Source organism: Rhizobium sp. Leaf311 (genome assembly GCF_001423445.1).
Lineage (GTDB): Bacteria > Pseudomonadota > Alphaproteobacteria > Rhizobiales > Rhizobiaceae > Agrobacterium.
Genome location: NZ_LMNZ01000004.1, coordinates 285,457 through 399,188 on the forward strand (window position 1 = coordinate 285,457; position 113,732 = coordinate 399,188).

108 protein-coding genes (1 of these 108 running past the window's edge) are annotated in these 113,732 nt (G+C 57.8%); 56 read left to right on the top strand and 52 right to left on the bottom strand.

Annotation, left to right across the window (positions count from 1 at the left end; genetic code table 11):
- The first annotated feature begins 200 nt into the window (after positions 1 to 200).
- The 4 genes from waaA to ASF69_RS23040 all read left to right on the top strand — a co-directional run bounded on the left by waaA (position 201) and on the right by ASF69_RS23040 (position 3,832).
- Positions 201 to 1,517, top strand: coding sequence for a lipid IV(A) 3-deoxy-D-manno-octulosonic acid transferase (waaA, locus tag ASF69_RS07105; RefSeq protein ID WP_062586618.1), 1,317 nt, complete (start codon positions 201 to 203; stop codon positions 1,515 to 1,517).
- A gap of 2 nt (positions 1,518 to 1,519) precedes the next feature.
- Positions 1,520 to 2,260: an HAD family hydrolase gene (locus tag ASF69_RS07110; RefSeq protein WP_062586619.1), complete on the top strand. Its 741-nt coding sequence runs from the start codon at positions 1,520 to 1,522 to the stop codon at positions 2,258 to 2,260.
- A gap of 85 nt (positions 2,261 to 2,345) precedes the next feature.
- The gene (lpxK, locus tag ASF69_RS07115; protein WP_062586620.1) at positions 2,346 to 3,377 is read left to right on the top strand and encodes a tetraacyldisaccharide 4'-kinase; all 1,032 of its coding nucleotides are present in this window, start codon (positions 2,346 to 2,348) and stop codon (positions 3,375 to 3,377) included.
- 110 nt (positions 3,378 to 3,487) lie between these two features.
- Positions 3,488 to 3,832 (top strand): hypothetical protein, encoded by a 345-nt coding sequence (locus ASF69_RS23040; RefSeq protein ID WP_062586621.1) that lies wholly within the window; start codon positions 3,488 to 3,490, stop codon positions 3,830 to 3,832.
- 85 nt (positions 3,833 to 3,917) lie between these two features.
- On the opposite strand, the gene ASF69_RS07125 is transcribed toward ASF69_RS23040, so the two are convergent.
- The 3 genes from ASF69_RS07125 to mutL all read right to left on the bottom strand — a co-directional run bounded on the left by ASF69_RS07125 (position 3,918) and on the right by mutL (position 6,679).
- Positions 3,918 to 4,415: a ferritin-like domain-containing protein gene (locus ASF69_RS07125; RefSeq protein WP_062586622.1), complete on the bottom strand. Its 498-nt coding sequence runs from the start codon at positions 4,413 to 4,415 to the stop codon at positions 3,918 to 3,920.
- A gap of 133 nt (positions 4,416 to 4,548) precedes the next feature.
- Entirely contained in the window at positions 4,549 to 4,785 is a 237-nt protein-coding gene (locus ASF69_RS07130; RefSeq protein ID WP_062586623.1) for a DUF2093 domain-containing protein, read from the bottom strand.
- Positions 4,786 to 4,861: 76 nt separating this feature from the next.
- Entirely contained in the window at positions 4,862 to 6,679 is a 1,818-nt protein-coding gene (gene mutL, locus ASF69_RS07135) for a DNA mismatch repair endonuclease MutL (protein ID WP_062586624.1), read from the bottom strand.
- A gap of 336 nt (positions 6,680 to 7,015) precedes the next feature.
- Between mutL and ASF69_RS07140 the strand changes: the two genes are divergently transcribed.
- Positions 7,016 to 8,674, top strand: a complete 1,659-nt coding sequence (locus tag ASF69_RS07140; RefSeq protein ID WP_062586625.1) for a response regulator — start codon at positions 7,016 to 7,018, stop codon at positions 8,672 to 8,674.
- A 128-nt stretch (positions 8,675 to 8,802) separates the two neighbouring features.
- A complete protein-coding gene (locus ASF69_RS07145; protein ID WP_062587203.1) occupies positions 8,803 to 10,164 on the top strand; it encodes an EAL domain-containing protein in 1,362 nt (453 codons plus the stop codon).
- Positions 10,165 to 10,204: 40 nt separating this feature from the next.
- Here the strand turns inward: ASF69_RS07145 and ASF69_RS07150 are convergent, their stop codons facing one another.
- Genes ASF69_RS07150 through ASF69_RS07165 form a run of 4 tightly spaced genes read right to left on the bottom strand, consistent with a single transcriptional unit; the run spans position 10,205 to position 13,422 of the window.
- Positions 10,205 to 11,092: an SMP-30/gluconolactonase/LRE family protein gene (locus ASF69_RS07150; protein ID WP_062586626.1), complete on the bottom strand. Its 888-nt coding sequence runs from the start codon at positions 11,090 to 11,092 to the stop codon at positions 10,205 to 10,207.
- 2 nt (positions 11,093 to 11,094) lie between these two features.
- On the bottom strand, positions 11,095 to 11,724 hold the full coding sequence (locus ASF69_RS07155; RefSeq protein ID WP_062586627.1) for a 2-dehydro-3-deoxy-6-phosphogalactonate aldolase: 630 nt from the start codon (positions 11,722 to 11,724) through the stop codon (positions 11,095 to 11,097).
- A gap of 10 nt (positions 11,725 to 11,734) precedes the next feature.
- A complete protein-coding gene (locus ASF69_RS07160; RefSeq protein WP_062586628.1) occupies positions 11,735 to 12,652 on the bottom strand; it encodes a 2-dehydro-3-deoxygalactonokinase in 918 nt (305 codons plus the stop codon).
- Positions 12,652 to 13,422, bottom strand: coding sequence for an SDR family oxidoreductase (locus tag ASF69_RS07165; protein WP_062587204.1), 771 nt, complete (start codon positions 13,420 to 13,422; stop codon positions 12,652 to 12,654). The genes ASF69_RS07160 and ASF69_RS07165 overlap by 1 nt, the downstream gene beginning before the upstream one ends.
- 122 nt (positions 13,423 to 13,544) lie before the next feature.
- Here ASF69_RS07165 and ASF69_RS07170 point away from each other — a divergent pair, with 122 nt between their 5' ends.
- The 13 genes from ASF69_RS07170 to ASF69_RS07230 all read left to right on the top strand — a co-directional run bounded on the left by ASF69_RS07170 (position 13,545) and on the right by ASF69_RS07230 (position 27,660).
- Complete coding sequence (locus tag ASF69_RS07170; RefSeq protein WP_082469653.1) at positions 13,545 to 14,342, top strand: IclR family transcriptional regulator; 798 nt, start codon at positions 13,545 to 13,547, stop codon at positions 14,340 to 14,342.
- Between the two features lie 170 nt (positions 14,343 to 14,512).
- Positions 14,513 to 15,253, top strand: coding sequence for a LuxR family transcriptional regulator (locus ASF69_RS07175; protein ID WP_062586630.1), 741 nt, complete (start codon positions 14,513 to 14,515; stop codon positions 15,251 to 15,253).
- 76 nt (positions 15,254 to 15,329) lie between these two features.
- A complete protein-coding gene (locus tag ASF69_RS07180) occupies positions 15,330 to 16,553 on the top strand; it encodes a CmpA/NrtA family ABC transporter substrate-binding protein (protein WP_244475419.1) in 1,224 nt (407 codons plus the stop codon).
- A 101-nt stretch (positions 16,554 to 16,654) separates the two neighbouring features.
- Positions 16,655 to 17,773, top strand: a complete 1,119-nt coding sequence (gene apbC / locus ASF69_RS07185; protein ID WP_062586632.1) for an iron-sulfur cluster carrier protein ApbC — start codon at positions 16,655 to 16,657, stop codon at positions 17,771 to 17,773.
- Positions 17,774 to 18,170: 397 nt separating this feature from the next.
- Positions 18,171 to 19,148, top strand: a complete 978-nt coding sequence (locus ASF69_RS07190) for a magnesium transporter CorA family protein (RefSeq protein WP_062586633.1) — start codon at positions 18,171 to 18,173, stop codon at positions 19,146 to 19,148.
- Positions 19,149 to 19,241: 93 nt separating this feature from the next.
- Positions 19,242 to 21,080 (top strand): potassium transporter Kup, encoded by a 1,839-nt coding sequence (locus tag ASF69_RS07195; RefSeq protein WP_244475439.1) that lies wholly within the window; start codon positions 19,242 to 19,244, stop codon positions 21,078 to 21,080.
- A 170-nt stretch (positions 21,081 to 21,250) separates the two neighbouring features.
- Positions 21,251 to 22,426 carry a cell wall hydrolase gene (locus tag ASF69_RS07200; RefSeq protein ID WP_062586635.1) on the top strand — a complete coding sequence of 392 codons (1,176 nt, stop codon included), beginning with the start codon at positions 21,251 to 21,253 and terminating at the stop codon, positions 22,424 to 22,426.
- Positions 22,427 to 22,696: 270 nt separating this feature from the next.
- The gene (locus tag ASF69_RS07205; RefSeq protein ID WP_062586636.1) at positions 22,697 to 23,062 is read left to right on the top strand and encodes an AtpZ/AtpI family protein; all 366 of its coding nucleotides are present in this window, start codon (positions 22,697 to 22,699) and stop codon (positions 23,060 to 23,062) included.
- Between the two features lie 61 nt (positions 23,063 to 23,123).
- Positions 23,124 to 23,873, top strand: a complete 750-nt coding sequence (locus ASF69_RS07210) for a F0F1 ATP synthase subunit A (RefSeq protein ID WP_062586637.1) — start codon at positions 23,124 to 23,126, stop codon at positions 23,871 to 23,873.
- 71 nt (positions 23,874 to 23,944) lie between these two features.
- Positions 23,945 to 24,172: a F0F1 ATP synthase subunit C gene (locus tag ASF69_RS07215; RefSeq protein ID WP_027673924.1), complete on the top strand. Its 228-nt coding sequence runs from the start codon at positions 23,945 to 23,947 to the stop codon at positions 24,170 to 24,172.
- Between the two features lie 78 nt (positions 24,173 to 24,250).
- Complete coding sequence (locus tag ASF69_RS07220; protein ID WP_062586638.1) at positions 24,251 to 24,889, top strand: F0F1 ATP synthase subunit B; 639 nt, start codon at positions 24,251 to 24,253, stop codon at positions 24,887 to 24,889.
- A 1-nt stretch (position 24,890) separates the two neighbouring features.
- Positions 24,891 to 25,376 (top strand): F0F1 ATP synthase subunit B, encoded by a 486-nt coding sequence (locus ASF69_RS07225; RefSeq protein ID WP_062586639.1) that lies wholly within the window; start codon positions 24,891 to 24,893, stop codon positions 25,374 to 25,376.
- Positions 25,377 to 25,827: 451 nt separating this feature from the next.
- A complete protein-coding gene (locus tag ASF69_RS07230; protein ID WP_062586640.1) occupies positions 25,828 to 27,660 on the top strand; it encodes a methyl-accepting chemotaxis protein in 1,833 nt (610 codons plus the stop codon).
- A gap of 11 nt (positions 27,661 to 27,671) precedes the next feature.
- Here the strand turns inward: ASF69_RS07230 and ASF69_RS07235 are convergent, their stop codons facing one another.
- Positions 27,672 to 28,325: a ribonuclease HII gene (locus tag ASF69_RS07235; protein WP_062587205.1), complete on the bottom strand. Its 654-nt coding sequence runs from the start codon at positions 28,323 to 28,325 to the stop codon at positions 27,672 to 27,674.
- Between the two features lie 254 nt (positions 28,326 to 28,579).
- Entirely contained in the window at positions 28,580 to 29,737 is a 1,158-nt protein-coding gene (locus tag ASF69_RS07240) for a PA0069 family radical SAM protein (protein WP_062586641.1), read from the bottom strand.
- Between the two features lie 163 nt (positions 29,738 to 29,900).
- Here ASF69_RS07240 and ASF69_RS07245 point away from each other — a divergent pair, with 163 nt between their 5' ends.
- A complete protein-coding gene (locus ASF69_RS07245; protein WP_062586642.1) occupies positions 29,901 to 30,419 on the top strand; it encodes a hypothetical protein in 519 nt (172 codons plus the stop codon).
- Between the two features lie 4 nt (positions 30,420 to 30,423).
- Here ASF69_RS07245 and moaB read toward each other — a convergent pair whose 3' ends face one another.
- The 4 genes from moaB to ASF69_RS07265 all read right to left on the bottom strand — a co-directional run bounded on the left by moaB (position 30,424) and on the right by ASF69_RS07265 (position 34,971).
- Positions 30,424 to 30,963, bottom strand: coding sequence for a molybdenum cofactor biosynthesis protein B (moaB, locus tag ASF69_RS07250; protein ID WP_062586643.1), 540 nt, complete (start codon positions 30,961 to 30,963; stop codon positions 30,424 to 30,426).
- A 1-nt stretch (position 30,964) separates the two neighbouring features.
- Positions 30,965 to 31,849: a 4-(cytidine 5'-diphospho)-2-C-methyl-D-erythritol kinase gene (locus ASF69_RS07255; protein WP_062586644.1), complete on the bottom strand. Its 885-nt coding sequence runs from the start codon at positions 31,847 to 31,849 to the stop codon at positions 30,965 to 30,967.
- A 6-nt stretch (positions 31,850 to 31,855) separates the two neighbouring features.
- Positions 31,856 to 33,694, bottom strand: coding sequence for a tetratricopeptide repeat protein (locus ASF69_RS07260; RefSeq protein ID WP_062587206.1), 1,839 nt, complete (start codon positions 33,692 to 33,694; stop codon positions 31,856 to 31,858).
- A gap of 260 nt (positions 33,695 to 33,954) precedes the next feature.
- The gene (locus ASF69_RS07265; protein WP_062587207.1) at positions 33,955 to 34,971 is read right to left on the bottom strand and encodes a polyprenyl synthetase family protein; all 1,017 of its coding nucleotides are present in this window, start codon (positions 34,969 to 34,971) and stop codon (positions 33,955 to 33,957) included.
- Between the two features lie 116 nt (positions 34,972 to 35,087).
- On the opposite strand from ASF69_RS07265, the gene ASF69_RS07270 reads away from it, so the two are divergent.
- From ASF69_RS07270 to ASF69_RS07285, 4 genes are all read left to right on the top strand, one after another.
- On the top strand, positions 35,088 to 35,318 hold the full coding sequence (locus ASF69_RS07270) for a DUF2007 domain-containing protein (protein ID WP_062586645.1): 231 nt from the start codon (positions 35,088 to 35,090) through the stop codon (positions 35,316 to 35,318).
- A 3-nt stretch (positions 35,319 to 35,321) separates the two neighbouring features.
- A complete protein-coding gene (locus ASF69_RS07275; RefSeq protein ID WP_062586646.1) occupies positions 35,322 to 36,146 on the top strand; it encodes a methyltransferase in 825 nt (274 codons plus the stop codon).
- 120 nt (positions 36,147 to 36,266) lie between these two features.
- Positions 36,267 to 37,124, top strand: coding sequence for a S49 family peptidase (locus ASF69_RS07280; RefSeq protein ID WP_062586647.1), 858 nt, complete (start codon positions 36,267 to 36,269; stop codon positions 37,122 to 37,124).
- A 14-nt stretch (positions 37,125 to 37,138) separates the two neighbouring features.
- Entirely contained in the window at positions 37,139 to 37,333 is a 195-nt protein-coding gene (locus tag ASF69_RS07285; RefSeq protein ID WP_062586648.1) for a hypothetical protein, read from the top strand.
- A gap of 17 nt (positions 37,334 to 37,350) precedes the next feature.
- Here the strand turns inward: ASF69_RS07285 and ASF69_RS07290 are convergent, their stop codons facing one another.
- The 4 genes from ASF69_RS07290 to ASF69_RS07305 all read right to left on the bottom strand — a co-directional run bounded on the left by ASF69_RS07290 (position 37,351) and on the right by ASF69_RS07305 (position 42,199).
- A complete protein-coding gene (locus tag ASF69_RS07290) occupies positions 37,351 to 39,279 on the bottom strand; it encodes a DUF2207 domain-containing protein (RefSeq protein ID WP_062586649.1) in 1,929 nt (642 codons plus the stop codon).
- Positions 39,280 to 39,300: 21 nt separating this feature from the next.
- Positions 39,301 to 40,563, bottom strand: coding sequence for a 3-phosphoshikimate 1-carboxyvinyltransferase (aroA, locus tag ASF69_RS07295; RefSeq protein ID WP_062586650.1), 1,263 nt, complete (start codon positions 40,561 to 40,563; stop codon positions 39,301 to 39,303).
- A gap of 41 nt (positions 40,564 to 40,604) precedes the next feature.
- Positions 40,605 to 41,156 carry a LemA family protein gene (locus tag ASF69_RS07300; protein WP_062586651.1) on the bottom strand — a complete coding sequence of 184 codons (552 nt, stop codon included), beginning with the start codon at positions 41,154 to 41,156 and terminating at the stop codon, positions 40,605 to 40,607.
- An 86-nt stretch (positions 41,157 to 41,242) separates the two neighbouring features.
- On the bottom strand, positions 41,243 to 42,199 hold the full coding sequence (locus ASF69_RS07305) for a glycine--tRNA ligase subunit alpha (RefSeq protein WP_062586652.1): 957 nt from the start codon (positions 42,197 to 42,199) through the stop codon (positions 41,243 to 41,245).
- 201 nt (positions 42,200 to 42,400) lie between these two features.
- On the opposite strand from ASF69_RS07305, the gene glyS reads away from it, so the two are divergent.
- Positions 42,401 to 44,713: a glycine--tRNA ligase subunit beta gene (gene glyS / locus ASF69_RS07310; RefSeq protein ID WP_062586653.1), complete on the top strand. Its 2,313-nt coding sequence runs from the start codon at positions 42,401 to 42,403 to the stop codon at positions 44,711 to 44,713.
- Between the two features lie 15 nt (positions 44,714 to 44,728).
- On the top strand, positions 44,729 to 45,214 hold the full coding sequence (locus tag ASF69_RS07315) for a DUF523 domain-containing protein (protein ID WP_062586654.1): 486 nt from the start codon (positions 44,729 to 44,731) through the stop codon (positions 45,212 to 45,214).
- A gap of 56 nt (positions 45,215 to 45,270) precedes the next feature.
- Here ASF69_RS07315 and ASF69_RS07320 read toward each other — a convergent pair whose 3' ends face one another.
- The 3 genes from ASF69_RS07320 to purD all read right to left on the bottom strand — a co-directional run bounded on the left by ASF69_RS07320 (position 45,271) and on the right by purD (position 49,221).
- Entirely contained in the window at positions 45,271 to 47,100 is a 1,830-nt protein-coding gene (locus ASF69_RS07320) for a methyl-accepting chemotaxis protein (protein ID WP_062586655.1), read from the bottom strand.
- A gap of 274 nt (positions 47,101 to 47,374) precedes the next feature.
- Positions 47,375 to 47,833, bottom strand: a complete 459-nt coding sequence (locus ASF69_RS07325) for a plant virulence effector HPE1-like domain-containing protein (RefSeq protein WP_062586656.1) — start codon at positions 47,831 to 47,833, stop codon at positions 47,375 to 47,377.
- 113 nt (positions 47,834 to 47,946) lie between these two features.
- A complete protein-coding gene (purD, locus tag ASF69_RS07330) occupies positions 47,947 to 49,221 on the bottom strand; it encodes a phosphoribosylamine--glycine ligase (RefSeq protein WP_062587208.1) in 1,275 nt (424 codons plus the stop codon).
- A 237-nt stretch (positions 49,222 to 49,458) separates the two neighbouring features.
- On the opposite strand from purD, the gene ASF69_RS07335 reads away from it, so the two are divergent.
- The 3 genes from ASF69_RS07335 (at position 49,459) to ubiA (ending at position 54,257) form a co-directional block, all read left to right on the top strand.
- Positions 49,459 to 51,771 (top strand): Tex family protein, encoded by a 2,313-nt coding sequence (locus tag ASF69_RS07335; protein WP_062587209.1) that lies wholly within the window; start codon positions 49,459 to 49,461, stop codon positions 51,769 to 51,771.
- Between the two features lie 156 nt (positions 51,772 to 51,927).
- Positions 51,928 to 53,184 carry a cyclopropane-fatty-acyl-phospholipid synthase family protein gene (locus ASF69_RS07340; RefSeq protein WP_062586657.1) on the top strand — a complete coding sequence of 419 codons (1,257 nt, stop codon included), beginning with the start codon at positions 51,928 to 51,930 and terminating at the stop codon, positions 53,182 to 53,184.
- A 119-nt stretch (positions 53,185 to 53,303) separates the two neighbouring features.
- Positions 53,304 to 54,257 (top strand): 4-hydroxybenzoate octaprenyltransferase, encoded by a 954-nt coding sequence (gene ubiA, locus ASF69_RS07345; protein ID WP_062586658.1) that lies wholly within the window; start codon positions 53,304 to 53,306, stop codon positions 54,255 to 54,257.
- Between the two features lie 64 nt (positions 54,258 to 54,321).
- Here ubiA and ASF69_RS07350 read toward each other — a convergent pair whose 3' ends face one another.
- From ASF69_RS07350 to ASF69_RS07365, 4 genes are all read right to left on the bottom strand, one after another.
- Positions 54,322 to 54,888, bottom strand: coding sequence for a DUF6101 family protein (locus tag ASF69_RS07350; RefSeq protein WP_062586659.1), 567 nt, complete (start codon positions 54,886 to 54,888; stop codon positions 54,322 to 54,324).
- A 445-nt stretch (positions 54,889 to 55,333) separates the two neighbouring features.
- On the bottom strand, positions 55,334 to 56,764 hold the full coding sequence (locus ASF69_RS07355) for an FAD-binding oxidoreductase (protein ID WP_062586660.1): 1,431 nt from the start codon (positions 56,762 to 56,764) through the stop codon (positions 55,334 to 55,336).
- A gap of 21 nt (positions 56,765 to 56,785) precedes the next feature.
- The gene (locus ASF69_RS07360; RefSeq protein WP_062586661.1) at positions 56,786 to 57,763 is read right to left on the bottom strand and encodes an L-threonylcarbamoyladenylate synthase; all 978 of its coding nucleotides are present in this window, start codon (positions 57,761 to 57,763) and stop codon (positions 56,786 to 56,788) included.
- A gap of 107 nt (positions 57,764 to 57,870) precedes the next feature.
- Positions 57,871 to 58,479, bottom strand: a complete 609-nt coding sequence (locus ASF69_RS07365) for a DUF6656 family protein (RefSeq protein WP_062587210.1) — start codon at positions 58,477 to 58,479, stop codon at positions 57,871 to 57,873.
- Between the two features lie 319 nt (positions 58,480 to 58,798).
- Here ASF69_RS07365 and ASF69_RS07370 point away from each other — a divergent pair, with 319 nt between their 5' ends.
- From ASF69_RS07370 to ASF69_RS07385, 4 genes are all read left to right on the top strand, one after another.
- A complete protein-coding gene (locus ASF69_RS07370; protein WP_062587212.1) occupies positions 58,799 to 60,043 on the top strand; it encodes an aromatic ring-hydroxylating dioxygenase subunit alpha in 1,245 nt (414 codons plus the stop codon).
- An 11-nt stretch (positions 60,044 to 60,054) separates the two neighbouring features.
- Positions 60,055 to 61,128: a hybrid-cluster NAD(P)-dependent oxidoreductase gene (locus ASF69_RS07375; RefSeq protein WP_062587211.1), complete on the top strand. Its 1,074-nt coding sequence runs from the start codon at positions 60,055 to 60,057 to the stop codon at positions 61,126 to 61,128.
- 104 nt (positions 61,129 to 61,232) lie between these two features.
- On the top strand, positions 61,233 to 61,700 hold the full coding sequence (locus tag ASF69_RS07380; RefSeq protein ID WP_062586662.1) for a BA14K family protein: 468 nt from the start codon (positions 61,233 to 61,235) through the stop codon (positions 61,698 to 61,700).
- Positions 61,701 to 61,926: 226 nt separating this feature from the next.
- The gene (locus ASF69_RS07385; protein ID WP_062586663.1) at positions 61,927 to 62,421 is read left to right on the top strand and encodes a BA14K family protein; all 495 of its coding nucleotides are present in this window, start codon (positions 61,927 to 61,929) and stop codon (positions 62,419 to 62,421) included.
- Between the two features lie 162 nt (positions 62,422 to 62,583).
- Here the strand turns inward: ASF69_RS07385 and ASF69_RS07390 are convergent, their stop codons facing one another.
- Positions 62,584 to 63,579 carry a transporter gene (locus ASF69_RS07390; protein WP_062586664.1) on the bottom strand — a complete coding sequence of 332 codons (996 nt, stop codon included), beginning with the start codon at positions 63,577 to 63,579 and terminating at the stop codon, positions 62,584 to 62,586.
- Between the two features lie 249 nt (positions 63,580 to 63,828).
- On the opposite strand from ASF69_RS07390, the gene ASF69_RS07395 reads away from it, so the two are divergent.
- The 3 genes from ASF69_RS07395 (at position 63,829) to ASF69_RS07405 (ending at position 66,796) form a co-directional block, all read left to right on the top strand.
- Complete coding sequence (locus ASF69_RS07395) at positions 63,829 to 65,613, top strand: acyl-CoA dehydrogenase (protein ID WP_062586665.1); 1,785 nt, start codon at positions 63,829 to 63,831, stop codon at positions 65,611 to 65,613.
- A gap of 9 nt (positions 65,614 to 65,622) precedes the next feature.
- Positions 65,623 to 66,381 carry a crotonase/enoyl-CoA hydratase family protein gene (locus ASF69_RS07400; protein WP_062586666.1) on the top strand — a complete coding sequence of 253 codons (759 nt, stop codon included), beginning with the start codon at positions 65,623 to 65,625 and terminating at the stop codon, positions 66,379 to 66,381.
- A 94-nt stretch (positions 66,382 to 66,475) separates the two neighbouring features.
- The gene (locus ASF69_RS07405) at positions 66,476 to 66,796 is read left to right on the top strand and encodes a hypothetical protein (RefSeq protein ID WP_062586667.1); all 321 of its coding nucleotides are present in this window, start codon (positions 66,476 to 66,478) and stop codon (positions 66,794 to 66,796) included.
- Between the two features lie 51 nt (positions 66,797 to 66,847).
- On the opposite strand, the gene ASF69_RS07410 is transcribed toward ASF69_RS07405, so the two are convergent.
- Together ASF69_RS07410 and ASF69_RS07415 are read right to left on the bottom strand one after the other, a co-directional pair.
- A complete protein-coding gene (locus tag ASF69_RS07410) occupies positions 66,848 to 68,098 on the bottom strand; it encodes a class I SAM-dependent RNA methyltransferase (RefSeq protein WP_062586668.1) in 1,251 nt (416 codons plus the stop codon).
- The gene (locus ASF69_RS07415; protein ID WP_062587213.1) at positions 68,095 to 68,847 is read right to left on the bottom strand and encodes a TlyA family RNA methyltransferase; all 753 of its coding nucleotides are present in this window, start codon (positions 68,845 to 68,847) and stop codon (positions 68,095 to 68,097) included. The genes ASF69_RS07410 and ASF69_RS07415 overlap by 4 nt, the downstream gene beginning before the upstream one ends.
- A 256-nt stretch (positions 68,848 to 69,103) precedes the next feature.
- On the opposite strand from ASF69_RS07415, the gene ASF69_RS07420 reads away from it, so the two are divergent.
- On the top strand, positions 69,104 to 71,131 hold the full coding sequence (locus ASF69_RS07420) for a methyl-accepting chemotaxis protein (protein WP_062586669.1): 2,028 nt from the start codon (positions 69,104 to 69,106) through the stop codon (positions 71,129 to 71,131).
- An 84-nt stretch (positions 71,132 to 71,215) separates the two neighbouring features.
- On the opposite strand, the gene dxs is transcribed toward ASF69_RS07420, so the two are convergent.
- The 7 genes from dxs to ASF69_RS07455 form a co-directional block, all read right to left on the bottom strand.
- On the bottom strand, positions 71,216 to 73,135 hold the full coding sequence (gene dxs / locus ASF69_RS07425; RefSeq protein ID WP_062586670.1) for a 1-deoxy-D-xylulose-5-phosphate synthase: 1,920 nt from the start codon (positions 73,133 to 73,135) through the stop codon (positions 71,216 to 71,218).
- Between the two features lie 91 nt (positions 73,136 to 73,226).
- Complete coding sequence (locus tag ASF69_RS07430; RefSeq protein WP_062586671.1) at positions 73,227 to 74,150, bottom strand: pirin family protein; 924 nt, start codon at positions 74,148 to 74,150, stop codon at positions 73,227 to 73,229.
- 220 nt (positions 74,151 to 74,370) lie between these two features.
- Entirely contained in the window at positions 74,371 to 74,625 is a 255-nt protein-coding gene (locus ASF69_RS07435; protein ID WP_062586672.1) for an exodeoxyribonuclease VII small subunit, read from the bottom strand.
- Positions 74,626 to 74,627: 2 nt separating this feature from the next.
- Positions 74,628 to 75,563, bottom strand: coding sequence for a histone deacetylase family protein (locus ASF69_RS07440; protein ID WP_062586673.1), 936 nt, complete (start codon positions 75,561 to 75,563; stop codon positions 74,628 to 74,630).
- An 18-nt stretch (positions 75,564 to 75,581) separates the two neighbouring features.
- Positions 75,582 to 76,145 carry a biotin transporter BioY gene (locus ASF69_RS07445; protein ID WP_062586674.1) on the bottom strand — a complete coding sequence of 188 codons (564 nt, stop codon included), beginning with the start codon at positions 76,143 to 76,145 and terminating at the stop codon, positions 75,582 to 75,584.
- Positions 76,132 to 76,782, bottom strand: a complete 651-nt coding sequence (locus ASF69_RS07450; protein ID WP_062586675.1) for an energy-coupling factor transporter transmembrane protein EcfT — start codon at positions 76,780 to 76,782, stop codon at positions 76,132 to 76,134. Before ASF69_RS07450 ends, ASF69_RS07445 begins: the two co-directional genes overlap by 14 nt.
- Entirely contained in the window at positions 76,779 to 77,459 is a 681-nt protein-coding gene (locus ASF69_RS07455; RefSeq protein WP_062586676.1) for an energy-coupling factor ABC transporter ATP-binding protein, read from the bottom strand. The genes ASF69_RS07450 and ASF69_RS07455 overlap by 4 nt, the downstream gene beginning before the upstream one ends.
- A gap of 112 nt (positions 77,460 to 77,571) precedes the next feature.
- Here ASF69_RS07455 and ASF69_RS07460 point away from each other — a divergent pair, with 112 nt between their 5' ends.
- The gene (locus tag ASF69_RS07460) at positions 77,572 to 78,768 is read left to right on the top strand and encodes a winged helix-turn-helix domain-containing protein (protein WP_062586677.1); all 1,197 of its coding nucleotides are present in this window, start codon (positions 77,572 to 77,574) and stop codon (positions 78,766 to 78,768) included.
- Positions 78,769 to 78,825: 57 nt separating this feature from the next.
- Here the strand turns inward: ASF69_RS07460 and ribB are convergent, their stop codons facing one another.
- From ribB to ASF69_RS07475, 3 genes are all read right to left on the bottom strand, one after another.
- Positions 78,826 to 79,926 (bottom strand): 3,4-dihydroxy-2-butanone-4-phosphate synthase, encoded by a 1,101-nt coding sequence (ribB, locus tag ASF69_RS07465; protein ID WP_062586678.1) that lies wholly within the window; start codon positions 79,924 to 79,926, stop codon positions 78,826 to 78,828.
- Positions 79,927 to 79,935: 9 nt separating this feature from the next.
- Positions 79,936 to 81,033 (bottom strand): chorismate synthase, encoded by a 1,098-nt coding sequence (gene aroC / locus ASF69_RS07470; RefSeq protein WP_062587214.1) that lies wholly within the window; start codon positions 81,031 to 81,033, stop codon positions 79,936 to 79,938.
- 147 nt (positions 81,034 to 81,180) lie between these two features.
- Positions 81,181 to 84,273: an EAL domain-containing protein gene (locus ASF69_RS07475; protein WP_062586679.1), complete on the bottom strand. Its 3,093-nt coding sequence runs from the start codon at positions 84,271 to 84,273 to the stop codon at positions 81,181 to 81,183.
- 341 nt (positions 84,274 to 84,614) lie between these two features.
- On the opposite strand from ASF69_RS07475, the gene ASF69_RS07480 reads away from it, so the two are divergent.
- Positions 84,615 to 84,875, top strand: coding sequence for a DUF1344 domain-containing protein (locus ASF69_RS07480; RefSeq protein WP_062586680.1), 261 nt, complete (start codon positions 84,615 to 84,617; stop codon positions 84,873 to 84,875).
- A 13-nt stretch (positions 84,876 to 84,888) separates the two neighbouring features.
- Here ASF69_RS07480 and ASF69_RS07485 read toward each other — a convergent pair whose 3' ends face one another.
- The 4 genes from ASF69_RS07485 to ASF69_RS07500 all read right to left on the bottom strand — a co-directional run bounded on the left by ASF69_RS07485 (position 84,889) and on the right by ASF69_RS07500 (position 88,247).
- On the bottom strand, positions 84,889 to 85,497 hold the full coding sequence (locus tag ASF69_RS07485) for a histidine phosphatase family protein (protein ID WP_062587215.1): 609 nt from the start codon (positions 85,495 to 85,497) through the stop codon (positions 84,889 to 84,891).
- Between the two features lie 71 nt (positions 85,498 to 85,568).
- Positions 85,569 to 86,387 carry an enoyl-ACP reductase FabI gene (gene fabI / locus ASF69_RS07490; RefSeq protein WP_062586681.1) on the bottom strand — a complete coding sequence of 273 codons (819 nt, stop codon included), beginning with the start codon at positions 86,385 to 86,387 and terminating at the stop codon, positions 85,569 to 85,571.
- 188 nt (positions 86,388 to 86,575) lie between these two features.
- Positions 86,576 to 87,670 carry a DnaJ C-terminal domain-containing protein gene (locus ASF69_RS07495; protein ID WP_062586682.1) on the bottom strand — a complete coding sequence of 365 codons (1,095 nt, stop codon included), beginning with the start codon at positions 87,668 to 87,670 and terminating at the stop codon, positions 86,576 to 86,578.
- Positions 87,671 to 87,887: 217 nt separating this feature from the next.
- Entirely contained in the window at positions 87,888 to 88,247 is a 360-nt protein-coding gene (locus ASF69_RS07500) for an RT0821/Lpp0805 family surface protein (RefSeq protein ID WP_244475420.1), read from the bottom strand.
- Between the two features lie 148 nt (positions 88,248 to 88,395).
- Between ASF69_RS07500 and pdxH the strand changes: the two genes are divergently transcribed.
- Positions 88,396 to 89,016: a pyridoxamine 5'-phosphate oxidase gene (gene pdxH, locus ASF69_RS07505; protein WP_062586684.1), complete on the top strand. Its 621-nt coding sequence runs from the start codon at positions 88,396 to 88,398 to the stop codon at positions 89,014 to 89,016.
- Positions 89,017 to 89,028: 12 nt separating this feature from the next.
- On the opposite strand, the gene ASF69_RS07510 is transcribed toward pdxH, so the two are convergent.
- The 4 genes from ASF69_RS07510 to ASF69_RS07525 form a co-directional block, all read right to left on the bottom strand.
- A complete protein-coding gene (locus tag ASF69_RS07510; protein ID WP_062586685.1) occupies positions 89,029 to 89,694 on the bottom strand; it encodes an HAD family phosphatase in 666 nt (221 codons plus the stop codon).
- 4 nt (positions 89,695 to 89,698) lie between these two features.
- Entirely contained in the window at positions 89,699 to 90,136 is a 438-nt protein-coding gene (locus tag ASF69_RS07515) for a VOC family protein (protein WP_062586686.1), read from the bottom strand.
- A 150-nt stretch (positions 90,137 to 90,286) separates the two neighbouring features.
- Positions 90,287 to 91,702: a metalloprotease TldD gene (tldD, locus tag ASF69_RS07520; protein ID WP_062586687.1), complete on the bottom strand. Its 1,416-nt coding sequence runs from the start codon at positions 91,700 to 91,702 to the stop codon at positions 90,287 to 90,289.
- Positions 91,703 to 91,802: 100 nt separating this feature from the next.
- Complete coding sequence (locus tag ASF69_RS07525; protein WP_062587216.1) at positions 91,803 to 92,321, bottom strand: invasion associated locus B family protein; 519 nt, start codon at positions 92,319 to 92,321, stop codon at positions 91,803 to 91,805.
- 332 nt (positions 92,322 to 92,653) lie between these two features.
- Between ASF69_RS07525 and coxB the strand changes: the two genes are divergently transcribed.
- From coxB to ASF69_RS07585, 12 genes are all read left to right on the top strand, one after another.
- A complete protein-coding gene (coxB, locus tag ASF69_RS07530; protein WP_200939048.1) occupies positions 92,654 to 93,550 on the top strand; it encodes a cytochrome c oxidase subunit II in 897 nt (298 codons plus the stop codon).
- Between the two features lie 17 nt (positions 93,551 to 93,567).
- Entirely contained in the window at positions 93,568 to 95,277 is a 1,710-nt protein-coding gene (gene ctaD / locus ASF69_RS07535) for a cytochrome c oxidase subunit I (protein WP_062586689.1), read from the top strand.
- Positions 95,278 to 95,394: 117 nt separating this feature from the next.
- Positions 95,395 to 96,348, top strand: a complete 954-nt coding sequence (locus ASF69_RS07540; RefSeq protein ID WP_062587217.1) for a heme o synthase — start codon at positions 95,395 to 95,397, stop codon at positions 96,346 to 96,348.
- A complete protein-coding gene (locus tag ASF69_RS23740) occupies positions 96,348 to 96,479 on the top strand; it encodes a hypothetical protein (RefSeq protein ID WP_062586690.1) in 132 nt (43 codons plus the stop codon). Before ASF69_RS07540 ends, ASF69_RS23740 begins: the two co-directional genes overlap by 1 nt.
- A gap of 24 nt (positions 96,480 to 96,503) precedes the next feature.
- On the top strand, positions 96,504 to 97,106 hold the full coding sequence (locus tag ASF69_RS07550; protein ID WP_062586691.1) for a cytochrome c oxidase assembly protein: 603 nt from the start codon (positions 96,504 to 96,506) through the stop codon (positions 97,104 to 97,106).
- A 103-nt stretch (positions 97,107 to 97,209) separates the two neighbouring features.
- Entirely contained in the window at positions 97,210 to 98,085 is an 876-nt protein-coding gene (locus ASF69_RS07555; protein WP_062586692.1) for a cytochrome c oxidase subunit 3, read from the top strand.
- Between the two features lie 74 nt (positions 98,086 to 98,159).
- Positions 98,160 to 98,546 carry a DUF983 domain-containing protein gene (locus ASF69_RS07560; protein WP_062586693.1) on the top strand — a complete coding sequence of 129 codons (387 nt, stop codon included), beginning with the start codon at positions 98,160 to 98,162 and terminating at the stop codon, positions 98,544 to 98,546.
- The gene (locus ASF69_RS07565) at positions 98,515 to 99,291 is read left to right on the top strand and encodes an SURF1 family protein (RefSeq protein ID WP_062586694.1); all 777 of its coding nucleotides are present in this window, start codon (positions 98,515 to 98,517) and stop codon (positions 99,289 to 99,291) included. Before ASF69_RS07560 ends, ASF69_RS07565 begins: the two co-directional genes overlap by 32 nt.
- Before the next feature lie 10 nt (positions 99,292 to 99,301).
- A complete protein-coding gene (ispH, locus tag ASF69_RS07570; RefSeq protein WP_062586695.1) occupies positions 99,302 to 100,348 on the top strand; it encodes a 4-hydroxy-3-methylbut-2-enyl diphosphate reductase in 1,047 nt (348 codons plus the stop codon).
- 42 nt (positions 100,349 to 100,390) lie between these two features.
- On the top strand, positions 100,391 to 101,359 hold the full coding sequence (locus tag ASF69_RS07575; RefSeq protein WP_062586696.1) for a homoserine kinase: 969 nt from the start codon (positions 100,391 to 100,393) through the stop codon (positions 101,357 to 101,359).
- Positions 101,356 to 101,796, top strand: a complete 441-nt coding sequence (gene rnhA / locus ASF69_RS07580; RefSeq protein WP_062586697.1) for a ribonuclease HI — start codon at positions 101,356 to 101,358, stop codon at positions 101,794 to 101,796. Before ASF69_RS07575 ends, rnhA begins: the two co-directional genes overlap by 4 nt.
- Positions 101,797 to 101,942: 146 nt before the next feature.
- On the top strand, positions 101,943 to 102,251 hold the full coding sequence (locus ASF69_RS07585; protein WP_062586698.1) for a Dabb family protein: 309 nt from the start codon (positions 101,943 to 101,945) through the stop codon (positions 102,249 to 102,251).
- A gap of 53 nt (positions 102,252 to 102,304) precedes the next feature.
- On the opposite strand, the gene ASF69_RS07590 is transcribed toward ASF69_RS07585, so the two are convergent.
- On the bottom strand, positions 102,305 to 102,790 hold the full coding sequence (locus ASF69_RS07590; protein ID WP_062586699.1) for a peroxiredoxin: 486 nt from the start codon (positions 102,788 to 102,790) through the stop codon (positions 102,305 to 102,307).
- 79 nt (positions 102,791 to 102,869) lie between these two features.
- Complete coding sequence (locus tag ASF69_RS07595) at positions 102,870 to 103,718, bottom strand: protein-disulfide reductase DsbD domain-containing protein (RefSeq protein WP_062586700.1); 849 nt, start codon at positions 103,716 to 103,718, stop codon at positions 102,870 to 102,872.
- Between the two features lie 158 nt (positions 103,719 to 103,876).
- Between ASF69_RS07595 and ASF69_RS07600 the strand changes: the two genes are divergently transcribed.
- From ASF69_RS07600 to ASF69_RS07610, 3 genes are all read left to right on the top strand, one after another.
- Positions 103,877 to 104,482, top strand: coding sequence for a YqgE/AlgH family protein (locus tag ASF69_RS07600; RefSeq protein WP_112964127.1), 606 nt, complete (start codon positions 103,877 to 103,879; stop codon positions 104,480 to 104,482).
- 90 nt (positions 104,483 to 104,572) lie between these two features.
- A complete protein-coding gene (locus tag ASF69_RS07605; RefSeq protein ID WP_062586701.1) occupies positions 104,573 to 104,764 on the top strand; it encodes a CsbD family protein in 192 nt (63 codons plus the stop codon).
- A 152-nt stretch (positions 104,765 to 104,916) separates the two neighbouring features.
- Positions 104,917 to 106,065, top strand: coding sequence for a putative zinc-binding metallopeptidase (locus ASF69_RS07610; RefSeq protein ID WP_082469655.1), 1,149 nt, complete (start codon positions 104,917 to 104,919; stop codon positions 106,063 to 106,065).
- Here the strand turns inward: ASF69_RS07610 and ASF69_RS07615 are convergent.
- Genes ASF69_RS07615 through thrC form a run of 4 tightly spaced genes read right to left on the bottom strand, consistent with a single transcriptional unit; the run spans position 106,044 to position 112,315 of the window.
- On the bottom strand, positions 106,044 to 108,956 hold the full coding sequence (locus ASF69_RS07615; RefSeq protein ID WP_062586702.1) for an EAL domain-containing protein: 2,913 nt from the start codon (positions 108,954 to 108,956) through the stop codon (positions 106,044 to 106,046). The two genes, ASF69_RS07610 and ASF69_RS07615, sit on opposite strands and share 22 nt — an antisense overlap.
- Before the next feature lie 5 nt (positions 108,957 to 108,961).
- The gene (locus ASF69_RS07620; protein ID WP_062586703.1) at positions 108,962 to 109,552 is read right to left on the bottom strand and encodes a GNAT family protein; all 591 of its coding nucleotides are present in this window, start codon (positions 109,550 to 109,552) and stop codon (positions 108,962 to 108,964) included.
- Between the two features lie 46 nt (positions 109,553 to 109,598).
- Positions 109,599 to 110,897, bottom strand: a complete 1,299-nt coding sequence (locus ASF69_RS07625; protein ID WP_062586704.1) for a pitrilysin family protein — start codon at positions 110,895 to 110,897, stop codon at positions 109,599 to 109,601.
- A 20-nt stretch (positions 110,898 to 110,917) separates the two neighbouring features.
- Positions 110,918 to 112,315, bottom strand: coding sequence for a threonine synthase (gene thrC, locus ASF69_RS07630; RefSeq protein WP_062586705.1), 1,398 nt, complete (start codon positions 112,313 to 112,315; stop codon positions 110,918 to 110,920).
- A 248-nt stretch (positions 112,316 to 112,563) separates the two neighbouring features.
- On the opposite strand from thrC, the gene ASF69_RS07635 reads away from it, so the two are divergent.
- Positions 112,564 to 113,115 (top strand): PilZ domain-containing protein, encoded by a 552-nt coding sequence (locus tag ASF69_RS07635; protein WP_200939060.1) that lies wholly within the window; start codon positions 112,564 to 112,566, stop codon positions 113,113 to 113,115.
- Positions 113,116 to 113,229: 114 nt separating this feature from the next.
- On the opposite strand, the gene ASF69_RS07640 is transcribed toward ASF69_RS07635, so the two are convergent.
- Positions 113,230 to 113,732, bottom strand: partial view of an HAD family hydrolase gene (locus ASF69_RS07640; protein WP_062586706.1) — the 3' portion only. 187 nt of this gene lie beyond the right edge of the window; 503 of the gene's 690 nt are visible here — the last part of the coding sequence; the start codon falls outside the window, past its right edge; the stop codon is at positions 113,230 to 113,232.

Here is a 113,732-nt window from a genome sequence, read left to right on the forward strand (position 1 = left end):
TTCCGTTCTGAAACAAAAAAGACGCATTTTTGTATGAAGTAGGCTCAGACATCGACCTAAGATCGTCACACGATTATTAGAAGATGCGATGTCTTAACAAGAACATAGAGCGATGCGGATGTGGCGTTTCGACGTGACGCGGTGCTCTTGTAGGGATCACAGGGGAAAGCATTGCGCGAAATGATCGAAGGCAGGGTGTCATGAACAGCCGAATCGCGCGTTTCGCCCTTTCGGGTTACAGAATTGCTGGTGTCGCGGCCTATCCCTTCGCGCGGCCCTACCTGATGTATCGCTCTGCCAAAGGCAAGGAAGACAAGCATCGCCGCCTTGAACGCTTTGGGTATTCCAGCGCCGAGCGCCCACGCGGTCCGCTCGTCTGGTTTCATGCCGCAAGCGTCGGCGAAACGCTCGCGCTCGTCCCGCTCATCCGTGAAATCCGCAAGCGGGACATACACGTTCTTCTGACCACGGGCACGGTTACATCGGCAGAACTCAGCCGCACGCGCCTTGGCGGAGACGTCATCCATCAATATGTGCCGCTCGATATCAAGATTTGCCTGAACCGTTTTCTGAACTACTGGACACCGGATGCGGCGATCACAGCTGAGTCCGAAATCTGGCCGATCACGATGATGGAGCTTGAGCGGCGGCATATCCCGCAAATCCGCGTCAATGCCCGGCTCTCGGATCGCTCCTTTGATCGCTGGCACCGCCGTTCAGAGGTCGCAGAGGCGCTTTTCAGCAAGTTGGCGCTGGTTGTGGCGCAGTCAGACGTGGACGCAGAACGATTTCGCGACCTGGGCTCCTGGCCGGTTGTCGTGTCAGGAAACCTGAAGGGCGATACCGATCCGCCGCCTTGCGACATGGCATTGCTTGAAAACTATCGCCGCCAGATTGGCGGGCGCAAGACCTGGGCTGCTATCTCCACCTTCGAAGGGGAGGAAAAGGCGGCGGGCACGGTTCACGCTGCAATCAAGTCCCGAAACGGTCAACTCACCATCATCGTGCCCCGGCATCCTGAGCGGTGCGATGAGATCGAGGCGATGTTGAAGGGCATGGATCTGGTTGTTGCCCGCAGAAGCCGCAACGACGTCATCACGCCGCAGACGGACATTTTCCTTGGTGACACGATCGGCGAAATGGGTCTTTACCTGCGGCTGACCGAACTTGCCTTCGTGGGCCGCTCGCTGATGGCGGAGGGTGGTCAGAACCCGCTGGAGCCTGCAATGCTGGGCTGCGCCGTTCTTTCCGGTGCGCATGTTCAGAATTTCCGCGAAGCCTACCAGAAGCTTTTGCGTTCCGGTGGCGGTCGCATCATCCGGGATGTCGAAATGCTGGCAAAGGCCGTGCATTATCTGCTGGTCAACGACAACGAACGTTACAAGATGATCGATGCCGGCGGCAGGGTCATACAGGACATGCGCGGTGCGCTGTCCTCAACCGTCAAGGCGCTTGAGCCTTACATCAATCCGTTGACGGTAACCGCCAAGCTTCAGCCGCGCAGTGCTGTTGGTTGACGATGGACGCGGCCGGATTGGTTAAATCGCCGGATGATATTGCGGCAATCCTGTTCGACAAGGACGGAACGCTTATCGGCTATGATGCGAGCTGGGGTCCTGTTAACCGTGAGCTTGCGGCAATTGCCGCCCGTGGCGACGCGGCACTGGCCGACCGCCTGCTTCTGGCCTGTGGAATGGACCCCGTGACCGGCCATGTCATAGCCGATAGTTTGCTGGCCGCTGGCAATACGGCCCAGATTTCTGCTGGTCTGGTTGCTGCCGGTTCGCCCTGTGACGTGGGTGAACTGACGCAACGCCTCGACCGGCTGTTTACCGATGCTGCTTCCAAATCCGTTCCAGTCACGGATCTGCAGGGGCTTTTTTCCCGCCTGAAGCAGAGAGGCTACAGGCTCGGCATCGCTTCCAGCGACAATGAGGCTTCTATACGCGAAACCGCGCGACGCTTCGGCATCGAACACAGTGTCGATTTCATCGCCGGTTACGATAGCGGCCACGGCACGAAGCCGCAGCCGGGGATGGTTTACGGATTTTGCGAGGCAATCGGTCTTACCCCGGATCGCATCGCCGTTGTCGGAGACAACAACCACGATCTGCACATGGCGCGCAATGCCAAGGCCGGTCTGGGCATCGCGGTGCTCACCGGCACGGGCACAAGGCAAAGTCTTGCGGCAGACTGTGACTATTGTTTTGACGATATAACAGGTCTCGAAAGTCTTCTTCCGCCCCGCGCTGCGCTCTAGACTATTTCCCCTCTTTGCAAAATCCTTACCTTTCTGGCAGATAGCTTCTGCTAACAAACAGGGAATAGCGGGAGTTTGTGGACGGATGGTTTCGGAAGCACCGCCATTCTGGTGGGAAAAATCCGGCTGGCAGGCCTGGGCACTGGCTCCTTTTTCCTTCGTGTATGGCAAGGTCGCCGGACGGACGATGAAAAGGGCAAAACGGGCATCCGTGCCCGTACCGGTCATCTGTATCGGCAATTTCACAGTCGGCGGTGCGGGCAAGACCCCGACCGCCATTGCAATTGCGCGCGCAGCCATTGCAATGGGGCTGACGCCGGGTTTCCTCAGCCGTGGCTATGGCGGCACACTGGACGTGACGACACGGGTCGATGTCGGGCATCACCGGTCTGTCGATGTTGGGGATGAGCCCCTTTTGCTGGCTCGTGAGGCGATAACGGTCATTTCCCGCAGGCGTGTCGAAGGCGCAAAACGTCTGGTCGAAGAGGGTGTTGACCTCATCATCATGGATGATGGCTTTCAAAGCGCGCGGTTGACACTGGACTATGCCTTGGTCGTCATCGATACCCGCAGAGGCATCGGTAATGGGCATCTCGTGCCTGGGGGACCCGTCCGGGCACCGCTGGACGAGCAGATGCGCCAACTGTCTGCAATTCTCAAGGTGGGCGATGGACCTGCGGCCGATGCGATCATTCGAACAGCAGCACGGGCGGGCAAACAGATTTACGTCTCATCCATACGTCCCCGGCCACAGGCGGATCTCAAGGCCAAACCTGTCCTCGCCTATGCGGGCATTGCAGATCCCGAGAAGTTCTATCGTACCGTCTCGTCTTTGGGCGCCGATATCGTGGTCCGTCGCTCATTCCCGGATCATCACCAGTTCAGCGATGAAGAGATTGCCGATCTGATGGAGGAGGCAGCCAAGGCCAACCTCTTGCCGGTCACAACAGCCAAGGACGCGATGCGGCTTGAGGGGCGTCATGGGCCGGCATCGGCTCTGCACCGCGCCAGCCGTGTCATCGACATCGATATGGTGTTCGATGACCCGAATGCGGCTGCGGCAATCATCGACACGGCCATGGAAAATTGCAGGCGCAGAAGGCTTCAGCAACCTTAATAGGGCCCATGGTCCGAATATGGCAGCGGCGAAGGAACAATACGACCTCAGCGCGCTTTTCCTGAAGAGTTGAGCACTTGGAGTGCTCTCCATTGCTTCAGGAGGAACACATGCCGCAGGGTACCGAAAAGAAAGTTTTCACCCCACGCGAGAGTCGCCAAGGTTTTCGGGGAAGTCCCGTTCTCATCATTCTCGTTATCAGCCTACTATTGGCAGGCGCCGTCTGGATTGTTGCCGAGACCTGGGGGGAGAGCACCGCGCCAGCGACGACAGAAACACAGTCAGCGCCTGGCCCCTCGACACCAAATGCACCGGCAGACCCCGGCCCAAGCGGCACAGGTGCTTTCGACAACAACGCCCCGTCTGGCACACAGCCAGCAACAGGCGGGACCGACAGCAATCCAAATCCAGGCCAGGCCTCGCAGCCAGCTCGACCCGCGCAGCCGGCGCAATAACAACAGCAAAAAACCGGGCATTGCCCGGTTTTTTTATGTCCGTAATGCAGAACCGGGTGGATCGCCCGGTTCTGCTATAGAGCTGTCACGCAGCTTTCTGAGCAGCAGCGTTGACCGATGTTGTCGCAAGTTTGCTCAGCGACTCATCTGTCGTGGATTCTTCGGTCAGTGTGGCGTCCAGCAACGGAACAGCCTTCGAATAGCCGAGCTTTTCTGCCCAGGCCTTCAGCGTGCCGTAACGGGTAATTTCATAATGCTCGACAGCCTGCGCGGACGAGATCAGGCCAGCGTCGAGTGCAGCGGTGCCCTTGTAGTCTTCCATGATTTCTTCGCCTTCAGCGATGATACCCTGGATTGCTTCACAGGTTTTGCCCTGTGCGCGCTTGCCGATGATTTCAAAGACTTCCTGCAGGCGTTCGATCTGGCCCTGCGTTTCTTCCTTGTGCTTCTCGAAAGCAGCTTTCAGCTTTGGGTCGGTTGCCGCGCGTGCCATTTTCGGCAAAGCTTTCAGCACCTGACGTTCGGCGTAATAGATGTCCTTCAGCGTATCGTAAAAAAGATCGTCGAGTGTCTTCTCGGCCATTGTCAGCTCCTGTTGAAAATTGTGCCGTTGCATTGCAACGCTGATCTAACCAGCCCCGTCAGCGATAGTTCCTGACGGGTTGCGCACAATGTTCAATTTACTTGAGCAGATCGTAATGTAAGGCCGATGCCGTTCAGGCACTTCTCCTCTGGTTTGGAAGCGCACCGGCCCGTTTCTCCGCCTCAAGAGAGGCTGCTGCGTCGGCATAGGGCTCCTGCCTGATAACGCTCCAGTAGCGCAGCTCATCCAGCGGAATGAATTTGCCCGTCATGGCGCAGACGACGTGTGAACCGTTTTGAACGATGCGCATATCTCCATCGAGATATTCGATCTTCGCCTCACGGCTGCCGCCGCCTTCAAATCTGTTCATCTGTCCTGTCTCCTGACGATCTCTGTTTTCTAGCTTTTTCCTTGCGAAAATGCCAGCGGTGGCGCGTGGGATTGGCTCAACTTCTGCCGAACAGCCTTTCGATATCGGAAAGCTTGAGTTCGATATAGGTGGGGCGGCCGTGGTTGCACTGGCCGGAGCCGGGTGTGTTTTCCATCTGCCGCAAAAGCGCGTTCATTTCTTCTGGCCTCATGCGACGACCCGACCTGACCGAGCCGTGGCAGGCCATGGTGGCCGCGACATATTCGAGTTTGTTGCCAAGACTGGCGGCGCTGTCCCATTCGGCAATTTCGTCCGCCAGTTGCCGCACCAGACCCTGAACGTTGACCTCGCCCAGCATGGAGGGAGTCTCGCGCACGGCGATGGCTCCGGGGCCGAAACGCTCAATGGCAAGGCCCATGCTGTCGAAGCCAGCAGCATGTTCCATCAACCGATCGCAATCCTCCTCCGGCAAATCGACAATCTCCGGAATGAGCAGAACCTGAGAGGCAGGACGCCTGGAATGGAGCGCCTTGCGAATTTCCTCAAAGACCAGCCGTTCATGGGCTGCGTGTTGGTCAACGATGACAAGGCCATCATCCGTTTGCGCCACAATATAATTGGCGTGCACCTGTGCTCTTGCCGCGCCCAAAGGGTAGCGCGCCGCATCCATGGTGGGAATGCCATCAACGGAAGGTCCAGCCTGTTCCGCACGTGCCGTCGGCATGGTGATATCGGCAAATTGCGCCTGCGCGGTTTCGCGAAGCGCCAGCTCGCCGCCGACGGACAGAGGCCGCGAAGGCGAGGTTGCTGGCGACCATGCCTGCGACGAAAAAGACCGAACGGTAGAGGGGCTGTAGCCGGGACGAAACGCGCTCATCATCTGCGCAGCACCCGTCGTTGCCGCCCGGTCTCCCTCGCGTGTAAGGGCCTGCCGCACGGCGCCGACGATCAGCCCGCGTATAAGGCCGGGATCGCGAAAACGCACGTCGGACTTGGCAGGATGGACGTTCACATCCACAAGGGCGGGATCGAGCGTGAGAGAGAGCACCGCTATGGGATAGCGGCCATGGGGAATTGTTTCGGCATAGGCACCGCGAATGGCGGACAGAAGCAGTTTGTCCTGCACCGGGCGTCCATTCACGAACATGTATTGATGCGCCGAATTCCCGCGGTTGAATGTCGGAACGCCCGCAAATCCCGTCAGGGTTACGTCCTCGCGGATGGCATCGATTTCGATGGCATTGTCCTTGAAGTCGGCACCAAGTATCTGCGCCATGCGCGCAAGGTGGTCATCACCCGTTGCCGGAAATTCCAGCGTCGACCGGTCCGTTCCCGACAGGACGAAGCGGATATGCGGGAAGGCGATGGCCATGCGTTTGACGATTTCCGTGATCGCGCCCGCTTCGGCCTTTTCCGATTTCAGAAATTTGAGGCGCGCCGGTGTGGCAAAAAACAGATCGCGCACCTCCACCGTCGTTCCCCTGTTGGAGGGAGCGGGCCGGACAGGCGACACCTTGCCGCCAGCAACCGAGATTACGGCGCCTTCGGCCGCATCCTTCTGACGGCTGGTGATCGTCAGTTTGGCGACCGAGCCGATGGAGGGCAGGGCTTCTCCGCGAAAACCCAGCGTCCGTATATCGTCCAGGTTCAGGGAAATCTTGGATGTGCAATGTCTGCGGATTGCCAATTCCAGATCGGAAGCAGACATGCCACAGCCATTGTCCGATATTCTCACGAGACCCTTGCCGCCGCCAGCGGTAGCGATTTCGATCCGGGTAGCGCCCGCATCGATCGCATTTTCAATCAATTCTTTTGCAGCACTGGATGGGCGTTCAATGACTTCGCCGGCGGCAATCTGATTGATAAGGGTTTCGGAAAGCTGTTTGATGGACATGACGCCATTTTCGAGGATTCGAGAGGTTTGCGAAAGCAAAATCCATCCAAATGGCGAAAAATGCGGGGTTGTCCCGCCAAATATTTCTTGGGCACAGCGTTAAGTGCGTCTTAAGCTAATAATTTTAGTGTGCAACCAGCTCGCAATGAATGCAGCATCATCCCGGCGCCCACCGCAGCAGGATGATTTGTGACGAAAAGCAGAGGGCGTTGCCAGGACGTGCCAGTCTGCTTCAGGTTTCACACAACATGCCCTTTATCTTCAGCCATTTTCCCCCGGCCAGAGGCCGATTTTGTGAGTGTAATTCGCTTTGAGACAGGCATGTGAGGAAGTGCAATGAATGGTGGGGCGTCGACCTGCGCAGATATGTATACTGCCATGCTCGAAGCCTTTTGCGATGCCATGTCGGTTGCCCTCATCGGCTATGATCGCGATGATCACATTGCCTTCGCCAACCGGCGAGTGCTCAGTCTTCTGCCCCTCAATGAAGCGGACATAGCCACCGGAACGCGCCTTCGCGATTTCATTGGCGCTGTCTACGATTGCCGTAGGCCGGATGTCGATGCCGTGCAGCCGCGATTGGCAGATCGTGAAGACTGGATTGCCGAACGTCTCGCCTCACACTGGAAAGAGCGGTCGGAATTTACCGAGCGCGGACTTGGCGACCGTTGGCTGCGCTTCACCCAACGACGATTGCCGTCAGGCATGGGCATCTGCGTCATTTCCGACATTTCCGAACAGAAGAAACGCGAGGACCAGTGGCGTTCCGATATTGAACGGGTGCAACTGACCGAAGAGATACTGGACACGCTGCCGCTTTCGATTTTCGTCAAGGACCGCAACGCGACCTATGTCGGCGTCAACAAGGCTGGCTGCGCCCTGCTGGAAACATCGGCAGACCTTATCCTCGGGCGCACGGTTGCCGATATTCATTCCGATCCTGTTGCCTCGCGGATCGATGCCATGGACCGCCATGTGCTGGACACCGGCAGACCAGCTATTCTGCCGGAGCGTTTAACGCGCCTGACGGGAGAGGAAATTCTCGTCATCACAAGAAAGCAGAGGGTCGGTAAACCGGGCCGATATTTTCTCGTTACGACCATGGATGATGTATCTGCCTTCGCCACCACCGGAGCGGACGGAAAACAGGTCATTTCCGGGCTGGAGCACATGTCATTCGTTCAGACGTCCTACATGGACGATGAGCACCATCAGGCTTCCCGAATTTTGCAGGGTCGCAGCATTTTGATCGTTACGCCCAATGCAAAGCTTGGCGAACAGGCGTCGAAGAAGATGAGCGCCATGGGTATCGATTGCGCAGTTGCATCGGGATACCGAGAGCAGAAAGCCTTCATGGAGTATGCCGCCTCCGCCAATGTGCGGATCGATCTCGTGGTCGTGGATATACAACTGGACGTCGCCTGCCTTGATCTGCCGCCAGTCTACGGCGTCGATGTCATGACGGTCGATGATTTTCAGCTCGAAGGCATGATCATCAGTCAGGTTACACGTCATTTCCGTCTCATTGCCCAGAATGCGATCGCTGAAAGGGCAGGGGAAGGCGTGGACATCTCCACCGGCACGGAGAAAGCGCCCCCTAAACGAGCGACCGAAGTTCTGGTCGTGGAAGACAACACGATCAACCAGATTGTCTTTTCACAAATACTCGAAAGCATGGGGTTGACCTACAAGATCGCGGCTACGGGTGCTGAGGCCCTGCGGCTTTACGAGCAGGAAAAACCGTCTTTCGTGCTGATGGATACGACACTGCCGGATTTCGATGGCTTTGAAGCGACCCGCAGGCTGCGCAAGATATCGCATCAACAGGACCGCGTCCCCGTTATTGGTGTTGTTGCGCTTGCTTTCGAGGGTGACCGACAGGCCTGCTTAGATGCGGGAATGGACGATATGCTGTTGAAACCGATCAGCCCCGACATGATAGAAGCATTACTGAAACGATACATGCCGCAGAAAAACCAGTTCAACCATGGTTGAGCCGGGAAAATATAGAAATCGGGCCCGGAAAATCGGTGGCAATTTCGCAGAGTTCCGCGATAGTGTTTTCGCAAGAATCAAACATTATTGATCAACACTGACTTCAGTTTGTTGACTAGGACATGCGCATGAAACCGCCCGAGCCAAATGCGCCACAAGTGAGCCAGCACGAGTTGCAGGCCATGGCGTATAGCGACCCTTTGACAGGGTTGGGCAACCGGTACAGGCTTCGCGACAAGATCAGAATGCTTGCCGCAGAACGTGCGACTGATCCGGCGCCGTTTACCATCGGCGTGGCGAATATAGACGGCTTCAAACCCATCAATGATCTTTTTGGCGCCGAAGCGGGCGACGAAATCCTGTGTCAGGTTGCGCATCGTCTCAAAGCCTGTGTGCCTGATGGCGCTGTCGTTACGCGTCATGATGGCGATGAATTTGCTTTCGTGCTGCCGCTGGTGTTCGAACGGCTGGGTGCCGAGCGCGTCGGCAACATGATCAAGGATGTTCTGTCCGCTCCCTATGATCTGGGCGACCGCAACGTTCGGCTATCGTCATCCTTTGGCTTTGCCATTTATCCCTTCGCGGGCGAGGAATTCGAGGATCTGCTGAAAAGTGCGGAAACTGCGCTTTATCGTTCCAAGCGTCGCGGTCGCGGGCAGATTACTGTCTATTCGCGTGAGATTGCGCAGGAGATGAAACGTGCCACGCAGCTCGAGCAGGCTCTGCGCAATGCCATCATCACCGATGCGGTGGATGTGCATTTTCAGCCTATCGTGCGGTTGCACAGTGCAACGGTGATCGGCTTCGAGGCTCTCGCGCGCTGGAACGATCCCGATCTCGGCTTCGTCTCGCCCGCCGTTTTCGTGCCGCTGGCGGAAGAGCGCGGTTTTATCGACGCTCTCTCCGAAACGCTGTTGCGCAAGGCGGCGGAAGCCGCGCTTTCATGGCCGCGAGAGCTGTTCTTGTCTTTCAACCTCTCGTCCGCGCAATTGATGGACCCGACGACGGCTGGCAACATCCTGTCCATCTTGCGGCGCGTGGGGCTCGATCCCAGAAGGCTGGAGCTTGAGATCACCGAAACCGCGGTCATGACATCGGCAGACACGGCCCAGCGCATCATCCGCGAGCTTCAGCAGGCGGGCGTAAAAATCTCGCTGGATGACTTCGGCACAGGCCAGTCAAGTCTCGGCCGCTTGAGAGATTTCTCGTTCGACAAGGTGAAGATCGATCGGGCGTTCGTATCGCGGATCAGCACCGACCGCCCGTCCGAACATATCATCAAGGCAATCGTGGCCATGTGTGATGGTCTCGATCTGGAGGTCGTAGCAGAAGGGATCGAAAACAAGTCCGAGGCCGACAAGCTGCGCAGTCTCGGCTGTGCCATGGGGCAGGGTTATTTCTACGGACGCCCGGTAGATGCCGCCGCCACCCAGCGATATCTTCAGGAAAACTACCGCGATCTGCCGACATCCGGTCTGGATTTCAGCTGACCCGGGAAAGAGCCAAAGGGCGCCTTTCCCGGGTCAGGGATCAGGCGATGTAAGCGCCATCGGCCATGCCTTTGACCTCTATGCCAAGGTCGAAGGTCGCGCCAAACATCGGATTGGCCTTGATGGTGGCCTCGTCCAGACCTTCGCAGGCTGAGGTGAGGCCAAGGCGGTTGAGGCCGCTGCCGAAAAAGACCGGACACGTGGATTGTTCCGCTGGCACAAGATATCGATCGAGATGCTTTCCATCGGCGGAGTAGCGATCAACGGCACCCATTCCCCAGCGCGCATTCCAGATATGGCCATCCGCATCGCATACGGAGCCATCGATGCCACCGTCCTCACCAGCCTGATCCACCAGTATCTTGGCTTGTCCAACCGGCAACCCGGTTGCCGGATCGAGTGGAACGGCCATCAATCTGTTGACCTTGGTATCCACATAATACCCCGTCGCTCCATCGGGAGAGAAGCAGATGGAGTTGGAAATGCTGATGTTCTCGACCAGCGTCGTCACCACGCCCCTGGCGACGTGATAGATGCCGCCTGCTCCATCTTCGGCCTTCTTGCCCATGGTGCCGATCCACAATGCACCGCAGGGATGAACGCGGCCGTCATTGGAGCGATTGCCAGGCTTGCCCGGCTCGAAATCCGCATGAAAGGAAAGTTCGCCTGTTGTCCGGTCACGGAGGAAGAGTCCATCTTCGGACGCGAGCAATTGACGCTTCTCATCGATGCGAGCGACGACGCTTGCCATGAAAGGCAGGGCATGGACCGCTTTCTGGCCGTTCGAAAGATCGAGTTCGTGAAGTTCCTTGCCGAGAATGTTCAGCCAGCAAAGCTTGCCCGTGATCGGATCGAACGCCGGTCCTTCACCGAGATGCATCTGCGTGGCATCCAGCACACTGCCTTTGAAGTCGTGTATGGTCGCCATGCCTATGCTCCAATCGCTGTTTCATAGGCCTTGACGGTCATTAGCGCGCGTTCGTGGACATCCGCGGCCGTCATGCCTGGCTTGTACAGGCTCGTGCCAAGGCCAAAGGCCGTGATGCCTGCGCTGGTGTAGTCGCCGAAATTCTTGTCCGACACGCCGCCGACAGCGGCAACCAGCGTATCCTTCGGCAGAATCGTTCTGATGGCATTGATACCCGACGGCCCGATTACGCTTGCGGGGAAGAACTTGAGGCCGGTCGCACCTGCTTTCAGCGCCAGCAGCGCCTCCGTCGGTGTCAGGACGCCGGGCATGGTAACCATGCCTTTTTCACGTGCCGTCGTGATCACCTCGACATCGACATTGGGGCTGACCATCAGCTTCCCGCCCACCGCATCAAGCCTTGCGACATCATCGATGGTCAACACCGTACCGGCGCCGATCAGGGCATCCGCCGGTGCCAGCTTCGCAGCGATTTCGATGGAGCGAAAGGCGTCCGGTGAATTGAGCGGTATTTCGATGGCGCGCAAGCCGCTTTCGAGAAGCACACTGACAATGCCTTCTGCTTCTTCCGGCTTTATACCGCGCAGAATGGCGACCAACGGATATTTCATGGGTGGAAAGGGGATACGCATCTTAAACTCCTCAGTGCCATATGGCGTTTGCGGCGGCGACAAGCCCGTTGCGAACGGCTTCATCGGCATCAATGGTAACGAAATCTATGGAAAGCGCCTCAAAAGCGGCGCTGTAAAGGGCACCAAGCGCGCCGGATGCGATCAGCACCACCTTGGCGCTCCTGGGTGCAGTGGAGTGCGCTCCGGCAATCTCCAGCCCGATCATGGTGCCCGAAAGTCTTGCCTTTGCGTCGGTGGGTGTGAGGCCATGCAACAATTGCCCGGACCGAACGGTAAACAGCCGGTTGGTCGCCATATACGGATGCGCATAGCTATCGGCCACCGCAGAACGAAACGCGGGAAGATCGCCGGTAAATGGGCTTGCGTCTGCAAGGGCGTGGGACAGGATGGAATGCTTTGAGATGACGTCGAACAATTCCCCGGTCATGAAGGTTGAAAATCCGGTGACCTTGAGCGCGTTGACGCTGACCCATTTGGAATGGGTTCCCGGCATGCAGACGAGTTGCTCGCCGGTCTTGTGGTGTTCGGACAAGGCCCCGAGCAATTGTGTTTCCTCGCCACGCATCACATCTGGCGCATCGTTCGAACGTTGCGCCAGTCCGGGCAGAATACGGATGTCATCCGTTTGGCCCTCGACGCGCACGGCAACCTTCAAGACCTCTGAAAGATCAGCCGGGACATCCACATAGCCAGCCTCCACCCAGCCCTGACGAGCGCCAGCCATGCCGCAGATAATCACGGGCAGACCGGCAGGTGCAGAGAGTGCCGCCAGATGGGAAGACAACACGTTTGCAAAACCCGTCTGCATGGCGGTCGTCATGCCTTCGCCGCTTCTGCGTTCGCCGAGGATTTCCCCGGAGGCGCTCATCAGCCAAAGCCGGAAACTGGTCGTACCCCAGTCCACAGCAACAAATGCGGCATCGGACATTACAAAAGACCTCCATCGATGATGATTGTTTGCGCCGTCATGGCGGCAGATGCGGATGAGGCAAGAAACATACAGGGGCCGACAAGGTCTTCGGCCGACAGCGCACGTTTCAGGCATTGGCGCGACACGCCCTGGGAAATGGACTCGTCCGTCAGCCAGAGCTCGCGCTGCCTTTCGGTGACGATCATGCCGGGCAAAATCGCGTTGACGCGGATGTTCTCCGGACCCAGCCTCCCGGCCAGACTTTTCGTAAGCCCGATGATGCCGGCTTTGGCCGCAGCATAGGCGGGCAGTTCGCCCATATTGAGAAGGTAGGAGATGGAGGAGAAATTGATGACCGCGGCGGCCTGGGCCTGACGCAGATAGGGCAGGGCGGCCTGAGTGACGAAAAAGACCGGCTTCAGATTGACCGCATGGTTGGCGTCCCAGTATTCGCTGGTCACCTCGTCAATATCATGCCGGTCATCCCAGGCGGCATTGTTCACCAGGACCTTGATGCCGTCCGTAGCCTGTGCCGCAGCATCAACGGCGCTCGAAAGCTGATCTGCTACGCGCAGATCGCCATGGACGAAGGTGACCGGATGACGGGCGCCGCCGCTCAAGGATCTGGCAAGCGCCTCTCCCGCCTGGATGTCGACATCGATAAAGGCGACTTTCGCGCCGCTTTCGGAAAAGGCGCGGACCAGTGAGGCTCCGATGCCGGTGGCGCCGCCGGTGATCAAGACGCCTTGATCCGCAAACTCAGGGTCGTGACTCGTCACCTGCGCCATCCCGCACTCCAGATTGAGGATTGCCTGTTCCATTATTTGGAACTATGTTTCATTAAATGGAATAGTGCACTTTCCGCTCTTGCAATGTCAAGCATGGCTGGTTGGTTGATCGAGGAAACATCATGCCATATCATGGCGAAAGAACGCAGATGAGCGGCACGGGTACGCTGGGTAAGCTTATTCACGTTCTGGAAATCGTGACCGCCTCGGCAAGGCCTCTTCGTTTCACCGATATACTGGAACGGTCCGGGCAGCCGAGAGGGACATTGCACCGGCAGCTGATGCACCTTGTAGAAGAGGGGCTGCTCGACCACACTGACGAGCAGACCTACGTAGCAGGGCTGCGACTGCTGACATTCGCATCCCAGGCCTGGAATGGTAACGATCTGCGCTCCATAGCTGCGCCGCACCTGCGCAGGCTGCAGGAACAGACAGGGGAATCCGTTCATCTGGGGGTTTTGCGAGGCACGCAGATCATTTACCTCGACAAGATAGACGGAAAACACTCTGTAAGAATGCATTCACAGATCGGCCGCGTGTCGCCAGCCTATTGCACTGGCGTAGGAAAAGCGGCCCTCTCACTGCTACCGGAAGCAGTTCTGAATACAACCGTTTCGGCCATGGAATTTCATAGCTACACCCCGCACACCATAGTTTCTCCAGCCCAGCTAAAACAGGAAGTCGAAACAATCAAAAAGAGGGGTTTTGGTTTTGATCTTGAGGAACACGAGACAGGAATACAATGCATTGCAGTACCAATAGTTGCAACCGGAAGGTCGTATAGCGCAGCTATTTCAGTAACGGGCCCAACCTATAGGCTTAGTCGCGAACGACTTGAGGGTTGGGCTGGAATTGTTTGTGAAGCAGCGGCCAATATTTCTTCGGATATACTCGTAAGGACATCTCCAAATCATGAGTGAATCCCAATAGATTTCCCATAAATGTACAATAACAATCCTCATTTTCGAAAATTGTGATTAATTATCTCATCAACTTTTGTTTGCAAAAATGTGGTAAATTGGTATCTGTTTGTGGGATATTTCTTTAGCCGACAACTTTCATTTTATAACAGCCGTAAAGACAAAAGACGATGTTGAAGTCAGATACCCCATTTTCTACGCTCCCCGGTGCGGAATCGGCGCAGGAAGTGGCCGAGCTAAAAACTCAGTTCGATATATTCAGATTCCTCAAGAAAGTGACCGAAGCTTGGGGTCTGAAGGCATTTATGGTCATCAACCTGCCTTCTCATATCGCAACGGAACTGTCTCAATTCACCGTCATTACAAACTGGCCCGCTGAACTTTTGCACCAATACGACCATGAACGGCTCCTGTCGCGCAGCAACGTTTTACGAGAGTTGAAACAGTGCTGTGTGCCCTTTCAAGTCGACCTTACCCTCGCAACACGTGGCTTTGACGCGGCTTCCACCGCTATGATCGTGGATCTTTTCAATCGCTTTGAGATGAACAGCGGTCTTTGGTGCCCGGTTCATGATGCGACAGGTCAGCGCGGCGCGGTTTCCTTCCATGGTCAGGACGTGGTCTTTTCTCCCAGGGCCATGGCCGAGATATCCTATATCGCTTCGCATGTGTTCAGCCGTCTCGCTTTCGTGCGCAGCCTTGATGCGCGCATTCCCGAAACCCTCACGGACCGCGAAATCGACTGCCTCAACTGGACCGCTGCCGGCAAGACGAGCGCGGAGATCGCTGAAATCCTCCTTTTGTCCGAGCATACCGTCAATCACTACCTCAATCGGGCTACCAAAAAGCTGAACACCGTCAATCGAACACAGGCTGTCGCCAAGGCGCTGAGAGTCGGTCTGATAAAATAGGAATATTTTCGATTTTTTGATTGTTATCTGTGCCGTCGTAAGCAATTCTTGAATGGCTTGCGGCAAGGAGATTCGTTTGTCAGCTACGAGAAGCTTCAAGGCTGGATTTTCTCCCACGGTTGATTGTGCGGTCCTTGTTGCGGCGGCTGAAAAAGGATTTGCCACGGACGAAGGTCTGTCGCTTGAACTTTCAAAGGCATCGTCTCCCCGCGAGCTGTTGGACGCGTGGGAGGACGCCGGCCTGCACGGTATGCACCTTCCTGCGGTGCTGCCGGTTGCTTCCGCGCTTGGAATGCCCGGTCTCCCCGCCGATCTCATAGCCCCATTCGTCCTTGCTACCGGCGGCGCGGTTCTTGCTGTCTCGAAGGTCGTTCATGACGATCTGGTTGAGCAAGGCATGAAAATTCCGGATCCAGGTAGCGTAGCGCGGGCGCTTGCGCGCCTGGCTTCTTCACGCGCCGAGGCAAAGCTTAAGCCGCTCATGCTCGCCGTCGAGCATGAGCTTTCCGTATCCATGTTCGAACTGCGTTACCTGCTCGACAGTGCCAGACTGCGGATCGACCGAGAGATCGTCCTTCTGGAGGTGGCACCCGCAGCCATGCCGGATATGCTTGAGAACGGCGACATCGATGGCTTCTATGTATCTGAACCCTATGGAACATCGGCGGTCCTGCGCGGCACGGCACGTATACTGACGACAAAATCGCACATCTGGCAGAATGCGCCCGAAAAGGTTCTGGCCGTCTCCCGCGATTGGGCAAGTGCCAATGCCCCGACGCTGGAAGCGCTTCTGCGCGCTCTTTATCGGGCGGGAGAGTGGTGTTCCAGCAATGCCAATATCGAGGAACTGGCAGGCATTCTGGCCGCTCCTCAATATCTGGATACTGACGGCGAACTCATCCTGCCTGCCTTGACCGGTTTCATCTCGCATTCTCCCGCGCGCATGCTGGAATGCCCTGACTTCTTTTCCACAAGCGCAGGAGCCGCCAATTTTCCCTGGCAAAGTCAGGCGCTCTGGTTTTTTGCCCAGATGCTGCGGTGGAGCGATTGTCCGGCCGAGTTTTCGGCAAACGTCAAAGCCTACGAAGCGGCCTGCGAAGCCTTCCGCCCAGATATCTTCCGCAAGGCCATCAAGCCACTCTTCGCACCCGTTCCGTCCGCCAATATGAAGCTTGAGGGCACGCTGCATCAACCTGTGCATGTCGGCGCATCACGCTCCGGGCTGATCCTTGGTCCGGATGCCTTTTTTGACGGGCGTATCTTCGATCCGGAAAAATTCGACACGGTCGGGGAAAACTGACATATCGGCACATATGTGAGCGGGTAACGGCCCGATCCTGGCAACACGTGCTCTTCTCGGCACGGTCTGCGGGCGAGAACTGTCGCAAGAATGGACATGACATGGCACAGATAGACAAGAAAGAGATTGAAAAGGCACTCGAAAGCGTCGTCTACCCTGGCAGCGATCAGAGCATCGTTGCTCTCGGCATGGTGTCGGAGATATTCATCGCTGACGGCAAAGCTTTTTTCTCTGTCACTGTTCCGGCTGAAAAAGCCAATGAGATGGAGCCGTTGCGACTGGCCGCCGAAAAAGCCGCACTGGCCGTGCCCGGCATCAAATCGGCGATGGTGGCGTTGACGGCAGATCGCAAACCCGGTTCTGCTCCGCAAAAACCGCCGGCGACTGCCGCAAAGGCGCCGCCGCAGGCGCGGACAAAGGCTGGCGTTCCAGGAATAGGCTCGATCATCGCGGTAGCGTCGGGCAAGGGCGGGGTTGGCAAATCCACCACGGCCGTCAATCTGGCATTGGGCCTCCAGACACTCGGCCTTCGTGTCGGGATTCTCGATGCCGATATTTACGGGCCTTCTCTTCCTCGCCTGTTGAAAATCTCGGGACGTCCGCAGCAGGTGGAAAACCGCATCATCCTCCCCATGGAAAATTATGGCTTGAAGGTCATGTCCATGGGCTTCCTGGTCGATGAAGAGGCGGCAATGATCTGGCGCGGGCCCATGGTTCAATCCGCCCTGATGCAGATGTTGCGCGAAGTGGCATGGGGTGAGCTCGATGTGCTTGTGCTGGACATGCCGCCGGGCACCGGCGATGCGCAGTTGACCATTGCCCAACAGGTGCCTCTGGCCGGTGCCGTCATTGTTTCCACACCGCAGGACATGGCGCTGATCGATGCCCGCAAGGGTATCACCATGTTCCGAAAGGTCGAGGTTCCACTTCTTGGCGTCATCGAAAACATGAGCTACTTCATAGCGCCGGATACAGGTGCGCGTTACGATATATTCGGTCACGGCGGTGCGCGGGCCGAGGCGGAGCGCATCGGTGTTCCGTTTCTGGGCGAAGTCCCGTTGACGATCTCCATTCGCGAGCTATCGGACGCTGGAACGCCCGTTGTCGTGTCCGAACCGGACGGTCCACAGGCAAAGATCTACCGGGATATTGCCGAGAAGGTCTGGGCCCAGGTGGGGGCGGGTTTGAGCAAACCAGCACCGCGCATCATCTTCGAATAGCGGTCTGATCGATGCGTCCTGCGCATGGCACTCTGTCTTTTCCACAACTTGACATTGCTCGTGGCGCCAGCCGGAACCACGCGAGGTGTCGGTTTCGAGCCGGGCAAGCGGGAAAAACGCGCTGGAGTATCGATTTAAGCCGCTGAATTTCAATCGTTAATTCCTCATTTTCTGAATCGTCATGCGAACGCTGTCGCACATACAGCAGCTCGGTCGCGGCAGTTGGTTGTCAGGCTGGAAGAGCATCCTGTGAAAAATAGCCCTTGATTATTGCGGGCATTCGGAGCATAGCCCTGCGCCGTTTGATCCGCCGTCCATCCGGGCGTTTGCGGAAGCCACACATGATGTGTTAGAGCAGCCTTCCGACCTTTGTCGGTGTGCTGACCGGAGAAACTGATTGATCAAAGCCTATCGCTCGAATTGCGAGGCAATCAGCCTGTCGGCGGACCTATCGGCCCCGCAGATTTCGGACGATATTGTCTGGATCGATCTCGTGAATCCCGAACGATCCGAGGAGCTCTTCGTCGAGAAGCTGCTCGGTGTCGAATTGCCCACCCGCGAAGATCTGAAAGATATCGAGCCATCCAGCCGACTTTATGTCGAAGACGGAAATGTCTTCATGACGGGATCGCTGGTCTGGAACGCAGATTCCCGCGATCCGCGTTTGACGGATGTCGCCTTCGTTCTGGCGGGCCGGCGGCTTGTCACCATTCGCTATGCCGAGCCGAAATCCTTCAATCTCTTTATCGGCGCCATCTCGCGTGTTCCGAACGAAATGCGCAGCGGCACGTCGCTGTTGTTGAAGCTTCTGGAGACGATCGTCGACCGGACAGCGGAGATACTGGAGACCTCGGTTGTGCGCATCGATGATGTTGCAGCCGGAATCTTCGGAGAGCAGGCGCGCAGCAAGCGCAAGGCGCCCCGCTATCTCGAAGATAAGATCGCAGATATCTCGGCCTATCACCGGCTGATATCCAAGGTGCGCGACAGCCTTGCATCTCTTGCGCGCCTGCAATCCTTTCTGCAAGCCACGCCAAATGTGCAGCAGGACAAGGAAAACAAGGAAACGGGTCGCTCCATCGGACGGGACATACAGTCGCTTTCCGAACACGCCTCCTTCATTTCCGGCAATCTTACCTTTTTGCTGGACGCTGCTCTGGGCATCATCAATGTCGAGCAGAACGCCATCATCAAGATTTTTTCCATTGCGTCGGTGGTCTTTCTGCCGCCCACGCTTGTGGCATCCGTCTACGGAATGAACTTCAACGTCATGCCGGAACTGCAATGGTCCTACGGGTATCCATTGGCGGTCTTCGTCATGCTCGTCTCAGCCATCATTCCGTTCATCTTTTTCCGCTGGAAGGGCTGGCTTTAACCGGTCAGGATAAACATGTCTCATGCCTTGGATAAGGAAAGCCTCGAGAAACCGGACACGGACGACCGTCGTCTGAAGGGGCTGTTTCCGGCAATGCTCGGTTCCATCGGCGTCGTCTATGGCGACATCGGCACCAGCCCGCTCTACGCTTTCCGCGAAGCCTTGAAGCCGATTTCCCATGATGGCGTGACCGAGTCGGAGGTCATCGGGCTCATCTCCCTGATGATCTGGGCTCTCACCATCATCGTCACGATCAAATACATCTGTTTCCTTCTTCGGGCAGACAATGATGGCGAGGGCGGCACTCTTTCCCTTCTTGCCCTGTTGATGAAGACGGCGGGCGCAAAGCGCGGCGTTCTCATCATGCTGGGTCTGATCGGTGCAGCACTGTTTTTGGGCGATGCAATGATCACGCCCGCTCTTTCCGTCCTTTCGGCAGTCGAAGGCTTGAAGCTTGTAACGCCGCAGATGGATGAATTCATCATACCCATATCCGTGGGTATCATGGTGGCATTGTTCGCCATCCAGTCGCACGGCACCGAAACGGTGGCAAAGTTCTTCGGCCCGATTACCGCAGTCTGGTTCATCGTCATGGGCCTCGTCGGCCTCATGCACATTTCGGACGACTACAGCATTCTCTATGCGTTCAATCCGTGGCACGCCGTGGAATTCCTGCTTGCCGAAGGTTTCTACGGTATCGTTGTTCTCGGTGCCGTGTTCCTGACGATTACCGGAGCGGAGGCGCTATACGCCGACCTCGGCCACTTTGGCCGCAGACCGATCCAGTGGGCGTGGTTCGTCCTGGTGTTTCCTGCGCTGACACTGAATTATCTGGGGCAGGGTGCACTCGTGCTCAAATACCCGGAGGCGATGGCCAACCCGTTTTACCTCATGTTTCCGCAGTGGGCGCTGCTGCCGGCGGTCATTCTGGCAACGGCTGCAACCATCATTGCCAGCCAGGCCGTCATCACCGGTGCATTCTCGCTCGTCAGACAAGCCATCCATCTTGGCTATCTGCCGCGCATGGAAATTCTCTTCACGTCCGAAACCAATACAGGGCAGATCTACCTTCCGTCCGTCAACACCATCCTTCTGTTCGGTGTCGTGGCGTTAGTACTGACGTTCAAGAGCTCTGATGCTCTGGCGACCGCCTATGGCATTTCCGTAACCGGTGCCATGGTCGTAACCAGCCTCCTGTTCTTCCAGTTCGCCAGAACGCATTGGAAGTGGTCGGTTTCGCTGGCCATGCTTGTCATCTTCCCCTTCATCTCGCTGGAGCTGATATTCCTCGGCGCCAACCTGCTGAAAATTCATGATGGTGGCTATGTTCCGGTTCTTCTGGCCCTGGCCTTCGTTGTCATCATGACCACATGGCAGCGCGGTTCCAAGATCCTGTTCGCCAAGACGCGTCGCACGGACATACCGCTGAAGGCTTTCGTGGCATCCGTTGAGAAGGAAAGCTCCCACGCGCCGGTTCGCATTCCCGGCACGGCGATCTTCCTGACCGGCGATCCGGAAACAGCACCTGCGGCCCTGTTGCACAATCTCAAGCATAATCACGTTCTGCACGACAAGAATGTGATTTTGACGATCCGTACGGAAGACACGCCGCGCGTTCACCCCGACAAACGTTACACGATCACCAAGATCAGCGAGCGCTTCGTGGTCGTGGAACTGCATTTCGGGTTCATGGAAACGCAGAACGTCACGCAGGCGCTCGGCTATCTGCGCCGCACGGGGTACAAGTTCGACATCATGTCGACCTCGTTCTATCTCGGCCGCCGCAAACTCGTGCCGGATCCAAAATCTGGAATGCCCGGCTGGCAGAACCGTCTGTTCATCGGGCTGGCCGAAACGGCGGCGGATCCCTCCGATTACTTCCGCCTTCCGGCAAACCGCGTGGTGGAACTGGGCTCCCACGTCGTGATCTGACGCTGGAACCGAAGCGATGAAATCAAGCGCCATCCCGGTAACGGATGGCGCTTTTTACATGCGCGCATACTAAAATGATCGCCGTCGCCGCCAGCTCGTTAACCAAGCATCAAGGTTAATGAGAGATTATCCGGAGCCGTAGCAGTGAGTTGCGTCTTGTGTCCGGAGTGATGGTTTTGCGTTCAAGAAAAGTATCGCGTCGCGGGTCTTTGTTCTCGTTTGAGAAATGGACATCGCCTGTCGTCTTCGGCCTTGCCGCCTGGCTTGCATTTCCCTCTCTCGCCGCACGCGCCGACCTTGCATCGCTTCTGGCGGGGCTTGATGCCGGTGGCGAACAATGGCGCATGGTTCTCACCAACTCCCCGGCGGGTTCGGTCCACCAGGCGTCTCTCGCATTTGATCAGGCATCTCCGGATTCGGCATTGACCGGCGGTGGCATGATTACGCCTGATGGCAAGAAGGTGTCCTTTGTCACCGGCAAGAGCGGCAAGGAAACCACGCCGGACAGCGACCGTGTTAACCGGGCCGCCAAGAAGGGCAGGGTGGTTTCCACGGAAATCATGCAGCCGCCGAAATCCTTTACCGCAGGTTCCGTTCTGCAACGCACCAGTATGCTCGATATCGAGCCGCTCAAGCGCAAGGACCGGACGGCCTTCGTCAAGCAGAAGAAGAGCAAGGACATTGAACTCGCCTCCTTCTATTTTCGTCGCGATGAGGCGAAGAAGGAAAAGAGCGTTTCCCCCATGGTGGCGGAGCTGATTACAAACCGCACGGCCGATGTGCTGGCGACGGCCTATGCGCCTCCCGAACCGGACTTCGCCCGGGAATCGCCCTTTGACGCCATTTTGAAGAAGCCGGATGCGGGTCGTTTCATTCCGCAGATATCTCCCGACGATCATGCCTGGGCGGCAACGCCCCTGCCAGCGGAAGTCTTTTCGGCCGCCGAGCAGCAGTGTCTTGCTTCGGGCATCTATTTCGAAGCGCGCGGCGAATCGGTCAAGGGACAGGCCGCTGTTGCACAGGTCATTCTCAACCGCGTGCGCAATCCGTCCTACCCAAAGACCATCTGCGGTGTCGTCTACCAGAACAAGGACTGGCGCAATCGCTGCCAGTTCTCATTTGCCTGTGACAATATAAGAGACCGCGTCAATTCGGAGCGTCACTGGAAAATGGCCCGTGAAGTGGCCATGGCAACGACGGCCGGAAAGATCTGGCTGAACGAAGTGGGCTCCGCGACGCATTATCATGCGGTCTATGTTCGCCCGGCCTGGGGCAAAAGCATGAAAAAAGTCGGAAGAATCGGTCTGCACGTCTTCTACCGCACCTATGGCGGCGGCTGGAGCTGATCTGCCGGGCTTTTTCCCGGGATAAACGTGTCAAAAATGCCGATTCCGGACACTCACATCACGCGAAAACTGCGCAAATCGCGCAAGTGCATGAATTTCATACACAATTTTGTAATATGGGAAGCGCGGTCAGTGCCTTGACTAGCGAAGTCCCTAAAACTATGTTGCGCGCGACTTCAGAGCGGGCTGGAACAGGCTTGAAGCCCTGCCGTTTACAACTCCGAGGGGTTCTGGCAACACCGGAACGGAGAAGAAAGGCGGGTTTTGAAAATGACTGGCAACCGTAACGATAGTCTGGATGAGCGCCGCAAACGCCTTGCCGACGAATTGGCCAAGGTGAAAGCGGAGGACGACGCGGAAGCAAGGACTGAGCAGAATGCTGCTGAAAGCCGGAAAGGCTTTGCAATGGCGATCAAGCTCTCTTCTGAGTTTATCTCCGCGGTCATCGTCGGTGCGATGCTGGGTTATCTTCTGGACCATTTTGCTGGCACGTCGCCTTGGGGGATGATCGTTCTTCTTCTTCTGGGTTTCTGTGCAGGCGTGTTGAATGTACTGCGTTCCGCAGGAGTGGTGGCCAAGCCGCCGCTCATGGAAGGCGGGTTGGGACAAGACAAGGGTGGGAAGAAAGGCGAGTGATCGCTCCTTTCCATAGACGTTAAGTGCCGCTGCGAGCGGCAACAGGCTAAGAGGGCACACGGTGGCAAACGATCCGACCCATCAGTTTATGGTAACGCCGATCATCCCGATTGAGATCGGTGGCGTCGATTTCTCGTTCACCAATGCGTCTCTTTTCATGGTCGCAACGGTAGCTGCTGCATCAGGCTTTCTGTATTTCGCAACGTCGAACAGGGGCTTGATCCCGACGCGTATGCAGTCCGTGGCGGAAATGTCCTATGAATTCATCGCCTCGATGCTGCGCGAAGGTGCGGGCAAAAAGGGCATGGTGTTCTTCCCCTTCGTGTTTTCGCTGTTCATGTTCGTTCTGACAGCCAACCTGCTTGGCATGTTCCCGTACTTCTTCACGGTCACCAGCCAGATCATCGTGACATTTGCGCTGTCGTGCCTCGTTATCGGAACCGTCGTCGTCTACGGCTTCTACAAGCACGGTCTTCATTTCCTTGGAATCTTCGCGCCATCAGGTGTGCCGGCGGTGCTGTTGCCGCTCGTGTCGTCCATTGAAATCATCTCCTTCCTTTCGCGTCCGATCAGCCTTTCCGTTCGTCTCTTCGCGAACATGCTTGCCGGTCACATCACGCTGAAGGTTTTCTCGGGCTTCGTCGCTTCCATGGGTGCTCTTGGCGCACTTGGTATCGGTGGCGCAATCCTGCCACTCATCATGACGGTCGCAATGACCGGTCTGGAATTTCTCGTCGCCTTCCTGCAGGCATACGTCTTCGCGGTACTGACTTGCATGTACCTGAACGACGCCGTGCATGGCGGTCACTGAGAAGTAAAGTCGCTGGCCCCGATACACGGGTGTCAAAAATAGCCGCAACAACCCATTCTAAGGAGCTTAACATGGAAGCGGAAGCAGCAAAGTACATCGGCGCAGGTCTCGCATGCCTCGGCATGGCTGGTACGTCCCTCGCTCTCGGCCGTATCTTCGGCGATTTCTTGTCGGGCGCACTGCGCAACCCGTCTGCCGCTGACAGCCAGTTCGGCCGTCTGGTATTCGGCTTCGCCGTTACGGAAGCTCTGGGCATCTTCTCGCTGCTCGTAGCTCTCCTTCTCCTGTTCGCTGTCTAATTTCGGCATCAGGTATGGATCACGGCTCGCTCTGGCGTGCCGTGATCCTTCGCATTTGCACTACCCCTGGAGGTGAGCATGTTCGTGACCGAGGCTTTGGCCCAGTCAGCACCGGCGACAAGTGAAACGAATACCGGAACTCCGGCTGTCGGTCAGACCGCTCCGGAAGCAACGCATACGGAAACCGGAGTGGCGCACGACGCCGGTCACGAATCCGCAGTGTTCCCGCCGTTCGATCAGTCCACTTACGCATCCCAGCTTCTTTGGCTGGCCATTACGTTCGGCCTGTTCTACGTGCTCATGAAGAAGGTCATCGTGCCGCGCGTAGGCGGTATTCTCGAAGACCGTCACGGCCGTATCGCACAGGACCTCGATGAAGCAGCCCGGCTGAAGGCCGAGGCAGATGCCGCTATCGAAACCTATGAAAAAGAATTGAGCGCTGCTCGCGCAAAGGCCGGCTCGATCGCAGCTGCCGCTCGCGAAGCCGCAAAGACCAAGGCGGATGCGGATCGCGCAGCGATCGAGGCAGAGCTGGCTGAGAAGCTGGCTGCCGCAGAAGCTCGCATTACCAGCATCAAGGAGCAGGCGTTTGCCGACGTCGGTACGATTGCTGAAGAAACCGCGACTGCCATTGTCGATCAGCTGATCGGCACCAAGGTCAAGGATACGGATGCAAAGGCAGCCGTGGTTGCTGCTGCCGCAGCGAAGGAGGCTTGATATGGCGTTTGATGCAACATTTTTCGCACTCGTCGGTCTTATCCTTTTCTTCGTTCTGATCGCTTACCTCAAGGTTCCGGGTATGCTGGCAAGCTCGCTCGATGAGCGCGCTGGAAACATCAAGGAAGAGCTGGCGGAAGCCAAGCGCCTGCGCGAAGAGGCTCAGCATCTGCTGGCTGAATATCAGCGCAAGCGTAAGGAAGCCGAAGCCGACGCAGCAAACATCATCGCTGCTGCCGAACGCGAAGCTGCCGCATTGACGGCAGAAGCCAAGCTCAAGACGGAAGAATTTGTGGCACGCCGCAACGCGCTTTCCGAACAGAAGATATTGCAGGCCGAGACCGATGCCATCGGCGCCGTCCGTTCTGCCGCAGTTGATCTGGCCATCGCCGCTTCCGAGAAGTTGATTGCCGAGAAGATGACCGCTGCCTCTAAGGCAAAGCTCTTCAAGACGGCTGTCGGTGACGTCAAGACGCGCCTCAACTGATCTAGCGGTAAGCCACACTCTGTCTGGTCTTCAAACCACAAACCCTCTCCGAGACATCGGGGAGGGTTTTTCTTTGCGCAAGAGCGTCCCTTCCCACGAGGTGACGCTCCAGTTCATCGCCACCTTGAGAGTTCAGGACAACCCACACCCAGTAATACGTCCCGTGTTTAGCCGACGCTGAAGAAAGACATGGATATCGTCTTGTATAGCTGAGCAGAACGGACGTCATGACGGGTCGGGTCGAAGACAAGTGCTCCAGGGAAAAAGTCCAATAAAGAAAATTTAATAAAATTCAAATATTAATCGATGCAAGTATCAGACTATGCAGGGAGAAGCGCCATCCTTCAATGGTTTGAATGGGGAGCGACCGTGGATAAGTTTGCTGACAAATTTAGACGTAAATCTATTTCCTGGAGTACTTCTCCGGATTTGACAGTTTGAGGACTTTCCAATGAAGATATCAATCGGCGTCGTCTTGGCCGGGCTCTCCGGTGTCATGTTACTTGTCGCTGGCGTTCAGGGGATCGCATCGATCTCCTCTCTGAACAATATCCGAGGCGGTATCGGAACGATTGTCGAAGATCGCGTCCCGGCCTTCATTCTTCTTGGTGAGATTAATGCCACCGTTGGCGACGTCCGCAATGCCCAGAGCTCGATTGTGAGTTCTCCGGCAGAGGCGCGCCCACAGTTCGAGGCTCAGATGCAAACGGCGAGGCTCTCCCTCGAGAAGGGATTTGCCGAATACCAGAATTATCTCGTTGATGAAGCCGACAAGAAGTTTTTCATGTCCTTCCTCGAGAAATGGAAACTGTCGGAAGGTCGCTGGGACAGCGTCAAGGCGTTGCTGAACGAGGGCAAGAGTGAAGAAGCTCGATCCACATTCGTTGGGGAGGCTCTCAAATTCTACACCGACGCAAAGACGGCGCTTCAAGGCGCAGTGGATGACATGGAAAGCGACGTGCGAGAAGAGGGCGCCACCACTGTAGGGATCGCCCGTTCCGCCACTATCCTCAATTATGTCTCCCTTTGTTTCGCTCTCGCCATTGGGGTCGGGGCAACTCTTTTCGGCAACTTCCATCTGGCAAGACCTCTCGCCCGGATGACCGGCGTGATGCGCCGTCTGTCGGATGGTGAAACGGATATCACCATTCCCGCTCAAGGCCGGAAGGACGAAATTGGCTCGATGGCTGAGGCGGTCGAAGTTTTCCGGCAGGGTGCAATCGAGAAAAGGCGTCTGGAAGCCGAGGGTGAAAGCCTTCGTCAGCAGGCCGAGGCCGAAAGACTTGTCATGCAGCAGAAAGCGGAAGCCGACGCGCAGGAAAGGCTTCAGGTCGCAACGTCTGGCCTGGCGGCTGGCCTGAAGCGCCTGGCGGACGGCGACCTCTCATTCCAGATCAACGAGATATTTGCGCCAGACTTTGAGCAATTGCGTCATGATTTCAATCGCTCCGTGAAGCAGTTGGGAACGACGCTGTCAGAAGTTCAGCATTCCATTGCGACAATGAACAGCGGCACCCGCGAAATTGCCAAGGCGTCCGTTGACCTGTCGAAGCGTACGGAGCAACAGGCCGCTACTCTGGAGGAGACAGCTGCCGCGCTTGACGAAATAACAGTCAATGTCGGCAACTCGGCCCGACGGGTCAACGAAGCGCGCGGGGCCGCAACCGAGGCGAACCGTGCTGCAAAGTTCTCAGAGGACGTGGTTGCTACCGCAATCGATGCGATGCAGCGAATCGAAAACTCCTCGGGGCAAATTTCCAGCATCATCGTCGTGATCGACGAGATTGCGTTTCAGACCAATCTTCTCGCGCTGAATGCCGGAGTTGAAGCAGCACGGGCCGGCGAAGCGGGCAAAGGCTTTGCTGTCGTGGCGCAGGAAGTCCGAGAACTGGCGCAGCGCTCGGCCAAGGCTGCGAAGGAAATCAAGGAGCTTATCAGCAAGTCGTCCATCGAGGTGGAAAACGGGGTGTCACTCGTCCGCCAGACCGGCGACGCGCTAAAGACCATTGAACGTCATGTTACCGTTATGAACGACCATATGGGCGCCATTGCCTCGTCGGCGCATGAGCAGGCAAATGGGCTCGCCGAAGTGAACACGGCCGTCAACCAGATGGATCAGACGACACAGCAGAACGCCGCCATGGTCGAGGAAACAACGTCGGCCACGTCTGCCCTCGCGAGCGAGAGCGACAGGTTACGGGAGTTGTTGCAGCATTTCCAACTCGCCTCGCAAACATCGAACGGATACGAAAACAGGTCCTACGAGTTGCGTCGCGCCGGCTGAGTGCATCCTTTTCACACGCGGCGTATGGGACGGAAACTCATGCGGTGAAGCGGGCATGGGCCATGTGCCTCGATGGCTCGCAAATGGGTTGGCGTGCCATACCCGGCGTGGGCTTCAAAGCCATAGGCCGTGTGGATCGCACCTGCCTTTTCCATCATCCGGTCGCGCGTGACTTTGGCGACGATGGATGCGGCCGCAATCGATAAAGAGCGCGAATCACCCTTTATGACGGCCTTGCCTTCACAGGACAGGTTGGGTGGAACGTCGCGCCCATCCGCCAAGATCAGCGCGGGCGCTATCTCCAGACCAAGGACGGCGCGCCGCATGGCATCGAGGCTGGCACGCAGGATATTCATCTGGTCGATCAGGACAGGTCCTGAGGATGCGATGGAGACAATGGAGCTCTGGAGGATCTGGCCAAACAGAACTTCCCGGCGCGCCTTCGAGAGCTTTTTCGAATCATCAAGACCGGCGGGGATGTTATCGGGATCGAGAATGACCGCTGCAGCAACGACCGGTCCAGCAAGCGGGCCTCTTCCTGCCTCATCCGTGCCGGCGACAGGCCATTGCCCGCGCTTTCTTGCCTCCAGTTCCATGCTGAAATCCGGGCCGGTGTCGATGATCTCGAAGAGGGCAGGAGAATCGGATGCTGTGCGTTGTTTCATGCGGCGAAACTGGCACAGGCAACCGATCTCCTGCAAGCCCCCGGTCGCAGGGTAAATGCAGCAGCCAAAGGGGGGCGGAAGGCTGATGCGGGAGGCTCGATAAACCTCCGGGCTTTTCCAAGCGGAGAAAAGCAGAACCCTTGCGAGGCGGCAGATGCCGGGGGCAAACCCATAGCGCAGGGCAAAGACACTATGGGTATTCTGTGCATCCACTCGTCAGCCTGTCAGGCTAGCGAGAGGAGATGAGGCTTGGCTCAAAGCAAGGACAGCTGAACGCCAGCACCGCCAGGAGCAATGAACAGATCGTCGCGCAGTTGTATGCCACGGCGGATCAGCCCAAGACGCTTTGTCGTCATCTCGAAGCGGCGACCGATCTGCCACGCATAGGGCCCGGCTCCCTTCATCCGTTTTCCAAACTCGGCATCGTAATCCTTGCCGTCTCGCATCGAGCGAACCAGCGACATGACGTGCTGATAGCGATGAGGATAATTGCGCAACAGCCACTCGCGAAACAGCGGGCTGACTTCAAGCGGCAATCGCAGCAAGACATAGGATGCTTCCGTCGCGCCAGCGGCCTTTCCGGCCTCCAGAACCCGTTCGATCTCGTGGTCGTTCAAGGCGGGAATGACCGGTGCCATCATGACAGCCGTTGGAATGCCCGCTTCCGTCAATGTCTTTATTGCTTCCAGCCGCTTGGTGGGTGTGGATGCGCGAGGTTCCATGCTGCGCGCCAGCTTCCGGTCCAGCGTCGTGACCGAAATGCCGACCTTCACCAGCCCCTTGGCGGCCATGGGCGCCAGAATATCGATGTCGCGGGTAATCAACCCGGACTTGGTGACGATAGCGACCGGATGTTCCGCTTTTGCCAGCACTTCAAGAATTTGACGCATGATGCGCCACTCCCGCTCAATCGGCTGGTAAGGGTCGGTGTTCGTGCCGATTGCGATGACCCGGGCCTTGTAGCCGGGCTTGGCGAGCTCTCTCTCCAGAAGCTTGGCGGCATCGGGCTTCGCAAACAGCTTTGCCTCGAAGTCCAGACCCGCGGACAGGCCCATATAGCTGTGGCTCGGTCTTGCAAAGCAATAGATGCAGCCATGCTCACAACCCCGATAGGGATTGATGGACCGATCAAACGGAATATCGGGTGACTCGTTGCGCGTAATGATGCTGCGCGGCTTTTCGACCTGTACTTCAGTGCGAAATTCCGGCAGTTCTTCGATGATCTGCCAGCCATCATCCACAGGTTCATGCTGCAAGGCTTCGAAACGACCGCCGGGGTTGATGCCCGCGCCACGTCCGCGCCTGCGATCGATCTCGATCCGCAGACCAGATGCATCAGCCAAAGCATTGGCAATATCCTGGCTATGACCCGGCTGGAATGCAGCCTGCCCCGAAAGCACATGTTGTCTCATCTGGATGCTCCTGACCGGCAATTGCCAGCATGTTGGATGACCAGATTCTTAAACGAAGGATGAGAACAATACAAGAACAAAATGCGGAAACGCGTGATAGCTATTTCTTTTGCATTGCGATAGAAATTTATAGAAGAAATTTCATAGGTTTACTGACGACGAGATGCTGACAGTCATAATGGAATGCCGTGACCAGGAGCCTGAGCTTGCTCACACGCTTTCAACGCTCGTATCGGGAGCGGTGGAGGGGCTCATCAGCGATGTCATCGTGCTCGATCACGCGTCCAGCGATGGCTCATCCCGGGTGGCGGAAGCTGCGGGTTGCCGCTTTCATACGGAATGGGACATTTGCGATATCGTGGCATCTGCACGCGGTGAGTGGATCCTGATCATGGAGCCGGGCAGTCGTCCCCAGAGCGGTTGGATCGAGGATATTCTCGAATATACCTCTCTCAACACGCAAGCGGCGCGGTTTTCGCCGTCCCGCCATTACAAGCCATCTTTCCTTTCGCGACTTAGCCGACGCCAGCCGCCGCTGGAATATGGCTTGCTGCTCGGAAAGCAGCACGCCCTGTCCGCCGCAAGGCCCGGTATGCCGCTGTCCGACTTCACAAAAGCGCAGAAGAGCAGGCGGCTGAGTGCCGAGCTTATTCCCGCACGCGTGCTGCGGGCTGCCCGGTAAGCGCTCAGGACTTTCCGCGTTTCAGATGCTCATCAAGGCGGGGCATGATTTCCACGAAATTGCAGGGCATGTGGCGATAATCCAGCTGCGGCTTGAGGATGCCATCCCAGGCGTCCCGGCAGGCGCCGGGAGAGCCGGGCAGCACGAAGACGAAGGTCTGATTGCAAAGGCCAGCCGTCGCGCGGGATTGGATTGTCGACGTGCCGATCTTATCCTCCGAGATACGGTGAAAGACCACAGAGAAACCATCCATCCGCTTGTCAAACAACGGTTCCAGTGCCTCCGGCGTCACATCACGGCCGGTAAAGCCGGTGCCACCCGTTGTAATCACCACATCGACTTCGTCGGACAGGGTCCAGTTGCGCACCTGCTCCTGAATGGCGGCCTTGTCGTCGGGGACGATGGCGCGATCTACCAGCAGGTGACCGGCCTCGGAGATGCGGGCGCAAAGCGTTTGGCCAGATTTGTCATCTTCCAGCGTTCGCGTGTCTGACACCGTCAGGACCGCAATGCCGACCGGGATAAAGGGTCTTTCTGCACTCATGTCAAATTCCGCCTATGGTTTTCGTTGCCTGAACATACCAGCCGGGGTGCTGGTGGCGAAGCTGGGCAGCCGCCGCGCTGGCATCATCCATCGCCGGGTATATACCAAAGCATGTCGCACCCGAGCCCGACATGCGCACAAGCTGCGCACCCGTGCCAGTCAGCAAATCGGAGATCTCGGTAATCTCCGCCAGAATGGCGCGGGCAGGGGGTTCAAGATCATTGCGATTTTGCGCGATGAAATCGATCCAGCTGCTGTGGCCGCGCGGCTTCAGTGACGGATTTTGCTTGCTGACAAGACTTCTGAACACGTCCGGTGTCGAAACGCCCTTCAGCGGGTTGACCAGAACGAGCGCCATGACCGGCATATCCGCAAGAAAGGTGATGGTTTCGCCAATGCCGCTGGCAATCAGTGGTCGACTGGCCAGACACATGGGCACATCCGCTCCAAGCGAAAGTGCAATCCGTTGAAGCGTCCCATCATCCGGCTTCAAATCCCAGTGACGGCAAAGAGCGCGAAGAGTAGCCGCAGCATCGGCAGATCCGCCGCCGATGCCCGAGGCGACCGGAAGGTTCTTTTCAAGTTGAATGGCAACCGGGCCGGCATATTGCGGCAAAGCCGTCCGCAGAAGGTCGCGTGCTTTCAGAACAAGATTACCGCTTTCGTTTCCCTGCTGAAGGAGCTCGGAAAAGGGTCCGCAGATGCGGAAACTGTCCCCTGCGGCATCGCGAATGCGGATCACGTCACCGACCTCGGTGAAGGTCACGAGCGATTCGAGCAGATGATATCCGTCTGCTCTTTGACCCGTAACATGAAGCGCGAGGTTGATTTTGGCGGGAGCGGCCTCGATGGTCTCGGTCGCTCCGGCATGTTCACTCGACAACATTGTGGCTCAAGATTTCTTGTCCGGCGCGGGAGCAGGCGCAACGGGCTGAGGCTGCCCCTGATCCTTCTTGGCGGTATTCTGCGCGTCCTTTTCCAGAGGCGGCAGGCCGTTGGCAATCTTTTCCTTCACCTTGGCCTTGTCCACATCATCGCTTTCGCCAATGAGGGCACGGTTCCACTGGTAGACGGCTTCGATTTTGCGACCGACACGCCAATAGGCGTCACCCAGGTGGTCGTTGATGGTAGGGTCTCCGGCGCGCAATTCAATGGCGCGTTCCAGTTCCGTCACCGCCTCATCGAAAGCGCCCAGTCGATAATGCGCCCAGCCCAGCGAATCGACGATGTAACCATCATTGGGACGAAGTTCGACAGCGCGGCGGATCATGTCGATCCCCTGCTCGAGGTTCATGTTCTTGTCGACCCAGGAATAGCCCAGATAATTCAGCACCTGCGGCTGCTCGGGATTGAGTTCCAGCGCGCGCTTGAAGTCGGGCTCGGCCTTGTCCCACTGCTTCAGCCGCTCATAGGCAATCCCGCGCTGGAAAAAGATCGTCCAGTCGCTCTTCTTCGGCACGGCCCCGATAATCTCAACCGCCTTGTCGTAATTGGCGGCCATAGCCTGATAATCCTTGGCATCGGACAAAACCGACCCATAGGCGAGATAGGAGCGGATATCCGAAGGGTCGGACTCAAGCAGCGACTTGAGGTGTGTCCGTGCTTCCGCAACCTTGTCGGTCTGTGCCAGCGTCAGGCCAAGCTGCAATTCCGAAATGCGATGCATTGGCGAGTCAGCCGGGACTTCTCGGTAAAAGGCAATGGCACGCTCTGGCTGCTTCTGCGCTTCGGCCAGGCCGCCAAGGAGAATGAGCGTATCGGCACTTTTCGGATCCAGCGCGCGCGACGTCTGCAGGTAAAGCGTAACGATTTCCTCGGCGCCTTCGCGGTTGAGAGCCCCGGCAATGGAGAACATTACGGCGGCAGCGCCGTCCACAGGGGTCTGCACCTGCTGTTCGGGCTTATCGCCGCGTTCAATGCTTTGGCGCAGCGCCTTCAAGGGTGCGTAATTGGGCGCAAAAGTATCGCCCACGGCAATGGTGTCGAGCGCCTTCTGCTTGTTGCCTGCCTTTGCTTCCAGCCGGGCCAACGCCATGACCGCACGCATATAGGTGTCGGTTGCTGTCGCACCACCTTCGCGGTCGGTCACCGCATCATTGAGGCTCTTGCGGGCAGCGTCGATATTGCCGGAGACGAGCGCGATGGCGCCGGCATTGTATTTCTGGAAAATCGAGAACCAGCCCGGTCCCTTCATGCCGTTGACGAGGGCCAGCGCTTCCTTGTTCTTGCCAGCACCGGCGCGCGCCCATGCCGTCAAAAGCGTGTTGACCATACGGTCGAGATCGTTCGGACCGCTATATTTGAGGATTTTTTCGGCGTCAGAGAACTTCTTGTCCTTGATGGCGGCCAAGGCGCGAACAATGGTCGTTACGCGCTCGACAGACGAATCATCCTTCAAGGAGTCGGCAATCTTTGCACCGGCGTCGAAGTCACCGCTGAGCAGCTGCGCGATCATCAGACGCTGGCGGATTTCAACATTCGCCGTGTCGAAATCCAGAGCTTTCTTATAGAGCGTTATCGCGGTCGCAAAATCCTGATCGACATCTGCGGTGCGGGCAGCCAGAAACGCGCCTGAAAAGGTATTGACCTTTGCGGGATCAAAGGTCGCGGTTTCGGCGGGCTTGTCTGCTGGTTTCGTCTCGGCCAGAGCGGCTGTCGTGCCCGCGCCGATGGAAAGCACGGCAATGAAAGCCGCGCCGCAGAATAGACGAGATGCTGGTTTGCGCCGCATGAAGGAACCTTTGCTTTTGTGCATTCGCACCGAAAAATCAGTTTCCCGCCTTACGGTCCGGGCAACAGGGGTGCACCCTCGTGCCGCAAGGCTTGAATTGGATCATGATGCATGAACCCGAAACGATTCACGCCATAACACCACGTCACGACAGAATGGCTTTTTTGGAGCAAGCCTGCAAGAATTTCCACCGGACTCACCGATGACAACCGTGAGGATTTCGTCCGGCTGCCATCAATCAGGCCGATAGGGCCGCCCGCTCAGTTCACGCGCTGGATGCAGAAGTCGATCACTTCCATCAGCGCATTTTTCCATGGGCTCTGTGGCAAAGGTGCCAGCGCGTCGCGCGCGATCGTTCCGTAATGCTTGGCGCGGGCAATCGTGTCCGTCAAACCATTATATTTCTTGATCAGGACCAGCGCCGCTTCGAGGTTCTCATCGGTGCTTTCACCGTTCTCGATGGCGCGCTTCCAGAAATCACGCTCTTCCGCAGTGCCGCGACGATACGACAGGATTACAGGCAGCGTGATCTTGCCCTCGCGGAAATCATCGCCGGTGTTCTTGCCGAGATCGGCAGATTTGCCGCCGTAGTCGAGAACATCGTCTACCAGCTGGAACGCCAGGCCAAGGTTCATGCCGTAGGACTTCAACGCACCGCGCGTGGCCTTGTCGGTCTTGGCAACAATCGGCCCAACCTCGGCAGCGGCGGCAAACAGGGCGGCTGTCTTTGCGCGAATCACCTGAAGATAGTCATCCTCGGTGGTCTCCATGTTCTTGGCGACCGAAAGCTGCAGGACTTCGCCCTCGGCAATAACAGATGCGGCGGTCGACAAAACATCGAGTGCATCCAGAGAGCCGACATCGACCATCATCCGGAAGGCTTGCCCGAGAAGGAAATCGCCGACCAGAACGCTGGCCTGATTGCCCCAGATGGTGCGCGCGGTGGATTTGCCACGGCGCAGGTCGCTTTCGTCCACCACGTCATCGTGCAGCAGTGTTGCGGTGTGCATGAACTCGACGCTGGTAGCCAGCTTGATATGGTGATCGCCCTGATAATCGAACATGGCGGCAGATGCGAGCGTCAGCATCGGGCGCAGTCGTTTTCCGCCTGATGAAATCAGATGGTTGGCGACCTCCGGTATCATCTGGACATCCGATCCAGCTTTGGAGAGGATAAGCTGGTTGACCCTTTCCATATCCGGTCGGGTCAGGTCGACAAGCGGCTTGACGGATGCGAGTTTGTTTTTGCTTTCTTCAAGCGGTATGACGACGCCCAACGGACCGGACTCCTGTTCGATATTGGGGCCGACAATAGAAAGCAGCGGTGCAAGCGGCAAGGGGCGAATTGCCTCACACCGTTCAAAAAGATGGGATTTTAGTTGGAAACTTACCAATGCGAGAACTGATCCGCACGAACGACGCCGTTGTCTTGTCTTTTGCGCAGAGCCTTATGAAGGACGCCGGTATCCACAGCATGATCGCAGATCAGGGCATGAGCATCCTTGAAGGGTCTCTTGGGCTTTTGCCGCGCCGCTTGCTGGTGGAGGATGACCGGGGCGATGAGGCCCGCCGGATCCTGACCGATGCTGGCCTCGCCGACGAGCTTCGCGAAGACCGGACATAGCACATGGCCGCATCGGTTTCAGAAACAGTGGATGCGTTTCATCGCGGCCGCTTCCAGATCTTGCAACCCAAGGGCCGGGGCCACAGGGCAGGCATTGACGCCATGCTTCTGGCAGCGCTGGTGGCAGACCAGAACCCGTGCCGCGTGGCCGACCTTGGAGCCGGGGCAGGGGCCGCAGGCATGGCGGTGGCATCCCGGCTGGAAAAAACCGATGTCACCCTTTTCGAGCTTTCCGACGAGATGGTTGATTTCGCCACGCGCAGCCTCCAACTTCCCGCAAATGAGGCCTTTGCAGGGCGTGTCCACGTCAGGCAGGCAGACGTAACCTTGCGGGCCGATGCGCGCAGGCAGGCCGGTCTGCTGGACGACCATTTCCACCATGTCATCATGAACCCGCCCTACAATGACGCGGGCGACCGCAAGACCCCCGATGCCCTGAAAGCTACGGCCCATGCGATGACGGATGGCCTGTTCGAAAACTGGCTGCGCACGGCCGCCGCCATTATGGTGCCGGGTGGCCAGCTGTCTCTCATTGCCCGACCACAATCCATCTTCGACATCATCGCCGCCTGTGGTCGCCGGTTCGGTGGCCTGGAAATCACCCTCATCCATCCAAGGGTCGAAGAAGATGCGGTTCGGATGCTTGTTACCGCTATCAAAGGGTCTCGTGCGAGGCTCAATTTTCGGGCGCCGCTTGTCATGCACGAAAACGCAAGCCATGCGTTTCTGCCTGAGGTGGATGACCTCACCAACGGACGAAAAGCCTACCCCAGGACTGGCGCGAGCGAGAAAAAGCGGCAGGAGACGAGCGCGCTCGGAGCGGGCTGAAGCAACGGGAAGGCGCTCTGTCGCTGGCAAAGCCTCACCAAATTATCACCAGCCCCGCCATTGTCTTTGTCTGCACGATACCCACATCGTCTGACACATGAGTAGGACGATGAGGAAAAAATGGTTGGATTATTGAAACGACTGGTGCCGAAGCGATTTCGCAAGACCGAACTGGTCATTCCCGTGGTGCGTATGCACGGGGCAATCATGGCCGGTGGCAGTCAGTTTCGTCCGGCACTCAATCTGGCATCCTATGGTCCGCTGCTCGACAAGGCATTTGGCATGAAGGACGCCCCGGCGGTCGCCATCACGCTGAATTCGCCCGGCGGTTCGCCGGTTCAATCGCGGATGATCTTCAACCGCATTCGCCAGCTGGCGGAAGAAAAGAACAAGAAGGTGCTGATCTTTGTGGAAGATGTAGCAGCCTCCGGCGGTTACATGATAGCCCTGGCTGGCGACGAGATCATCGCCGACCCCACCTCCATCGTCGGCTCGATCGGTGTGGTTTCCGGCGGCTTCGGCTTTCCCGAAATGCTGAAGAAAATCGGCGTCGAACGTCGCGTCTATACATCCGGCCAGAACAAGGCGATCCTTGATCCGTTTCAGCCGGAAAAGGATGACGACATCGAATATCTCAAGTCTCTCCAGGTCGAGATACACAATGTTTTCATAGACATGGTCAAGATGCGGCGCGGCGCGAAGCTCAAGGACGATCCGGCACTGTTCACCGGTCTGTTCTGGACGGGAATGCGCGGGCTGGATCTGGGCCTCATCGATGGTCTGGGCGATATGCGAGACGTGTTGCGCCGTCGCTATGGCGACAAGGTCAAGCTTCAGCTTGTCAGCGGCGCGCGCAATTTCTTCGGCAAGAAGTTGCCGGGCGTTGGCCTGCAAGGCCAGTCGATTGCCGCATCCGCCGCCGCAGGGCTTGCGGAAGTGGCCGAAGAAAAGGCATTGTGGTCACGTTACGGATTCTGATGGACAAACGATAGATGGCCCAATTGATTACGCTCGCCCTGCTCGTTTTCGGGGCGATCATTCTTTACAAGCGTTTTGTGAATGATGCCGAAAAACTGTCGCAGAAATCAAAGCGGCAAGAAAAAGAGCGCGAAACGGGCGCTTCCGGCACGCTCATCAAGGACCCGAACACGGGTGAATACCGCGTGAAAAAGGAAGACGAGGTTTAACCTTGTTAGAGAGGCGGCTACCAGCCGCCCCCTCCGCCACCACCACCGCCAGACCCGGACGAACCGCCGCCGCCAGAAAAGCTGGAGGAGGAGGACGAAGTCGTCTGCTGGGGAATGGTGGACGCGATCGTCGATGCCATGGACGACGAGAACCCGCCGATCCTGTCGCCGAAATCGCTGTAACTGCCGCTGTACCAGCCCGGAGAATAGGCCGTAGCGGCACCCGCCGCGGCGCTGGCAAGCCATGTCTCGAACGCTGCGCTCCACGGCTTTTCCACACCCAGCGCCACCGCATAGGGCAATAGCGTTTCGAAATGCTGCGGCGACATCTGCGGGGCGCCTTGCATGTTCATGCGGTCTTTCTCCGCAACAGTGAGGTAAAGCCGCAGACCCTCGATACCGTCCATCAGCTTGCGGCCAAGCGGTGTCGGCGCGCCCATTAGCAACAGGAAGATGAGATTGGTTGCTATAATACCCGCGACCGACATGATGGCGGGCAACTGCAGGGCTTCGAGCGCTTCCAGAGAGATCACGCTGATCGCGCCGCCGATGCCGGAGATCAGCATCGACCCCACAAGCGCAAGCACGATGATCATCCCCACGCGCTTGAGCAAGGAGCCGCCCCGCGTAAACGATTTCCCGAACAGGAGTGCGAAGATCGTACCGACAAAGGACATGATGCCGATAACGAACATCGCAACAAGAGCTTCAGGCTCGAAATTTCCGAAGACGACAACGGCGAAGACCACGATGATGGACAGCGCGACGCCCAGCACAGTAAAACCTGCATTGGCCTGGTAATATTTGCCGCTATGTTCCGTTTCGATGGATTTGCGGAAAGCATTTCCGAGCGACACCACCCGCGACCCATTTTTCTTGTTGATCTCGAATGCCATCCCGGGCTCATCGACCGTCTTGATCAGCGTTGCCTCGCCGGGCTGCAACTTGTCTCCAATCGGCTTTTCGGTGCGGCGAATGATGAGCGACGTCTTCAAATCCTCCAGCACGACGTAGCCTTTGACGGCAAGATTGAGGGCAGCTGCTGAAAAGGCCGTCCAGCCACCTTCGGAAAACCCGTGATTATCAACGTAGTTGACGAGCGCAGGCGATAATCCCTCAGGCGCATCCCAGCGCGGAACGATCGTGCCCTTGGCGGGATCGCGGCCAACGGCTGACCACGCCCTGTAGTAATAAATCAGGATGAGAATGAACCCGGAAACACCCAGAATCGAGCCCAGATGATCCTGCAACCACCAGCTCCGTTTCTGCTCGGCCGATGGTGCATCGATAGCACCCTTGGGCAGCTTTACCGCAATCGTCATGCCTTCGCCCTGATAGAAGGGACGTGTCGAGGCAAAGAAGACCTCGTTGCCTTCGGTCAACATACGGGCGTCCTTGCCGGTCGCGCCCAGTTTTCCGGTAAAGACAGCCGTGCCCGTTGGCGCCACATCTTGGGGAAGGGACACGGTGGCCGAGATATCGCGCATGGGGAACTGCCAGCCATTGCCGGTGACGTTCCAGGTCAGTTCGTCATAGCGATCGAAATAGCGGATCTGGCGGTCCGTGGTGTAGGTGATCTGAAAAATATGTTCGCCGACCGGCAGAAGCCTGTCGGCATTGCCGGTATAGATGCGGATACCGCCATCAATGCTTTCGGTGCGCCAGTCTTCTTTTGCGCCATCCCGCTCCACTGAGACGACGTTGAAGCCGACCTTGGTGCGGTTTCCATTGCCGTCCAGGGCATAAAGCGGAAAATCGCGGAAGATGCCGCGCTTGATCCGGTTGCCTTCCGCCCGGGCCGTGATGGTTTCGGTCACCGTCAGCTGCCCGCGTTTGGCGACATCGACAACCGAGTGATAGGAGCTGATGAACTCCTCAGCCGCTGCCGGGAAGGCCGCCAGCAGGAAGACGAGAAGCGCGAGACATCTGGCGGCTTGGGTCTTCATGGGCGGCGTCCTTCTCTGCAATCAGTCTTGTCCGGTTTCGCTGTATTGAACGCCCAAAGATGCAAGCGCCTTCCAGTATCCGGGATAGGTCTTACCCACGCAAACAGGGTTCTGAATGGCAATACCACCCGTTTTCAGACCCGCCAGCGCAAAGCTCATGGCAATGCGGTGATCGTGGAACGTATCGATGGACGCAGCCACAGTTTGACCTGCCAGTGCGGGGTCGGCATGCACGATGAGATCATCACCATCCTCATGCGCCAACCCGTCGCGGATGGCATTGAGGCCCAGCGACAGCGCACGGATGCGATCGCATTCCTTCACGCGAAGATTGGCGATACCGACAAAGCGCACCGGCGTGGTGTTGTAAGCTGCCAGAACCGCAATGGTTGGAATGGCATCCTGCATCTGGCTGCCGTCTATTTCGGCGGGCAGGTTGGGAAACTGCGCCATGATGGCATGGGCCTTGGCATCCGGCTGGGTGAAGGCTTCCGCCGGCGTGCCGATATCGATCTTGCCGCCCGTCAGCAATTCCGCGCCCCACAGATAGGTAGCGGCAGATGCGTCCGGTTCGATGTGGAAATCAGTCGCTATATAACCGGTTGGCTGCACGCGCCACACGGCGTTGGAAACGCGCTCCACCTTGGCGCCGAAGGCTTCCATGGCCGCCACGGTGAGGTCGATATAGCCTTTCGCGCCAATGTCTTCACCGGCCAGCACGATATCCAGCGGCTTTGCTCCACAGGGTGCGGCCATCAAAAGCGCCGAGACATACTGGCTGGAAAGATTGGCGTCGATGGTGACGCTGTCCTTCGCAAAACCGAGGCCATTGCCCTTCACGGTTACGGGCGGGCATCCGGTTGGGGCTTCTGCTTCGACGCCAAGTGCGATTAGCGCTTCCACCAAAGGCTGGATCGGGCGCTTGCGCATATGTTCGTCGCCATCAACCACAACGGTGCCGTTGACGGAAGCAACAGCCGCCGTCAGGAACCGCGTCGCTGTGCCTGCATTGCCGAGGAAAAGCGGCTCTTTGGGCGCTTTCAGCACGCCATCGCTTTCCACCACGAAGCTCGTTGCGTCCGGTTCCGTTACATCAACGCCCATGGCGCGCAGGGCTTGTGCCATGAACAGCGTATCGTCGCTTTTCAGAGCGCCGGTCAACAGGCTGCGGCCCTTGGCAAGACCCGCCAGCAGAAGAACGCGGTTGGTGATGGATTTGGAGCCGGGTGGCTCTACCTTGCCGGAAAGCGGATGGTTTGGTGGGGTAATGGTCAGTTCGATCATGGCTTTATCGTTTTCTCGACCGGCCACTGCCGGTTATCGCATCAGAATTTCACAGCAGGAGCAGCGCGATCCGCCTCGTTGGTGATCTCGAAATAGGGGGCTTTGATAAAGCCGAAATTGCGCGCCACGAGATTGGACGGGAAGCTCTCCACCTTCACGTTCAGATCCCTCGCAGAGCCATTATAGTAACGGCGCGACATCTGGATTTCACCCTCGATGGTCTCAAGTGATTTTTGCAGTTCCAGAAAGCCTGTGTTGGCTTTGAGGTCGGGATAGGCTTCTGCCAGAGCAAACAGTTTTCCCAGCGCCTGGGAGAGCAGACCTTCCGCCTGCGCACGGCCCTCGACATCACCAGCAGGAACGGCCTGAGCGCGGTTGCGCATGGCAACCACTTCCTCGAAGGTGCTTTTTTCGTGAGCGGCATAGCCCTTCACGGTTTCGATGAGGTTGGGGATGAGATCGGCGCGACGCTTCAACTGCACGTCGATGCCCGACCACGCCTCTTCGGTCATCTGTCTGGATTTGACGAGACCATTATAGATGAAGACGACATAGAGCGCGATTGCCGCGACAATAGCCAGTGCGATATACATGTGCCGTTCCCCCTCGTGAAACCCTCTAGGTCTGGCCGGAAAACTTGCGTTCCGGCCTGCCATGTCATCGCCTGTCCATATAAGTATCAGGCCGCGTCTTTATTCCAATTCGCGCCACCGGCATCCGTCATCAGGAAGGCTTCGCCGCAGGCCTTGGAAAGTGTGCGAACGCGCAGGATATAGCTCTGCCGTTCGGTAACGGAAATCACGCCGCGTGCATCCAGGAGGTTGAAAACGTGCGATGCCTTGATGCACTGGTCATAGGCCGGAAACACGCATTTGTGCAGAACCTGATTGGCACTCTCACCGGGCGCACCGGCATCCAGCAGGGCCTTGCACTCTTTTTCGGCGTCGATGAAATGGCGGTGCAGCATGGCGGTATCGGCATATTCGAAATTGTGCCGTGAATATTCCTGCTCTGCCTGCAGGAACACATCGCCATAGGAAATCTTCTCGTCGCCTTCGCGGCCGTTATAGTTCAGGTCGTAAACATTATCGACGCCCTGCACATACATGGCCAGACGTTCAAGACCATAGGTCAACTCCCCCGCAACAGGCGAGCATTCAATGCCGCAGACCTGCTGGAAGTAAGTAAACTGCGAGACTTCCATGCCATCGCACCAGCACTCCCAGCCAAGACCCCATGCACCCAGCGTCGGGCTCTCCCAGTCGTCTTCCACAAAACGGACATCGTGCAGCAGCGGATCGAGGCCGATGGCCTTCAGCGAGCCGAGGTAAAGCTCCTGAAGGTTGGATGGGTTCGGCTTGAGAATAACCTGATACTGGTAATAATGCTGCAAACGGTTGGGGTTTTCGCCATAGCGACCATCGGAAGGGCGGCGCGATGGCTGCACATAGGCGGCCTTCCACGGCTTGGGGCCGAGTGCGCGCAGCGTGGTTGCCGGATGAAACGTGCCTGCGCCCACTTCCATATCGTAAGGCTGCAACACGGCGCAGCCCTTGTCCGCCCAGTAATTGTGCAGCGTCAGGATCAGTGCCTGAAAGGAACGTTTCGGGTTCATATGGTCTGGAACGTCGGTCATTGCAGTCTTCACGGTCAAAAGAGGATAGTCAGAATGCACTGACTTTGGATGCGGACAGGTGCCATGGCAAGGGCCTGCGGGTCAAGAACTTCTGTTTGCGACGCACTGCCCGCACGGGGGCGCCCGATATTTACATTGTGCACCGGCCTCAAATTTTGCTAGCAGAGGCCAACGAAAAATCCATGACACCGGAAAACAGATATGCCTGATCTTCTGCTCGAACTTCGCTCCGAAGAAATCCCCGCACGCATGCAGCGCAAGGCGGCGGGTGATCTCAAGAAGCTTGTCACCGATGCGCTGGTAGAAGCAGGCCTGACCTATGAAGGTGCCCGCGAATACTGGACGCCGCGCCGCCTGACGCTGGATATTCGCGGCCTCAATGCCCGCTCTGCCGATGTGCGGGAAGAAAAGAAGGGTCCGCGTACCGACGCCAACGAAAAGGCGATCGAAGGCTTCCTGCGCGGTGCCGGTCTGTCGTCCGTGTCGGAAGCGCAGGTCGTATCCGATCCGAAGAAGGGCGATTTCTATATCGCCGTCATCACCAAGCCTGGCCGCCCGGCAGAAGAGATCATTGCCAGCGTCATGCCCGGCATCATCAGGGGTTTTGCATGGCCGAAATCCATGCGCTCCGGCCCGGCCTCCATGCCCAAGGGTTCAAGCTATGGCGGTATCGAAGGCAAGGGCTCGGAAAGCCTGCGCTGGGTGCGCCCGCTGCAATCCATCGTCTGTGTATTCGGCCCTGAAAATGATGAAACGCAGGTCATTCCCTTCGAGATTGACGGCATCGTTGCTGGCAACGTGACCTATGGCCACCGTTTCCACGCGCCTGAAGCCATCACCGTGCGCCGCTTCGAAGATTACGTATCGAGCCTGGAAAAGGCCAAGGTCATTCTGGATGCAGAGCGCCGCAAGGACATCATTCTGCATGACGCCAAGGATCTGGCTTTCGCCAATGGCCTCGACCTCGTGGAAGATGAAGGCCTGCTGGAAGAGGTTTCCGGTCTCGTGGAATGGCCGCAGGTGCTGATTGGCACATTCGAGGAAGACTACCTCGAAATCCCCGCGGAAATCATCCGCCTCACCATCAAGACCAACCAGAAGTGTTTCGTGACGCGCCCGCAGGGCGCGACAGAGGGCCTCTCCAACCGCTTCATTCTGGTCTCCAACATCAAGGCCATCGATGGCGGCAAGGAAATCATGCACGGCAACGGCAAGGTCGTGCGCGCCCGCTTGTCAGACGCCAAGCACTTCTGGACCCGCGACCAGAGCAACCTTCCGGACCTTGAGACACTCAAGGCATCCGCCGCGAAGTTCGACCTTGATCTCACCAAGCCGCTGGACCAGCGCATGGCCAAGCTCGATGCGCTGAACGTGACCTTCCACGCGAAGCTCGGCACGCAGGGTGAGCGCGTGGCCCGCATTCGCGAACTGGCCAAGCAGCTTGCGCCCGTGATCGGCGCCGATGCAGCGCTGGTGGACCGCGCCGTGGTTCTCGCCAAGGCCGATTTGCGCACCGAAGCCGTCGGCGAATTCCCCGAATTGCAGGGCCTGATGGGCCGCAAATATGCCTTGCTTCAGGGCGAAAACGAAAGCGTTGCTGCGGCTATCGAAGACCACTGGAAGCCGAATGGCCCGTCCGACCGTCTGCCACAAGACAAGGTCGGGCTGACTATGGCTCTGGCCGACAAGCTCGACACCCTCGTCGGCTTCTGGATTATCGATGAAAAACCGACAGGTTCTAAAGACCCATTTGCACTGCGGCGCGCTGCATTAGGCGTAGTACGTATGATTCTAGAAAGAAATTTACGGCTTTCGCTTGGGCTTCTTATTGCAGTTGCAAGTGCGTCGTTCAATTCACGTTCAATATCATTTGGATCGATCTCGAAAGAAATCACCTCAGAAAATGTCGGCAGATACGCTGCAATCCTTGGGGCATTTAGTGAGCAAGCTAAGAAAATTGAGGGTCTCGAAGATCGTAGGCAGACGCTTGCTGCTCTTACCGTTTTGGACTTCTTCCACGACCGCCTCAAAGTCTACCTGCGCGATCTCGGCGCACGCTATGATCTCATCGAGGCCGTGCTGACGCCTGAGACGGACGATCTTCTCATGGTCGCGCGTCGCGTCGAGGCGCTGACGGCGTTTGTGACGGATCAGGATGGCATCAACCTTCTGGCTGGCACCAAGCGCGCCACACAGCTTCTTGCGGCGGAAGAAAAGAAGGGCACTGTGGTTGCAAACAGCGTTTCGGAAGAGCTGCTGAGGCTCGATGCTGAAAAGGCTCTGTATGCAGCCATCAAGACCGCCTCTGCCGATGCCGCCAAGGCGGTTGAGGCGGAAGACTTCCGTTCCGCGATGCAGGCGCTTTCCACCCTGCGCGCCCCGGTCGATAAATTCTTCGAAGACGTGCTGGTGAATGATGAGGACAATGCCATCCGCGCCAATCGCTTGGCTCTGTTGAAGGCCATTCGTGAGGCAACCGGTACCGTTGCGGACTTCTCCAAGATCACCGGGTAATATGGTCGGGAGGCGTTGACGTCAAAGATTCTGATCAGCGCCTGCCTGCTCGGCCATGCCGTTCGCTATGACGGCAAGGGCAAGCCGCTTGCGCATCCGGCCATAGAGCGCTGGAAGCAGGAAGGGCGGTTGGTGACGATCTGTCCGGAAATGGCTGGTGGTATGGCCGTTCCGCGTCCGCCAGCGGAAATCGAGAACGGCGCGTCCGGGCTTGATGTGCTGGAGGGAAGGGCGCGTGTGATCGAAATCACCGGCGGTGATGTAACCTCACAATTCATAGACGGCGCGCAAAAGGCGCTGGCTTTTGCGAAGGACCACGGCTGTGCTTATGCCCTGCTGATTGACGGCAGCCCATCCTGTGGCTCCGTGGCCATCTATGATGGCTCGTTTTCGGGCCGCAAACAGGCGGGCAATGGCGTGACGGCTGCGCTGCTCAGCCAAGCCGGAATAGCCGTCTTCTCACCCGCCAATATTGATGCGCTGGACCGCCTCACGCAATAAAACGCCGGAGATTGCTCCCCGGCGTTTGTGTGATCCATTGATGTTAAAGAAGCAGATCAACTTGCCCGACGCATTTGCTGCGCCATTCCATGCAGGCTGCCGTTCTGGGAGCTGGAAACGCGGAAATTGCGGATGAGGTTGAGAAGCTCTTCCGTATCGGCGGCCAAGGCTTCGGCGGATGCGGTGGTTTCCTCCGCCATGGCTGCGTTGTGCTGCGTTGCTGCATCCAGCTGGTTGAGCGACGACGAGATGGAGCGCAGCGTCGTGTCCTGTTCAGCTGCCGAGTGGGCGATCTTGCTGACGATCTCGCTCGAAGACTTGATCTGATCGGAGATACGCTTCAGCGCATCGCCGGCTTCGCCAACCAGACGCACGCCATTTTCCACCTGGGAGGATGAGCGGGCGATCTGTTCCTTGATTTCCTTGGCGGCAGCGGCGGATTTCTGCGCGAGCTCGCGCACTTCCTGAGCCACCACGGCAAAGCCTTTGCCTGCTTCTCCCGCACGGGCCGCTTCTACACCGGCATTCAGCGCCAGAAGATTGGTCTGGAAGGCAATGTCGTCGATGACGCCGATGATTTTCGAAATCTCTTCGGATGATTGCTCGATACCGCTCATGGCGCCGATTGCCTGCTCCACGATCACGTCGCTGCGGTTGGCATCGCCACTGATCGAAGATACCCGCTTGGCCGCTTCGGACGCGCCATCCGCCGTCTGCCGCACGGCGACCGTCAGCTCGTCCAGCGCCGCGGAGGTTTCCTCCAGATTGGCAGCTTGACGCTCGGTGCGTTGTGACAACTCGTTGGACGCCTTGCGGATTTCATCCTTCGAGCCGCCAATATCGATGCTCTTGGCATTGACCTTTGCCATGGCGGCATCGAGTTGCGAAAGCGCCTCGTTAAAATTGTCGCGCAAGTCGGAATATCGCGAGCCGAGATCGGCACAGCGCACGGTCAGATCGCCCTGTGCCAGCTGCGCCAGCGCGTTGCCGATTGTGTTGACGACGCGGGCCTGAAGAGCTGCTTCGTCACGCTGCATATCGAGATTGGTTTGACGCTCGCTATCCAGTTGCAGCTGCTGTTCTTCCTGGTGACGCTGCATCGTGTGACGCTCTCGCACCTTGTCCTGCAGGGCCTTTGTGGCGTTTGCCATCAGGCCGATCTCATTCTTCATGCCTGTATGGGGAATGGGCAGATCGACATTCTCATTAGCCACTTCGCCCAATGCCTTGTGGAGTTCTTCCAATGGTCTGGAAATGCCACGAATGACGATATAGGCGGCCAGCAGGCCAAGCAGGAAAACGCCAACGCCAACCGAAACCGCGTTGATGATGGTTGAGCGAACCTGAGCCTGGAGATCATCGATATAGACGCCGGTTACCACAACCACCTGCCAAGGCTCGAATGCCATCGCATAGGAGCTCTTTAGGAAGTTGTCGCCTTCAGCGCCGGGCTTGGGGCCGTAGAAACTCGTTTCGCCGCCGCCAGCCCGCGCCAGCCGGACCAGTTCGTCACGATAGGCGAAACCCTGGCTATCCGGCTTTCCCTTGAAGCTCTGTCCAACACGCTTCGGATCCGGGTGAAACAGCATTTTGACGTCATAGTCATAGCCGAACATATAGCCATCCGGCGTGTACTTCATGGACGCTACGATGGCGAAAGCCTGGGTCATGGCCTGTTCGCGGGTCAGCGTCCCGGCCTTTTCCTTGTCATAGAAAGATTGGAAGATGGAGATGGAAGACTGCACCTGCGTCCGCAGCATTCCACAGCGTTCCTCGTAAATCGCATTTACGGAGGATCTGATCTGAAAATAGGTCGCTACGGCAAAAGCCGCCATCAGCGCCACTACAAGCAGGATCAATTGGCGAGAAATGGGCATGTTCTTCATGGACGCTCACAGGGTCAAAGCACCGATGCCTATGAGGCAGCGGTTGGGTTGATAACGCGTGGGGGGCAGCGCGCATGATGCGCCAGTAACGGTGCAATCATCGCACCGATATGTGAGATGAAGCTTTAGAAGGTTGAAGAATTGTTTAAATTTGAAAGTATCGGCGCGAATATTCGAAAAACTAATTGCAATAAGGCACTCTTGTAACGTTTATCTTCTATTATCGGTTGATTGGGTTGGTTATTGGGACTCCCGGTAGATAGATTTATCAGGCTCAGAGCGAGGGCCGCAACGCGGTTCCTTCGAAGCTTGGTGGCGTTGTGACTGCCGCCACGTGTGGAATTTCTCCAGCGGACTTATCTGCAACCGCCGATGTCGTCATCGTCGTGTCGATCGTTGAAGGCTCCTCGGCGAGCTGCGGGGTGGTGTCCTGCACTGGCAACCATGCCGGATTGTTGCTGACATAGGTCACCGGAGATCCGCCCAGCCATGCTTCCTGGCGCACCAGCTGCTTCTTTCCATCCTTGTCCCGAACGGTAATATCCTGTGTGCCGAGCGCCAGCACTGGTGCCTTATCCGATTTGACTGGAGAAGGGGCGGGCGGGCATTCGGCGCAGGAAATAATGATGATGCTGTTATTGCCGGTGCGATTTCCGCTCACGATCTCGATAGACGACGCCATGGCTGGAAAACCCGCCAGCACGAACGCGACCGTCATCAAAACCTTGCCCATGAAAACCCCCGTTGCTCGCGGCCAATCCGCTGCCAACGTCGAGAATCTTACGGTGACTTTCTTTCAATCCGGTCAGGAAGACTGGTAAATATTGAGCGAATTGCCAGTGTCGACTACTTGCCTTTTTCCCGGGCAACCGCCTGCCAGCCAATGTCGCTGCGGCTGAACCCGTTTTCCCACTGGACGTTACTTACCAGTGCATAGGCGCGGCTCTGCGCCTCGCTGACTGTTTTGCCGATGGCGGTCACGTTCAGCACGCGTCCGCCCGTTGCCACCAGCTGTCCATTCTTGATGGCAGTGCCCGCATGGAACACCTTCGCCTCGTCGCTGGCTTCGGGAATGTGATCAATGGGCGTGTTCTTGTCATATCCAGCGGGATAGCCCTTCGACGCCAGAACGACTGTCAGCGCAGCGTCGTCGCTCCATTCGGCTTTGATCTGGTCCAGCGTGCCGGTGGCTGTGGCGTAGAGCATGGGAAGCAGGTCGCTTTTCAGCCGCATCATCAGCACCTGGCATTCCGGATCGCCGAAGCGGACGTTGTATTCTATCAGTTCTGGACCCTTGCGGGTGATCATGAGGCCCGCGAAGAAAACGCCGGAGAAAGCATGGCCATCCTGCGCCATACCGCGCATCGTAGGCTCGATGATCTCCCTCATGGTCCGCTCGACCATTTCCGGTGTCATAACCGGGGCGGGTGAATAGGCGCCCATGCCGCCGGTGTTGGGGCCGGTGTCGCCATCGCCAACGCGCTTGTGATCCTGCGCTGTCGCCAGTGCCAGAGCGGTCTTGCCGTCGCAAAGGCAGAAGAAGCTCGCTTCCTCACCGTCCAGAAACGCCTCAACGACAACTTCCGCGCCCGCTGAGCCGAAAGCGCCGTCGAAACAGTCGTCAATCGCCGCAATCGCCTCGTCCTGCGTCATCGCAACCGTCACACCCTTGCCAGCCGCCAGACCGTCGGCCTTGATGACGATGGGAGCGCCCTGTTCGCGCACATAGGCCTTGGCCGGTTCTGCCGCCTTGAAGCGCTGATAGGCGCCGGTCGGAATGTCGTAACGGGCGCAAAGGTCCTTGGTGAAACCCTTGGAGCCCTCCAGTTGAGCCGCAGCGCGGGACGGGCCGAAAGTGGCGATACCGGCATCGCGAAGGTCATCGGCAAGTCCTGCCACAAGCGGGGCTTCCGGACCGACGACGACGAAATCGATGGTGTTTTCTTTGGCAAAGGCGATGACGGCGCCGTGGTCTTCCACATCAAGCGAAACCAGTGTCGCATGTTCGGCAATGCCGGGGTTGCCGGGTGCTGCGAAAAGCTTTGTGAGGAGGGGAGACTGTGCGATTTTCCAAGCCAGCGCATGTTCGCGTCCGCCCGAACCGATCAACAGAACTTTCATGGTCAACACCCCTGCCATCTCGCGTTTTAACGTGTTGCTGGGGCGTTAAGGGCAGGGGGCGGAAAGGTCAAGAACAAAGCGCCTCACTCTACGCTTCTTTGTTGTTTGTCCCGCCACAGCAAGCAGCCACGTCTCTTCACGCAGGGCTTTTCTGTGGAACCGCCGAAGCTTCCTGTTGTCATGCCACAATCAGCATCTATGTTCGGGCAGATTTTTCAAAACAGTTTCGAGAACAAAATGTCCGCAGATAATGCCCGCCTTGCTCCGCTCATCGCTTCCGAAATCAATGCCCGTGCCGATCAGGTCAAAGCGGCGATAACGTTGCTGGACGAAGGTGCGACCGTTCCCTTCATCGCGCGCTATCGTAAGGAAGTTACCGGCGGGCTTGATGATACGCAGCTTCGCACGCTGGCGGAACGGCTGTCCTATCTGCGCGAACTCAACACCCGTCGTGCCTCCATCGTCGATTCCATCAATGGTCAGGGAAAGATGACCGACGAGCTGATGGTCAAGATCGTGTCGGCCACAACAAAGGCGGAACTTGAAGACCTTTATCTCCCCTACAAGTCGAAGCGCCGCACCCGTGCCGAGATTGCCCGCGAGCGCGGCCTTGGCCCACTGGCACAGGCCATCTGGGACAATCGCAGCGCCGACCCGGCGGCTCTTGCGCAGGCTTATGTCCAGGGTGACGTCGCCGATGTGAAGGCAGCGCTCGAAGGCGCGCGAGACATCGTAGCCGAAACCATGACCGAGAATGCCGATCTGCTCGGTCGCCTGCGTGATTACATGCGCCACAATGCCACCTTCCGGGCCAAGGTGGTGGAGGGCAAGCAGGCAGCGGGCGAGAAGTTTTCCGACTATTTCGACCATTCCGAAAAATGGGCGACCGTACCCGGCCACCGCGCTCTGGCCATGCTGCGTGGCTGGAACGAGGAAATCCTGACGCTGACCATCGACGTGGATGCGGATGATCCATCGCCCGTCAAACCCGCGCAGCGCACCATCGCCAGCGCCTTCGATATCCGCAGCGGCGGCCCGGCAGATGCGTGGCTGATGGAGGTCGCGGGCTGGACATGGCGCGTCAAGCTGTCCATGTCGCTTTCGCTCGACCTGATGCGGGAGCTTCGTGAACGGGCGGAAGAGGAGGCAATTCACGTCTTTGCCCGCAACCTCAAGGACCTCCTGCTGGCAGCGCCCGCCGGTTCCCGCGCCACAATGGGGCTTGATCCCGGCATCCGCACAGGCGTCAAGGTGGCGATTGTCGATGGCACCGGCAAGTTGCTGGAAACCACCACCGTCTATCCATTCCCGCCCAGGAACGATATTCGCGGCACGCAGGCGGAACTTGCTGGCCTGATCGCCAAGCACAAAGTCGAATTGATCTCCATTGGCAATGGCACGGGCAGTCGTGAAACGGAACGCCTGGTAGCAGATATGCTCGGTCAATTGTCGGGCACCAAGCCCACCAAGGTCATCGTCTCGGAAGCTGGCGCGTCGATCTACTCCGCTTCAGCCAGTGCTGCGGCCGAGTTCCCCAATCTGGATGTCTCGCTGCGCGGCGCCGTATCCATTGCACGGCGTCTGCAGGACCCGCTGGCGGAACTGGTGAAAATCGAACCCAAGTCGATTGGCGTTGGCCAGTACCAGCACGATGTCGATCAGGGCAAGCTTTCACGCTCGTTGGATGCCGTTGTGGAAGATGCGGTGAACGCTGTTGGCGTTGATCTCAACACCGCGTCCGCTCCTCTTCTTGCCCGCGTTTCGGGACTTGGGTCCTCCATTGCCGATGCCATCGTGACGCACAGGGATCAGACAGGACCTTTCGCCAGCCGCAAGGAACTTCTCAAGGTGCCGCGCCTCGGCCAGCGCACCTTCGAGCAATGCGCAGGCTTTCTGCGCATTCCAAATGGCAAGGAGCCACTGGACGCGTCTTCCGTGCACCCGGAAGCCTATGGTGTCGCCAAGAAGATCGTTGCCGCCTGTGGTCGCGACCTGCGCTCGGTCATGGGCGATAGTGCGGCATTGAAGTCGCTGGACCCAAAGCAGTTCATCGATGAGCAATTCGGTTTGCCGACCGTAAAAGACATCATTGCCGAACTGGAAAAGCCGGGCCGAGACCCGCGTCCAAGCTTCAAGACAGCGACCTTTGCCGATGGTGTGGACGAGATTACCGACCTCAAGCCCGGAATGCTTCTGGAAGGGACGGTCACGAACGTTGCCGCTTTCGGTGCCTTTGTGGATATCGGCGTGCATCAGGACGGGCTGGTCCATGTGTCGCAACTGGCCGATCGCTTCGTCAAGGATCCGCATGAGGTGGTGAAGGCGGGCGATGTGGTGAAGGTGCGTGTTGTCGAGGTGGACGTGAAGCGAAAGCGCATTGGCCTCACCATGCGCAAGGATGGCGGCGAGGCCGCCCCGGCGCCGATGCGCGAAAAAGGAAATGCCAGTGCCATGCGGCACGCTTCGGCCAAACCCCAGGCCCGCAACGAGGGGTCGCAAAGCGGGGGTGCTCTGGCAGCAGCACTGGCCGAAGCAATGAAGAAACGCTGATCGCAGGTTGTATCGACGCCTCCGCCAAGCTGGAGGCGTCGCCCTTGATTTTGAAATCGTTCAATTTTTTTGAAAACCATGCCGCTTGAAACTTTGTTTGAAAGCGATAGCTTAAATCTCGATTGATAAGTGAGACTTAGCTTGTTGGGAGGTGGAATGGCCTCGTCTCTGCATGGTTTGCTTGGCAAAATAGTCAAAACCGGAAATCTGGTCGTCACCGGTCCCGGTGGGTTGCATGTCTTTGGCGACGGCACCGGCGAGCGCGTTGCGCTCAATTTCACCGACGAGGAGGCGATGGACGACATCGCCAGAGACCCCGCTCTCAGGCTTGCCGAAATCTACATGGAAGGGCGAATGGCTGTCGTAGAGGGTGACATCTACGATTTTCTGGCGCTGATCAAAAAGAACACGTTGAGCGAAGCGCTCACCTTCGGAATGATCTGGCGCGGCATGGCGCGCATCATCGCCGCACGGATCAGGATGCATCTGCCCGTCAACCACAACAAGGACAATGTCTCCCACCACTACGATCTCAGCGCCAAGCTTTTCGATCTGTTTCTGGATGAAGACTGGCAATATTCCTGCGCCTACTTCAACCCGCCGGGAATAAGCCTTTATGAGGCACAGGTAGCCAAGAAGCGCCATATTGCCGCAAAGCTGATGCCGCAACGCGGTCAGCGCATTCTCGAGATAGGTTCGGGATGGGGTGGCATGGCCATGTATCTCGCCGAAAGCTCGGATGTCGATGTTACCGGCATCACGTTGAGCGAGGAGCAGCTGCGCGTTTCCCGCGACAGGGCAGGCAAGCGCGGACTGGGTGACAAGCTGCGTTTCGAGCTTCAGGATTACCGCCATCTTCCCGCGTCAAGCAAGTATGATCGCATCGTTTCCGTGGGCATGTTCGAGCATGTCGGGCCGACCCATTACCGCGAATATTTCCAGAAGGCGGCGCAATTGCTGGATGAGGATGGTGTCATGGTGCTTCACTCCATCGGCCAGCCCAGCCCTCCGCTTGCGACCAATCCCTTCATCGAAAAATATATTTTCCCCGGCGGTTATATTCCCGCCCTCTCGGAAGTGCTGCCCGCAGTGGAAAAGAGCGGCCTGCTGGTTCGCGATATAGAAATTCTTCCGATGCACTATGCCCATACCCTGCGCGAGTGGCGCAAACGTTTCGTCGCCAACAGGGCAGAGGCCATCGGGCTCTATGACGAACGGTTCTTCCGCATGTGGGAGTTCTACCTTGCCGGTTCGGAAATGGCCTTCACCCATGAAAATTTTCACGTCTTCCAGCTTCAGCTGACCAAACGCGGCGGCGTCGTGCCCGATAACCGGGACTATATTGCCGCCAATGAGGCAAGGCTGCTGGAGTTCGAGAGAACGCGACCATCGCTTGAAAAGGTGAGTTTCTAACATAGCGCAAGCCCGCAGTTTTATTGTTTCTGGCTGCCAAGGCGTTTGGTTCAGGCCTTGAAATTGCAGGCCTGTGCTTTTGCTTGACGCTTCGTAAATGTCGAGCGTAGAACGCTTGCATGGTTGACCAAAGCGATCTTTCCGGCCGCGTTTCAGACGCGCCATCCAACAACTGGGTCTATCGGGTATTGCCGAGAAGCCTCTGGCCTTACGCGCAGCTGGCCCGGTGGGATCGTCCCATCGGCTGGGAACTGTTGATGTGGCCGTGCTTCTGGTCTGCGGCCATGGCGTCGAACGCGGCGCTGGCTCAAGGGACGTTTTCCTGGGTCACTCTGGCCTTTCACCTGTTCCTCTTCTTTGCCGGTGCCGTGGCCATGCGTGGGGCCGGTTGCACCTACAATGATCTGGTGGATCACAAGATCGACATGGCGGTTGCCAGAACGCGCTCCAGACCTTTGCCATCCGGCAGGGTCAGCCGCAAACAGGCGAAGATCTTCATTGTCCTTCAGGCGCTCGCCGGGCTCGTCGTTCTGCTGTGCTTCAATAGTTTCGCCATCATCGTCGGCCTGTCATCGCTTGTCTTTGTGGCGATCTATCCCTTCGCCAAACGCTTTACCCATTGGCCGCAGTTCTTTCTGGGGCTTGCCTTTTCATGGGGAGCCCTGATGGGTTGGGCGGGCCAGTTCGCAGCCTTGTCGCTTGCGCCATTGCTGCTCTACATCGGGGCGATTGCCTGGACCATCGGTTACGACACGATCTACGCCCATCAGGACAAGGAGGACGATGTGACGGTCGGCATCGGCTCGACCGCGCTTCTGTTCGCAGACCGGACCCATGGCTGGCTGATCGGCCTTTACGGTGCTGCACTCCTCTTCATTTTCCTGGCATTTCTAACCGCCGGGGTCAGCTGGCCTGGCTATCTCGGCCTTGCCGCTTCCGCCGTTCTCCTGGTGCGGCAGGTCATGGTGCTTGATATCAACAATGTCGAGCAGTGTCTGGCACTGTTCAAATCCAACAACCGGGTCGGGTTGTTGATTTTCTGCGGGCTGCTCCTGCCGCTCATCATCGCTTGAAACTGAAAAACCCGGCGGCGTTTTGCAACGCGCCGGGTTCTTGATGACTGGCAGCGGCTGTGTATCAGCTGCGAGCGATGATTTCCTTGCCCTGAATGCGCATGGTCATGCCCAGCGAACCGGTGCTGCGGCGCACGAGGAAGCGTGGACGACGCTCGGCAAAGTAGGAGTGACGGCGACGGGCGCGGGTGGCCTTGGTCCGCACATGTCCAAGATGGTCTTCCAGAGGGCGCGCAACGCCGTCGGCTTCAACCATCAGCATTGGAATACGGTATGCTTCAGACCAACTGCGCCAGTCAGCCGCGATGTCGCAAAGGTCATGCGCCACCAGCAGCGGAATGCAAAGGTCCGGATCGTCGTGATGCAGTTCGAGCGTCACGGTAACGCGGCCATCACCATGGTCGATGGCGCGGGCGGCCACACCCTTGAAGGCGCGGGCCGGCAGCGCGAAAGAAAGCGGAAGGCCGCTGGAATTCAAAACCTTGCGAAGAACTGCGCCGCGCTCATCGAGCGTGATAGCGACATCGGCTGAACCCTTGTCCTTGCCATAGGTGAGCTGCTGCGGAAACCGTGTAGGGTCAAGCCGGAGAGTAGCGCCTGCCCATTCGGGCTTCAGAACAGTGTTGGTCATATCATGCTATCCTTGTTTTACCTGAGAGCCGTTTCATGGCCTCGTCCGGGACTTTTCGTCCTCTGATAGGGAGAAGATAGCGGCGGCATCTTCGAGACAGCTTAAAAATCGAGGTTAAGAAAACTTTGCATTCCCAAATGGTTAGCAAAAAGCAGCCTGACAGGGTTTCAAATTCCTGAATTGACACGCGTGCCGGTTTGCCACCGGTTGTGCCAGCATCAGCTCCATCAAAAATGCAAGTTTGCCGAATGCCCGCTCGTTGCCCCCGCGCAGGTCACCCCTGAAACCAGCTTGCGCAGGGGAAAGCGCGTTGACAACAGCAAAATACGCGAAAGCCAAAAATGGGCGGGGATTAGGTCGATTTGACCCCTGCCTGTCCGCCGCAAACAACCGAAGCGCGTGGCTGAACCACGCACCGAATCCGCACAGACAGGCTCTTTTCGGATTAGATCTTCACGACCTTGCCGGGGTTCATGACGCCCGCAGGGTCAAATGCTGTCTTGATCCGACGCATCAGTTCCATTTCGATACCCGGACGGATATCGGCAAGCTCGTCACGTTTTAACTGTCCGATGCCGTGTTCGGCAGAAATCGAGCCGCCGTGGGCAAGAACGATGCCGTGGACGATGTGGTTGATCTCGCGCCAGCGGGCGATGAAGTCTGCCTTGTCGGCCCCGACCGGCTGGGAAATATTGTAATGAATGTTTCCATCGCCCAGATGGCCGAAGGCGCAGATGCGCGCGCCGGGAATGGCATTGAGGACGCCTGCCTCCGCCTGTGCCATGAAATCAGGGATTTTCGATACGGGCACGGAGACGTCGTGCTTGATGGAGCCCCCTTCCGGCTTCTGCGCATCCGACATGCTTTCGCGCATGTGCCAGAGCGCCTGACGCTGTGCCTCGGATGAGGCGATGACCGCGTCCTGTACGATCCTCGCCTCGAAACCCTGTTCCAGCAAGGTTTCGATCATCGTCTGCGCAGTCTCGGCGGTATCCGAGGTGGAGATGTCGATCAGAGCATACCATGGGTGCGGTGTCTCCAGCGGATCGCGAACGCCGGGGATGTGCCTCGCGGTAAATTCTATGCCGATGCGCGGCATCAGTTCAAAGCCCGTCAGGGCCGCACCGCACAGTGTCGATGCACGCTCGAACAGCGTCAACGCATCGTCAGGAGAATTCAGTCCGGCAAAGGCCACCTGATGGCCCTTCGGCTTCGGGAAAAGTTTCAGCACCGCGCCGGTGATGACGCCAAGCGTGCCTTCCGAACCGATGAAGAGATCGCGCAGATCGTAACCCGTATTGTCCTTCTTCAACCGACGAAGGCCGTTCCAGATTTCACCGGTCGGCAGCACGACCTCAAGACCAAGGCACAATTGCCGCATATTGCCATAGGCCAGAACGGCTGTGCCACCGGCATTGGTGGCAAGATTGCCGCCGATGCGGCAAGAACCCTGCGACCCCAGCGAAAGGGGGAACATGCGCTCAACCTTGTCGGCGGCCTCATGCACGGTATCGAGGATGCAGCCGCCATCCACCACGATGATATTGGCCACGGGATCGATATCGCGAACGGCATTCATCCGCTCCAGCGACAGTATAATATCATTGCCATCGCTGCGGGGTGTCTGGCCGCCGACAAGCCCGGTATTGCCGGTCTGCGGCACGATGGCGGTTCCCGTTTCGCTGGCGAGCGTCATGATCGCAGAAACTTCCTGCGTCGAGGCGGGTTTCAGCAGCAGCGACGAGGAGCCCTTATAAAGACCGCGATTTTCGACCAGATGGGGCGCCAGACCGGCCTCGTCGCGCACGGCGTTCCTGTCTCCCACGATGGATACGAAGCGCTGGATCAGATCGTCGGGCAGGGCATTCGTCGTCATGATGATCCTCGTGGCAGGTTGTCAGGGTCTGGGCGCGGCGGCTCGCGCCAGCCTGTCGTTGATAGCTTCGCCCAAACCGCGATGGGGAATCGGAGTGATGGCAATGCTGTGCGCACCGCTTGCGTCAGCGGTCTTCATGGCGTCGAAGAGGCGGCTTGCTGCCTCCACCAGATCGCCCGATCGACTGAGCTCGATGATGACCGCAGCATTCTCCTGACCCGAAATATCGGCGTCGCCAAAGCGAAGCAGCGCTTCGCCTGCCTCAAGAGAAACGGCGTTCAGGCGAACCGCTGCAGTCGGGGCATAGTGTGATGCCAGCATTCCCGGCGCTTCTATTGCGGCAGAAGCCTTCTCAGGACGCATCAACGGAACGCCGATAACCCGTTCGATGTCTTCCGCGACGATGCCGCCGGGACGCAGCAGCCGCGCGGTACCGTCTGCCTCGATCTTTACGATGGTGGATTCGACGCCAACAGGCGATGCGCCGCCATCAAGGATGAGCTCGATCCTGTCGCCCATATCGGCCTCGACATGGGCGGCGCTGGTCGAGCTGATCTTGCCGGAACTGTTGGCGCTGGGGGCTGCAAGCGGCTTGCCGAAAGCGTTGATCAGCTCCGCGGCAAAGCCTTCGGGGATGCGAACGCCAGCAGTGTCGAGACCGGCGGTCGCGAGTGAATGGATCGGGCTTTCGGCTTTCAGCGGCAGAATAAGTGTGAGCGGCCCTGGCCAGAAGGCATCCGCCAGCCTGCGGGAAAGCGGATCGAAGGTCACATGCTCTTCTGCCATGGCAACGCTCGCCATATGGCAGATCAACGGGTTGAACTGCGGTCGGCCCTTGGTTTCATAGATGCGGGCTATGGCAACCGGATTGGTCGCGTCTGCGGCAAGTCCATAGACGGTTTCCGTCGGTATCGCGACGGGATGGCCGGAGGCGAGGACGCTTACACCCTCGCGAAGGGCCATGTCCCTGTCTTCTTCGATGTTAATCTGACGCGCCATGAATGCTGCACCTTAAGGGGCGCGTCGCCTTGAAAAGCGCCGCACGGTTTTGCGCGGCATTCTTTAGAGGTATTCCGGCGGATTGGAAAGCCGTTTGCCGTGACGGGCTAGAGCGACTGGATGAATTTGCGCATTTCATTTGAGCGGGTGCCCAGCATCAGCACGTTCTTGAGCGCAACTTTTGGATCGCTCGTGCGAAACAGCAGGCCGTCACGATGGATCGCCTTGTTGATCTGCACCGTCTTGTCGCCCGCCATATCCATGGCAATTGCGAAATACATGCGTGACTGGCGCTGATCGATGTTTTCGAAGAAGTTCTCGTCGCCACACAGTTCAGAGAAGAAATTGGCAAAATAGAAAGAGAACAGCACCGGTGTGCGGGCGTCGAAACTGGTCCGCGATGCCGTTACGTGGCAGTAACCCAGATGCGGGCTGGCTTCGATCGTGCGATGAAACACCATCTTCGGAAAGCGGATGGATTTGTGAAAGGAATCAAGCCGGGAATGGGTGATTTCCCCGGCTGCCTGCAGCTTTCGACCGGTAATGGCCGCGACTTCTTCATGGGAGAGATATCGCGGCTCCTTGGGAACCCATTTTTCTTCGTAGCGGGCAATCTTGCCGGTGCGCAGGAAGTCGGAATGGGCGGTTTTGGTGCGCGCGGGGGCAGCCTTGGCAGCTTTCGCATCAAAGTAGCGGATTTGCGTACCCTTCTCCATCGGAGAACTCCCATTGGCAATCCACATATTTTTAGGGGATGGGCGTTAATTTTGTCTTTCCGGCAAACCGGCAAGTCCCGGCTTTGCGACGTGCCAGACTGTGTCGTATTGCGACGCATTTTAACGTGAATATCGACGCAAAATACTGTTTTCGATAGGAAATATCGTCCCAAAACAGCCTTTCGGCATGTCGCAAATTGTCGCCAATGCGGAAGCTAATGTCGCTCCATGTGGTGCTGCGAAGCGGCACGAATGATTAGATAAATCCCATGACGCGGGATATGCATGGAGGCGACCGCGATTTTTCGAGGACATGGCCATGGATTTGCGTGAAACCGTATTGCGCCAACTGAAAAACCGTCGTGAAGGCTTCACCCTGGAGCAGCCTTTCTACGTGGATCAGGATTACTTCCAGCTCGATATGGAGAATATCTGGTACCGCGACTGGCTTTTCGTTGCCCATGATTGCGAAGTTCCAAAGGCTGGCACCTATCTCACGGTTCAGATCGGCGATTACGCCGTCGTCATCGTTCGCGGCAAGGATGGCGCCATCCGTGCCTTCCACAATTCCTGTCGCCATCGTGGCTCACGCGTCTGCACCACGCACAAGGGTCAATCGGCGCGGCTGGTCTGTCCCTACCATCAATGGACCTATGATCTGGATGGCAAGCTCCTGTTTGCCCGCCACATGGGCGAGGAGTTCAACAAGGATGATTTCGGCCTGAAGCCGATCGCCTGCGAAACCGTCGCGGGATATGTCTTCATCTGTTTGGCGCAACAGCCTCTGGATTTCGCGCCGGTGCGAGCCGAAATCGAATCCTACATGGCGCCACACCGTGTCTGGGAAGCCAAGGTGGCGCATGAAAGCACCATCATCGAAAAAGGTAACTGGAAGCTGGTCTGGGAAAACAACCGGGAATGCTACCACTGCGCTGCCAACCATCCCGAGCTTTGCCGTACCTATCCGGAAAATCCCAGCGTGACCGGCACGGATGGCGGCGCCAGCGATCCGGAAATCGGCGGCCATTGGGCCCGCTGCGAAGCCGCCGGTCTGCCCAGCCGCTTCAAGATCGACCCCAAGGGCCAGTTCCGGGTGGCGCGTATGCCGCTGATCGGTGATGCCGAAAGCTACACCATGTCGGGCAAGCGCGCCGTGCGTCGTCCGCTGTCGGATGATGTCACAATCGACCACATCGGCACGCTGCTTCTGTTTCACTATCCGACCACCTGGAATCATTTCCTTGGCGACCACCTGATCTCTTTCCGCGTGCTGCCGCTCGGGCCGCAGGAAACGCAGGTCACGACGAAATGGCTAGTGCATAAGGACGCGGTGGAAGGTGTCGACTACGACATCGAAAACCTGACTCACGTCTGGAACGAGACCAATGATCAGGACAGGCGCATCGTGGAAGAGAATGCATTCGGCATTCGCTCGCCTGCCTATGAGCCGGGACCCTATTCAATGGAAGATGAAGGCGGCGTCATGCAGTTCGTGAACTGGTATTCCGATTTCATGATAGACCGGCTGTCCGGTGATCGGCAAAAACTCTCGGCGGTCGCATGACCGCGACGAACATGGTGACGACATACAAGCATATCGATGAGATGAAGCCGTGGAGCGACAAGCTTCACCTGCTGGAATGTATCTCTGTAACGCCCGAAACACCTGACGTAATGACCTTCCTTTTTCGTTCGGAAGGTCCCAACTGGTTTCGATATCTTCCCGGGCAGTTCGTCACGCTTGAGCTGCCGGTTGGGCCGGAGCCGCTGTTTCGCACATACACGCTTTCGTCCAGCCCCTCGCGGCCCTATGCGCTTGCCGTTACCGTCAAGGCGCAGGCCAACAGCATCGGCACCCGCTGGATGTTCGACAATCTCAAACCCGGGACCAGAATACGGGCACTGGGACCACTTGGCGATTTTTCCTATGTGCGCCACCCCGGCGACAAGTATCTGTTCATTTCGGCAGGCTCCGGCGTCACGCCTATGATGTCGATGGTGCGCGACATGAGCGACCGGGCACCGCAGAGCGATATTTCCTTCATCAACTGCTCGCGCTCGCCATCCGACATCGTGTTCCGCCATGAGCTGGAGTATCTTGCCCGCTTCATGCCCAACCTGTCGCTCGGTTTCATCGTTGAAAATTGCGGCCGCACCGACCTCTGGTCAGGTCTGAAAGGCATGGTCGACAAGGCGAAGATCGCGCTTCTCTCCCATGATTTCATGGATCGCACCGTATTCTGCTGCGGGCCGGAACCCTTCATGGCGGCCGTTCGCTCGATGCTGGAAGCCTCCGGCTTCGACATGGCGCGTTACCATCAGGAAAGCTTTGCTCCGTCCGCTCCCGTTGTTGTCGGCCCAAGCGACGTCCCTGACGATGGGGAAGTGCTGGCCAGGATAGGCTTCACCTTGTCCGGCAAGGAGGTGCCATGCCAGTCCGGCCAGACAATCCTGATGACGGCGCGTGCAGCGGGCGTTCGCATCGGTGCGGCCTGTGAGTCCGGCATATGCGGCACCTGCCGCGTGCTCAAGCTGTCCGGCGAAGTAGAAATGAACCACAATGGCGGCATTCTCGATGAGGATATTGAAGAGGGATACATCCTCGCCTGTTGTTCAAGACCGCTGACGGACGTCCAGGTCGAGGCCTGAATATAGTCAGCTAATCTCGCCAATGGAACCAATGTGGAGTTTTCCCGTTATTTGACCATCGAAGCGCGGTCTTAACGCGTAGTGTCATAACACGGAGAATATTCATGCTGAATTTGCGAAAGACGAGCGTTGCGACAGCTCTGATCATGGTGTTGACGAGCTTTACGCCGTCTCAGGCATTTCAGGTTCCTGTCCCGATGCAGAAGCCTGCACAGGCTTCGACCCAGGATGTTGTCCAGGTACAGTACCGCGATGGCACGCGTCGCATCTACCGCGACCGCCATCACCGTTTTGACCGCCGCGACTATCGTCGTTCGGACCGTCAGGGCTACTACAACGGCCATCGTGGCTACCGCGAGTACCGTCGCGGCTACCGCCAGCACAATGGCTTCTGGTTCCCGCTTGCAGCCTTTGCGACAGGTGCCATCATCGGCGGTGCAGCCTCCCAGGCTCGTCCTTCCTATGGCAGCAATCACCAGCAGTGGTGTGCGAGCCGTTACCGGTCTTACCGCGCCTCGGACAACACATTCCAGCCTAACAATGGCCCGCGCAGACAGTGCGTTTCCCCATAACATATAAGCTCAACATAGAAGCCCGGCGGATGTCGGGCTTTTACTGTTTTATTTATCATGAAGCCATCAAGTGACTGTGAACACATTGTTAATGCTGGGTTCAGCTACCGGCCAATAAGCTGAATAACATATAAATACTCCTGCGTGAGCGGGTAAGAATACCAAGAAGAACGTCGTTATTCACAATGAGCCGGCAACATGTCCGGCCGTGGATGGAGGAAATGAGATGCAGAATTCGATGAAAATCCTTTGGGCCGCCGGCTTTTCGCTTTTAGCGGCGGTTGGCTCGGTAGTGCCTGCGCAGGCAATGCCCGTTATTGCTGCTCCAGCCGCAGCCGCAAACGCCGAAAACGGTGTCGTCAACGTTCAGTACTGGCGTGACCGCGGATACTATCGTGACCACCGCCCCGGCTACTATCGTGGCCACCGTGGTTACCGCGACTATCGTCCCGGTTATCGCAACCATAACGGCTACTGGTTCCCGCTGGCAGCATTCGGTGCAGGCGCGATCATTGGTGGTGCCTTGGCCCAGCCGCGCGAAGTGTATCGTCCGGTGCCTGAATACCGCCCACGCCCCGTCTACCGCGCAGTGCCCCGCGCTGGCATGAGCCAGGCTCACACGAACTGGTGCTTTGGTCGCTATCGTTCTTACGATGCCTATAGCAACACCTTCCAGCCCTATAACGGCCCACGTCAGACGTGCTATTCGCCATACGGCTGATGCCTTGAAGCTCAGCAGTATAAACGCCGCCCGGCTCCATCCGGGCGGCGTTTTGCTGTCTAGAGCGTTTCCGGTGAAGACGGGTTCGCCTTCAACACTCTATCTGTTCGTTTTTACGCAACTCCAGACGCAAAACCGGTTCCCACTTTTGCTGGAATGGCTCTAGAGAATGCCGACGCGCCGCAGGATGACCCAGGCAAACAGGATGGATGCGACGATAAAGCTGGCCGCATAGATCGTCCCGCTGGAACCTTCGGTAAAGGGCAGGGCGGCTGTATTCATGCCGAAAAAACCTGTCACCAGCGTTGGCGGCAGAAGGAAGGCCGTCATCAACGACAGGATATAGAGGTGGCGGTTGGTTTCCGAAGACAGTTTGGAGTCCACTTCTTCATGCAGAAGGCGGGCTCTTTCCTGAAGCGCGTAGACATCGTGATCGATGGCTTCAAGACGGCCTGTCAGACGAGCCGCGATTTCTTCGAATCCGAAAGGCATCTCCTCTTCATCTGCGGCAGATGCGCGGCGCATCAGCGTCAAGACAGTGCGCAGGTGACGATGCAGCCTCACAACGGTGCGGCGCACTGGCGCGAGCCGCCGTCGTTCGTCGCGGGGAGCAGCGTCGTAGACGAAGTCTTCGATTGCATTCAGCTCTTCCGTCGTTTCCATGACGAGCGCAATCAGGCTGCGTTGAAACTCTGCAACCAGCCCTTCGAAGACATGCGACGGCGTAGAATATCGCTTCGGGTTCTTGTCTATGGCAGCGCGCAACCGGTCTACAGATCGCAGGGGCTGAAGCCGCGTGGTGATGATGTATCGCTCCCCCAGCGCAAAATGCAGCCAGCCGATATCGCGGGTTTCCTGGTCGAACTCCCGCTGGAAATCGACGAGCGTGCCGTAAAGAGCGCCATCGTCCACTACGATCGAGGGGTGGGTCTCATGCGTGGTCAGATTGCCTTTGATACCGTCATCCAGCCCCGGCATGTTTTCAAGAAAACTGGCAACGCGGCTGTCGGCCAGATTGAGATGCAGCCAGAAGAACCCGTCATCGAGATGCAGGTCCGCAAGCTTCAGATCGGCAGGCAACCGCCTGCAGGGCTCAATGCCAGGGCGGAAGTGGTAGGCCCAGACAAGGCCGGGGATGGCGGGGTGGGGAATATCCATGGGCACTGATCCTGAAAAGGCGATCGTGGCAGTCTGTAAGCAAGCCTGACTGTCGCGACCAGACATGCAGAACAGAGTTTTGTGACAGTTTGATTACAGGCGGGCGAATGGCGCATTGCGCCAACGCAAAGACAGTTTATCCGCCAGCGAGGTGGCGTGCGAGACAATTTTTCAAATTGACGTTTACGTAAAAATCATTTAGCCCCGAAGTTCATCGCAATGCAGGCAGACGCTTCGGGAGGAGGCAGGATGTATACCGCACCGGTCGACGATATCGCTTTTACGCTGAAACATGTGGCAGGTCTCAAGGATGCGCTGGACAAAGGTGCCTTCGGGGATTTGAGCGAAGACATTGTGGATGCGATCCTCCATGAAGCCGGTCGTTTCGCCAGCGATGAAGTCGCCCCTCTGGCCGAAATCGGTGACAAGCAGGGTTCCACCATCGTGGACGGCGCCGTGCGCACGCCCGATGGCTGGGCAGATCTTTACCGTCGCTGGGCCGAAGGCGGCTGGAACGGGCTGACGGCGCCGGAGGAATTTGGCGGGCAGGCTCTGCCACATCTCCTCAACGTGGCTGCGCTGGAAATGTGGAATTCCGGCTCCATGGCCTTTGCGCTTTGCCCCACCTTGACCATGGGTGCCGTCGAAGCCGTGGCAAAGCATGGTAGCGACGAACTCAAATCCATTTATCTTGAGAAACTCGTCTCCGGCACATGGACCGGCACGATGAACCTGACCGAGCCGCAGGCCGGTTCTGATCTGGCCGCCTTGAAGGCCCGTGCGGAACGTGCCGCGGATGGCAGCTACAGAATTTTCGGCCAGAAAATCTACATCACCTGGGGCGAGCACGACGCGGCAGAAAACATCATCCATCTGGTGCTCGCGCGCCTGCCGGATGCGCCTGTAGGCACACGCGGCATATCTCTCTTTCTGGTGCCGAAGTTCATCCCGGACGAGGCTGGCAAACCGGGCGAGCGCAACGACCTGTTCTGCCACTCGCTCGAACATAAGCTCGGCATTCACGGTTCTCCCACCTGCACCATGATCTTCGGCGATGGCCGTCACGGTCGCGAAAAGGGAGCGATAAGCTGGCTCGTCGGCGAGGAAAACAAGGGCCTGGCCTGCATGTTCACGATGATGAACAACGCCCGCCTGGCCGTTGGGATGCAGGGTGTCGCCATCTGCGAAGCCGCAACGCAGAAGGCAGTTGCCTATGCCAAAGAGCGTACGCAGGGCAAGGCGCCCGGTAGCGCGGCCACGGGCATGAGCCCGATCATCGAGCATCCCGATATTGCCAGAACGCTGCTGACCATGAAGGCGCTCACTCAAGGGTCGCGCGCGATTGCCTTTTCCTGCGCCCACGCCATCGACATGAGCCATGCCGCAACAGAAGCTGCGGACAGGAAATTCTGGCAGGAGCGGGCAGCCCTTCTCACACCGGTCGCCAAATCCTTCGCCACAGATGCGGGGGTGGATGTGGCCTCTCTTGGCATTCAGGTGCATGGCGGCATGGGTTTCATCGAGGAAACCGGTGCAGCACGCTATCTGCGTGATGCCCGCATTGCGCCCATTTACGAAGGCACCAACGGCATTCAGGCCATCGACCTCGTCACCCGCAAGCTGCCATTGTCCGACGGTGCGCAGGTGCGCGGGCTGATCGGTGAACTGAAGGCGCTCGCGCAGGCGGTACACGCTTCCAACACGCCGGAACTGGGAGAGACAGGACGCTATCTGGACCGCAGCCTTGCCGATCTGGAAGAAGCAACGGAATGGCTGCTCGCCGCGCTCGTAAAAAGCGAAACAGCCGCAGCCCTTGCCGGGGCAACGCCCTATCAGCGGCTGTTCGGGCTGGCGCTGACTGGTGCCTATCTCGCCAAGGGCGCGCTTTCGTCGGTCGATGACGGGCAGGGGCCGAGCCGCACGGCGCTTTGCCGCTTCGCCGCCGAAAATCTTCTGGCAGAGACGACCGCGCTCAAGGATCGTGTCATGTCAGGTGCTGCGAGCCTTGAGGCGGCCCGCATCTTGTTGGGTTGAGGAGTTTCCATGTCCACCGACCATATCCTTCTCGAACGTCCTGAAACCGCACCCGGCGTGCAGGTCATCCGCTTCAACCGGCCTGACAAGAAGAATGCCATCACGGATGCGATGTACCGCGCCATGATCGAGGCTCTTGACGCCGCAGACGCGGACGCGGATATCCGCGTCATCGCCTTTCTCGGTTCTCCCGGTTGTTTTTCAGCCGGCAATGACATGGCCGATTTCATGGCCTTTGCCATGTCCGGCGGCAAGGGAAGGCTCGCTGCAGGCGATTTCCTCCACGCGCTTGTCGGCGTACAGAAACCCATCGTCTCTGGTGTCGATGGCCTTGCCATCGGCATTGGCACGACGCTGAACCTGCATTGCGACCTGACGGTGGCCTCCAGCCGCAGCCTGTTCAAAACGCCCTTTGTGGATCTGGCGCTGGTGCCTGAAGCCGCATCCAGCCTCCTGGTGCCGCGCATCATGGGCCACCAGCGCGCCTTCGCTCTGTTGGCGGCAGGGGAAGGCTTCTCGGCCGATCAGGCGCAACAGGCCGGTTTGATCTGGAAGGTCGTGGCTGAGACGGAGGTTGAGGCGGAAACATTGAGGATTGCCGCGATGCTGGCGGCCAAGCCTCCACAGGCACTGAAGATTGCCCGGGATTTGCTGCGTGGCGATTGCGCCGATGTCCGCGCAAGGATCGATGCGGAAATCATCCACTTCGCGGCGCAGCTGCAAAGTGCGGAAGCTAGGGCAGCCTTCGAGGCGTTCATGCGGCGTTAAGCCTCGTTGGTGAAAACTCACGGCCTTTACGAAACTGGAAGGGATGAGACATATTCCTGAACGGTATCGATCATCTCCTGAGAAAGCCGCCACAATGCGCATCATCGTCTTCGCAATGCTTGCCGCCATGTCTGTTTCCAACATTGCGGAAGCCGCAAGTCTTCAGTCTCCATGGGCGTCGCATCCCGCGCAAAGCGATGTGGTGGAAGTTCAGAATTTCAACAGCCAGGCTGGTCCGTCGAACCGCAGAAACAATCACGAGCGCCGTCGTCCAGGTTTCGTCTGCGTGGTAACCCCGCCCGATAGCGCCAATCGCTCGCGCCCTTATGTTTGCCCCGCGCAAACGGGTCGGGTTGGCGGCCGCTGCCGGTGCAACGGCGTGGTGGGGAATGGCAATATCGACACGGCATGGTAGCCGCCCGCTTGTAGCGGCAAGGCTTATAACGGGGAGCGATGGCTTCCCGTTTTATTTTTCCAATGTTGCGACCGCTTCCACATGCGGCGACCATAAGAATTGATCGATGGGCGTGACGCTGGTAACGCGGTAGCCACCTTCGATCAGAATGGCGAGATCGCGTGCAAGCGAAAGTGGATTGCAGCTGACGGCGACGATCTTCTTCACGCCGCTGCGGGCAAGCTCCTTGCACTGCGCTTCCGCACCCGCACGTGGCGGATCGAAAACGACGGCGTCAAAGTTCTTGAGTTCCTTGATGATCAGCGGATGGCGGAACAGGTCACGCTTCTCGATGGTAACAGGCTTGAGGCCCTGCGTGTTGCGCGCCGCCAGATCCAGCGCCTTCAAAGGCTTGTCTTCCGCTTCCACCGCGTGGACCTTGCCCAGCCGGGCCAGCCGCAGCGCAAACGTGCCGGAGCCGCAGAACAGATCGGCGATGCGCTTGGACTTGCCGACATGCGCCAAGACCAGCCGCGCCATGGCATCTTCCGCCTGCTTGGTGGCCTGGGCAAACCCGCCTGAAGGCGGAGAGATTGCGATCCCGTCGAATTCGATCATCGGCTTTTGCGGCTCGATCAGAATTTCCCCTGAAATCGACACGCGAGCAATACCGCGCATGGACAGGACAATTTCGGTCACGGTCCGGCGTTGCTTGTCATTGACAGCCTTGAGGCCCTCGAAGGAGATATCGAGGCCCGACAGGGTCTCCATCACGGCAATGCGGAATGGTTCGGCATTGCCGGCAAGCGGCAGGCCAATGGCGCGGATGGCGTCCAGCCGCGACACGATCCCGTCCGAGCTGACGGGACATTCCTCGATGGCGACGATGTGATGGCTATTGGCCTGGCTAAAGCCCAGCAGCAACCCTTTTTCTGTCTTGCGGGCGGTAAAGACGACACGACGCCTTTCGCCCGGTCGACACTGAACGAGTGCGCCAACCTCCACATCCAGTCCTTTGGATTTCATCGCAGCGACAACGAGGCTGCGTTTGAAAACGTGGTAGGGCTCGTCTGCCATGTGCTGGAGCGAACAGCCGCCGCATGTGCCGTTCTTGCCATCTGGCCCGAAATGGCGACAGGCGGGTTCGCGTCGCTCCGGTGCCGGTTCGGCAATGGACATGACCGTGCCCTGATCCTTGATGCGGGCAATCGCCACCGTTTCACCGGGCAGTGCGAAGGGCACGTAAACCGTGCCATCGGGACAGTGCGCGATGCCGTCGCCCTGCGCGCCCAGACTTTGAATCTTGACGGTCTGGGTGCTCATGGCTTTCTGCCTCCAAGCAGGAATTCGACATTTCCATCGCCCCCGGCGATGGGGGAGGGAATGAGGCCAAGGCTGACCCAGCCCATATCCTCGACCAGCCAGCGTTCCAGCTCTGCGGCAACAGCCGGTGCGGTCTCAGGATCCTTCAATAGCCCCGCCTTGCTGATGGCATCGCGTCCCGCTTCGAATTGCGGCTTGACCAGCAGAATGGCGATTGCCTCCGGCTCTGCCAGTTCAAGGGCAGGCGCCAGCGCCAGCTTCAACGAAATGAAAGACACATCCGAAACGATAAAACTGATCGGGCGGTTGTCAATGTCGTCGCTGGTCAGGAAGCGGGCGTTGTAGCCTTCGATACTGGTGACGCGCGGGTCACTTTCAACACGCGGGTGAATCTGGCCATGGCCGACATCGATGGACGTCACATGCGCCGCACCCCGGTTGAGCAGCACTTCGGTGAAGCCACCCGTGGATGCGCCCACATCCAGACATTCGTGGCCGGATGGGTCGAGGCCGAAATGGTCGAGTGCGGCCACCAGTTTCAGCGCCGCGCGGGACACGTAGCCCTGCGCGGGATCGCTGACTTCGAACTTCACGTTTCCGGGGAAGGTGAGGCTGGGCTTGGTGACGACTTTGCCGTTGACCCGCACGGTGCCCCGGGAGACCGCGTCGCGTGCGCGAGAGCGGCTTGCAAACAGGCCGCGCGATACCAGAAGCTGGTCCAGCCGTTGATTTTCAGATGAATTAGACATGGTCGTGTCAATGACTGTCAAAAGCCCGTAACGCAAGCATTTTATGAGGGATGCCAGCAGTGCAGTGATTGTCTGATGGCGGGACTGTCGGAGCCAATCAGGGTTTAAGTGAAAATAAACCGCTGCTCGCTAACGTTACGTCAAGCTGAGTTTCGGCTCGAAACTTCTGCCATGATGGCGGCCCCAGGAAAATCAATGACGCTGTGCCACTGGGAATCTGGCCCTGGTCATATCTGACGTGTCGAAAGAGTTCTCGATGTCTTTAAAAAATCTCCCAATTAACCTAAAACTGGTCGCGACCTTTATTGCTCTGATGGCAGTTTGCCTTATTGCATCGGCGGTCGTGTTTTTACAAACCATTGAAGCCAAACGTATTTCCGACGAACAGGTCAACACGGGCAAGATCGTTTCAGCAGTTGATGCTGCCCTGGCTGCAATGCTGGAACAGGCTGTCAATCAGCGCGGCTATATCTTGTTCCGCACCGAGAGCACTTACAATGACGTCTTCGCAAACCGCACATTGATGCTGAAGAAGCTGGATGAGGCGCGCGGTTACGCTGCCGACCAGCCGGACATCCTGAAATCCATTGATGACATGCAGACAGCGGCAACCGTGTTCTACACGCAGTTGATGGAGCCTCAGCTTGCGGCTCGCAAGAACACTGAAGCACCGATTTCCGAAGTCATCGAGATCGGACGCAACAACGGCAAGGGTCAGCTGGACGGCTTCCGTGCTGCGGCTTCCAAGATCAAGGCAGAATTGGCCGTTGCCACCGAAGCACAGATCGCCGCACAGGAACAAGCCCATGGTGGCCTGCGCCTTGCGCTTTTGGGAGGTGGTGCGGCGGCTGGCGTCGTCGCTGTCCTCCTGATCTGGGCTCTCTCCCGCGCAATCGTTTCGCCAATCGTCGCCATGACCGCCGCCATGGGCCGCCTTGCAGATGGTGACACCTCCGTAGAAGTCCCGGCAGTGGATCACGGCGACGAAGTCGGCAAGATGGCAAAGGCCGTTCTGGTCTTCAAGGAAGCCGGAATCGAGAACTCTCGTCTGGCGGAAGAAGGCGATCGTATGCGATTTGCCACCGAAGCCGATCGGAAACGCAATGAAGCAGAAAAGGCACGCGCCGAGGCCGAACAGATCTTTGCAAGCGAAGAACTTGCCAAGGGCTTGCAGGCATTGGCCGACGGCGACCTTGCTTACCGCATCGACGCCCCCTTCGCCCCCTCGATGGAGCCGCTGCGGGTAAACTTCAATCATTCGCTCGAAAAGCTTCAGAGCACCATGCGCACCGTCGGCGAGAACGCCGCAGCCATCAATGCTGGCGCATCCGAAATGCTCGCTGCGGCAGATGACCTGTCCCGCCGAACCGAACAGCAGGCCGCATCCATCGAAGAGACAGCTGCTGCTCTGGAAGAGATCACGACCACCGTGCGTGACAGCGCAAGAGGCGCTGAAGAGGCAAGCACGCTGGTTCAGCGCGCCCGTTCGGGAGCAGAAAGCTCTGGTGTCGTCGTGCGCAAGGCGGTTGCCGCCATGCAGGAGATCGAAAAATCCTCCGGCGAAATCACCAGCATCATTGGTGTCATCGACGATATCGCCTTCCAGACCAATTTGCTTGCCCTCAACGCCGGTGTCGAGGCAGCTCGCGCTGGTGAAGCTGGCAAAGGCTTTGCCGTTGTCGCGCAGGAAGTTCGTGAACTGGCCCAAAGATCGGCAAACGCTGCCAAGGAGATCAAGAATCTCATCAGTGCTTCAAGCCAGCAGGTTGAGAACGGCGTGAACCTGGTTGACGAAACCGGCAAGGCACTCGAAGCGATCATCATGGAAGTTGAGGAAATCAACGCGCATGTCACCACGATCGTTACCGCCGCCCGCGAACAGGCGACGGGGTTGCAGGAGATCAATACCGCCGTCAACACCATGGATCAGGGCACGCAGCAGAATGCCGCCATGGTCGAACAGCAAACCGCGGCAAGCCATTCGTTGGCACGTGAAGCAGAAGCCCTGAATGGCCTGATCGGCCAGTTCAATCTCGGTGGTGGGGGTCGTGGCACGACAGTGTTCACGCCATCCATCACGCCTTCAGCGCCGAGGTCTTCCTCGCCAGTGGCCCCCAAATCTTCCTTTTCGGCCAAGCCGCGTCCAGCGATAGCCGCAGCTAAGCCAACCGCGCGTCCTGTCTCCTCGCCAGCCCGCGCACTTACCCAGAATCTTGCGAAGGCCTTCGCCCCGCAAGCAGAAGCGGAAGCCAAGCCATCTGCCCAGAACTGGGAAGAATTCTAGGCTCCAAGGCATGACAGACTAAGCAAAAAGCCCGCCGGATCGCTCCGGCGGGCTTTTTGCTTATGTTCACCGTGGGCCGGCAGCTTAAACCGCGTAACCCAGTCCCGTTTGCTTCTGTCCCAGAGCTTTGAAGACAGTCGAAACGATGCCCGCGCGGTCAAGGCCGGCATTGGCATACATGATTTCCGGCTTAGCCTGCTCGACCCATTGGTCAGGCAGCGTCAGGGTGCGGACTTTCAACCCTGTATCGAGCAGACCTGCGCCTGCCAGGAAATGCAGCACGTGGGCTCCAAATCCGCCCGCCGATCCTTCCTCGATGGTAATCAGGACCTCGTGGTGGGACGCCAATTGCCGGATAAGATCGAGATCAAGCGGTTTTGCGAAGCGCGCATCTGCCACGGTTGTGGAAAGTCCCGCCGCGTCCATGTCTTCGGCAGCCGCCAGACACTCCGCCAGGCGCGTGCCAAAGGACAACAAGGCAATCTTTGAGCCTTCCTTGACGATGCGTCCCTTGCCGATTTCAAGGATTTCGCCGCGGCTTGGCATTTCGATGCCAACGCCTTCGCCACGCGGGTAGCGGAATGAGATCGGGCCTTCGTCATAAGCGGCGGCCGTGCGAACCATATGCTTCAGTTCTGCTTCGTCCGAAGCCGCCATCACGACCATGCCGGGCAGGGTGGCCAGGAAGGTGGTATCAAATGAGCCCGCATGGGTAGGGCCGTCTGCGCCAACAAAGCCAGCGCGGTCAATGGGAAAGCGGACCGGCAGCGACTGGATCGCCACATCATGCACCAATTGGTCGTAGCCGCGTTGCAGGAAGGTGGAATAAAGCGCGCAGAACGGTTTGTAGCCATCCGCAGCAAGCCCTGCGGCAAAGGTCACGGCGTGCTGTTCGGCAATGCCGACATCGAAAGTGCGCTTGGGGAAAAGCTCGGCCAGCTTGTCGAGACCCGTTCCATTCGGCATGGCGGCGCTAACACCGACGATCTTCTCGTCAAGCGTGGCTTCCTGCACCAATGCCTCGGCGAAGACGCTCGTATAGCTCGGAGCATTGGGCTTTGCCTTTGCCTGCGCGCCGGTGATGACATCGAACTTGTTGACGCCGTGATATTTGTCGGCAGCGGCTTCGGCAGGGGCGTAACCCTTGCCCTTCTGCGTCACGACATGGATCAGCACCGGCCCCTTCTGGTTATCGCGCACATTGCGCAAGACCGGCAGAAGATGCTCGAAGGAATGGCCGTCGATGGGGCCGATGTGATAGAAGCCGAGCTCCTCGAACAACGTGCCGCCGGTCACATAGCCGCGGGCATGGGTGACGGCGCGGGTAATGGCGCGGTCGATCGTCTTGCCGAGATAGGCTGTCAGCTTCTTTCCGAAATCGCGAAAGCCCATATAGGTCCGGCCAGAAGCCAGACGCGCCAGATAAGCGCTCATCGCACCGGTTGGAGGGGCAATCGACATGTCGTTGTCGTTGAGGATGACAATCAGGCGCGCATCCAGCGCACCGGCATTGTTCAAGGCCTCGAAGGCCATGCCGGCGGACATGGAGCCGTCGCCGATGACGGAAATGACCTTGCGATTGCTGCCGTCAAGCTCTGCCGCCACGGCCATGCCAAGACCAGCCGAAATGGACGTGGAGGAGTGCCCGGCGCCGAAATCGTCATATTCGCTTTCCGCGCGGCGCGTGAAGCCGGAAAGGCCGCCTTCCTGTCGCAGAGTGCGAATGCGGTCACGTCGACCCGTGAGGATCTTGTGCGGATAGCATTGATGGCCGACATCGAAGATGAGCCGGTCGTCCGGCGTGTTGAACACCTTGTGAATGGCAATGGTCAGTTCCACCACGCCTAGGCCCGCGCCAAGATGTCCGCCTGTCGTCGAAACGGCGTCGATCATCTCGTCGCGCAACTCTCTGGCCAGTTGCGGCAGATCGCGGTCATCGATCTCCTTAAGATCGGATGGGAATTTCACCCGGTCAAGCAACGGTGTCTGTAGCATTGCGGTCAATCGTTCGGCCTTCGTATTTGATGTTCAAGCTGTCGGTACCAGATGGTGTGCAACATCGGTTTCAGCAAGATTGCGTTCGTTGTATCGAATTTCAACCCTTCGGCAAAGGGACAAACTCTTCTTCATCCCCCGGTACGATGTCGAAGCGCCCCGTTCGCCATTCTTCCTTGGCCTTCTCGATGCGGTCTTTTGATGACGAAACAAAATTCCACCAGATATAGCGCCTGGAATTGAGCGCGGCACCACCAAAAAGCATGATGTGGCAGCCGCCAACGCCGCCCTTCAGCGTAATGTCATCTCCCGCCCTAAACACGACCAGTTGATCGGCGGCAAAGACATCGCCCGCCACCTCCAGGCAGCCGGACAGGATGTAGATTGCGCGTTCTTCCTGATCCGCCTGAAACGGGAACTTTGCCCCGGCCTCAAGCGTCAGGTCGACATAGAGCGTCTCCGTAAAGGTCTTGACCGGCGACGACAGGCCCGCCAACGAGCCGATGACCACGCGGCCCGTGGCCCCCTTGATGTCGATAACAGGCATGGCGTCGCGCCCGACATGGGTAAAATCCGGGGCGATTTCTTCCCTGTCATCGGGCAGGGCAAGCCAGGTTTGCAACCCCGACATGGAATGCGGTTGGCCGCGCAGATTTTCCGGTGTCCGTTCCGAATGGACGATGCCGCGTCCTGCCGTCATCAGGTTGATATCGCCGGGGCGGATGACGAGTTCCGTGCCCAGACTGTCGCGATGCTTGATTTCGCCATCGAAAAGATAGGTCAGGGTTGAAAGGCCGATATGCGGATGCGGCTTGACGTCGAGTGCCTGGTCGGCGCTCAATATCGATGGTCCCATACGGTCAAAAAAGATGAAAGGGCCAACCAGGCGGCGCTCACGCGTCGGCAGCGCCCTGCGCACGGCAAAGCCGCCAATATCGCTGGATCGAGGAATGATCAGGTTCTCGATGGCATCGCACGCGAATGCATCGCCTGCAGCCGGGTCATTTCCAGGGAAAAACGACATGGCAAATCTCCTGCGTGACGGGCCGGTAGCTTACCACGATTTCGGCGGCACGTGAGCGTTCTCTTATGGATACAGAGTTCTCATCCTGATCAGGCGGACGATGCGCGACCTCGCGCCATCCTCTGTCTTGACCCGAGGATCTCATAAACCCCAACATTGCACAGCGGATAGACCCTCTGCCCAAGCCGGGGGTGACGTCGCATTTACGGGAGCTTCCAGCCTATTCGCCGTCGAGCGGCTCAACACCGACCGGCTTGCCCGCGCGGTCCAGACGGATTTTCTCGATACGCTTTTCAGCGGCGATCAGAAGGGTTTCGCAGTGTTTTTTGAGGGCTTCGCCGCGCTCATAGATGGCGATGGATTCGTCCAGCGCGACATCGCCACGTTCCAGGCGGGCAACAATGCTTTCCAGCTCGGCGACAGCCTTTTCGAAAGAATAACCGCTGACATCGGCTGTGTTGGCATTTTCCGTCATGTTCAACCCTTCATCATTCTCAAAATATGCATGGCTGCCGATTCCGCCAGCCCTTCCAGATCATAGCCACCTTCAAGCAGGCTGACGACCCGGTTGGCGGCAAATTTGTCGGCCATCTCAAGAATTCGGCCCGTCGCCCAGTCGAAATCATCCCCTACCAGATTGATCTGGGCCAGCGGATCACGATGGTGGGCATCGAAACCCGCAGAGATGATGATGAGGTCAGGCGAAAAATCGGCAAGGGCAGGCAGCACGCGCGATTTGAAAGCCTCGCGGAAATGGTCGCTGCCGGTGTTGGGCGAAAGCGGGGCATTCACCACATTGTTTTTGATGCCCGTTTCCTTCTTGTCACCGCTCCACGGATAAAGTGGCATCTGGTGGGTGGAACAGAAAAGGACCGATGGATCATTCCAGAAAATATCCTGGGTGCCGTTGCCGTGGTGGACATCCCAGTCAACGATGGCGACACGCTCTGCGCCGTGAACCTTCTGCGCATGACGCGCTGCAATGGCGGCATTGTTGAAGAGGCAAAAGCCCATGGCCTTTTCGGTTTCGGCATGATGCCCCGGCGGACGGCTGGCAACGAACACATTGTCGGCTGCACCGCTGAACACATCGTCCACGGCAGCCATTGCCGCGCCAATGCCGGTCAAGGCTGCCTGAAGGCTTTTCGGGGAGGCATAGGTATCCGCTTCGATGCGGATGATTTCGCCGTCCTCTTCCGGTATCTGGCGCATGACCGATGTCAGATGGCGTTCGGGGTGCGCCAGCAGCACAGCATCCTCGTTGGCCTGCGGAGCCTGTTTGCGCTCCAGCCGTTCGAAATTTGGATGCTCCAGCGCGATATTGAGGGAACGCAAACGGTCCGGGCGCTCGGGGTGGCCCTGTGGCGTAATGTGTTCAAGAAATATCGGATGCTCGTAAAGTCGGGTTGCCATTTCGGCTGCTCCTCAGCGTTAAACGCGCTGCGGCAACAGCGGATATCCAGCCATGACGGCGCGACCAGCCAGGGCCGCAAGAACAGCCTTCAGCACATCGCCGGGGATGAAGGCCATGGAACCGATAAATGCCTTGGTAAAACCAATGCCTGCTGCAATTCCCAGATAGGTGATGCCGAAAGCGTAAAGCACGACCACGCCGCCAGCGACGCTTGCCAGAAAAAATCCGAGCCCCTGCGCGAAAGCGGACTGATTGCGGTTTACCAGACGTTCCGAGAGGTAACCCGTGGTGAAGGCAGCCGCGATCCAGCCGATGAGATAGCCGGTGGTGGGCGTGTAGAAGATGGAAAGCCCGCCACGACCGCCGGACAAGACGGGAAGACCGATGGCAGCGATGAGAATCGTCAGCAGTACAGCCAGCGTCCCGCGCTTTGCACCCAGCACGACACCGGCCAGCATCACGCCAAGCGACTGTGCGGTGATGGGAACCGGAATGAAGCCGAGCGGAATTGGCGGCAAAAGCCCAAGCGCAATAATGATGGCTGAAAACAGCGAGATCAGAACGAGGTCACGGGTCTTCATGGCGTTTTTCTCCCCTGATGATATCTGCCGATGAGGTTTGGCCTCTGAAACCGCGCGCGTCAATGGCTTCCGCAATGGCATCTGCATCCTTCAACGTCAAAATGACGAGCGGAATGAGGATGGAATGGAGTTTGGTTTCCAGTCCGCGCGCGCGCTGTGCATCACGAAGAGCTTCATGGCGCTTGATGATTTCCGGTACGAAACGCACGACAAGTCCCACCGCCAGCCCCACATCTGCAGCATTCGCAAGACCCAGTTTCTCCAGCGGACGAAGGGCATAGGCGATTTCATCCATGAACTGCGAAATGCTGACGCTTGCCGTTATTGCCGTTGCAAGAAGCGTAAGGGCGGCGAGCCGCAATAGGGCGATGGTCGCATCAAGCGGCGAAATGACCAGAAAGCTGATGGCAGCGATGATCGCAATGGTCAGCAAGACCGGCTTGAGGCGGACGATGGTCTCTCGAAACCCGAGATCTGCCTGCCACAGCACGAATGCGGACAGAAGTGTAGCGGCACACAGGATTGTCAGATCGCGTGTCAGAAACAGGCCGATGCTGAAGAGCGCCAGGCTCGCGAGCTTAATGCGCGGCGAAAGCCGATAGAGCCAACCCGTTCCTTCAACATGGAGGCTTCTCATGACAGCGCCAGCTCACGATAAAGCTCTATCGCCACGGCGGGCGGTGCATCGGCGTGAAGCTTGCCCTGATGGAATACCAGCACACGGTCAAAGCCGTCCAGCAGCGGCAGGTCGTGGGTAATGACGATCAGCTTCTGCTCAAGCCCCGCCATGGTTTTTTCCACAAGCATACGGTTTCTCAGGTCGAGCTGGTTGGTCGGCTCGTCCATGATAAGAATTTTCGGCCCGGTGATGGTAACGGCCGCCAGTGCCGAGAGCTGCAATTCACCGCCGGAGAGCTCATGCGCCCTGCGTTTTGCGAGATGCTCAATCCCGAACCTTCGCAAGGTGGCGTCCACGGCAGCCTCCGTCGCCGTCTTGTCCAGCCCACTATTCTTGAGGCCAAAGGCAATATCGTCCCTGATGATCGGCAGGATGATCTGGTTTTGCGGGTTCTGGAAAATGAAACCAACCTGCTTGAGTACCAAGGACGCATCCTTGACGGTGTCGAGACCGCCGACGCTGACCCGCCCGCCCGCCGGCTTCGTCAAGCCGTTGATCATCCGCGCAACGGTCGTCTTGCCGGAGCCGTTCAGACCGATAATGCCGATGCGTCTTTCCTGAAGAGAAAGCGTCAGCGGCTCCACCGCAATCCTGCCCTCGAAGGCCACGCTCGCATCGCTGAAATGAATATCCAACTGCCTGTTCCCAAACTCTTCCTGCCCTTCCTATAGACTTTGCAATGGACAAGCGAAACAAGGAACAAAAAATGAACATTGATTTTTGTCTGCGCGAAACTAAGCTGCTGGCATGGCGATTCTGATTTCGAACGATGCAGCACGACGTATCTTCCTTGCGCGACAGGGTCTGTCAGCGTCGCCTGCGCGCGCCATGAACAAGGCGCAGCTGCTGGACCTCATTACCGATATCGGGTTCGTGCAGGTGGACAGTATCGCGACGGTCGAGCGCGCCCATCATCAGATCATCTTTTCCCGCAACCAGACCTACAGGCGTCACCACCTCACGGAGTTGCTGGAGAAGGACCGGGCGCTGTTTGAACACTGGACGCATGACGCTTCCATTCTTCCCGCAAAATTCTATCCCTACTGGAAACACCGTTTCCGGCGTCGCGAACCGATCATTCAGGAACGCTGGCGCAACTGGCACGGGGAGGGGTTCGATTCTGCCTTTGAAGAAACCTACCGCCGAATTGCCGAGAATGGTCCGGCCATGTCCCGGGATATGAAGGCTGAAGGGCATCAATCCGGCGGCTGGTGGAACTGGCATCCGTCCAAGACTGCGCTCGAATATCTCTGGCATACGGGCAAGCTGGCCGTGGCGGGACGGGTGAATTTCCAGAAAATCTACGACCTTGCAGAGCGCGTCATTCCGGCAGAGCACCATGATCGCGAGGTCAGCCACGAGGACTTCGTGGATTGGGCCTGTCGGGAAGCCTTGACACGCCTCGGCTTTGCGACCTCCGGCGAGATTGCCGCCTTCTTCGATATTGTGTCGCCCCAGGAAGCCAGACAGTGGGTGACAGACCACCGCAGCGAACTATGCGAAGTTTCGCTGGCGTCTTCCGATGGCGCGAAAGATCGCATGTCCTACGCATTTGAAGGATTTACGGGGGAAGCGGAGGCTGCAATCGAGCCACCCAACCGCATCCGCGTGCTCAGTCCCTTCGATCCGCTGCTGCGCAACCGTGCTCGCACCGAACGACTGTTCGGCTTTTACTACCGGATTGAGGTGTTCGTGCCGGAGGCAAAGCGGCAATATGGCTATTATGTCTTTCCGCTTCTGGAGGCGGATCGCCTTATCGGCCGCATCGACATGAAGGCAGACCGCAAGGGCGGAACGCTGGATGTGAAGCGCCTGTGGCTCGAACCGGGTGTGCGTCCGTCGTCTGGCCGTCTGGCAAAGCTCGACGCAGAATTGAACCGGCTGGGGAAGTTCACCGGTGTCGAAACCATCAGATATCTGGATGGTTGGTTGGGCGAGCCTTAGCTGTCGCCAGTTTGACACCCCGCAGCAGGTGCGGAGTGTCAGGCAATCCCGCCTCGATCAGCAGATTTCCGTCGAGCTGATCTGAATCCCGAACCCTTCAAGGCCGACATAGTGGCGCTCGCGCGATGTCAGGAGCTTGATGGAGGAAATCCCGAGTTCTTTGAGAATTTGCGCGCCGAGGCCGATTTCCAGCCACTCGTCTTCGCGCGAGCGGGCCTGAGCATGGTCTTCCTCGGGATCGCGGGACTTGCGGCGTCCAGCCACCTGGCCCACGCCAACAGAGCCTTCACGCAGATAAATGATGACGCCGCGGCCCTCATCGGCAATCTTTTTCATATAATGCTGAACGGGCTGCTTCTTCCCGAAGATATCGTCGGCCACATTTTCAGGATGCAGACGCACGGGGATGTCCACGCCGTCTCTGATGTCTCCGAAGATGACCGCCATGTGCTGCATCGGGTCCCATGGCAGGGAATAGGTCTGCGCCTTGGCAGGTCCAAATGGCGTATCGAGCACGAAATCCGATTCGAGCTCGACCAGCGTTTCCTTGCGCTGGCGATAGGCAATGAGATCTGCCACCGAAACCTGTTTCATGCCGTGCGTTTCGGCAAATGCCGAAACCTGCGGACCGCGCATAACCGTACCGTCGTCATTCACCAGCTCGCTGATGACGCCGATCAACGGAAGTCCGGCGAGTTTGCACAGATCGACAGCCGCTTCCGTGTGGCCCGAGCGCATGAGGACGCCGCCTTCACGGGAGATGAGGGGGAAAATATGGCCGGGACGGGTAAAGTCCGCCGCGCCGATATTGGGGTTTGCGAGATTGCGAACCGTCAGCGTGCGGTCTTCGGCCGAGATGCCTGTGGTGGTGCCGTGCTTGAAATCCACGGAAACGGTAAATGCCGTGGTGTGGGCACTGTCGTTTTCGGCGACCATGGCATTGAGGTTGAGGCGCTTGGCCTCTTCCTTCGGCATGGGCGTGCAAACGATGCCGGATGTGTGCCGCACGATGAACGCCATCTTTTCGGGCGTGCAATGGACTGCGGCGACAATCAGATCACCTTCGTTTTCGCGGTCGTCGTCGTCCATGACCACGACAATTTCGCCTGCCTCGAAGGCTCTGATGGCTTCAACAACACGCTTCTGATCATATGCCATGCTATATTCCTACTTCAAACGCCCGGTCTGGCCGCGGTCTCTCAAATAATGGTCGGCAACCGTGCAGGCCACCATCGCCTCGCCAATCGGCACAGCGCGAATACCCACGCACGGATCATGGCGACCCTTGGTGCGGACATCGACATTCCGGCCATCCGCATCGATGGACTGGCGCTCGGTCAGGATCGACGAAGTCGGCTTTATGGCGAAGCGGGCGATGACAGGTTCTCCTGTCGCAATGCCGCCCAGAATGCCGCCGGCATGGTTGGAAAGGAAGATCGGTTTGCCGTCATTGCCCATGCGCATTTCATCGGCGTTTTCTTCGCCGGTCAGCTCGGCGGAAGCAAAGCCTTCGCCGATTTCCACGCCCTTGACGGCATTGATGGACATGAGGTTGGAGGCGATATCCTGGTCCAGCTTGGCGTAAACGGGTGCACCGATACCAGCGGGAACACCCTCTGCCACAACTTCGATCACTGCGCCAATGGACGAGCCCGCCTTTCGGATGCCATCGAGATACTCTTCCCAAACGGGCACCATGTTGGCGTCCGGGCAGAAGAAGGGGTTCTGATCGACCTGCGCCCAGTCCCAATTTTCCCGGTTGATCCTGTGCTTGCCGATCTGCACCAACGCGCCGCGCACGTTAAGACCCGGCACGACCTTGCGCGCGAGGGCTCCAGCAGCAACGCGCGCCGCCGTTTCGCGCGCAGACGACCTGCCTCCGCCTCGGTAATCGCGAATGCCATATTTGAGATCATAGGTGTAATCGGCATGACCCGGGCGGAAGCTTCTGGCGATTTCGCCGTAGTCCTTCGAGCGCTGGTCGGTATTCTCGATCATCATCGAGATCGGCGTGCCGGTCGTCGTCATCGTCACACCGTCCTCGTCCAGCATGACGCCGGACAGAACCTTGACGATATCGTCTTCGCGGCGCTGGGTTACGAAGCGGTTCTGGCCCGGCTTGCGCTTGTCCATCCATGCCTGAACTTCGGCAAGGGTGAAACGAATGCCAGGAGGGCAACCATCGATAACGCAGCCAAGCGCCGGGCCGTGGCTTTCGCCCCAGGTGGAAACGCGGAAAAGATAACCGAAACTATTATGCGACATGTAATCAGACCAAACCCGCAGCATTCCGCTTGCGGAACGCATTTCTAGAAAGAGGCGTTTTTTCATAGTGCAAAGGCTCGGTTGGCAAAAGCCCTTCTTTTGCCAATTTCGTTCCTTCACGCGCACTGGTCTGAAAGCAAGGTGTCGTTACGAAACCTTTCGCCAGGATTTGGATGTGGCGAATGCCGAGAACTCTTCGGGAGGCAGCGGTTTGGCAAAGGCGTAACCCTGCACGATATCGCATCCCAGTTGCCGCAGAAGAACGGCGTGTTCCTGGGTTTCAACACCCTCGGCAATCGTTTCCACGCCAAGCGAATGGGCGATATCGATGATGGAGCGAACCATGGACCGTTCCTGCGGCGAGGTCAGAATCGGCATCACAAGCTGGCGATCGATCTTCAGGCGTTTCGGCTTGAGACGCAGAAGGCTGATGATCGACGTATGGCCGGTGCCGAAATCATCGATCTCGATGTCGATACCCATCGCCTTGACCCGCTCGATATTGCTTGCGGCGATATCCTCGTTTTCATCGAGGAATATCGACTCCACCAGTTCGAAGGCGACTTCGCCGGGCTGGATTGCCATCGCCTTCAGGCTTTCGATGAGATGATCGTCGTGCAGGCGCCTGACCGAGACGTTGACCGATACGCGCGGCAGTTCGATGCCCTTTAGACGCCAGATGTTCCTGTCCTGAAGGGCGTTGCGCAGGACGATCTGGTCGATGGCGGAGACGACGTCCAGTTCCTCGGCAATCTTGAGGAACTTGTCGGGCGTTAGTATGCCGCGGGTCGGGTGACGCCAGCGGACGAGTGCTTCCACGCCGGTCAGTTCGTGCGATCTTGCGCAGAATTGAGGTTGATACCAGGCCTCGAACTCGCCCTTTTCCAGTCCCGCCAGAATTTCGTCTGCCGTTCGCTTGTGGCTGACGATTTCCGCCTGAAGGTTCTGGGTGAAGAATTCGTAGCGGTTTCGTCCGGTCGCTTTCGCGCGATAAAGCGCCAAATCCGCGTTGATGAGGGTGCGGCGGGCATCGTCACCCGGACTTTCCCCAAAGGCGATGCCGATCGAGACGCCGCAGCGGCAGGAGAAGCCATCAAAATCGAAGGGATGGCTGAAGGCAGAAATGATTTTCGATGCGATTGCCTTGATGTTGTCCTTGTCCTGCAATTGCCGCATCAGAATGACGAACTCGTCGCCGCCGATACGCGCGACGATATCATTCTGGCGCACGCTGCTCGTCAAAATCCTGGCGGCTTGAACCAGAATGGCGTCACCCGCAGCGTGGCCAAGCGTATCATTGATCTGCTTGAAGCGATCCAGATCAAGATGCAGGATTGCAAAGCGCCCACGCTCCGGCACAGATTGCGAGGACAATGCGTCCAGTTCCTGATCGAGCTTGCGGCGGTTTGCCAGCCCAGTCAGCGGATCGTGAAGGGCATTGTGTTCGATGCGTGTCTTTGCCTGTTCGAGTTCGGCATTCTTCGCTTCTGCCTCGTCCTTGGCATTCTTCAACTGCTCCGACAGCAAGACATCGGCCGTCACATCGAAGGCGATCCCGACCAGCTTTCTGCTGCCATCGCGATTGTGGTGAAGGCGCCCGACGGCCTTGACATAATGGGTTGTGCCATCGGGCAAGATAACCCGCTGCGTTACACTGTAGTTGGGGTCATCCTCACTTCGTCCATCGCGCTTGTAAGCGTCTGGTCTCTCATCGGGATGCAGGCAGGCAAGGAATTCGGCGGATGTCACATGCCGTTCGGGCTCTGGGGCCAGGCCATACAATTCGCACATGCGTTCGTTCCAGATCGCCTCGGAATAGTCATGTGTGGCTTCCCAGATGCCGCAATTGTAGGACTCCAGCGCCAGTTTCAGGCGACCCGACAGTTCCTCCAATTCGTGTTCGCGGCTGGAAAGCTCCTGCAGTGCAAGCTCCAGCTCCGCGTTTTTGATATCCGTCGTGTCTTTTGCCTCGCGCAGCTTTTTCGCCATGATCATGTCGGACGTCACGTCCCACAGGATGCCGGTTGTCTGATGCGATCCATCCGGCTTGATGTAGCTTGATCCGGCTGAGCGCAGATACCGAACGGTACCGTCGGCCACGGGAACGCGGTAGACCTCAGAAGAGGTCTGCTGCCCCGAAGAACAGTTGAAAAAGAAGCGGGCGGCTTTGGACCGGTCTTCGGCGACCAGAGCTGTCAGCCACTCCGTCAGCAGCAAATGCTGCTCCAGCATGGGAAAGCCGTGGAGGCTCGCGGCGCGCTCGTCCAGAACGCATCGCGACGTATCGTTCTCGATTTCCCATATGCCGATGTTCGAAGAGTCCATCGCCAGCTGGAAGCGCTGCGAAAGCTCGAGAAGCCGTGTCTCACGCAGGCGGAGCGTCTTGATGTTGCGGTTGCGCTCTGAAAGCAGCAGACCTGCGACAAGGATGGGCAGAAGCATGGAAACCGATGCAATCGCAATCGTCGTGCTGACGGACTGGAAATAGGGTTTGACGGCCGCCCATCCAGAGGCTGGGGTCGCACGGATCTCCCACCTCGTGCCGGGAAGATCGACGGACTTGATCAGCGGGTCTTCGTGAAGCGGCTCCAGAACGCGGCTGATAACCTCATTGGTCACGACGTCACGAATTTCGAACCTGATGTCCGCTGTTTCCGCGTCAAGCGGAGACTTGGTGTCGTAGCCGAGCGAATGCAAAAGGCGATGACGATCCACCACCGCAACAACGAGATCATCGTCGTTTGCGTTGGAAGGATCCGGCGGAGGCGTGGCGACCATCACCATTATCGTATCATCTGGCGAGGCCTCCAGAAGCTGACCTTCGGGAAGACGGTGCTGAGGCGGCAGGGCGGCCAGCTTAGAGAGCCGTTCCTGCAGCATTGCTTCGATCTTTTCGGTGGAAACTCCCGGCCAGTTCTGGGAAAAATAGAACTTTCGCAGCTGGAAGTCCCGTGCCAGTCCAATTGCAAGGAAGTAGTCTGCTTCGCGCAGTTGATGGGCTGCGATCTCATCCATTGCGGGCATGTCGCGGTCATCGCTGAGAGATGCGTAATGCCCGATGGAGGCCAGTTTCGCAACGTCGCTGTTTAGCCTCATGACGAGACTTTTATGCAAGAGCTCCAGGGCATATTGGGCGTGTGTTTCCAGATCCTCGCGCACCGCCGCAGCGCTTCGATGATCCATGAAGTTGAAGACACTCAGCATGATTCCAGCCATGGCCAGCGCAATCAGTGCGGCCATCACTCTTCTTCTTATGACTTCGTTAAGGCGCCCACCAATATCGGCCCAGAAATTCACGCGGTCTTATCCTTCGCAGAGACGTATTTCTTTCTGCTATACAGCTTAAAAACCAATATATTCTAAATCTGGTAATGTAGATTTCGCAGGATCAATGCCCGGATCAGCAAAATATCTCGCTAGACTCGCAAACGAGATGATTTTTGTTAAATGCTTGATTAACGGTTAAAATCCGTTCATCAATTGGACAGAAAATGTCATGCTTGCGGGCGAATTCCGCCACATTCGGGAGGCAAATCTTGTTGCGTACACAACTTATCAGCAGCCTTAAGAAAGCTATAGCGATGCGTTTGATGATTGCCGCACTTATGGCCACCGCAAGTCTGTTTGCTCCGTTTAACGCTTTTTCACAAAGCGTGGATGTGGAGTCCACCATCAGCAAGGTTGATGTGAAGGGCCTGAGCATCACGCTCGCGGACGGCAAGAACTACAAGGTGCCCGAGGAATTCAATTTCGAGGGACTTCAGGCTGGCGTGAAGGTCATCGTTTTCTATACGGAAGTCGACGGCAAGCGCGTGGTGGATGACCTGGAAGTCGTGCAGTAAGCCTGGACGTCTTTCAGGCGGTCGGGGGCAGGCTGATCCACTCGGCCACGCGCTCGGTTGTTTCCACCCTTAGAATACGGTCCTGCGGAATTTGAATTTCCGCAGCCTCGTCTTTATCCATTTCGGCGACCAGTCGGAAAATGGAGCGTATGACGCCCCCGTGGCAGACGCACACCGTTTGCCGCTCCACGGACGAAAGCCAGGCTCCAATGCGCCAGGACAGAATTTCATAGCTTTCGGCATCCGGGCCCGGCGGAATGAAATCCCACTTTGCAGCCTTGCGTGCCCGGACTTTCTCTGGATGGGAAAGCTTCAGTTCCGGAAGTGTGTGGCCTTCCCAGTCTCCAAAGGAAACCTCAACCAGCCGCTCGTCGGTTCGATAGGCTAACGGGTCCAGACCCATCGCGCCGCGCAGAAGTTCCATGGTTTCGCGGGTACGGCCAAGCGGACTGGAAACGTAGTCGAAATCCTCGGCGGCATCGCCAAGAATGCGGATGAGCGTCCTGCCGTTTTCGACCGCTTGCGAACGACCGAAGTCGTTGAGGGGAATGTCTTTCTGGCCCTGCAGCCTGCGGATTGCATTCCAGTCTGTTTGTCCGTGACGGATGACATAGACCAGCAATTCCGCACTCCTGTCATAAAAGGCCATTCAAGGTGAATTGCGCCGGCTGAAACTCAGGCGGCGCAATGCCATTAGTCCTTTACGACAGAGATGTCCGGTGCGTCCACCGCTTTCATGCCGATCGTATGATATCCCGAATCCACATGGTGGACTTCGCCGGTCACGCCCGTGGAGAGATCCGAGAGCAGGTAGAGCGCGGATTTGCCGACTTCCTCGATGGAAACGGTACGCTTTAGCGGCGCGTTATATTCGTTCCACTTGAGAATATAGCGGAAATCGCCGATGCCGGATGCGGCCAGCGTCTTGATCGGGCCTGCCGAAACGGCATTGACGCGGATGCCGCGATTGCCAAGATCCACCGCCAGATAACGCACGCTCGCTTCCAGTGCTGCCTTTGCCACGCCCATGACATTGTAGTTCGGCATGACCTTTTCCGCACCGTAATAGGTGAGGGTGAGCAGCGAACCGCCATCTTTCATGATCGGATCAGCCCGCTTGGCAACAGCCGCCAGCGAATAGACAGAGATATCCATCGTGCGATTGAAGTTGTCGCGGCTGGTGTCGAGATAACGACCGGTCAGTTCATCCTTGTCGGAGAAGGCGATGGCGTGAACGACGAAATCGATCTTGCCCCAATGGGCTTCCAGATTGGCAAAGACAGTGTCGATCGTTGCAAGATCGGTCACGTCACAGTGCCCGGCCATAAACGCGCCAAGTTCCTGCGCCAAAGGTTCGACACGCTTCTTCAGCGCATCTCCCTGCCATGTGAAGGCGAGTTCGGCACCTGCATCGGCACAAGCCTTGGCAATGCCCCAGGCGATGGAACGGTTGTTTGCGACGCCCATGATGAGGCCGCGCTTGCCAGCCATCAGGCCGGATGTCTGAGCCATTGTGTGCTCCCTGTACGAAAATCGAACTTGCCTATGGCATAGGCCGAACGGCTGTTCAAGCAGGGCAGCGATCATCTCGCTCGTGTCATAGCAGAATGATAAGGTTGTTCACGGCTTTCAACATTTGCCTTGTCGAGCCCGGACAGCGGTCCTTTCCGGGCAAGATGTGGAGGCTCGATTGCGCTTTACTAGAGGTAGAGACCTTCGCGCATATGTCGCATCAGGTCCATGACCTTGGCGTCTGGGCTATCGAGAAGCACGATGCGCAACTCGACAACGAAGTCACCAAAGCCGCCATTGCCGTCCTTCAACCCTTTTCCTTCCACGCGAATGGCGCGGTCGGAGCCGGACCACGCAGGAACCGCTACGCGCAACTCGCCATGCGGAGACTGCACAGGCACTTCGCAGCCAAGAACGGCGTCGGCCAGAGAAATGGGCAGGCTGGTATGGATATCGAACTGACGGATGAGAAACGGACCGTCGCGTGAGGCGAGAAGAGTGACGACGAGATCACCGCGCGCCGCTTCGGGCAGCTTCAGGCCCTGGCCCTTCAGCCGCACAACATGACCGTCGGTCATGCCTGGCTCCAGCTGGAAGCGCACCTCCCGGTCCTCTGGCATATTGAGTGTGATCCACTTGTGCTCGATGAGATCGACGACCGATACCGTTGCTTCCGCCGTGATGTCCGGTGCCTTTTCAGGGGCAGTCGGTGCTCCACGAATGCGGCGCAGCAGGGCTGAGAAGAAGCTCGCGGCACGCAGAGATCTTGCCTTTTCACTCTGCTGCTCGGCAGTTTCCGTAGAGGCGTGCTCGTTGGATCCGTTCGTTTCGGTCTGCTTGTCCGCAGAGGAAGCCTTGGCCTTTGCATCCGCACCAAAGATGCGTTCCAGCATGTCTTCGGCTGTTTCGGGCTTGGCGCTGCCAGCGGTCGTTTCCGCCCCGGCCTGCGCGTTGCGAGCCTGTGCCTTGGCCAGTTCTTCCATCAGCTTTTCAGCAGCCTTGGCGCGTTCGGCCGCCTGTCTTGCGGCGTCGCGCTGCTGCATGATTGTCTGGTCGCGCTTCTTGTTTTCGGCAGCCCGTCTTGCCTGGTCGTAAAGGCCACGTTTCTTCGGGTCCTTCAGGAGTTCATAGGCCTGACCGATTTCGGCAAAGCGCGCAGTCGCGTCTGGGTCTGTCTGATTATGATCGGGATGAACGGCTTTCGCCTGAGTACGCCAGGCAGCCTTGATTTCTTCCGACCCGGCATCCCGTTGAACGCCTAGAATAGAGTAGGGATCACGCATCCGAACCACCAATTACGCTTGTCGGTTCAGGCCAAATTCTTCCATCATGAAAAGCCTGCAACACGAAATACACCCGCTTTGAACGTGCGCGCCACCATTGCGTTGCATCGTTCGTTTCAATACGGATTTGACTGTTGCAAGAAACTGCTAATCAGACCTTTACAGCCTGCCCTTGCGGGAGGGTCCCCGGCCTGTTCCGGGAGACAGGGTAAACGCTTTATTTCTGGTTGAAGCGTGTCATCAGCCATTCGCCCGTCTCAGACAGACAGGCCTGGCCGCTATAGCTCGCGACACCTTCAAAAGAGTGGCGCGTTGTATCGAAATCGCGGCAGACGAAACCACTGGTCCTGTCTTCGCGTATGGCGGTCACGACCCCTGCGCTGCCCGTTGCTGCATTGGCCCAGGGCAGGGGGGAATCGGAAATCTTGGCAAGATCCGCAGATGTCACGGCGTTGCGTATCGTCGCATCGTCCGATTGCGTCTGGGTGTTCTGATTATTTGGAACGGAGGCCGTGGAAAGCGACCGATCGACCTTTTCGCCACCAAACAAATCGAGGCTTACGCAACCGGTCAACATGGCAAGCATGCAAGCAGTTACGGAAATACCCGCGACTGAGGACAACAAGCTCTTTGTCAGACTGTTCGACTTTGCTATGACGTTCACCATCTCTAAACCAGAATCCATCTCTGGTGTGCAAATCAGCTTAAGGAGCATTTTATTTAATATGTCGGAAAGCCGGTTAACATCCAGTGACTTTACACAGGAAAATGAACCTTTCTCTCTTTTTGCAGATTGGTTGCGCGATGCCACAGCGCAGGAGATAAACGATCCGAGCGCCGTGGCGCTCGCGTCAGTCGATGAGGAGGGGATGCCAAGCGTCCGCATGGTTCTGCTGAAACATGCCGATGAGCGGGGCTTCGTTTTCTACACCAACTTCGAGAGCCGCAAAGGCCAGGAATTGCTTGGCCAAAAAAAGGCGGCCATGTGTTTTCATTGGAAAAGCCTGCGCAGACAGGTCCGTATTCGTGGTCTCGTGGAAGTGGTGAGTGACGCGGAGGCCGATGAATATTACGCATCGCGCCCGCGTGGCAGCCGCATCGGTGCATGGGCATCAAAGCAGTCGCGTCCGCTGGAAAGCCGCTTTGCGCTGGAAAAAGCTGTTGCTACCTATACCGCAAAATACGCAGTGGGCGACATTCCCCGGCCGCCCCACTGGTCGGGCTTTCGCATCCAGCCGCTGACGATCGAATTCTGGCAGGACGGCAAATTCCGTCTTCACGACCGCATCGAATTCCGGCGCGACGTGCCAGAAGGCGAATGGTCGAAGGTGCGGATGTATCCGTGAGGTTCAGCCTCGTCAGGCATTTCTGATCAAGTCTGCGACATCGAGAAGATTGTCGCAGACCGCCACGCATTTCTCACGCATTGTATCCGTTGCAGGCGCAACGTCAGGCACCATGATGGTCTGCGTTCCAGCGCTCCATGCGGATTGGACGCCGTGATAGGAATCTTCCAGCGCCACGCAGTCACGAGGGTCGATGCGCAAACGTTTGGCGGCGGTCAGATAGGGCAGGGGCGATGGTTTCGGCTCGGCGTAGTCGCCCCGGGCGAGGATATGATCGAAGCGCCGAAGGATGTCGAAAGGGCCAAGGTGGCGATTGACGGATTCGTGGCCCGATGACGTTGCGATGGCGCGTGGCAGACCAAGGTCATCCAGCAGATCGAGGATGTCCAGAACGCCATCCTTGAGCGCCACGCCATCCTCCATCGATATGGCCAGATGCCGGAGCCAGGCGTCGCGAAAGGTATCCATCGGAAAATCCTGGCCGTATTCCGTGCGGATGGTCTTGGTAATGACATCCCACGGGCTGCCACACACCCGCTGATAGACCTCGACAGCCATGCCATGCCCACCTTCATCCGAGGCGGCCAGAAATGAATCGCGGTAATGCTTCTCGCTTTCGATCAGCAGCCCGTCCATATCGAAAATGACCGCCTTGGGCCTGCGCAACAAAGCTGCCATGAGATCAACCGAACCGGAACTGGCGCTCGCCCAGGCTTTCGAAGGGGCGGATCAGGTAGCCGTCCGGGTCAGCCACGATGAATTGTCGGTTGCCGACCTCCGTTTCGCCGCGCCTGTACCATTTTTCTTCCAGCGGCAGAAACAATGGAACGCCTGCGCGCTCCAGCCGCTCGAGAATGGCTTCCAGCGAAGGTACGATCAGTTGCAGGTTCATGCCGCGTCCGAAAGGATATTTCATCGGCCCGGTCTCATCTTCGAATGTGCGCCCGGCGCCCATCTGGTCGATCATCAACTGCGCGTCGCCCAGCGCAAGATAGGTAAAGCCCTCCTCGGGTCTTTCATAGACCACGTGAAAACCGATGAGGTCGCAGTAAAAGGAACGGCTTTTAGGCCAATCGCTGACGGCAAGTTCAGGCACAAGGGCATTCGCTGTAAAAGTCATTTTTGGCTTTGTCACCTCTGGAAATATAAGTGGTATAGCGCTCATGCGCAGCCAGAGTAACTCCATGGCATTGGAAACGTTGCAGGTTAATTTGAACACGCCGGTTATAAGGTGACGGCGCGTATCGTACCGCGCGTCGCTGCCGAGGCGTCAGGCCTTCGTTCCGCCCACCGTGATCTGGTCCATCCGCAAATGCGGCTGGCCCACGCCGACGGGCACCCACTGGCCTGCCTTGCCGCAATTGCCAATGCCGGTATCGAGCTTCATGTCGTTGCCGATCATGGTGATACGTTTCATCGCAGCGGGACCGTTGCCAATCAGCATGGCCCCCTTCACCGGTGCGCCGATCTTGCCGTTCTCGATCAGGTAGGCTTCCGTGCAGCCGAAGACGAATTTGCCGGAGGTGATGTCAACCTGGCCGCCGCCGAAGGACACGGCATAGATGCCCTTCTTGACCGATGAGATGATTTCTTCCGGCGTCTTGTCGCCACCCAGCATGTAGGTATTGGTCATGCGCGGCATTGGCACATGCGAATAGCCCTGCCTGCGCCCGTTACCGGTCGCCTTCATGCCCATCAGACGGGCGTTCTGACGGTCCTGCATGTAGCCGACCAGTCTGCCGTCTTCGATCAGCACATTATAGCCAGATGGTGTACCCTCATCGTCGATGGTCAGCGAACCACGGCGGTTGTCGATCGTGCCATCGTCCACGACGGTCACGCCCGGCGCGGCCACCATTTCTCCCAGCAGGCCCGCGAAGGCCGATGTTTTCTTGCGGTTGAAATCGCCTTCCAGCCCGTGCCCAACGGCTTCGTGCAGCATGACGCCCGGCCAGCCGGAGCCCAGCACCACATCCATGGTTCCCGCAGGCGCATCGATGGCGGTGAGGTTGACGAGCGCCTGGCGCAGCGCCTCATCGGCTCCACGCTGCCAGTTTTCGGTGGAAATGAAATCGCCAAAACCGACCCGACCGCCAATACCGTATGATCCGCTTTCCTGCCGGTCGCCTTCTCCGGCAACGACGGAAATATTGATCCGTGTCATGGGTCTGATGTCGCTGACGCGGTGCCCGTCCGCGCGCAGAATGTCGACCATCTGCCAGCTTGCGGAAACGCTGGCCGTGACCTGGCGGACCTTGGGGTCCTTGTCGCGCAGATAGGCGTCGATCTCCGTCAGAAGCCTGACTTTTTCCTCAAAGCTCGGCGCGCCGATCGGGTTTTCGTCACCGTAAAGCTTCTTGTTGGTACGTTGCGGAGCCGCCGCATAGGAGCCGGAATATCCCTTGGTGACAGCGCCCACCGCATCGGATGCGCGCTTCAACGCGCCGAGGGACAATTCCCCCGCATGGGCATAGCCCACGGTTTCACCAGCCACGGCACGCAGGCCAAAACCCTGATCCGTGTTGAAGCTTCCGCCCTTCAGGCGACCATTGTCGAAGGAAAGGGATTCAGCCTGGGCGTGCTCGACAAACAATTCGCCATCATCAGCGCCCGCCAGAGCATCGGCGACCTGGGCGCGCAGCTGTGCTTCGTCGCAATCGAATAGCGTCAGAAGATCTTGGGTCATCGCTGGCTCCAGTATACGTGTTTCAGTGTCGAGCCCAAGGCGTCAGTTGTTGCGCTTCAAGCCATCACGCATTTAAGTGGTGGCGCGTGCCCACGCAAGATCAGGGCAGGGCGTCGTAGCCTTCGGCAAAGCCGCGCAGCTCGATGGGGATCCCGACACGGTCCTGATCGACCGACTCACGCAGGGCAAAGACGGCATTCTTGCCAGCCCGAAGCACCTTCAGCAGCTCGTCATCAATATCGACTTCCACGTAGCAGCCTTCGGAAAAGCAGCGCGTGAAATAGGCGCGGCCGATATTGTTGTTGTCGATGTAGAGTTCCATCCCGTCCTTGAGCAGCACGCCAAGAGGCGCGAGGATGCGAAGGATGCGGGACTTGCGGTCAGCAGTCTTGAGAATGACGACGGAGAGACCAACCTCGGGACGGTCATCCGCAATCACGTTCTGCATCAGCGCACATTGTTCTTCGGATGCGCCAGCTGGTTTGTCGCAAATGACAGACCAGGCGCCATGCGTCGATTTTGGCGTTCCCGGTGGCTGCTGGGCAATGCCCACGGCGGGAACGGCGATGGAAAGACCGGCGGCGACGAGAAAAGCGCGCGCAATCGGGGACAGACGCATGGATACCTCTGGAATTCGAATCAGTGCGGCCATTTTGACTTCCCCTTCGGGAAAGGGAAGGGCCACGACCCTCAATTCCAAGGGAGTGCGGCCAAAATAGGACTTGATGATACGCAACATGGTCGGATCAGCATCAGAACGACATTGCCGAGGCGCCAGCAGCCTTGGCATCGGCGCATTTAACACGCGCAGGCTTCTACCGTTAAAAATGCACGGGTTGCCAACCAAGGCGATATTGCGGCGAAGGACAAACTATGATTTGAAGTCTACTCTATAAGCATGGATTCTGCGTTTGAGATTGATCATGATCAAACGCGTGAGGGAGAGGTACCGTGACTAACAGGATATACGCAAGCTTGATGGGCAGTATCTGTCTGCTCACGGCTGCCGGCGCAAGCGCCGATCAGCCGAAAGAGTGGCAGATGGGATTGCAGGAGGCGGCAACGCCCATCATGCACGAGATACGCTGGTTCGAACAATATACGCTCTGGTTTATCGTTCCGGTCACGCTGTTCGTGCTGGTTCTCTTGATCATCGTCGGGGTCAAGTTCCGCGCCCGTGCCAATCCGGTGCCGTCAAAGACAAGCCACAACACGGCCATCGAGATTGTCTGGACGCTCGCTCCCGTCCTGATCCTGATGTTCCTGGCGTTTCCGTCCTTCAACCTTTTGAATGCGCAGCTGACGCAGCCTGAAAATCCGGACCTGACCTTGAAGGCAACCGCGACGCAGTGGCAGTGGAACTACGAATATGCTGCTGCTGAAGGTGCTGAGCCTCTGGCATTCGACAGCTACATGCTGAAGGATGCCGATCGCGCAGCCGCAGGCAAGGACGACAAGGCACGCTATCCCCGCCTTCTGGCTGTCGACAACGAGATGGTCGTGCCTGTTGGCAAGACGGTCCGTCTTCTCGTCACCGCCGCCCCAACCGACGTCATTCACGCCTTCGCCATGCCTGCATTCGGTGTCAAGATCGATGCCGTGCCTGGCCGTTTGAACGAAACATGGTTCAAGCCTGAGAAGGAAGGTCTATATTACGGTCAGTGTTCCGAGCTTTGCGGCAAGGATCACGCCTTCATGCCAATCGCCATACGTGTGGTTTCCGAAGAGCAATACAAAACCTGGCACGATGCCGCCGCTGCCGATCTTAGCGGTGCCAACCGGGCGCTCATGGCTTCTGTGGATGGTGCGCCGCGCTCCGTTCAGGTTGCTGAAAACGAAGCCAAGTAAGGTAAGGAGTGAGGACAATGGCTGGACATTCCACACACGACGATCATCACTCGCACAACGGCCACACCCATGGACGCGAAGCGCATCACGATGACCATGCGCACCATGCGCACACGCCGACCTTCTTCCAACGCTGGTTTCTCTCGACGAACCACAAGGACATCGGCACGCTCTATCTGATCTTCGCGATCATCGCCGGTATCATCGGTGGCGGCCTGTCGGTCGTCATGCGTATGGAGCTGCAGGAGCCGGGCATTCAGATTTTCCATGGCCTCGCTGCCATGGTCTACGGTGTTCAGGGTGATGCTGCCATCGACGGTGGCAAGCACATGTACAACGTGTTCACGACGGCACATGCGCTGATCATGATCTTCTTCATGGTCATGCCTGCCATGATTGGCGGTTTCGCCAACTGGATGGTGCCGATCATGATCGGTGCGCCGGACATGGCGTTCCCGCGTCTGAACAACATTTCCTTCTGGCTGATTGTTCCGGCCTTCATCCTGCTTCTCCTGTCGCTTTTTGTTGAAGGCCCTGCGGGTGCCTACGGTGTTGGCGGGGGCTGGACGATGTATCCGCCGCTCTCGACCAGCGGTATGCCCGGGCCTGCGGTGGATCTTGCGATCTTTGCGCTGCATATTGCCGGTGTGTCGTCCATTCTCGGCGCGATCAACTTCATCACCACCATTCTCAACATGCGCGCACCGGGCATGACGCTGCACAAGATGCCGCTCTTTGCATGGTCGGTTCTCGTCACCGCCTTCCTTCTGCTGCTTTCGCTTCCGGTTCTGGCTGGTGGCATCACCATGCTTCTGACGGACCGTAACTTCGGCACCACCTTCTTCGCACCTGAAGGCGGCGGCGACCCGATCCTGTATCAGCACCTGTTCTGGTTCTTCGGTCACCCGGAAGTCTACATTCTGATCCTGCCCGGCTTCGGCATCATCAGCCACATCGTGTCGACCTTCTCCAGAAAGCCGATCTTCGGTTACCTCGGAATGGCTTATGCCATGGTCGCCATCGGTGCCGTCGGCTTCATCGTCTGGGCGCACCACATGTATACGGTTGGCCTTTCGCTCGAAGCGCAGCGCTACTTCGTCTTCGCAACCATGGTGATTGCGGTGCCCACGGGCATCAAGATCTTCTCCTGGATCGCGACGATGTGGGGTGGCTCGCTCACCTTTACGACGCCTATGATCTGGGCCATCGGCTTCATCTTCTTGTTCACGGTCGGTGGCGTCACCGGCGTACAGCTTGCCAATGCCGGTCTCGACCGCTCCCTGCATGACACCTATTACGTCGTGGCTCACTTCCACTACGTTCTGTCGCTCGGTGCCGTGTTTGCGATCTTTGCTGGCTGGTACTACTGGTTCCCGAAGATCACCGGCTACATGTACAGCCAGGCAATCGGAAACCTGCATTTCTGGGTCATGTTCTTCGGCGTGAACCTCATCTTCTTCCCGCAGCACTTCCTCGGTCTTGCCGGTATGCCACGTCGCTATATCGACTACCCGGATGCCTATGCGGGCTGGAACATGGTCTCGTCCTACGGTTCCTACATCTCGGCTGTTGCTGTCCTCATCTTCCTCTTCGGCGTCTGGGAAGCCTTCGCCAAGAAGCGTGTGGCTGGCGACAATCCATGGGGTGAAGGTGCAACCACGCTGGAATGGCAGCTGTCTTCTCCGCCGCCATACCACCAGTGGGAACAGCTTCCCCGTATCCGCTGAGGCATTTTGTCTAGGCGTGTATATGATCTGAACATGATAAATGTCAGTTTCACGCTTGGATAAAACATAAAGGAGCGCCGCAGGAATGCGCGGCGTTTCCCCATGAAGGCAGGAAAAATGACCGTAATCGACAATCGCGACACGCTGGAAATGGATGGCCTTGTGCTGTCTGAGGCGGGTGCGCGCGATTATTTCGAACTGCTGAAGCCCCGCGTCATGTCGCTGGTGGTCTTCACCGGTTTTGCCGGTCTGGTGCTGGCACCGGGCAGCATCAATCCGATACTGGCCGTCGTCGCCATCCTCTGTATCGCCGTAGGTGCGGGCGCTTCGGGCGCTCTCAACATGTGGTATGACGCGGATATCGATGCGGTCATGACACGCACTGCAAAGCGCCCTATACCCTCCGGCCGCGTCGCGCCGGGCGAAGCGCTGGCCTTTGGCCTGACGCTGTCGGTCTTTTCCGTTGCCATTCTCGGTCTTGCGGTCAACTGGTTTGCGGCCGGTCTTCTGGCCTTCACCATTTTTTTCTACGCCGTCGTCTACACCATGTGGCTGAAGCGTTCGACGCCGCAGAACATCGTCATTGGCGGTGCGGCAGGCGCGTTTCCGCCCATGCTGGGCTGGGCTTGCGTCACGGGCGATGTATCGCTCGACAGCACGATCCTGTTCCTCATCATCTTCATGTGGACGCCAGCGCATTTCTGGGCCCTGGCTCTCTTCAAGATGCGCGACTACGGCTCCGTTGGCATCCCCATGATGCCGAATGTCGCCGGCGAGCGCTCGACCAAGAACCAGATGATCGCCTATGCCGTGGTCACCGCAATCGTGGCCGTAGCGCCTTACTTCACAGGTCTCGCCGGTGCGGGATATGGCATATTTGCCGCCGTCCTCAGCGCCATATTCATCTACTGTTCCATCTCCGTCCGGCGTATGCCCGATGGAGACGAGCGGATGATGCAGGCGAAAAAAATGTTCGCCTATTCCGTCTTCTACCTCTTTGCAATCTTCTCCGCCTTGTTGGCAGACCACGTTGCACCGTCATTCATGACGCTCATTCCGGGAGCAGCGTAATGGAAACCATCAAGCTGAATGATGCACAGAAACGTTCGCGGCGCGGTCGCAATATCGCGCTCGGCGTTCTGCTCGCCGCCCTGGTCGTGTTGTTCTACATCATAACCATTATCAAAATCGGCGGCTTTTAAAGCCGGAACGTGGGAGGAGGAGACATGGCCGGAACCGAGACGAGGACGAAGAGGACGAGCAACAGCTCCATTCTCGTTCTATGCACGGTATTTGTCTGCGGCATGGTCGGCATGGCTTATGCCTCTGTGCCGCTTTACCGCCTGTTCTGCCAGGTCACCGGCTATAACGGCACCACCCAGCGCGTCGAGCAATATTCGGACGTCATCCTCGACAAGCGGATGAAGGTCACTTTCGACGCCAACACATCGACGGGTCTCAACTGGGATTTTCGCCCGGTGGACAGACAGGTTGAGCCGAAGATCGGCGAGACCATTCAGGTGACGTTCAAGGCAACAAATCGTTCGCCTGTCGCTACGACCGGTAGCGCCGTATTCAACGTCACGCCCATGGAAGCAGGGGCCTATTTCAACAAGGTACAGTGCTTCTGCTTTACCGAGACGACGTTGCAGCCGGGCGAAACGCTCGAAATGCCCGTCGTGTTCTTTATCGATCCGGAGATCGTAAAGGCTCGGGAAACCAAGGGCATCCATACTTTGACGCTGTCCTACACATTTTATCCGTCCAAGACGGAAAAACCGGTTGCGTCCTTGCCGGTAAAGACTGAACGTGACGAAACGAAACTTTGAGAGAGGGAGGTGCGGCCTTTAAAGGTCGCGCTGCATAGCGTGGCCCTGATCAAGGGTCACAGCATCGAATGAGACTAGGGAAGAGCCTGCGGGGATCGATCACATGGCAGACGTACATCAGAAGAAACATGACTACCATATCATAGACCCCAGCCCATGGCCGCTACTGGCATCGGTGGGTGCATTCTTTCTTGCCTTTGGCGGCATCTGCTACATCCGTTATCTCAACGGCAGTTCCTTCAAGCTGTTTGGGTTGGAATGGGCGCATCCGTGGCTGTTCTTCGTGGGTCTGGCGATCGTGCTTTACACCATGTACGCCTGGTGGGCCGACACGGTAAAAGAAGGCCACGAGGGACATCACACCCGCGTCGTGTCGCTTCATCTGCGCTACGGCATGATCATGTTCATCGCTTCGGAAGTCATGTTCTTCGTGGCATGGTTCTGGGCCTATTTCGATGCAAGCCTTTATCCGCACGAAGCCATTCAGGCTGCGCGGGTCGAATTCACCGGTGGGCAGTGGCCGCCCAAGGGCGTCGAAGTTCTCGATCCATGGCACCTGCCGCTTTATAACACCGTCATCCTGCTTTTGTCAGGGACGTGCGTTACCTGGGCGCACCATGCCCTTCTGCACAATGACCGCAAGGGTCTGATCAGCGGCCTTGCGCTGACGGTTGCGCTGGGTGCCTTCTTCTCCTTCGTGCAGGTTTATGAATACATGCACGCGCCGTTCGACTTCAAGAATTCGATCTATGGCGCGACGTTCTTCATGTCCACGGGTTTCCATGGCTTCCACGTCTTCGTGGGCACCATCTTCCTGCTGGTTTGCCTCTTCCGCGCCATTGCCGGTGATTTTACCGCCAAGCAGCACTTCGGCTTCGAAGCTGCAGCCTGGTACTGGCACTTCGTTGACGTGGTATGGCTGTTCCTGTTCTTCGCAATCTATGTCTGGGGCGGCTGGGGCGCGCCACTGGCACACTGAGATAACGCGATCAATGAAACAAAGGGCGGCACGTGCCGCCCTTTGCTTTTCTGCGACCACATGGGGAGGATATGATGACGCAGGAAGACGAGGGGCTCTATCCGCCGGTTGATCCGGTGAAGGTCGGCCTGCGGGGCTGCTGCCCGCGTTGCGGCCATGGTCGCCTTTTTGAAGGCTTTCTCAAGCTGAAGCCGAAATGCAGCGCCTGCGGCCTCGATTACGCCTTTGCCGATGCGGGAGAAGGGCCAGCGGTCTTCGTCATGCTCATCGTCGGTTTCTTGATCATCGGTCTTGCCCTGTGGTTCGACGCACGCTTTGCGCCACCGGTCTGGCTGCACGCCTTGATCTGGATTCCGACGGCCATTATCCTGTCTCTTGTTCTGCTAAAGAAAATGAAGGGCATCATGATCGCCCTGCAGTATCGCAATAATGCAAGTGAAGGCAGGATCGATCGTGGTTGACAGTGCCATTTCCAAACCATCGCACAGGGGTTTGTGGTTTGCAGCGCCTCTTGTGCTGATGGCCCTGATCATTCTTGTTGCGCTCGGCACATGGCAGGTCCAGCGCATGTTCTGGAAGGAGGCCTTGCTGGCCGATATCCAGCAGCGCATTCATGCAGCACCGTCGAGCCTTGAAGACATCGAACGGCTGAATGCATCCGGTGGAGATATTGAGTACCGAAAAATCGTGGTTTCCGGCACATATGACCATGGCAAGGAGCAGCATTTTTTTGCGACCTTTCAGGGTCAGACCGGCTATTACATCTACACGCCGATGCGCCTCACAGATGGTCGCAATATTTTCGTCAATCGCGGCTTTGTCCCCTATGAGATGAAAGAAGCGTCAAAGCGGGCGGAGGGCGAAGTTGCCGGTGTTGTCTCGGTAGAAGGTCTGACGCGGGCGCGCCTTGCCGCCAAACCGTCCAGCCTGCTGCCGGAAAACGATCTGGGCAAGAATATCTATTATTGGAAAGACTGGTCGGCCATGGCCAGCCAGGCGAACATAGCACCGTCCGAACTCGTGCCATTTTTCGTCGATGCCAATGATGCGCCCAACCCCGGCGGCTGGCCCAAGGGTGGTGTAACGCTGATTGATCTGCCGAATAATCACCTTCAATACGCGATAACGTGGTACGGACTGGCACTCGCCCTTGTCATCGTGGTCGGTTTTGCCTATGTCCGGGGCTCAAGAAAAACGGGAGGCTGAAGGAGAAGGAATGAATATTGCCGTTTCCAAACCGCCTCTGACGATCAGGCTTTGCGGCCCGCGAGGCTTCTGCGCAGGCGTGGACCGCGCCATTCAAATCGTTGTTCTGGCTCTCAAAGCCTATGGCGCCCCCGTCTATGTACGGCACGAGATTGTTCACAATCGCTATGTCGTTGAGGGACTGGAAGCCAAGGGCGCGATTTTCGTCGAGGAACTGAACGAGATTCCCGCCGAGCACCGCCAGCAACCGGTTGTCTTTTCCGCCCATGGCGTTCCAAAATCCGTGCCGGAAGATGCGCAGGCGCGCAATCTCTTCTATCTCGATGCCACCTGTCCGCTCGTGTCGAAGGTCCATAAGCAGGCCATGCGACACCAGCGCCTAGGTCGCCATGTCATTCTCATCGGTCATGCCGGTCACCCCGAGGTTATCGGCACCATGGGACAGTTGCCGGAAGGCACTGTCTCGCTCATCGAAACGATCGAGGATGCTGGGCGCTACGAGCCTGTCGATGCGGAGAATCTCGGCTTCGTGACGCAGACGACATTGTCGGTTGACGATACGGCAGGCGTTATTGCCAAGTTACAGGAACGCTTCCCCGCTATGCAGGCGCCAGCCGCCGACAGCATCTGCTATGCCACCACCAATCGTCAGGATGCCGTGAAGCAGGCCGCGCCGGGTTGCGACCTGTTTATCGTGGTCGGAGCGCCCAATTCGTCCAATTCCAAGCGACTTGTAGAGGTTGCTTTGCGCGCGGGTGCCAAACGTTCGGTCCTGGTGCAGCGCGCCAGCGAAATCGAATGGGACATGATCGGCGATATCGAGACATTGGGCCTGTCTGCCGGTGCTTCCGCACCCGAAGTCATTGTTGACGAGATCATCCAGGCCTTCAAGTCACGCTATGAAACGACACTCGATCTGGCAGTGACCGTGGAAGAAACGGAGCATTTCCTCGTCAATCGTGAGCTGCGCGATATCGAGCTCACCTCGCAGGACATGGCGTTCGTCAACGGCAGCGCCAGCGATGCCCTGCCACCCAAACCGTCGAGCGGCGTCTGATCGCTCGACGTCGTAGTCCCTCAGCCTGCAAGAGATCATAAATTGGCAGTTTATACGGATATCAGCGAAGACGATCTGAAAGACTTTCTCAGCCAGTACGATGTTGGCGAGCTGACGTCCTACAAGGGAATTGCCGAAGGCGTCGAAAACACTAATTTTCTTTTGCACACCACCAGGGATCCGTTGATTCTCACGCTCTATGAGAAGCGCGTCGAGAAATCCGATCTGCCGTTCTTTCTGGGTCTGATGCAGCATCTGTTCGCAAAGGGTCTTTCGTGCCCGCTGCCTCTGCCACGCAATGACGGTGAACTCCTGGGGGAACTCTCGGGTCGCCCCGCCGCACTGATTTCCTTCCTCGAAGGCATGTGGCTTCGCAAGCCGGAAGCACGCCATTGCCGGGAAGTGGGCAAGGCGCTCGCTGCCATGCATCTGGCCGGGGAAGGTTTCGAAATCAAGCGTCCCAATGCGCTCTCCGTCGAAGGATGGAAGACGCTTTGGGACAAGTCTGAAGCGCGGGCTGATGAAGTTGAAAAAGGATTGCAGCAGGAAATCCGCGCCGATCTAGATCATCTGGCCGCAAATTGGCCAAAGCACTTGCCTGCTGGCGTCATTCACGCCGATCTCTTCCAGGACAATGTGTTTTTCCTGGGCGACGAACTGTCTGGGCTGATCGACTTTTATTTCGCCTGCAACGACTTCCTTTCCTACGACGTGTCCATATGCCTCAACGCCTGGTGCTTTGAGAAGGATGGGTCTTACAATGTCACCAAAGGCAAGGCGCTGCTGGAAGGCTACCAGTCCGTTCGTCCAATGAGCGCGGACGAGCTTGATGCCTTGCCGCTTCTGGCGCGCGGTTCTGCTCTTCGCTTTTTCCTGACGCGGCTTTACGACTGGTTGACGACGCCGGAGGGCGCGCTGGTGGTGAAGAAGGATCCGCTGGAATATCTGCGGAAATTGCGTTTTCACCGGGCTGTCGGTCACGTGGCCGAATATGGGCTGTCGGTAGAATGAAGCATGTCGATATCTTCACCGATGGTGCCTGTTCCGGCAATCCGGGGCCGGGAGGCTGGGGTGCCGTTCTGCGCTATGGCGATGTGGAAAAAGAGCTTTGCGGCGGCGAGGCAGAGACCACCAACAACCGAATGGAGCTGATGGCGGCGATCCAGTCGCTCAACGCCCTGAAAGCGCCCTGCGAGGTCGATCTCTACACCGATAGCGCCTATGTAAAGGATGGCATCACCAAGTGGATTTTCGGCTGGAAGAAGAAGGGCTGGAAAACTGCCGATAACAAGCCGGTCAAGAATGTCGAACTGTGGCAGGCGCTGGAAACTGCCCGCGAGCGCCACAAGGTTACCCTGCACTGGGTGAAGGGCCATGCCGGGCATCCGGAAAACGAACGTGCTGACGAGCTTGCCCGAAAAGGCATGGAGCCCTTCAAACGGCGGTAATGGACGGGTGCTTTAATGGGGTTGCGGGAAAACGACGCTGACCTATTCTGCCCCGGCTCCAATTGAGAGAGCTGATTTGTCCGCAAGGCACTGCCGAAGCGGGCGCGACAAAAAGCCTGAAATCATCAGGCATGAGAGGGACATCCATGATCTTGCATTGCGTTTTCATACGCTTCAAATCGGCGGCCACGACGTCCGAAAAACAAGCCATCTTCGAGGCGATTGCTGACCTGAAAGATGTCATCCCAGGCATTATCGAGGTCAAGTACGGACAGAATGTCTCGTCAGAGGGCCTGAATGGTGGGTTTCTCGATGGCTTCATCGTCAAGCTGGAAACAGTCGAGGCGCGAGACGAATATCTCGCCCATCCGCAACATATGGAAGTCGGCGAGCGCCTGATCGGGCTGACCGACGGCGGAGCAGCCGGCTTGCTCGTCTTTGATATGGCGGCCTGAACTTAAAAGGCGTTGGAAAATGGTCCCCGGCGCAAGGCCGGGGACCGCAACAATCACAGTTGCTCAATCATGGTCGCAGCGGAGGAAACGGTCGCCTGACCAGGGTTTTCCTCGATGTTGAGCGACTTCACGACACCGTCTTCCACCAGCATGGAATAACGCTTGGAGCGTACGCCGAGGCTACCGGCGGATAGGTCGGCATCCAGACCCAGCGCCTTCGTAAACGACGCATCCCAATCTGCCAGGAAATGAATCTTGCCCTGACCACCGGTGGCCTGCGCCCAGGCACCCATGACGTGCCAGTCGTTAACGGCCACTACGGCGATATCGTCAACACCGCGGGCGAGAATGGCGTCACGGTTTTCGAGGTAGCCGGGAAGGTGGTTGAGGGTGCATGTCGGCGTGAATGCGCCCGGAACGGCAAAGACGACGACTTTCTTGCCGCTGAACAGCGCGTCGGTCGTTGTTTCAACCGGGCCGTCTGCAGTCTTTTCCTTGAATGTCGCGGATGGCAGCTTATCGCCGATATTGATGGTCATAATCTCGCTCCTGTGGCAATGATCCGGCGCGACTATAGAGTATTAAATCATCAACTTGCCAGAGATTTTCCAACCAATGTCACTGCGGAAAGTCCAGCGGTGCTTCCATGACTTTCTGGCCGGATTTGACCAGAATTGTCCAACGCTGCCCCTTGGGGTTATAGGTTTTCGGCAGGCCTTTGATGTTCATGTAGAAGGTTAACTTGCGTTTGTCCCGCACCATGTTCTGTGGTTCGAAATAGGCGTAGCCGGAGGGGCCGGCGACGAAGATTTCGGTTTCTTTCGGCGCATCTTCAGGCAGCCGCAATTCAACGCCCAGAAGCGTCTTGTCAGGCGTAATGTGGAAGTTCTGGACCTTGAAGTCTTCCGTTGCTTCTTCCGGCAGGGTCGCTTTTGCCGCCTCTATCGCTTCCACCTCATCGGGCTTGGCGGATTGACCATGATCCTTGCGGATGTCGAAACTGGCTTCGAAGGGAATGCAGATGTTGAGGCATACACCGATGAACGCCGTCAATTTTGCATTGGCCTCGTCAGAGCCCGGCTGTGCCTGGAGCGCGAAGGGCAGGCTGACGGACCGGTCATAGCCGATGTCTTTCATCTCGCCGTTCTCGATCAGGTCCGGCACGGGGAAGGAGAGGGAGGTCAGCGTTGCGCCGCTTGAAGGCTCAAGCGTTATTTTTGGCGGAATGCCCGCTTCGCCGGGTTCTCGCCAGTAGGTGATCCAGCCCGGTTTCAGCTCTATCTGCAAAACCGCATCTATCCGGCCGGTCTGGTCTGCGGGAAGGCTGATGACGCGCATTCGCCCGCCTTCGCTTTGTTCCCATGGGGTCGTGTCGGCATTGGCCGGGGTGGATGTTCCTGCCAGCGCCAGAAGGAGAGCGATGGGGGTGACAGATGCACGAGCGAAGGTGGAAAGCTTGGATGTCATATTTTCGGTCTAGCCTAACATGCACTGTCGGACCAGTTACGATTTTAATTGAATCATCATTTTCGGTTGATTGATTGGCGTCTATGCCGCATCCTTGCCCAATGACCAACATGATGCCGTACCTGCTTGCTGCAGAGTACCGCAGACCGGAGGCGCAAGTGACCTATTCAACCCTCATGGACAAAAAAGAAAGAGGCTTTCTGGACGGCCACTTTCTCATTGCGATGCCGGGACTGGAGGGCGGCTCGTTCGAGCGTTCCGTGGTCTATATCTGCGCTCATTCCAATGCCGGTGCCATGGGCTTCATCATCAACCGGTCGCAGCAGATCACGTTTACCGATGTGTTGCTGCATCTCAAGATGATGGATCGCAACGACGCCATCATGCTCCCAAACCGGACGCGGGAGTTTCCCATCCAGTGCGGCGGACCGGTGGAATCCGGCAGGGGCTTCGTGCTGCATTCGGATGACTATAGCAGTGAATCCAGCATACCCGTGAGCGACGATATCTCGCTGACCTCGACGCTTGATATCGTCCGGGCGATTTCCAGCGGGCGTGGCCCAGACAAGGCGACCATGCTGCTGGGCTATGCGGGCTGGGGACCCGGTCAGCTCGAAAATGAGATTGCCAGCAACGGCTGGCTCAACTGCCCCGCATCGGAAGAATTGATTTTCGACAGAACGCTCGACAACAAGTATGAGCGCGCTTTGGGGCTGATGGGCGTAGATCCGCGCATGTTGTCTGCCGAGGCCGGGCACGCGTGAGATAAATAAGAACGGAACCAAACCCGCGTCGTTACGTTTTTCCTTCGGTTGCCAGCGCCATGTCTGGTCAATAATCTAGGGAGAAATACCATGGGTAGCACATCCGATAAAGTAGCTGGTACAGCGAACGAAGTTGCCGGCAAGGTTAAGCAGGGCGTTGGTTCTGCAACGGGCAACGACCGTATGCGCGCCGAAGGCGCTGCTCAGGAAACCAAGGGCAAGGTCCAGAAGACCGTTGGCGATGCGAAAGACGCCGTCAAGGGCGCTGTAGACCGCATGTAATCCTGCGGCTTCCCAGCCAAACGAATTGAATAAGAGCGCATGTGTTTACGAAAAAGCACATGCGCTTTTTTCCGTCCCAATCGACAATTTATTGGCGCCATTTCTGTCTGAACCAAAGAGTTTCGGCGCGGCGCGTTTTCTCGGAGCGTTAAATGCAGCTGTTTTCCTGCGCTGCCTGTGGGCAGCCTGTCCATTTCGATAATCGTTCCTGCGTCAAATGCGGACATCGCCTTGTTTTCGTTCCCGAAAGTCTTTCGATGGAAGCGTTGGAACCTGCAGGTGACCCGAACTGGTCGCTGGTATCAGATCCGTCGCTTCAGATTCGCTTTTGCGCGAACGAAGTCAACGATGTCTGCAACTGGTCCGTACCGGCCGACAGCGATCACAAATTCTGCCCGGCCTGCAGCCATAACCGTCTTGTGCCGGATGCTTCGACTGAGGAGGGCGTGGAACAGTGGCGTCGTCTCAGCCAGGCGCAGCGCCATCTTTTTTACTCCATGCTGCGATTGAAGCTGCCACATCCGAACCGCGATTCGGACCCGCAGGGCGGCCTTGTCTTTGATTTTCTGATCGATGAAGTAGCACCCGATGGCTCCATCATTCCTGCCATGACAGGTCATGACGAGGGCCTGATCGCCATTCGTGCCGCAGAAGCGGACGACGCGACACGCGAGCAGGTTCGCAGCAATATGAACGAGCCATATCGAACGATGCTTGGGCATTTTCGTCACGAGGTCGGCCATTTCATCTGGAACAAGCTTGTGCGTGACGCCAACCGGCTCGAAGCCTGCCGTGAAGTATTCGGAGATGAGCGAGAGGATTATGGCGAGGCGCTAAAGCGCAATTATGAGTCGGGCCCTCAGCCCGGCTGGCAGCAAAATTTCATCAGTTCCTACGCCTCAGTTCACCCTTGGGAGGATTTTGCGGAGTGCTTTGCCCATTATCTCCACATTGTCGATACGCTGGAAACCGCGCACGCCTTTGGTATCGCGATTGAGCCGGAGGGGCATGAGGAGCTGGAAACGGATGTTTCTTTCGAGCCTTACAGCGCCAGAAGCGCCCGCCAGATCGTCAATGCCTGGGTGCCTTTGAGCGTGGCCCTCAACTCCATGCAGCGCAGCATGGGCGAGGCGGATCTCTACCCGTTCGTCCTGACACCCGCCGTCATGGTCAAGCTGGAATTTCTGCACAAGCTGCTGCATGGCAAGGTTCCTGAGGACCAGCAGCAGAACAACTGGCAATCCCAGCCGCAACAGCAGCCCATGCAGTCAGAACAGGATCAGGCTCTCTTGACCACCTGAAAACGCTCACGCAGCAGTCGCAAGGCCTCATCCGGCGTATCCGGGGTGCCAAACAGGAAGCTCTGCCCGTAATGACAATTCATGCGGGCGAGTTCTGCTGCGTCTTCCGGCGTTTCGATGCCTTCTGCCACGACCTGCATCTCGAGCGCCCGCGCCATGGCAATGATGGAACGAAGAAGCACATTGCGCTTGTCGCTGGTATTGGCGACCAGCGCCTTGTCCAGCTTGATCGTGTCGAAGGGGAAGCGCGTCAGATAGGCGAGCGAGGAATAGCCGGTTCCGAAATCGTCTAGCGCCAGGCTTAGGCCCGTATCCTTCAGTTTCGCCAGAACAAGACGTGCCTGTTCCGGATTTTCCATGACCACCGACTCCGTCAGCTCCAGCTTCAACTGTGCCGGGTTGCAGCGGGTTCGTTGCAACATGCTGCGCACATCGGTGTACAGCTCATTGTTGAGGAGTTGGGCGCTGGAAATGTTCACGGAAATGAATATCGGCAGCTTATCGATGGCGTGCTGCCAGTCCATCAGATCGGTCGCGGCCCGCTCGAGTGCGAACATCCCAAGCGGCTCAATGAGCCCGGAAGCCTCGGCAACGGGAATGAACTCGCTTGGAGGGATGTTGCCGCGCTTGGGGTGCTCCCATCGCATCAGCGCCTCAAAACCCGCCAGCGCGCCATTGTCCAGCTTGATGATCGGCTGGTAGGCAAGCGACAACTCCTTGCGCTCAATGGCGCGGCGAAGATCGCTTTCCATCTGCAGACGGTCCGTGCCCGACGTGCGGAAGGCGGGACGGAACGGTTCCACGCGGTTGCCGCCTGCTCGTTTTGCCCGGTACATGGCGAGTTCAGCATCGCTTAAGAGACCGGCGGCATTTTCCTGCTGGTCTATCCAGGACACCAGACCGATGGATGCCGTCAGAATGATTTCGCGATTGGCGAAATTGATCGGCACCATGATCGCCTTGTTCACCGCTTCGGCAAAATCGGCCACTCTTTGAGGGTCGCGTTCGGAGACGAGAATCAATCCGAATTCATCACCGGAAAGGCGCGCAAGAGTATCCTGGGGCTTGAGAAGGCGGCGCAGACGGCGCGTCAAGGCAATCAGGATGTTATCACCAGCCGCGATGCCAAGCGTGTCGTTGACCAGCTTGTACCGGTCGATGTCGATTGCCATGACCGTTGGACGCACGGTTTCTCCGTCCGGCGCAAGGTTGAGAACCGATTGCAGCCGGTCGAGAAAGACCTGGCGATTCGGCAGTCCGGTCAGGTTGTCGCTCAAGGCGTCCTGAAGCAACCGCTCAACGGAATTCTTCTGCTCTGTAATATCGGTGATGGTGCCAACGCAGCGAATGATTTCGCCGTTGGAGCCAAGCACGGGACGGGCGCGAATCTGCAGCCAGTGAAAATGCCCGTCTTCGGCGCGGATGCGAAATTCGTGGTTCAGGCGTCCCTTGCGGTGATCCAAGAGCACATCGAGCGTGGCCTTGAAACGGTCGCGGTCATCTGGATGCAGCCGCGGCAGCCAGTTGCGAGCCGCTCCGTGCATCGTGCCGGGATTAAGCCCAAGCTTGACCGAAACATCGGGCGTCGTCACGATCCGGTCGCGTGTCACATCCCAGTCCCAGACGGTATCGCCACTGCCGGTCAGGGCCAGCGATTGCCGCTCCAGATCGGAGAACAGGCCCTGTTGATAGGCACTGCCCGCGAAGGCGTGTTGAATAACGGTAAAGCCGATCAGAAGCACGATCAGGACAAGGCCACCGCCCAACGCGGGCTGGACGATATCATTGTCGAGCTGCCCGGTCACCGTCAGCCAGCTTCCGAACAGCCACACCAGAATGAGTGCCCATGAGGGCACAAGCAGAATGGCGCGGTCGTAGCGGTTGAAGCCGAGATAGATGATGAGCACGATCCCTGCCGTTGCCGTCAGCGCAAAGGACAGCCGGGCAATGCCCGAGGCGATGGAGGGATCATAGATGGCGACGCCGAACAGCGCGCCAAGCCCGATGATCCAGGCAAATGTCGCATAGCCAAGATGGGCGTGCCATCTGTTGAGGTTGAGATAGGTAAACAGGAAGACGACGAAACTGGACGCAAGTGCCACCTCCGCGCCCGCTCGCCATATTCGTTCATCGCTTGAGGTGACCGTGATCAGCTTTTCCAGAAAGCCGAAATCGACGCAGATATAGGCGAGAACGGCCCAGGAGAGGGCCGCCGATGCCGGCAGAACCGAGGTGCCCTTGACCACGAAGAGAATGGTCAGCAACACCGCCAGCAGGCCGGCAATGCCAAGCACGATGCCGCGATAGAGCGTGAACGCGTTGATCGTGTCCTTGTAGGCTTCCGGTTCCCAGAGATAAAGCTGCGGCAATTGCGGCGTGGAAAGTTCGGCCACAAAGGTGATGACGGCACCCGGGTTCAGCGTGATGCGAAAGACGTCTGCATCAGCACTTGGCTGTCGGTCCAGCGCGAAGCCTTCGCTGGGGGTGATAGCGATAATGCGCTGCGAGCCGAGGTCAGGCCAGAAAAGCTTGGAATTGACCAGACGGAAATGCGGCGCGACGATCACGCGCTCCAGCTGCTCCTCGGAAACGTTGGCGAGCGCAAACACCGCCCAGTCACCCTGGTGGGTGGGGGAAGACGCGCGCACCTCAATGCGTCTGCGAATGCCATCCGGTCCCGGTGCCGTTGAAACCTGAAAGGCTTCGCCCTGATTGGCGTAAATGTCGGTGGTGGCCGTCAGATCGAGCGCATTGTCATCGCGGGAGATTTTGACGGGCTCGAATGCATGGGCCTGCGCTGCGAAGAAAACGCAGACGAAAAGCAGGGAAATGAAGCGCGCTGCGGCCACGAAAGGTCTGATGAGGCGCGACGCAAGGCTGTTATATGTCATTTATCCTACTGCGTCCCGACGGGATTTTGACTGTCGGAGATGAGGGAGAACATGACATGGTCCCGCCACTCGCCGTTAATTTTAAGATATTCCCGCAAGAGGCCTTCCCGCTGAAATCCGGCATTTTCAAGCAGCCGTATGCTTTTGAAGTTCTCTGGAATACAGGCTGCCTCAATTCGGTGCAACTGAAGTCCGTTGAAGATGTAGGGTATTACCAGCTTTAATGCGGCAGACATATGGCCTTGGGCAGCATATGGCTCGCCAATCCAATATCCGATCATGCAGCTTTGCGCGGCGCCACGCCTGATATAGCCCACCGTAATGCCGCCCAGAAGCGTGGTGTTCTGTTGAAACAGCAGCATGGAAACCGCAAGGCCGGAGGCAAATTCCTGGCCGTTGCGGGTTACTCTGACGCGAAAGGAGCTCTCGGTGAGCTCGTCGGCGCGCCAGGTCGGTTCCCAAGGCTGCAGAAACTGCCGACTTTCCGAACGCAGCTTGTACCACTGCCGATAATCCGAATATCGCGGCAGTCTCAGCAGGTAGTCGGCATTGCGAAGTTCTGGCGTATCACTGTTGCGGGAAAGAAAACGCAGCATGTAAGGTCAAACCTCATCCCACTTGCCACGGACACATGCCCTGCCGTCAGCCGTTTGCCTGAATCTTGATGGACGGCGATGCGGAAAGCTCCGCCGTAATGTCCGATAGCGGCGAGAGGTTTTCCAGCGGGCCGATAGCAGACAATGTCGGAACCTTATCGAAAAACAGCCGTCCCGCAAGATCGGTCAGACGCTCTGTGGTGATGTCACCCAGACGCGTCATCATCTCGTCATTGGGAATCGGGCGGCCATAAAGCATCATCTGGCGGGCGATCTGGCCTGCACGGGCCGCCGGGCTTTCCTGACCCATCAGAAGCTGGGCGCGAATCTGGGCGCGGGCGCGGTCGATTTCCACCTGATGAATGGTCTGCGAGGACTTGCGAAGCTCATCGATGATCACGGGCACCAACTCCGGCAGGTCGTTGCTGCCGGTGGCGGCATGAATGCCGAAAATGCCCGTATCGGAAAAGCCCCAATGGAAAGCATAGACGGAGTAGCACAGACCGCGATACTCGCGCACTTCCTGGAACAGGCGAGAGGACATGCCACCGCCGAGAATGTTGGCGAGGATCTGCGAACAATAAAAATCGCGCGCGTGATAGGCCTTGCCTTCAAAGCCCAGCAGAACCTGAGCGTCCATGAGATCGCGCGCCTCACGTATTTCGCCGCCCGTATAGATGGCTTTTTCCATCACAGGAGTAGCAATTGGCTGCTGCGGCAGTCCGGCGAAGCGTTGCTCCACCTGCTTGACGAAGCTTTCATGATCCACCGCACCGGCGGCCACCACGAAGATACGATCAGTCGTGTAGTTTCTCGCCAGATAATGGCGGATCTGCCCGGTCGTGAAGGACTGGACGGTATCCGGCGTGCCGAGAATGGGGCGGCCGATGGTCTGGTCGCGATAGGCGACACCGGAGAAATTGTCGAAGATGACGTCGTCGGGCGTGTCGGTCGCCGCGCCGATTTCCTGAAGAATGACATTCTTCTCGCGCTCAAGCTCCGCCTCTTCGAAAGCGGATTCGGTCAGAATGTCGGCCAGAATGTCGACGGCAAGCGGCACGTGGTCTTTCAGCACGCGGGCGTAGTATGACGTCGTTTCGGTGGATGTGGCAGCATTGACCTCGCCACCGACATTCTCGATTTCCTCGGCAATCTGTCTCGCCGTACGTCTCGCCGTACCCTTGAAGGCCATATGTTCGAGAAGATGGGCGATGCCATGCTCGTCGTCTGTCTCGTTGCGTGAGCCGGACTTGATCCACACGCCGAGAGCGACGCTTTCAAGATGTGGCATTCTTTCCGTAACAACGGTCAACCCGGAGGCAAGCCGGGTCACATTTACACTCATATCACGTCTTTCCGCGTTGCTTAACTCTTGGCGCGAGCATGGTTTCCGATGAAGGTTTCAACGGCGTTCAGCTCAGCATCCAGAATATCGAAACGCTCCTCCCGGTTCATAAGATCAGCAAGCCATAGTGGAAGGGCAGGATCGATTGCGCAAGCGGATTTTACAGCTGCAGGAAATTTCGCTGGATGCGCGGTGGACAAAGTCACCATCGGGCTCTTTGATTTCTCATGCTTTTTCGCAACGAACACGGCCGTTGCCGTGTGCGGGTCAAGCAGATATCCCGTCTGCGCCAGCGTGTCTCTGATGGTGTCGGCTACCTGTTTTTCGGTGGCGCGGCCAGCCCGGAAGTCGCGCTTGATGAACTTCATGGCCTTGTCGCCGATCTCGAAAGCGCCGGATTGCTTGAGCCCGTCCATGGAGCGTTTGACTGCGGATGCGTCGCGGTCATAGGCTTCAAACAGAAGACGCTCGAAGTTGGACGAAATCTGAATGTCCATGGAAGGCGAGGTCGTTGCGTGCACGCCGCGCATTTCATAGCGACCCGTTGCAAGCGTGCGCGCCAGAATGTCGTTGTCATTGGTGGCGATCACCAGCTTGTCGATCGGCAAGCCCATCTGCTTGGCGACGTAGCCCGCGAAAATGTCGCCGAAATTGCCGGTCGGCACGGTGAAGGACACCTTGCGGTCCGGGCTGCCAAGCGAAAGGGCGGCGGTGAAGTAATAGACCACCTGCGCCATGATGCGCGCCCAGTTGATGGAGTTGACGCCAGACAGCTTGACGCTATCGCGGAATTTGACGTCATTGAACATCTCTTTGACGAGGTTCTGGCAGTCATCGAAATTGCCATGAACAGCCACCGCATGAACGTTGGATGCCGTCGAGCTCGTCATCTGGCGCTGCTGGACCGGCGATACCTTGCCATGCGGAAACAGGATGAAGATGTCGGTGCGCTCACGCCCGGCAAAAGCGTCGATGGCTGCGCCGCCAGTGTCGCCGGAGGTTGCGCCGACAATCGTCGCGCGTTCGTTGCGCTGCGCCAGCGTGTAGTCCATCAGGCGGGCGATGAGCTGCATGGCCACGTCCTTGAACGCAAGCGTCGTGCCGTGGAACAGCTCCAGAATGAAGGAGTTGGGGCCGGTCTGAACCAGGGGAGCAACGGCCGGGTGCCGGAACGTGGCATAGGCATCGTCGATCATCGAGCGGAAGACATCGGCGGGGATTTCATCGCCGGTGAAGCGATAGAGAACCTCGAAGGCGACTTCCTGATAGGATTTTCCGCGCAGGGCACGAATTTCCTTTTTGGACATGGTCGGCCATTTGCGCGGAACATACAGTCCGCCGTCACGCGCCAGACCCGCCAGAAGCGCGTCGGAAAAACCCAGCGATGGGGCGCTGCCCCTGGTCGATACATATTCCACGAGATGGTCCCTTGTCGTCTATCAGGCAAATGTCGTCAGCATCTTATCCGCGAGAAAAGCTGCTTTTGGCCTGTTTGACATGCTTTTTGCAAAATTGAAGCAAATCCGAACTCAGCCAATCGATTTTTTCCAGCGCCGCTGCTATAGACCATCGCCGACAGGCTTGAAAGGCCAATAAACAGCTTCTGCGGTCCTGTATCGGGATAGTTTTGAGAGGGTTGAACAGAGTGACAAGTCATCTTTTGCGTTTGTCTGCCGCCATATCGCTTCTGGCCGTACTTGCGGGCTGTAACTCTTCCAATCCATCGGATTCGCTTGCCGTGAACCCGCCCGCTGCCGAGGCGGTGGCGCCGGTCGTGCAGGCAAACTGCCCCGCCATTACCATTCTCGATAGCAGCGCAGTTCACCGTGTCTATGCCGGTGGCGCGAAGGATGATCCTAGCAAGCTCATCTATCAGGCGTCGCTTTCCGATACGACGCGCTCCTGCAGCATGAGCGATGCAACGCTGACTGTTAACGTGCTGGCACAGGGCCGGTTGGTTCCGGGCCCGCTTTCCAAGCCCGGCCGCGTCAACCTGCCCATCCGCGTCACCGTCAAGGATGGGAACGGCGAGATATTCTCGCAGGTCACAAATTTCCCCGTCGATGTCCCCGCTGGCAGCGCCGGTACGCAATTCATCTTCAACAACCCCAACGTCGCCATTCCCAATGCTCCCGGCGGCGCATCGCGTCAGACCAACGTCTTCATCTCTTTCGATGATGCTTCCAAGGTCAGCACGAAGAAGGGTCGCCGCGGATAATTTTTTCCGAGGCTTGAAGTGCGACAAAGAAAAAAGCCCTGTGCGGATGCGCCCAGGGCTTTTTTATGCGGTTCAGCTGAGCAGCCCTGATTGTCAGGGCTGGCCGGGCGCGTCTCAGGCGACACCGACCCACTCGGACAGCGCCTGAATGGTGGCAGGCAGGTCCTGCATCCGGGAAATGACGGTTTCCGCACCCGCATCCGTCAGCCGGTCGGCATGGCTTGGGTAGGTGTGAGAGGCGCCCGTAAAGCCGATGACTCGCATTCCCGCAGCCCTAGCGCCGGTGATGCCATGGACGGAGTCCTCGATAACGATAACCCGATCGGGCGAAACGTTGAATTGCTGTGCGCCGTGCAGGAAAATATCGGGCTTTGGCTTGACCCGATCCGCACCGAGATCCTTGGCAGAATAGATATGACCGTCGAAATAGGGCTTGAGGCCGACCTTCGTCAGCATCATGTCCAGCCTTTCGCTTGACGAGTTCGAGCAGATGCAGCGAGGCGTCGTGAGGCGAGAGAGGGCCATCTTGACGCCATCAATGATCTTCACGTCCCGTTCCAGACGCGCATCCAGCAGCTTTTCAGATTTTTCCAGCAGGGAGGCGGAGAGGGGGATGC

Excerpts from the sequence above, each read along its gene's own strand:
- waaA (WP_062586618.1), top strand. The coding sequence starts at position 201 with ATGAACAGCCGAATCGCGCGTTTCGCCCTTTCGGGTTACAGAATTGCT.
- ASF69_RS07110 (WP_062586619.1), top strand. The coding sequence starts at position 1,520 with ATGGACGCGGCCGGATTGGTTAAATCGCCGGATGATATTGCGGCAATC.
- lpxK (WP_062586620.1), top strand. The coding sequence starts at position 2,346 with ATGGTTTCGGAAGCACCGCCATTCTGGTGGGAAAAATCCGGCTGGCAG.
- ASF69_RS23040 (WP_062586621.1), top strand. The coding sequence starts at position 3,488 with ATGCCGCAGGGTACCGAAAAGAAAGTTTTCACCCCACGCGAGAGTCGC.
- ASF69_RS07125 (WP_062586622.1), bottom strand. The coding sequence starts at position 4,415 with ATGGCCGAGAAGACACTCGACGATCTTTTTTACGATACGCTGAAGGAC.
- ASF69_RS07130 (WP_062586623.1), bottom strand. The coding sequence starts at position 4,785 with ATGAACAGATTTGAAGGCGGCGGCAGCCGTGAGGCGAAGATCGAATAT.
- mutL (WP_062586624.1), bottom strand. The coding sequence starts at position 6,679 with ATGTCCATCAAACAGCTTTCCGAAACCCTTATCAATCAGATTGCCGCC.
- ASF69_RS07140 (WP_062586625.1), top strand. The coding sequence starts at position 7,016 with ATGAATGGTGGGGCGTCGACCTGCGCAGATATGTATACTGCCATGCTC.
- ASF69_RS07145 (WP_062587203.1), top strand. The coding sequence starts at position 8,803 with ATGAAACCGCCCGAGCCAAATGCGCCACAAGTGAGCCAGCACGAGTTG.
- ASF69_RS07150 (WP_062586626.1), bottom strand. The coding sequence starts at position 11,092 with ATGGCGACCATACACGACTTCAAAGGCAGTGTGCTGGATGCCACGCAG.
- ASF69_RS07155 (WP_062586627.1), bottom strand. The coding sequence starts at position 11,724 with ATGCGTATCCCCTTTCCACCCATGAAATATCCGTTGGTCGCCATTCTG.
- ASF69_RS07160 (WP_062586628.1), bottom strand. The coding sequence starts at position 12,652 with ATGTCCGATGCCGCATTTGTTGCTGTGGACTGGGGTACGACCAGTTTC.
- ASF69_RS07165 (WP_062587204.1), bottom strand. The coding sequence starts at position 13,422 with ATGGCGCAGGTGACGAGTCACGACCCTGAGTTTGCGGATCAAGGCGTC.
- ASF69_RS07170 (WP_082469653.1), top strand. The coding sequence starts at position 13,545 with ATGCCATATCATGGCGAAAGAACGCAGATGAGCGGCACGGGTACGCTG.
- ASF69_RS07175 (WP_062586630.1), top strand. The coding sequence starts at position 14,513 with ATGTTGAAGTCAGATACCCCATTTTCTACGCTCCCCGGTGCGGAATCG.
- apbC (WP_062586632.1), top strand. The coding sequence starts at position 16,655 with ATGGCACAGATAGACAAGAAAGAGATTGAAAAGGCACTCGAAAGCGTC.
- ASF69_RS07195 (WP_244475439.1), top strand. The coding sequence starts at position 19,242 with ATGCTCGGTTCCATCGGCGTCGTCTATGGCGACATCGGCACCAGCCCG.
- ASF69_RS07200 (WP_062586635.1), top strand. The coding sequence starts at position 21,251 with ATGGTTTTGCGTTCAAGAAAAGTATCGCGTCGCGGGTCTTTGTTCTCG.
- ASF69_RS07205 (WP_062586636.1), top strand. The coding sequence starts at position 22,697 with ATGACTGGCAACCGTAACGATAGTCTGGATGAGCGCCGCAAACGCCTT.
- ASF69_RS07215 (WP_027673924.1), top strand. The coding sequence starts at position 23,945 with ATGGAAGCGGAAGCAGCAAAGTACATCGGCGCAGGTCTCGCATGCCTC.
- ASF69_RS07220 (WP_062586638.1), top strand. The coding sequence starts at position 24,251 with ATGTTCGTGACCGAGGCTTTGGCCCAGTCAGCACCGGCGACAAGTGAA.
- ASF69_RS07225 (WP_062586639.1), top strand. The coding sequence starts at position 24,891 with ATGGCGTTTGATGCAACATTTTTCGCACTCGTCGGTCTTATCCTTTTC.
- ASF69_RS07230 (WP_062586640.1), top strand. The coding sequence starts at position 25,828 with ATGAAGATATCAATCGGCGTCGTCTTGGCCGGGCTCTCCGGTGTCATG.
- ASF69_RS07235 (WP_062587205.1), bottom strand. The coding sequence starts at position 28,325 with ATGAAACAACGCACAGCATCCGATTCTCCTGCCCTCTTCGAGATCATC.
- ASF69_RS07240 (WP_062586641.1), bottom strand. The coding sequence starts at position 29,737 with ATGAGACAACATGTGCTTTCGGGGCAGGCTGCATTCCAGCCGGGTCAT.
- ASF69_RS07245 (WP_062586642.1), top strand. The coding sequence starts at position 29,901 with ATGCTGACAGTCATAATGGAATGCCGTGACCAGGAGCCTGAGCTTGCT.
- moaB (WP_062586643.1), bottom strand. The coding sequence starts at position 30,963 with ATGAGTGCAGAAAGACCCTTTATCCCGGTCGGCATTGCGGTCCTGACG.
- ASF69_RS07255 (WP_062586644.1), bottom strand. The coding sequence starts at position 31,849 with ATGTTGTCGAGTGAACATGCCGGAGCGACCGAGACCATCGAGGCCGCT.
- ASF69_RS07260 (WP_062587206.1), bottom strand. The coding sequence starts at position 33,694 with ATGCGGCGCAAACCAGCATCTCGTCTATTCTGCGGCGCGGCTTTCATT.
- ASF69_RS07270 (WP_062586645.1), top strand. The coding sequence starts at position 35,088 with ATGCGAGAACTGATCCGCACGAACGACGCCGTTGTCTTGTCTTTTGCG.
- ASF69_RS07275 (WP_062586646.1), top strand. The coding sequence starts at position 35,322 with ATGGCCGCATCGGTTTCAGAAACAGTGGATGCGTTTCATCGCGGCCGC.
- ASF69_RS07280 (WP_062586647.1), top strand. The coding sequence starts at position 36,267 with ATGGTTGGATTATTGAAACGACTGGTGCCGAAGCGATTTCGCAAGACC.
- ASF69_RS07285 (WP_062586648.1), top strand. The coding sequence starts at position 37,139 with ATGGCCCAATTGATTACGCTCGCCCTGCTCGTTTTCGGGGCGATCATT.
- ASF69_RS07290 (WP_062586649.1), bottom strand. The coding sequence starts at position 39,279 with ATGAAGACCCAAGCCGCCAGATGTCTCGCGCTTCTCGTCTTCCTGCTG.
- aroA (WP_062586650.1), bottom strand. The coding sequence starts at position 40,563 with ATGATCGAACTGACCATTACCCCACCAAACCATCCGCTTTCCGGCAAG.
- ASF69_RS07300 (WP_062586651.1), bottom strand. The coding sequence starts at position 41,156 with ATGTATATCGCACTGGCTATTGTCGCGGCAATCGCGCTCTATGTCGTC.
- ASF69_RS07305 (WP_062586652.1), bottom strand. The coding sequence starts at position 42,199 with ATGACCGACGTTCCAGACCATATGAACCCGAAACGTTCCTTTCAGGCA.
- glyS (WP_062586653.1), top strand. The coding sequence starts at position 42,401 with ATGCCTGATCTTCTGCTCGAACTTCGCTCCGAAGAAATCCCCGCACGC.
- ASF69_RS07320 (WP_062586655.1), bottom strand. The coding sequence starts at position 47,100 with ATGAAGAACATGCCCATTTCTCGCCAATTGATCCTGCTTGTAGTGGCG.
- ASF69_RS07325 (WP_062586656.1), bottom strand. The coding sequence starts at position 47,833 with ATGGGCAAGGTTTTGATGACGGTCGCGTTCGTGCTGGCGGGTTTTCCA.
- purD (WP_062587208.1), bottom strand. The coding sequence starts at position 49,221 with ATGAAAGTTCTGTTGATCGGTTCGGGCGGACGCGAACATGCGCTGGCT.
- ASF69_RS07335 (WP_062587209.1), top strand. The coding sequence starts at position 49,459 with ATGTCCGCAGATAATGCCCGCCTTGCTCCGCTCATCGCTTCCGAAATC.
- ASF69_RS07340 (WP_062586657.1), top strand. The coding sequence starts at position 51,928 with ATGGCCTCGTCTCTGCATGGTTTGCTTGGCAAAATAGTCAAAACCGGA.
- ubiA (WP_062586658.1), top strand. The coding sequence starts at position 53,304 with ATGGTTGACCAAAGCGATCTTTCCGGCCGCGTTTCAGACGCGCCATCC.
- ASF69_RS07350 (WP_062586659.1), bottom strand. The coding sequence starts at position 54,888 with ATGACCAACACTGTTCTGAAGCCCGAATGGGCAGGCGCTACTCTCCGG.
- ASF69_RS07355 (WP_062586660.1), bottom strand. The coding sequence starts at position 56,764 with ATGACGACGAATGCCCTGCCCGACGATCTGATCCAGCGCTTCGTATCC.
- ASF69_RS07360 (WP_062586661.1), bottom strand. The coding sequence starts at position 57,763 with ATGGCGCGTCAGATTAACATCGAAGAAGACAGGGACATGGCCCTTCGC.
- ASF69_RS07365 (WP_062587210.1), bottom strand. The coding sequence starts at position 58,479 with ATGGAGAAGGGTACGCAAATCCGCTACTTTGATGCGAAAGCTGCCAAG.
- ASF69_RS07370 (WP_062587212.1), top strand. The coding sequence starts at position 58,799 with ATGGATTTGCGTGAAACCGTATTGCGCCAACTGAAAAACCGTCGTGAA.
- ASF69_RS07375 (WP_062587211.1), top strand. The coding sequence starts at position 60,055 with ATGGTGACGACATACAAGCATATCGATGAGATGAAGCCGTGGAGCGAC.
- ASF69_RS07380 (WP_062586662.1), top strand. The coding sequence starts at position 61,233 with ATGCTGAATTTGCGAAAGACGAGCGTTGCGACAGCTCTGATCATGGTG.
- ASF69_RS07385 (WP_062586663.1), top strand. The coding sequence starts at position 61,927 with ATGCAGAATTCGATGAAAATCCTTTGGGCCGCCGGCTTTTCGCTTTTA.
- ASF69_RS07390 (WP_062586664.1), bottom strand. The coding sequence starts at position 63,579 with ATGGATATTCCCCACCCCGCCATCCCCGGCCTTGTCTGGGCCTACCAC.
- ASF69_RS07395 (WP_062586665.1), top strand. The coding sequence starts at position 63,829 with ATGTATACCGCACCGGTCGACGATATCGCTTTTACGCTGAAACATGTG.
- ASF69_RS07400 (WP_062586666.1), top strand. The coding sequence starts at position 65,623 with ATGTCCACCGACCATATCCTTCTCGAACGTCCTGAAACCGCACCCGGC.
- ASF69_RS07405 (WP_062586667.1), top strand. The coding sequence starts at position 66,476 with ATGCGCATCATCGTCTTCGCAATGCTTGCCGCCATGTCTGTTTCCAAC.
- ASF69_RS07410 (WP_062586668.1), bottom strand. The coding sequence starts at position 68,098 with ATGAGCACCCAGACCGTCAAGATTCAAAGTCTGGGCGCGCAGGGCGAC.
- ASF69_RS07415 (WP_062587213.1), bottom strand. The coding sequence starts at position 68,847 with ATGTCTAATTCATCTGAAAATCAACGGCTGGACCAGCTTCTGGTATCG.
- ASF69_RS07420 (WP_062586669.1), top strand. The coding sequence starts at position 69,104 with ATGTCTTTAAAAAATCTCCCAATTAACCTAAAACTGGTCGCGACCTTT.
- ASF69_RS07430 (WP_062586671.1), bottom strand. The coding sequence starts at position 74,150 with ATGTCGTTTTTCCCTGGAAATGACCCGGCTGCAGGCGATGCATTCGCG.
- ASF69_RS07435 (WP_062586672.1), bottom strand. The coding sequence starts at position 74,625 with ATGACGGAAAATGCCAACACAGCCGATGTCAGCGGTTATTCTTTCGAA.
- ASF69_RS07440 (WP_062586673.1), bottom strand. The coding sequence starts at position 75,563 with ATGGCAACCCGACTTTACGAGCATCCGATATTTCTTGAACACATTACG.
- ASF69_RS07445 (WP_062586674.1), bottom strand. The coding sequence starts at position 76,145 with ATGAAGACCCGTGACCTCGTTCTGATCTCGCTGTTTTCAGCCATCATT.
- ASF69_RS07450 (WP_062586675.1), bottom strand. The coding sequence starts at position 76,782 with ATGAGAAGCCTCCATGTTGAAGGAACGGGTTGGCTCTATCGGCTTTCG.
- ASF69_RS07460 (WP_062586677.1), top strand. The coding sequence starts at position 77,572 with ATGGCGATTCTGATTTCGAACGATGCAGCACGACGTATCTTCCTTGCG.
- ribB (WP_062586678.1), bottom strand. The coding sequence starts at position 79,926 with ATGGCATATGATCAGAAGCGTGTTGTTGAAGCCATCAGAGCCTTCGAG.
- aroC (WP_062587214.1), bottom strand. The coding sequence starts at position 81,033 with ATGTCGCATAATAGTTTCGGTTATCTTTTCCGCGTTTCCACCTGGGGC.
- ASF69_RS07475 (WP_062586679.1), bottom strand. The coding sequence starts at position 84,273 with ATGGCCGCACTGATTGCGCTGGCCATGGCTGGAATCATGCTGAGTGTC.
- ASF69_RS07480 (WP_062586680.1), top strand. The coding sequence starts at position 84,615 with ATGCGTTTGATGATTGCCGCACTTATGGCCACCGCAAGTCTGTTTGCT.
- fabI (WP_062586681.1), bottom strand. The coding sequence starts at position 86,387 with ATGGCTCAGACATCCGGCCTGATGGCTGGCAAGCGCGGCCTCATCATG.
- ASF69_RS07495 (WP_062586682.1), bottom strand. The coding sequence starts at position 87,670 with ATGCGTGATCCCTACTCTATTCTAGGCGTTCAACGGGATGCCGGGTCG.
- ASF69_RS07500 (WP_244475420.1), bottom strand. The coding sequence starts at position 88,247 with ATGTTGACCGGTTGCGTAAGCCTCGATTTGTTTGGTGGCGAAAAGGTC.
- pdxH (WP_062586684.1), top strand. The coding sequence starts at position 88,396 with ATGTCGGAAAGCCGGTTAACATCCAGTGACTTTACACAGGAAAATGAA.
- ASF69_RS07510 (WP_062586685.1), bottom strand. The coding sequence starts at position 89,694 with ATGGCAGCTTTGTTGCGCAGGCCCAAGGCGGTCATTTTCGATATGGAC.
- ASF69_RS07515 (WP_062586686.1), bottom strand. The coding sequence starts at position 90,136 with ATGACTTTTACAGCGAATGCCCTTGTGCCTGAACTTGCCGTCAGCGAT.
- tldD (WP_062586687.1), bottom strand. The coding sequence starts at position 91,702 with ATGACCCAAGATCTTCTGACGCTATTCGATTGCGACGAAGCACAGCTG.
- ASF69_RS07525 (WP_062587216.1), bottom strand. The coding sequence starts at position 92,321 with ATGCGTCTGTCCCCGATTGCGCGCGCTTTTCTCGTCGCCGCCGGTCTT.
- ctaD (WP_062586689.1), top strand. The coding sequence starts at position 93,568 with ATGGCTGGACATTCCACACACGACGATCATCACTCGCACAACGGCCAC.
- ASF69_RS07540 (WP_062587217.1), top strand. The coding sequence starts at position 95,395 with ATGACCGTAATCGACAATCGCGACACGCTGGAAATGGATGGCCTTGTG.
- ASF69_RS23740 (WP_062586690.1), top strand. The coding sequence starts at position 96,348 with ATGGAAACCATCAAGCTGAATGATGCACAGAAACGTTCGCGGCGCGGT.
- ASF69_RS07550 (WP_062586691.1), top strand. The coding sequence starts at position 96,504 with ATGGCCGGAACCGAGACGAGGACGAAGAGGACGAGCAACAGCTCCATT.
- ASF69_RS07555 (WP_062586692.1), top strand. The coding sequence starts at position 97,210 with ATGGCAGACGTACATCAGAAGAAACATGACTACCATATCATAGACCCC.
- ASF69_RS07560 (WP_062586693.1), top strand. The coding sequence starts at position 98,160 with ATGACGCAGGAAGACGAGGGGCTCTATCCGCCGGTTGATCCGGTGAAG.
- ASF69_RS07565 (WP_062586694.1), top strand. The coding sequence starts at position 98,515 with ATGCAAGTGAAGGCAGGATCGATCGTGGTTGACAGTGCCATTTCCAAA.
- ispH (WP_062586695.1), top strand. The coding sequence starts at position 99,302 with ATGAATATTGCCGTTTCCAAACCGCCTCTGACGATCAGGCTTTGCGGC.
- rnhA (WP_062586697.1), top strand. The coding sequence starts at position 101,356 with ATGAAGCATGTCGATATCTTCACCGATGGTGCCTGTTCCGGCAATCCG.
- ASF69_RS07585 (WP_062586698.1), top strand. The coding sequence starts at position 101,943 with ATGATCTTGCATTGCGTTTTCATACGCTTCAAATCGGCGGCCACGACG.
- ASF69_RS07590 (WP_062586699.1), bottom strand. The coding sequence starts at position 102,790 with ATGACCATCAATATCGGCGATAAGCTGCCATCCGCGACATTCAAGGAA.
- ASF69_RS07595 (WP_062586700.1), bottom strand. The coding sequence starts at position 103,718 with ATGACATCCAAGCTTTCCACCTTCGCTCGTGCATCTGTCACCCCCATC.
- ASF69_RS07605 (WP_062586701.1), top strand. The coding sequence starts at position 104,573 with ATGGGTAGCACATCCGATAAAGTAGCTGGTACAGCGAACGAAGTTGCC.
- ASF69_RS07610 (WP_082469655.1), top strand. The coding sequence starts at position 104,917 with ATGCAGCTGTTTTCCTGCGCTGCCTGTGGGCAGCCTGTCCATTTCGAT.
- ASF69_RS07615 (WP_062586702.1), bottom strand. The coding sequence starts at position 108,956 with ATGACATATAACAGCCTTGCGTCGCGCCTCATCAGACCTTTCGTGGCC.
- ASF69_RS07620 (WP_062586703.1), bottom strand. The coding sequence starts at position 109,552 with ATGCTGCGTTTTCTTTCCCGCAACAGTGATACGCCAGAACTTCGCAAT.
- ASF69_RS07625 (WP_062586704.1), bottom strand. The coding sequence starts at position 110,897 with ATGAGTGTAAATGTGACCCGGCTTGCCTCCGGGTTGACCGTTGTTACG.